The organism is Streptomyces sp. NPDC036813 (genome assembly GCF_055609245.1).
In genome coordinates, this window is record NZ_JBVJPV010000023.1 from 1 (window position 1) to 110136 (window position 110136).

The window sequence follows — 110136 nt, forward strand, 5'->3', positions numbered from 1 at the left end:
GTGAAGAAGGTCCACTGCCGGCTGTCGCCCGCGCCGTACAGGGCGTGGGACTGCTGGTAGTAGAAGGTGCCGTCCTTGTCGAGGTACGGCGCGGCAGGGGTGTCGTCGGGGTTGGTCCAGGAGCCCTTCGCGCCGACGGTCACCGTGTAGTCCGCGGCGGCGGCCGGGGGGCTCGCCGCCAGTCCGCCGCCGCACAGGGCGAGGACGGCGGCGACGACGGCTGCGGCTCGTTTTGCGGGGGGAGTGGGCACGACTCCTCCTCCTTGGGATCGCTAACATGCGCTGAGTGGCTGTAGCGGGCCGAACTATGGCACAGCTTGTTAGCGATGCCAACCGTGTGCGCAGTGAGGCGCCGTGCGCGGAGGGGGTACTTCAGGCGGGGCGCCGGGCCCTTACGCGGGGCGCCGGGCGACGACCATCCGCGCCCGGGGGCTGCCGTCGCGGCGGCGCCCGAACGCGGGCAGGGAGTACAGCTCGACCTCGAACCCGGCGCGCTCCAACTCCCGCCGCACGTCCGCCAGCCGGAAGGAGCGGTAGTACATCACGAACGGCGGGCGCCACAGCGCGTTGCGCACCCGCATCACCGTGTCGAAGCCGAGCAGCATCCAGTAGGCGGGCTCGATGGGCCTCGGCGGGGCGATGAGCGGGAAGGCGAAGCGGCCGCCGGGTCGCAGCGCGGCATGCACCTGCGCGAAGAGGCCGGGCAGTTCGCGGGGCAGGAAGTGACCGAACGCGCCGAAGCTCACCACCAGGTCGAAGGCCCCGGCGAAGGGCAGGGCGCGGGCGTCGGCACGCACCCAGGACACCCGCGGCCCGTCCGGCGGGGTGCGCCGCCGCGCCACCTCCAGCATCCCGGCGCTGAAGTCGACGCCGGTGACGCTGCGCCGGCACAGCGGCGCGAGCACATCGAGTCCGGCTCCGGTGCCGCAGCACAGGTCGAGACCGTCGTCGTAGGGGCCGAGCGGGGCGAGCTGCCCGGCGACTGCGGCGAGGACTGAGGCGGGGGTGCGGAACGGTGTGTGGTCGAACTTGGGGGCCAGCAGGTCGTAGCCGTGCTCGACGGAGGACAGCGCCTGGACGGCGAGTTCGCGCAGCGTGGGGCCTTCGGGGCTGAACACCGGGTCAGCCTAGAGGAACGCGTTGTTCCAGGACGGCGAGTACGCGATCGCACCAGCGCAGGTTCTCCTCCTCGAAGGAGATGCCCGCCATGAGCGTCAGGTACGAGCCGATCCGGTCGGCCTCGCGCAGGTACTCCTCCTCGTCGCGGCCGTCCAGCAGGCGCTCACGGACCCGCCGGTAGCGGTCCAGCTTGCCGCGCGCCCAGGACCTGCGCTCCTCGATCAGCGCACGGGTCGCGGCCGGGTCGGTGCCGTCCATGGCCTGGATCTTGATCAGCAGCTCGTCGCGGATGGCGGTGGGTCGGCGCGGCGGCGCGACGGCGAAGGCGCGCAGCTCGGCGCGGCCCTCCTCGGTGAGCGAGAACATCCGCTTGTTCGGGCGGCGCTCCTGCTGGACCAGACGGGCCTCGATCAGCCCGTCGTCGGCGAGGCGGTCCAGCTCTCGGTAGAGCTGCTGCGGTGTGGCGGGCCAGAAGTTGGCGAGCGAGACGTCGAACACCTTGGACAGCTCGTACCCCGAGGCCTCGCCCTCCAGCAGGGCGGCCAGCACCGCGAACTTCAACGACATGTGGACACGCTAACAGCAGGTGACTATTGTCATCCGCACCTATTCAAATAATTGAGTATGAGGTGATCCCGATGCGCGCGTTCCGCAAGGCGGTCGAGGCGGGCGACCTCGACGCCGTCGAGGCCCTGCTCTCCGACGACGTCGTCTTCACGTCCCCGGTGGTCTTCAAGCCCTACCCCGGCAAGGCCATCACCGCGGCGATCCTGCGCGGCGTCTCGACGGTCTTCGAGGATTTCCGCTACGTCCGCGAGCTGGCCGGGGCCGACGGACGCGACCACGCGCTGGTGTTCGCCGCCCGCGTGGGCGATCGCGAGCTGACCGGCTGCGACTTCATCCACCTCGACGACAACGGGCTGATCGACGAACTCACCGTCATGGTGCGCCCCCTGTCGGGCGCACAGGCACTGGCGGCGGCGATGGGCGCCAAGTTCGACGAAATCGCCGCCGAGGCCGCGGCCCGGTCGGTCTGACCTGCCAGAACGCCCTTCCGGAATAGCCCGGGGCGTCACCGCGTTGAGCGTGGTGGCGCCCTTTTGCCATTGCTTCGCGGACATCCGGTGCTACAGTGCGAACAGCACGTGTGTACGCCCCGTCGAGGGCGTCGGTGCACATCCGCCTCTCTGCGAGGCTCTCGGTACTTCCGAGTCTTCCGTGCTCCTGAGCCTTCCGTACTCCTGAGTCTTCCGTGCTCCTGAGAGTGTCTACGCTCTGAGGTTTTCGCGCTTTCTCCGTCGTACGCCTGATGCCGGCGGCTCTTCCCCGCCGAGGCGCGACGTTTCCGCCGCCGGGCCGCGCTCTTGCGCGCCCCTCGTTCTGCGGCATCTCCCCCCTTCTCCCCGCCTGTCTCACATCGGCCTCCACGAAAGGACCGATCTCCCATGACCACCACACTCGAACGCCCGCCGGTTGCCGCACAGCCCCCGTCCGCCCTGCTCGTCAGCGGTGTCCTCGACATCGACGGCAACGGGAAGGGGCACCTGCGCGCCGCCCACTTCCTGCCCACACCCACCGACCCGCCCGTCGCCCCCGCTCTGATCCGCCGGTACGGCCTGCGCAAGGGCGACCTCGTCGAGGGCGTGCGCGACCCACGGCAGGGCCTGACCGGGGTACGGCATGTCAACGGCCGTACACCCCAAGAGGCGCGGGGCCGCCGTCACTTCGGCGAGCTGACCCCGCTGCACCCGCGGGAGCGGCTGCGGCTCGAACACCCGGCGGCCGGGGCCGCCGGACGGGTCGTCGACCTGTTCGCCCCCGTCGGCAAGGGCCAGCGCGGGCTGATCGTCGCCCCGCCCAAGACCGGCAAGACCGTGCTGCTCCAGCAGATCGCGGCCGCGGTCGCCGGCAACCACCCCGAGTGCCGCCTGATGGTGCTGCTGCTCGACGAGCGGCCCGAGGAAGTCACCGACATGCGCCGCTCGGTGCGGGGCGAGGTGTACGCCTCGACGTTCGACCGCTCGCCCGCCCAGCACATCCAGCTCGCCGAACTCGTCATCGAGCGGGCCAGGCGGCGGGTGGAGGCCGGCGAGGACGTCGTGCTCCTGCTCGACTCGCTCACCCGGCTGTGCCGGGCCCACAACCACGCGGCCTCCGCCGGCGGCCGCACCCTCAGCGGCGGTGTCGACGCGGCGGCGCTCCAGGGGCCCAAGCGGTTCTTCGGCGCCGCCCGGCTGGCCGAGGAGGGTGGCTCGCTCACCATCCTCGCCACCGCCCTCGTCGAGACCGGCTCGCGCGCCGACGACCTGTTCTTCGAGGAACTGAAGGGCACCGGCAACATGGAGCTGCGGCTGGACCGCGAAGCGGCCTCCCGCCGCCTCTTCCCCGCCGTCGACCTGCCCGCCTCGGGCACCCGGCGCGAAGAACTCCTGCTTCCCGCCGCCGAGTTGACGGCCGTGCGCGGGCTGCGTCGGGCCCTCGCGGCGCAGAGCGGCCCCGCGGGGCTGCAGACGCTGCTCCAGCGGCTGGGCGAGACCCCCGGCAACGCGGCGTTCCTGCGCCGGATCCAGCCCACGCTGCCGTCGGCCTGACCGTGCGCGGAGGGCTCGTATGCGGCGAGGCATCCGGCATACGGGTGTACGCGTGACCCGTTCGGCCCGGGCAGCAGGGGGGAATCTCCCGAGAATTCCTAGGTTGATCGTATGACCATCGGATTTCCTTCCCGGGTTGCCATGTCGACCTGTGCGCTCACGGTGGCGGGCGTCCTCGCCCTCTCCCCCGCCGCGGCGGCCGCCGCGGGCGGAGCGCAGCCCACGCCCGGCGGCCCGCGGGCGGCACAGCCGTCCCTCCTCCAGGCGTACGGCACCCAGGTACGGCTGCGCGGCGGCGCCCCGCGTCTGCCGGACGTCTCCGCGCTGTCCTGGCTGGTGGCCGATGCCGGCACCGGCGAGGTGCTCGCCGCGCACGACGCGCACCGCAAGCTGCCGCCGGCCTCCACCCTGAAGACGCTCTTCGCGCTGACGGTGCTGCCCGCCCTGCCGGCGAACCTGGAACACCGGGTCAGCGAGGAGGAACTCGCCGGGATCGGGCCGGGCAGCAGCATGGTGGGGGTCGCGGAGGGCCACACGTACACCGTCGCCGACCTGTGGCGCGGCGTCTTCCTCAACTCCGGCAACGACGCCGTGCACGTGCTGGCCGCGCTCAACGGCGGCTGGTCGGCCACCGCCACACAGATGCAGGCCAAGGCCCGCGCCCTCGGCGCCCGCGACACGCACGTCGTCTCCCCCGACGGCTACGACACGCCCGGGCAGGTCTCCTCGGCGTACGACCTCGCGGTGTTCGGCCGGGAAGGGCTGCGCAACCCCGACTTCGCACAGTACTGCGGCACGGCCGAGGCCAGCTTCCCGGGCGGCGGCGGATGGTCCTACGGCATCCGCAACACCAACCGGCTGCTCACCGGCGCCGACGGGGTGGCGGCCTACCCGGGGCTGATCGGCGTCAAGAACGGCTACACCAGCCAGGCCGGCAACACGCTGGTCGCCGCCGCCCGGCGGGGCACCCGCACGCTCGTCGTGACGGTGATGAACCCCCAGACGGGTGGCGGGTTCGCCGTCTACGAAGAGGCGCGCGCGCTGCTGGACTGGGGGTTCGGCGCGGTCGGGCGGGTCGATCCGGTCGGTTCGCTGGACGCCGCCGCGCACGGCACACCGCCGCCGCACGGGCCGCACGCCTCACCCGTCGCCGCCGCCGTCTCCGCTCCGGCTCCCGGTTCGCAGGGCGGCTTCGGCTGGGCGGACGCGGCGGCGATCGCCTCCGCCGCCGCCGCGGGCGCCGCCACGGTCGCGCTGTCGCTGCGCGCCAAGAAGCGGGCCGCCGCGCGCGGGTGACCGTACGGCAGCCACAGCAGCAGACCGAGTGTGATCCAGGTGTAGGCGTTGGAACCGGCGAAGGCTGCCACGCCGGACGCGTCGTGGGCCCACAGCCAGACCACGCTGGTGCACAGCACCGCGTACAGGGCGCCCGCCACGCGCGCGTGCCCGGCGCGCAGCAGGACCGCGAAGGACGGCAGCAGCCACACCAGGTGGTGCACCCAGGTGATCGGGCTGACCAGGCACGCGGCGAGGCCGGTCAGCGCGAAGGCGGCCGGCCAGTCCCCGGCGGCCGCCGCCCGGCGCGCGCGCCACGCCCACACGCCGAGCACGGCCACGACGGCGAGCGCCCACACCGCGCGCTGCGGCTCCCCGAGACGGGCGAGGACGCCCTGCACCGACTGGTTGGAGACGTAGTCGAGACGGCCCACGCGCGTGGTGTCCCACATCGCCTCGGTCCAGTAGAAGCGGGACGGGCCGGGCGCGACGAGCGCCGCCAGGGCCGTCGCCGCGAGGGCGACCGCTGTCGCGACGGCCGCGGCGCGCCGCCGGCGGCCGAGCAGGAGCAGGCCGATGAAGAGCGCGGGCGTGAGTTTGATCGCCGCCGCGAGCCCGATCCCGGTACCGGCGAGCACGGCGGCCCGGCTCCCTCGGCTCCCGGCTCCGCCGGCGTCCTGCCCCCGGTCGGGGGCGGAGGTCAGCAACCAGACGTCGGCGAGGACCAGGGCCAGCAGGAGGAGGTTCACCTGGCCGAAACTCACGGTGTCGCGCAACGGCTCGAACAGGGCGAGACCGCACAGGATCAGGCCCCAGCCGAACCAGCCGGGCCGCCGCCACGCCCGCCCCGCCAGCACCCGTAGCACGACCGCCAGCGCCACGGCGTCCAGCAGCAGCGCCCCGGCGAGGGCGGCGGGGCGGCCGAGCAGGGCCATGGGCAGCATGGCGACCGCCGCGAACGGCGGGTAGGTGAAGCCGTACGCCGTGCCCGGCACCCGGTAGTCGTAGACCTGCCCGTCATGGTGAACCCAGGTGTGCACGGCGCCGTAGTAGACCCGCAGGTCGAACCAGTCGCGCAGCAACGGCACGGTCGCGGTGAACACCGTCACCACGACGGCGACGGCGAGGAGAAGCAGCAGCCGGCCGCGGTCGGTGGCAGGGGTGGGGAACGGCGGGCGGGGGCGGCGGTCCTGGCTCGGCCGGCTCATGCGGTGCGCTCCAGCGCCGGGAGCTGGGCCACCTGGTGGACCTGGAACAGCACGACCAGGGCCAGTGCCCCGCCGGAGACGGCCAGGACGAGCTGCCCGGCGTCGGCCGGGCCGCCGCCGGGCAGGACGGCCAGCGCGAGCACCGCCGCGACGGCCGCCGTCCGGTGCCGGACCGAGGCGCTGGGCGCCGCCGCCGCGATGACGAACAGGGCCCACAGGGCGTACCAGGGACGGATCGCCGGTCCGAACGCGGCCACCACGGCCAGACTCAGGCCGAGGGCGTACACCGGGCGTGGCCGCCATCGCCACCATATGGCGGCGAGGGCGACCGCGGTCACCGCGAGCCCGAGCGTGTGCCAGGCCGGCACCGCGAGCGGGGCCAGATCGCTGCCGAGCCGGTCGAGCAGCGCGCCGGTCGCGCGGCCGAGCAGGCTGGTCGGCGCCCAGTTCTGTGCGGAGACCGGCGTGGCGAGCGCGCCGATCCAGCCGTAGCCGGTGCCCGCGACGGCGGTCGCCGCGACGGTCGCGGCTGCGGCCGCGGCCAGCGTCGACGCAGTGGCCGGCAGCAGGCGGCGGCCCGCACGGACCTGGAGGACCACGACCGCAGCCAGACCCAGCAGGGCCGGTGCCTTGACGAGAGCGGCGAGCGTGATCAGTACGGCGCCGGTCAGCGGGCGGCGGTCCAGTGCCGCGACCAGGCCCAGGCCCAGCAGGCCGAGCATGAGGGCGTCGTTGTGGGCGCCTGCCACCAGGTGCAGCAGGACCAGCGGGTTCAGCGCGCCCAGCCACAGCGCGGCGGCCGGATCCGCGCCGCCGGCGCGGGCCAGGCGGGGCAGCGCGGCCGCCATCAGGGCGACGCCGAGCAGCGCCAGCAGCCGCATGCCGAGCAAGCCGGCGGGCAGTTGACCCCGGGTCAGCCCCGACAGCCCGGAGGCCGCCGCTAGGAACACCGGCCCGTACGGCGCGCCGGTGTGCCGCCACAGCGGGGCCACCTCGTCGGCGAGCGGGCCGCCGAGCAGGGCGGGGCCGTGGGTGTAGACGTCGAGATGGGCGTCGACCATGGCGCCTTGGGCGAGGTAGCTGTAGACGTCACGGCTGAACAGCGGCGGTGCGAGGAGCAGCGGGGCCGCCCAGACGGCCAGTACCAGGAGCAGGGCGCGCGGGGACGGCGGGCGCGGCCCACGCACCAGCCGGCCCAGCAGGGCCCAGGCGGCGATCAGCAGGACGACACCGAAGTACACGCCGACCAGCCCGAGCGCCGCCCGTGCCGAGGTCGGCGCCGGCAGGTCCGGCATCGGCAGGGCGCCTGCCGTCTCCCCGCCCAGGGCGAGGAAGGCGGTGCCGGCCAGGCCGAGCACCTGGCAGCGACGCAGATCGACGGGAAAAGCCATGGCCAGCACCGGGCCAGCCTGCCGAGACCGGGTGGCCGCAAGGCGACGCTCCGGCCTCGGGCCGGCGGCCTGCGTGTGGACGGCGTGTGAGCGGGGCGGGGGTGGCGGCGGGGCGGGGGCGGGGTCGAGGCGGGGGCGGGTCTTCCGCGTTGCGGTGGGGTGCCGGGGCGACTGGTGGGGGTGCCAGGGCCGGGGGGTGCCCTGGCGGTGCCGGGCGACCGGGGCGGGTGCCGGGTGGCGGCTTGCCGAGGTGCGGGTGCCGGGGGGATGCCTTACCCGGGCCGGGCGACCGATGCCGGTGTCGGCATGCGCCCTGCCCGGGCCGGGCGACCGGGGCGGGTGCCGGGTGGCGCCTTGCCCGAATCGGGCGACCGGTGCCGGTGCCGACTGGCGCCCTACCGTGCCAGGCGACCGGGGCGGGTGCCGGATGGCGCCTGCCCGGGCCGGGCGACCGGGGCCGGCCGGCGCGCTGCCTGTGCGCGGTGCCGGGTGGTGCCTGCCCGGGCCCGGCGACCGGGGCGGGTGCCGGGTGCGGGTCTGGGTGCCGGGGCTCGTCAGCCGTCAATGGGTCGGCGACTCTTCCGCCAGAACATGCCGTCGATCTTGATCGACCGGTCGCTTCGGCCTCAACTGCTTTACGAAGGTGTTCCTCAGGGGCGCTTGCAGGGGCCGAGGCCGGAGGGTGTGTGGTCAGAACACCGACAGGCCCGTGAGCGTGGTGAAGCGGTCCAACGCCGCCACGCCCGCGACGGAGTTGCCCCGTTCGTCCAGGCCGGGGCTCCAGACGCACAGCGTGCAGCGGCCGGGGACGACCGCGATGATGCCGCCACCGACGCCGCTCTTGCCCGGCAGGCCGACGCGGTAGGCGAAGTCGCCCGCCGCGTCGTACGTGCCGCAGGTCAGCATGATCGCGTTGACCTGCTTGGCCTGGCTGCGGGTGAGCAGCCGGGAGCCGTCGGCACGGATGCCGTGGCGGGCGAGGAAGCCGGTCGCCAGGGCCAGGTCGGCGCACGAGGCGCTGATCGAGCACTGGCGGAAGTACTGGTCGAGCAGTTCGGGCACCGGGTTGTCGATGTTGCCGTACGACGCCATGAAATGCGCGAGAGCGGCGTTGCGGTCGCCGTGCGCGGACTCCGAGGCGGCGACCTCCTCGTCGAAGGCGAGGTCGTGGTTGCCGCTCTCGGTGCGCAGGAAGGCCAGGAGTTCCGCCGCCGCGTCGCCGGTACGGGTGTGCAGGCGGTCGGTGACGACGAGGGCCCCGGCGTTGATGAACGGGTTGCGCGGGATGCCGCTCTCGTACTCCAGCTGCACCAGGGAGTTGAACGGGTTGCCGGACGGCTCTCGGCCCACGTGTTCCCACAGTTCGTCGCCCTCGCGGGCGAGGTCCAGGGCGAGGGTGAAGACCTTGGTGATGGACTGCGTGGAGAACGGCTCACGCCAGTCCCCCACGCCGTACACCGTGCCGTCCGGCTCGGCCACGGCCATGCCGAAGCGGCGCGGGTCGCGGGCCGCCAGCGCCGGGATGTAGTCGGCGGGGCGGCCGCGGCCGGGGGTGTGCTCGATCTCCTCGGCGATGCGCTCCAATACCGGCGCGAAGGTCTTCGACGACGTCATGATCGGCATTCTCCCTCCGGGGTGGTCGCGCTGCGCTTCAGGGGGCTTGGCGGTGGTTCGGGTCGTGGCGGTGGTGGGGGGTGGCGGTGGTGGTGGGGGGTGCTTACGGTGCGTCAGGCCACCGGGGTCGCGTTGCCCGCGACCACCTCCGGGCGGAGCAGCGCGGCCAGGCGGTCCGCGGGAAGCAGGCCCTTCTCCAGCACCAGCTCGGCGACGCCCCGGCCGGTCGCGAGGGCCTCCTTGGCGATGTCCGTGGCCGCCGTGTAGCCGATGTGCGGGTTGAGGGCGGTGACCAGGCCGATGGAGTTCTCCACGGTCGCGCGCAGGCGTTCCGTGTTGGCCGTGATCCCGTCGACGCAGCGGGCGGCGAGGGTGACGCAGGCGCGCTGCAGGTGCGTGATCGACTCCGAGAGGGAGTGGAGGATGATCGGCTCGAACGCGTTCAGCTGGAGCTGGCCGGCCTCCGCGGCCATGGTGATGGCGACGTCGTTGCCGATCACCTCGAAGGCGACCTGGTTGACGACCTCGGGGATCACCGGGTTCACCTTGCCGGGCATGATCGACGAACCCGCCTGTACCGGGGGCAGGTTGATCTCGCCCAGGCCGGCGCGCGGGCCGGAGGAGAGCAGGCGGAGGTCGTTGCAGCTCTTGGAGAGCTTGACGGCGATGCGCTTCAGGACGCCGGACATCTGGACGAAGGCGCCGCAGTCCTGGGTGGCCTCGACGAGGTTGGCGGCGGTGACCAGCGGCAGGCCGGTGATGTCGGCGAGGTGGCGGCGGGCGGCCTCGGCGTAGCCGGCGGGGGCGTTGAGGCCGGTGCCGATGGCCGTGGCGCCGAGGTTGATCTCGTGGATCAGCTCGACGGCCTCGGCGAGACGGCTGCGGTCCTCCTCGATCATGACCGCGTACGCCGAGAACTCCTGACCGAGCGTCATCGGGACCGCGTCCTGCAGCTGCGTACGGCCCATCTTGAGCACGTCACGGAACTCCACGGCCTTGCGGGCGAAGGAGTCCTGAAGGACCGACATCGCCTTGAGCAGTCCGCGCACCGCGAAGACCGTCGCGATCTTCACGGCGGTGGGGTAGACGTCGTTGGTCGACTGGCCGAGGTTGACGTCCTCGTTGGGGTGCAGGTGGGTGTACTCGCCCTTGGCGTGGCCGAGGAGTTCGAGCGCGCGGTTGGCGACGACCTCGTTGGCGTTCATGTTGGTCGAGGTGCCGGCGCCGCCCTGGATGACGTCGACGACGAACTGGTCGTGCAGCTTGCCGGCGCGGATGTCCTGGCAGGCGGCGATGATCGCGGCGGCCTTCTCGGGGTCCAGCAGGCCGAGCTCCTCATTCGCGCGGGCGGCTGCCTCCTTGACGGCGGCGAGGGCGTCGACGAGGTGGGGGTAGGTGGAGATGGGGGTGCCGGTGATGGGGAAGTTCTCGGTGGCGCGCAGGGTGTGGACGCCCCAGTAGGCGTCCGCGGGGATGTCCCGGTCGCCGAGGAGGTCGTGTTCGGTGCGGGTGGGGTGGGTCGTCATGTTGGTTTCCTCCGTTGGGGGGTGGTGGGGCGTCAGTTGGGTGCGGGGTTGGCCATGGCTGGTCGCCGGTGCGTTGTCGGCTGCGGGTCCGTCGTGGCTGGTCGCCGGTGCGTTACCGGCTGCGGGTGCGTGGAGGCTGGTCGCCGGTGCGTTGTCGGCTGCGGGCGCGTCGTGGCTGGTCGCGCCGTTCCCCGCGCCCCTTTTTTGCCTGCGGCGGCCCGTTGCGGTGCGTGGTGGGCTGGTGTCGCGCCTGCGGTGCGTTGTGGGGCGGGGTTGGGGCGGGGGGGGGGGGGGGGGGGGGGGGGGCCGCCCGGGGGGGGGGGGTGGGGGCGGGGCGCGGGGGGCCCGCCCCCCGTTTCTGCCCGCGGGGGGCGGGGGGGGGGGGGGGGGGGGGGGGTGCCGCGCGGGGGGGGGTTGGGGGGGGGGGGTGGGGGGGGGGGGTGTCCGTCCTCGGTCCGGCCGGCCGTTTCCTGGTACGGCGCCCTGTGCCGGTGCCGGACGCTGCGGGCGGACACCCCCCACCCCGGCCCCTTCCCGCCGTACGCGGGTGCCGGCCGTCGTCCCCTCCGCCGTGACTGCGCGTCGGCCGCGCGTGCGGAGGCCAGGGCCACGGAGTTACCCGGCCGCCGGCCTGGCGCGCGCAGCAGGGGGGCTGCCGCCGCACCGGTGCGCCAGTGCCGGCCTGGCTGCGTGCCGCTGGGGCGGTACGGGTGGGTGCGCTCCCCGGGCAGCGCCGGGGAGCGGCCAGGAATGACGCCGACACCGGGAAACGCCGGGTGCTCAGCCCACCGTCGTGACGGGGTCCAGCGCTCGGACCGGGCGGATCTCGCCCACTGGGGCCCCGCCGCCCAGGAGGGGTTCGCCCGCGAAGGCGGTGAGGAGCGACGGGTCCACCCCCGCGCGGACCAGCGCCGCCGCCGCTACCGGGATCCGCGCCCGGTTCGCGCCGTCGGCGATCTTGACGGCGATCGCGCGGCCGTCGGGCAGGGCCGCGACCTGGACGCCTTCGAAGCCGTCCTTCGCGAGCAGCCCTGGGACCGCCCGCATCAGCGCGGCCACGTCGCGGCCCGAGCCGGAGGCCATCTCGGCGTGGACGCGCATCGCGTCGGCCACGCGGGCCTCCGGAGTGCCGGGGGGCGCCGCGGTGATGCGGGCGGCCGCCCGGGCCAGGCCGTGCAGGGAGATGGAGAACAGAGGGGCGCCACAGCCGTCCACCGTGACCTGCGCGATCCGCTGGCCGGTGAGGTCCTCGACGATCTCGGCGATCGCCTTCTGGAGGGGGTGGCCGGGGTCGAGGTAGTCCTCCAGGGACCAGCCGTTGAGCTTGCAGGTGTACAGCATGGCCGCGTGCTTGCCGGAGCAGTTCTGGGCCAGTCGGGACGGGCCGCGGTCCGCGCGGATCCAGGCGTCCCGTACGGCGGGGTCGAAGGGCAGGTCGGGGACGTTGCGCAGGTCGTCCTCGGTGAGGCCGGCCAGGTCCAGGATGCGGCGGGTGCCCTCGAGGTGGACCTCTTCACCGGAGTGGCTGGCGGCGGCCAGGGAGAGCAGGTCGCCGTCGAGCGGCAGGCCCGCCCGGACCATGGCGACCGCCTGGAGCGGCTTGACCGCCGAGCGGGGGTAGAAGGCCGCCTCGATGTCGCCGAGCTGGAATGCAGGGGTGCCGTCGGGGCCCAGTACGGCCACGGAGCCGTAGTGGATGCCTTCTATGACGCCGCCGCGTATGAGGTGGGCCACGGGTACGTGGAGGGGTTCACGGATCCGGGGTGCGTCCGCGAGGGAACTGCTGTACATCGCTGCCTGGTTCAGTGGTGGGTGGATGAGGCCGGGTGCGCTGTTCACGCGCCGGCCCTGGTGCGGTCGACGCGGCCGCGGACGGCGTACCAGCCCGCGACCAGGGCGCCGACGATCAGCGGCAGGCACTGCACGGTGGTGCGTCCGGCGCCGCCGTCGGCGTACATGAGGACCAGTACGGACGCGAGGAACGCCAGCGTCACGAGTTCGGTCCAGGGGGAGCCCGGCAGGCGGTAGCCGGGACGGGTCAGTTCGTTGCTCTGGGTCTTCTGCCAGAAGCGCAGGTGGCAGACCATGATCATGCCCCAGGTCGCGAGGATGCCGATCGCCGCGAAGTTCAGGACGATCTCGAAGGCGTCCTTCGGGACGACGAAGTTCAGGCCGACGCCGAGGACGCAGATGCCGCTGGTGAGCAGGATGCCGCCGTAGGGGACCTGGGTGCGGCTCATCCGCGCGGTGAACTTGGGGGCCGAGCCGCTGACGGCCATGGACCGCAGGATGCGGCCCGTCGAGTACAGGCCCGAGTTGAGGGACGACATGGCCGCCGTGAGGACGACGAGGTTCATCACGCCGCCCGCCGCGGGGACGCCGATGTTCGACAGGACCGTGACGAAGGGGCTCTCCCCAGACGTGTACTTGTTCCAGGGCAGGAGCATGGAGAGGAGGATCACCGAGCCCACGTAGAACAGGCCCACGCGCCACATGATCGAGTTGATCGCCTTCGGCATGATCTTCTCGGGGTTCTCGGTCTCGCCGGCGGTGACTCCGACCAGCTCGACGGAGGCGTAGGCGAAGACGACGCCCTGGATGATCAGCAGCATGGGCAGCAGGCCGTTGGGGAAGACGCCGCCGTTGTCGGTGATCAGGGACGGGCCGGGGGTGGTGCCGTCCACCGGGTGCCGGGTCACCAGGAGGAAGATGCCGATGCACATGAACGTGACCAGCGCCGCCACCTTGATGATCGCGAACCAGAACTCCAGCTCACCGAAGATCTTGACGGAGATCAGGTTGACCGTGAGGACGATCGCGAGGGCGATCAATGCGATCAACCATTGCGGGACGTCGGAGAACATGCCCCAGTAGTGGGTGTACGTGGCGACCGCGGTGATGTCGGCGATGCCGGTCGTCGCCCAGTTGAGGAAGTACATCCAGCCCGCGGTGTACGCGCCCTTCTCCCCCAGGAACTCGCGGGCGTACGAGACGAACGCGCCGGAGGACGGGCGGTACAGGACGAGTTCGCCGAGGGCGCGCACGACCAGGAAAGCGAAGACTCCGCAGACCGCGTAGGCGATGAAGAGGGAGGGGCCGGCGTCGGCCAGGCGGCCTCCGGCGCCGAGGAACAGGCCGGTGCCGATGGCACCGCCGATGGCGATCATGTTGACGTGCCGGGACTTCAGGGACTTGCTGTAGCCCGCGTCTCCGGCGTCGATGTGACGGTTCGAGGGGCGCGTCTCGTCTTTGAGGTGCTGTTCGCTCACGCCTCGGGTCCGCCTTCCGTGGGTTGGGCCGCGCGCGCGGGGCGCACGATGTCGGTGAGGGTGGTCTCGACGCGGTCGAGGTGGTGGGCCATGGCCTCCACCGCGTCGTGCTCGGAACCGTCGACCAGCGCCTCGACGATGGCCCGGTGCTCTCGGTTGGACTGCTCACGCCGGCCGCCCAGCTCGTTGAGGAAGGCCGACTGACGCGCCAGCGCGTCGCGGATCTCCTCGATGACCCGGCGGAAGACCGGGTTCTGGGCGGCCTCGGCCACGGCGAGGTGGAAGAGGGTGTCCATCGCGACCCACGCGGTGGTGTCCGTCTCCCGCTCCATGCGGTCCAGCAGGTGCGCCAGGTGGTCCAGGTTCTCCGGGGTGCGGCGCACGGCGGCGTACCCGGCGACGGGGATCTCGATGTGACGGCGCACCTCGAGCAGGTCGCTGGCCGCGTAGTCGCCGAAGGTGGGGTCCTCGACGGCGTTCGCGACGACGAAGGTGCCCTTGCCGGTCCGGGAGACCGTCAGGCCCATCGTCTGCAGGGCGCGCAGCGCCTCTCGCAGGACGGGCCGGGAGACCTCGAGGGTGCGGCACAGCTCCGCTTCGCTGGGGAGCTTGTCGCCTATGGCGTACTCGCCGCGCTCGATGGCGCCGCGCAGATGGCCGAGTACGGCCTCCATGGCGCTGATACGCCGAGGGGGCTGACTGGCTGTCCGGCTGTCTGACAGGTTCACGGGACAGATACTCCGGGTGGCCGAGGGGCGGTGTCAAGGTGGGTGGAAAGAAAAATTCAGGGGGCGGCAAGCCTGTAAATCGGCTTTCCACCCCCTGGCAGTCACAAGGTCAGGCGTCGAGCACGCCCGTGGAGAGCAGCCCGAGCAGCGCCACACCGATGACGATGCGGTAGATCACGAAGGCGTTGAAGGAGTGCTTGGCCACGAACTTCAGCAGCCACGCGATGGAGGCGTAGGCCACGACGAAGGAGACGAGGGTGCCGACGGCCAGCGGGGCCGCACCCACGCCGGTGCCGAGCGCGTCCTTCAGCTCGTACAGGCCGGCGCCGGTCAGGGCCGGGATTCCGAGGAAGAAGGACAGGCGGGTGGCAGCGACCCGGTCCAGGTCGAGGATGAGCGCGGTGGACATGGTGGCGCCGGAGCGGGAGAAGCCGGGGAAGAGCAGCGCGAGGATCTGCGAGCAGCCGACCAGCATCGCGTCCTTGAACGAGGTGTCGTCCTCACCGCGCTTGTGCCGGCCCATCTGGTCGGCCGCCCACATCACACCGCTGCCGATGATCAGGGATCCGGCCACCACCCACAGCGAGGCGAGCGGGCCCTCGATGAGCGGCTTGGCGGCCAGACCCACGATCACGATGGGGACGGTCGCGGCGATCACCCACCAGGCGAACTTGTAGTCGTGGTGGTAGCGCTCCTCCTTGTTGACCAGGCCGCGGCCCCAGGCGGAGACGATCCGCACGATGTCCTTGAAGAAGTACACGAGCACGGCGGCAATGGCGCCGACCTGGATGACGGCCGAGAAACCGACGACGGCGTCGTCGTCGACGGGGATGCCCATCAGCCCCTCGGTGATCTTGAGATGTCCGGTGGAGGAGACGGGGAGGAACTCGGTCACTCCCTCGACGGCTCCGAGGACGACGGCCTGGCCGACGCTGATGACGCTCATGGATTCCCGTTCTTGGAGGGGCAGGGGGACAGGGGGGCGGGACAGTCTTACTACACGCGGGCGAGAGCCTGCGCCTACGGCCAGACGACCTGCGCCAGGGCCACGCCGGCGAACGCCGCGCCCAGCCCGGCGGCCACGCTCCCGACGACGTTGAGCACCGCGTACAGCCGGGCACCGGTCTCCGCCAGCCGCAGCGTCTCGTACGAGAAGGTCGAGTACGTCGTCAGCGCCCCGCACAGGCCCGTACCCAGCAGCAGCCGGGTGTGGGAACCCACGGCGCCCGCGGCCGCAGCCCCCGTCAGCACCCCGAGGACCACACAGCCGACGACGTTGACGGCGAAGGTACCCCAGGGGAAGACCGAGTCGTGCCGGGACTGGACCGCGCGGTCGGTGAGATAGCGCAGGGGCGCGCCGGCCATGCCCCCGGCAACGACGAGCAGCCAGTTCACAACGACTTCTTACCCTTCCTGCCCGGTTCGCCGGATTCGGCGCCGCGTCCCACGTACCGGATGACCTCGCAGTCGTCGAGGGTGACCAGCCCTTCGGTGACCAGTTCGTCCAGCTGCGGCAGGAAGGCGCGGACGCGGTCCTCGGTGTCCACGATCACGATCGCCACCGGCAGGTCCTCGCTCAGCGACAGCAGGCGCGAGGTGTGGATCAGGGAGGAGGCGCCGAAGCCCTCGATGCCCTTGAAGACGCTGGCCCCGGCGAGACCGGCCGCGTGGGCGCGGTGCACGATCTCGGCGTACAGGGGCTTGTGGTGCCAGGTGTCCATCTCGCCGACGAAGACGGTCAGGCGCAGGGCTCGTCCGGTCAGCCGGGTCATCGCTGCCTCCGGGTCAGGACGCGGCGGGTCGCCGTGGCGGCCAGCCACACCACGGTGAGCGCCGCGAGCGGGGTCACGGCGAGGTAGACCAGCGCGGTCCGCGGGTGGCCGTGGTCGATGAGCTGCTGGACGTCGACGGCGTAGGTGGAGAAGGTGGTGAAGCCGCCCAGCACGCCGGTGCCGAAGAAGGGCCGCACCAGTTTGTGCGCGGCCAGGACCTCGTTGATCAGCACCATGAACACACCCATCACCGCGCAGCCCGTGACGTTGATCCACAAGGTGGTCCACGGGAATCCGCCGCCGGCCGCGGGCCAGGCGAGCCCGGCTGCGTAGCGGGCGGCCGCGCCGCAGGCGCCGCCGAGCGCGACCACCGCGACGACGGGCAGCTGACCGCGCCAGGCGGTGCGGTGCCGCGGGGCAGTGGGGATGCGAAGGCTCTCGGCTTCAGGGGCTGTCATGTCGTCCGTCTCCTGCTCGCCGTGCGGTGATCACGGCCGACACCAGCCTAGCGCCGGGGCGGAGGGCGGCTCACCCGCCGGTGGGCCGGGCGCAGACCGCGACGCCCGGCTCCCACAGGCTGCCGAGGACCAGGTGTCCGGCCGTCACGCAGACGCTGGTGACCATGCGGAAGCGGGAGTGGCGGCGGGCGAGGTGATGGACGGTACGGCCGTCGTCGTCGACGGCCAGGACGGCGGCGGTGCCGGTGGGACGGAAAGGTGCGTGCACCGCTGCCCGCGCGGCGGCGCGGCGTGCGCTGGGGGCGGCACGGTGCAGGCCGTCGAGCGCGGGGACGCGCGGGCCGGCCAGGGCGACCCAGATCGGGCCGTCGGGGCCGGATCGCCACAGGTTGTCGGGCATACCGGGCAGGTGCTCGGCGAAGGGTTCGCTGTGGCCGGCCCGCGGTCCGGTGAGCCAGTAGCGGGTCAGGCGGCATGCGCCGGTCTCGGCCAGCACCAGGAAGGCGCCGTCGGCGCTCAGGGCCACACCGTTGGCGAAGCGCAGGCCCTCCAGCAGCACCTCGAAGGCGGTGCTCCCGGGGGCGAGGCGGAGCAGGCGGCCGGTGCGGGTGTCCTCGACGATGTCGGCGAGCCAGTGACGCAGGGGGTGACGGCGGCTGGAGACGGTGACGTAGACGCTGCCGTCGGGTCCGGCGACCACGTTGCTGGCGAAGCGCAGCCGCTCCCCCGCCACCTCGTCGGCCAGGACCCGTACGGCGCCGGTGGTGAGGTCGGCGCGCAGCAGTCCGCGTTCCGCGTCGCAGACGAGGAGGTCGCCGTCAGGGAGCAGCTCCAGGCCCAGCGGCCGGCCGCCGGTGTCGGCGAGAGTCTCGACGCGGGGCGGCGCCTGGGGGTCGGCGAGGCCGTCGAGGCCGTCGACGCGCAGGATGCGGCCGTCGGCCACGCCGGTGAGGATCCTGCCGCGCGGGTCGGCGATCACGTCCTCGGGGCCGTGGCCGGGCAGGCGGACGTGGCGGATCGGACGCAGGGGCGTGGGTCGGTCCATGCCGGCCGGGTCACCAGCCCTTCTCGAACATGCGGGCCACCTCGGCGATCCGTACCTCGTCCCGCCGGTAGTAGGTGTGCGGGCCGACCTGGCGGGCGCGCACCAGGCCGACGCGGGTCAGCAGGGCGAGATCGCACTGCACGAGGGTCAACGGCACCCCGAGACCGAGCGCGATCGCGTCCGCCGTGACGCCGCCGTGCGAGGGGTCGCCGTCCTGCGGGAAGGGGTCGGGGGCGTGCTCGAGCCACTGCAGGAGGTGCAGACGCCTCTCGCTGACGGGAGCCCTCACCATCGTGTCCCCCCTCGGGTGCCTGAGCCGGGCCTTCGTAGCGCGTCTTCCCACTGTTCCCCGGTGGGAGCGCTCGCGCACCGCAGTCTGCACGCGTTGTCCGGGATGTGTCGGCCGACGGCTTGGGAGGGAGGGTGGGGTCGGTGCGGGTGCGAGTCCGTGCCGGGGGCCGGTTGTTCGTCTGCGGGTGCGTGGGGGCTGGTCGCGCCGTTCCCCGCGCCCCTTTTTTGCCTGCGGCGGCCCGTTGCGGTGCGTGGTCGGTTGCGGTCGCGCCTGCGGTGCGCTGTGGGGCGGGGCCGGGGTGGGGGTGTCCGCCCTCGGTCCGGCCGCCCCTTTCCGACGACGCGCCCTGTGTTGGCGCCGGCTGCTGCGGGCGGACACCCCCACCCCGGCCCCTCACCGCCGTACGCGGGTGCGCCGACATCGTCTCGGGCGGCGGGTGCCGCGACGCCGTGGCGCGCGCCTCGGCCCGGTCAGTTGCGGGCGAGCAGTGCGCCCCGTCCTGCGTGGGGGTCAGCGGTGGCGGAACCAGGACATGGATGCCAGCGCCTTGTCGTCGTAGCCGAAGAGCGCCTGGTTCTCCCAGCCGTTGCCGGAGGAGGCGTCGGCGGGGTCCCAGCCGTTTCCGGCCACCGCGGTCCAGGTCGCCTCCCAGGAGAAGACGCCGAGACCACGGCCGTGGGGTACGGCTTCCACGATGTTCGCGACGGTGTTCATCCAGGCGGTCTGCCCGGCCACGCTCGCCGGGTAGCCGCTCACCAGCTCGCCGGGGGTGTCGATCTGGTTGGTGAGCGCGTCGTCGCTGTCGAGCCGGAAGGGGTAGGCCGTCTCGGCGACGCAGACCGGCTTGCCGTAGCGGGAGGCGGCGTCGTCGAGGGTGGTCTGGAAGTCGGACAGCGGACCGTGCCAGTAGCCGTAGTACGACAGGCCGATCACGTCGAACTGCACGCCGTTCGCGACGGCGCTGTCGAACCACCAGCGGGTGCCGGACAGGTCGCCGCCCTTGGCCAGGTGCAGGGCGACCAGGGTGGACGGGTTGACCGCCTTGACCGCGCTGTATCCACTGTTGAGCAGTCCGGCGAGCCGGGTCCAGTCGTCGGTGGAACCCTCGCTCCACAGCATGCCGCCATTGATCTCATTGCCCACCTGGACCATGTCGGCGGTGGTGCCCTGAGCCTTCAAGGCGTTCAAGACGTCGTACGTGTGCTGGTACACGTCCGTCTTGAGTTGACTGTAGGAATGGCCCGTCCAGGCGGCCGGCTTGGTCTGGGCGCCGGGGTCGGCCCAGGTGTCCGAGTAGTGGAAGTCGACCAGCAGCTTCATGCCCGCAGCCTTGACGCGCTTGGCCATGGCGAGCACGCGGGTCTTGTTGTTGTACCCGTCGGCGGGGTTCACCCAGACTTTCAGGCGTGCGTAGTTCATCCCGGCGTTCTTCAGGATGGTGACCGCGTCGCCGGGGGTGCCGGAAGCGGTCCGGTACACGCCGCCGAACGCCTCGCTCTTGGCGAGGGAGGAGATGTCGGCCCCCTTGACGGACAGGCCGGTGGTGCCCGGCGTGAACGTCAGATCGTCAACGTTGATCCAGTTGCCGGCGTTCGCGTCGCTGTTGATGCTGATCGTGCACTGGTTGCCGGTGACCTTGACCGGCGTGACGATCCTGATCCAGCCGCTGGAGGAGACCGGCAGATCGGTGCGCTGCTCGGTGCCGCCGCAGTTCTTCAGGGCCAGATAGGCGGCCTTCTGCCCGCCGCTGGAGCGGACCCAGGCGGTGAGTGTGTAGGCCCCGTCGGTCAGACCCGACAGGTACTGGTACGTCTCCACCTTGTAGGCGGTGGACGACCAGTGGCTGAGCCGGTAGCTGCCACTGCTGCCGCCGGCCTCGGCATAGCTCGCGCCGGCGTCGCCGTACTCCGCCCAGCCGCTCGGGGTGGCGGTGCCGGTGCCGTCGGCCTCGAAGCCGCCGTTGGTGAGGGCCGGGGCCGCGTGCGCGCTCTGGGCGGGCAGGGCGGTGAGGGCCAGGCCCGCCGCGAGCGGCAGCAGCACGGCCCTGATGGTGCGTCCGGGATGGAACATCTTCGTCCGTCGTCCCTTCGACGTGAGGGTGGGGGCCTCTGCACCAAGGAGGGGTGGAGATCCCCGGTGGAGGAAACCCCTCCGCCCGTGGCTTCACGGCTCGCGCGGGCGGAGGGGGGTCGGTTCAGCCGTCGAGTCGTACGACCCGCACGGCTCCCGCGGGCACGGCCAGGCGGCCCGCCGCGCGCTCGCCGGTCAGCAGCTCGGTGCCGGGCGCGTCCAGCGGCACCTTGACGTCGGCGGTGGTGTGGTTGATCGCGAACAGGTAGCCGCCCCGCTCACCGGTGCGGTGGACGACCTCGACGTCCCGCGGCAGGTCGACGCGGGCGGCGACGCCCGCGTCGCCGGCGGCCCGGCCGAGCAGCGCGTCCAGCCCCTCGGCGCCCAGGCGGGTGGAGACGTACCAGGCGGTGCCGGCGCCGAGGCGGTGGCGGGTGATCGCGGGCCGGCCGGCGGTCAGGCCGTCGTCGTAGGTCCACACCGTCTCGGCGCCGCGCGGCACGACGAACTCCGTCCACACATCGCCGCTCAGCTCCGAGCCGTCGGGCCCGGTGATCCGCACCCGCTCGCCCCGCAGCAGTGGCGAGAACTCCTCGACGGTCAGGCCGAGGGCGTCGCGCAGCGCGCCGGGGTAGGCGCCCGGGTGGACGGCATCGTGCGCGTCGACGATGCCGGAGAAGTACGACACGACGAGGGTGCCGCCCTGCTCGACGTACGACGTCAGGTTGCGCCCGGCGGCCTCGGTCATCAGGTACAGGGCGGGCACGACGACAAGGGGATAGCTCGACAAGTCGGCTTCCGGCTGGGCGAAGTCGACGGTGAGGTGGCGGTCGTAGAGCGCCTCGTAGAAGGCGTCGGCGCGCTCGCGTGCGTCGTGGTCCTCGCTGGGACGCCAGTCGAGGGACTGCGCCCACCAGGACTGCCAGTCCCAGAGCATCGCCACGTCGGCCCGCGTGCGGGTGCCGCGGATCTCGCTCAACGCCTCGAGGGATTCACCGAGTTCGACGACCTCGCGCCACACGCGCGTGTCCGTGCCGCCGTGCGGGACCATGGCGGAGTGGAACTTCTCGGCGCCGCGCCGGGACTGCCGCCACTGGAAGAACATCGCGCCGTCGGAGCCGCGCGCCACGTGGCCGAGGGAGTTGCGGGCCATCTGCCCGGGCGCCTTGGCGGGGTTGCGGGGCTGCCAGTTGACGCCGGAGGTGGAGTGCTCCAGCAGCAGCCACGGGGCGCCGCCGGCCACGGAGCGGGTCAGGTCGGCGGCCATGGCGAGGTTGACGTGGGTGCGGCGGCCGTCGGTGATCAGGTAGTGGTCGTTGGTGACCAGGTCGACCTCGCGGCCCCAGGCCCAGTAGTCGACGGAGTCGCACTGGCTGAGCGCGGTCATGAAGTTGGTGGTGACCGGGACGCCGGGTGAGAGGCGGTGCAGGATGTCCCGCTCGGCGCGGAAGTTCTCGCGCATGGTGGCGTCGGCGAAGCGCCGGTAGTCCAGGGCCTGGGCGGGGTTGGCGACGGTCGCGGTCAGGCGCGGCGGGTTGATCTGGTCGAGGTCGGCGTAGCGCTGCCCCCAGAAGGCGGTTCCCCAGGCGTCGTTGACGGCGTCGACGGTGCCGTAGGTGGCGGTGAGCCAGCGGCGGAAGTGGGCGGCGCAGGAGTCGCAGTAGCAGGCGGAGACGGGGACGCCGTACTCGTTGTGCACGTGCCACATCGCGAGCGCCGGGTGGTCGCCGTAGCGTTCGGCGAGCCGGGTGGTGATGTTCGCGGCGGCCGTGCGGTAATCGGCGTTGCTGTGGCAGATCGCGCCGCGGGAGCCGAACTCCAGCCGCACCCCGTCGGCGGTGACCGGCAGGGCCTCGGGGTGGGCGCGGTAGAACCAGGCGGGTGGGACCACGGTGGGCGTGCCGAGGTCGACGCGGACGCCGTTGTCGTGCAGCAGGTCGACGACCCGGTCGAGCCAGCCGAAGTCGTACTTCCCCGGGGCGGGTTCCAGCAGGGCCCAGGAGAAGATGCCGACGCTCACCAGGGTCACGCCGGCCTCCCGCATCAGCCGGACGTCCTCCTGCCAGACGGATTCCGGCCACTGCTCGGGGTTGTAGTCCCCGCCGAAGGCGAGCCGGGTGAGGCCGCTGGGGGTGGTGTCCGGCATGGATGTCTCCCGTGGTCCGATCATTTGGGAACGTGCACACACAACAGTGGCGGTGCGAGCTCAACATAACCGCACAGTCACAACCATTGACAAGTGTCCGGGACGTTTCTCTACTGTGAACGCTCACAGAAGCACGGCAGGGCCGCACAACAGGTGAAGACCGGAGGGAAGCGGCCCTGGCAGATCTGTGTGGCAGGTCTCCGGAATCGAGCGGAGACCCAGGTCAGGGGAGAGAACCATGCCGTACACGAAGCGCCGACGCCTCGTGACTTCCGCCGTCGCCGTCGCGCTCGGCGCCACCGCCCTCGCCGCCTGCGGCTCGTCCGACGACTCCAAGGGCGACGCACAGTCCGGGCCCGTCTCGCTGACGTACTGGACCTGGACCCCCGGTATGGACAAGGTCGTGGACCTGTGGAACAAGGGGCCGGGCAAGAAGCAGCAGATCTCCGTCACGGTGAAGAAGCAGGCGTCCGGCGACACGCTGGTCACCAAGATCCTCACCGCGCACAAGGCCGGCAAGGGTCCGGACCTGGTGCAGGCGGAGTACCAGGCGCTGCCGACGCTGGTCAGCAATGACGCACTGGCCGACATCGCCAAGGACGTGGGCGACGTCAGGGGCAAGTTCGCCGACGGCGTCTGGCAGCAGGCGACGCTGGGCACGGAGGCGGTGTACGCGGTCCCCCAGGACATCGGGCCGATGATGTTCTACTACCGTGCCGACCTCTTCAAGCAGTACGGCCTGACGGTCCCGACCACCTGGGACGAGTTCGCGCAGACGGCCCGCGCGCTGAAGAAGAAGGCCCCGGACAAGTCCCTGACCACCTTCTCCGCCAACGACTCCGGTCTCTTCGCGGGCCTCGCCCAGCAGGCCGGCGCGAAGTGGTGGACGACGTCCGGTGACAAGTGGAACGTCGGCATCGACGACGCGGCGACGCGGAAGGTCGCCACGTTCTGGGGCGGCCTCGTCAAGGAGGGCGCCGTCGACAACCAGCCGATGTACACCCCGGCCTGGAACAAGGCGCTGAACACGGGCAAGCAGATCGCGTGGGTCAGCGCGGTGTGGGCGCCTGGCACGCTGACCACGGCCGCGCCGGACACCAAGGGCAGGTGGGCCATGGCCCCGCTCCCCCAGTGGTCCAAGAGCGAGAACCGCACCGGCAGCTGGGGCGGCTCCTCCACCGCCGTCACCACGGACTCGCAGCACAAGGACGCCGCCGCGGAGTTCGCCGCGTGGCTGAACACCGACGCCGAGGCGCTCAACGCGCTGGCCAAGGAGAGCGGCATCTACCCGGCGTCCACCTCCGCCCAGCTCAGCGGTGCCTTCCAGAACCCGCCGGAGTTCTTCTCGAACCAGGTGGACTTCTACACCAAGGCCGCCGACATCGCCGAGACCACGGCGCCCTCCGCCTGGGGCCCGAACGTCAACGTCGCCTACACCTCCTTCAAGGACGCCTTCGGCGCCGCCGCCAAGAACAAGTCGGACTTCGTCGCCGCGCTGCAGAAGATGCAGGCGGACACGGTCGCCGACATGAAGAAGCAGGGCTTCGAGGTCGGTCGGTGAGCAGCACGGCACACCGGGGGTCGTACGGAGTCGGGCCGGCCCCGTACGCCCACCCGTCTCGCAGCACCGCCCTCAAAGGTGCGCTTCGCGCGCCGTACTTCTTCCTTCTCCCCGCTACGGTCCTCTTCCTGCTGTTCTTCGCGCTGCCCATCGGCTACGCGGTCTGGCTCAGCTTCCGCAGGGTGCACGTCTCCGGGCTCGGCCTCGGGGCGAACGCCCGCCACGAGGTCTGGGCCGGTCTGGAGAACTACACCGACGCGCTGACCGACAGCGAACTGCTGCACGGCGCGCTGCGGGTGCTGGGGTACGGGTGCGTCGTCGTCCCGGTCATGCTCGGCCTCGCGCTGCTGTTCGCCTTGATGCTCGACTCCGACACGGTGCGCCTGGCCCCCTTCACCCGGCTCGCGATCTTCCTGCCGTACGCCATTCCCGGCGTGGTGGCGGCGCTGCTGTGGGGCTTTCTGTATCTGCCGGACGTCAGCCCCTTCTACTACGTGCTGCAGGAGTTCGGCCTTCCGCAGCCGAACCTGCTGGACGGCGGTCCGCTCTATCTCGCCCTGTCCAACATCGCGGTGTGGGGCGGCACCGGCTTCAACATGATCGTCATCTACACCTCGTTGCAGGCCATCCCGGCCGAGGTCCATGAGGCGGCGAAGCTGGACGGCGCCGGCCCGCTGCAGATCGCGCTGCGGATCAAGATCCCGATGGTGGCGCCCTCGCTGGTGCTGACGTTCTTCTTCTCGATCATCGCCACGCTGCAGGTGTTCAACGAGCCGACGACGCTGAAGCCGCTCACCAACTCGGTGTCCACGACGTGGAGCCCGCTGATGAAGGTCTACCGGGACGCCTTCGGCTCCGGTGACATCTACGCGGCCGCCGCCGAGGCCGTGATCATCGCCCTGGCGACGCTGGTGCTGTCGTTCGGCTTCCTGCGCGCCGCGAACCGCCGCAACAAGCAGGAGGCAACCCGATGAGTTCCGTGGCCCTCCGCAAGGCCGCCCCGGCGGCCGGCACGACGCCGGGGACCGCCCAAGGGCCCCCGCTGCGCCGCCGGATCTCGCTGGTGCCGACGGTGACGCTGCTGCTGGGCGCGCTGTACTGCCTGCTGCCCGTGGCGTGGGTGGTGATCGCGGCCACCAAGTCGGGCAAGGAGCTGTTCTCCACGTTCACGTTCCTGCCGGGCAGCGGATTCGCCGACAACCTGCGCGATCTCAACTCCTACCGCGACGGTGTGTACTGGGAGTGGATGGGCAACTCCGCCCTCTACGCCGGGTTCGGGGCCCTTCTGTCGACGGTGGTGTCCGCGTTCAGCGGTTACGCGCTGGCGACCTACCGCTTCCGCGGCCGCGAGGCGGTGTTCAACATCCTGCTCGCGGGTGTGCTGATGCCGCCGGTGATCCTCGCCGTACCGCAGTACCTGCTGCTGGCGAAGGCGAACCTGACGGACTCCTATCTGTCGGTGCTGCTGCCGCAGATCCTCTCGCCGTACGGCGTCTACCTCTCGCGTATCTACGCGGCCGCCGCGGTCCCCGCGGACGTGGTGGAGGCCGGGCGGATGGACGGGGCGGGCGAGTGGCGGATCTTCACCCGGATCGCGCTGCCGATGATGGTCCCGGGCATGGTGACGGTGTTCCTGTTCCAGTTCGTGGCCGTGTGGAACAACTTCCTGCTGCCGTACATCATGCTCAGCGACGACGAGAAGTTCCCGATCACGCTGGGTCTGTACACGCTGCTGGAGCAGGGTGCCAACACGCCCGCCCTGTACACGCTCGTGATCACGGGCGCGTTCCTCGCGGTGCTGCCGCTGGTCGCCCTGTTCCTGGTCATCCAGCGCTTCTGGAGCCTGGACCTGCTCTCCGGGGCCGTAAAGTCATGACCATGAGTACATCGGGGGGCCGGCGCAGGCCGCCGACGATCCACGACGTGGCGCGCGAGGCGGGCGTCTCGCGCGGCACCGTGTCACGCGTGCTCAACGGCGGCCACTACGTCAGCCCCGCCGCGCAGGAGGCGGTCAACGCGGCCATCCGCAAGACCGGTTACGTCGTGAACCGGCACGCGCGGTCGCTGATCACCGGGCGGTCGGACTCGGTCGGCTTCCTGCTCACCGAGCCGCAGGAGCGGTTCTTCGAGGACCCCAATTTCAATGTGCTGCTGCGCGGCTGCACCCAGGCGCTCGCCGCGCACGACGTCCCGCTGCTGCTGATGCTGGCGGGCACCGAGGACGAACGGCGGCGGATCACCCGCTACATCACCGCCGGGCACGTCGACGGGGTGCTGCTGGTCTCCAGCCACTCCGGCGACCCGGTCGCCCAGGAACTGCGCGAGGCGGGCGTGCCGCTCGTGGCGTGCGGCAAGCCGATCGGGCTGGGTTCGAAGGTGAGCTATGTGGCCGCCGACGACCGGGACGGCGCCCGGGACATGGTGCGCCATCTGCTCTCGCTCGGGCGGCGCCGGATCGGCACGGTCACCGGCCCGCTCGACACCCCGGGCGGTGTCGAACGGCTCGCCGGGTACCGGGAGGTCCTCACCGAGGCGGGGCTGCCGGTCGACGAGCGGCTGATCGCCTCCGGCGACTACAGCCGGGCCAGCGGCGAGGAGGCCGCCGAGCGGCTGCTGGAGCGGGCGCCCGACGTGGACGCCGTGTTCGTCGCCTCCGACCTGATGGCGCAGGGCGTGCTCACCGCGCTGCACCGGGCCGGGCGCCGGGTGCCCGAGGACGTGGCGGTGGGCGGCTTCGACGACTCCCCCGCCGCGTTGTCCGCCACCCCCGAGCTGACGACCATACGGCAGCCGTGGGACCGGATCAGTGCCGAGATGGTCCGGGTCCTGCTCGCCCAGATCGGGGGCGAGGACCCGGCAGCGGTGATCCTGCCGACAGAACTCGTCAAGCGGGCGTCCACGTGACGGGCGGGGCGGTGGCCGCGGCGACGAAGAAGGGCACGGCCAGCAGGGCGTGATCTCCTTCGGCGCGGGTGCGCTGCTCGGCGAGCCAGCCGTCGGCGGCCTCGCGCGGTACGGCCCCGGCGGCGCACGCGGCCTCGGCGAGCCCGGTGAGCAGCGGTAGGGCCTGCGCGCCGAGGATGACGGTCGTGCGGACCTCCACGGTCACGTCGGTGAAACCGGCCTCCAGCAGCAGCCGGCGCTGAGCGCGGGCGGCACGGGGCGCGGTGACCAGGTCGGCGCGCGCCCGCACGATGCTCCGGGTGGTGTCCGGGTCGTCGGAGTCGATCAGCAGCCCGCCCCAGTCCTGTCCGAGCAGTACGATCCGCCCGCCCGGGCGAAGCACGCGCCGTGCCTGTGCCAACGCCCGTGCGTGGTCGGCGAGTTCCTGCATCACCTTGTCGGCGCGGTAGCCGTCGCAGGAGTGGTCCGGCAGGGGAAGCGCGGAGGCGTTCCCCTCGCGGAAGTCCGCCTGGGGCCACCAGGTGCGGGCGACGTCCACCATGTGCGGATCCCGGTCGACTCCCACCACCGCGACGCCGCGTGCACACAGCTCGCCGACGGCGCGTCCGGTGCCACAGCCGACGTCGACGACGCAGCGGGGGTGGCGCAGCAGGTCGTGGGAGAGCTCCCGCAGGTCGCGGGCGCCCGGCAGCAGGTCGCCGGCGTCGAGCCGGGCGATCAGGGTGTCGGTGTGCGTCCGTTCCCCGAGCACCTCGTCGGCCGGTTCCTCGGTCGTCGTGGACGTTGCCTGTGTCGTCGCCCTGGATGTCTCCTCGGTCGTTGCCGTGGACGTGGCCTTGGTCGCTTCCTTGGTCATGCGGCCCAGGCTGCGACTTGATGTCGGCATGAGGTCAAGCGAACAGGGTGGGCGGTTGAGTATCGGCGCTCTCGCGCGACGCTTCGGGCTGGAGCCGCACGTCCTGCGCCACTGGGAGTCGGTGGAGCTCCCATCCCCCGCCCGGGAAACGGCCCGGGCAGCGTCGCTACGGCGAAGCCGACGCGGTGCGGGTGGCGGTGATCCAGCGGGGCAAGGCGGAAGGGTTGTCCTTGGACACCATCCGCACCATGACGGCCGGCGGCCCGGAGGTGCGCCGCGCGGTGCTGCGGCGGGAGGCGCAGGCGTTACGGGAGCGCATCGCGGCGGCCGAGGCCTCGCTCGCGCTGGTGCAGTGCGCCCTGGACTGCGCGCACACCAAGCTGGCGACCTGCCCGCACTTCCGGCACCACCTCATGGCACCCGGTGCGACCACTGCTGACTGACCTGATCTCCACCGCGGCCGTTCCCCCGTATGGCGGTCGGAGGCGATGTCACCCTGGCGTCGTACTCCGCGCTCGCGAAGGCGCCGTGCACCGTCCGAGGCAGCGCCGGGCCCTCGTGACCGGTCAGGATCGGAGAAGCCACGGCACGCCAAGCCGTCCTAGCGTGGTGTGCATCGACGGAAACCCGTCGGAATTCCGCCCTCCCGAGGAGTGAGTGCCATGAGCGCCGGTGTGCAGACGATCATCTACCCCGTCAAGGACAAGGACCGGGCCAAGGCGGTGTTCACGGCCCTGCTCGGTGTCGAGCCGTACGTCGACGAGCCGTACTACGTCGGTTTCAAGGCCGAGGGCCAGGACGTGGGCCTGGACCCGAACGGGCACGCTCAGGGTCTGACCGGGCCGGTGCCGTTCTGGCACGTCACCGACCTGCGGGAGCGGCTCGCGGCGCTGCTGGAGGCGGGCGCCGAGGTGGTCCAGGACGTGCGCGACGTCGGCAACGGCCGGCTGATCGTCTCCGTGAAGGACCCCGACGGCAACCTGGTGGGGCTGCTCCAGGACCCGGTGGCCTGAGGAGCGTACGACTCGTTGCGCCCGCACTAGTTGCATAGTCAACGAATGGCCGATTCGGTGCTACCGTGCGGGTATGGCAGCGAAGACGGCCGAGGCGCGGCTCGAGGAGCGGTGGCGGGACATCCTGTCCGTGCACGCCCGCACCATGTGCGAGATCGACCGGGCCCTGCATCCGCACGGTCTGGGCGCCAGCGATTTCGAGGTGCTGGACATCCTGGCCGACGCCTCGACCGGGCCGGGCGACCAGTGCCGGGTGCAGAACCTGGTCGGACAGGTGCATCTCAGCCAGAGCGCGCTGTCCCGCCTCATCGGCCGCCTCGAGAAGGACGGCCTCGTCGAGCGCTCGGTGTGCGCCGAGGACCGGCGGGGTGTGTGGGTGGCCCTGACGGACAAGGGCCGCCGGCTGCACACACAGGTGCGACCGCTCCAGCGGGAGGTGCTGGAGCGGATGCTCGGCGGCCGGCCCGAGTAGGCCCCGCGTCCGTTCCTACGGCCGTGCCAGCAGGGTGCGTACGCCTTCCGAGGTGAGCGTCAGCGGGTGCGACGAGCCCGCGTCGATGGTGAGCGACAGGTCGTCCGCGGGCCACTGGGCGGCCAGCGCGCCGAGCGGCACCAGACGGTAGCGCGAGATGTAGGGCAGTAGGTCGGCCATCGCCGGCTCCGAGGTGAAGACCGGGACCACCGGGTTGCCGCCCGGCTGCTCCAGCACCGGCAGGGCCACGGCGGAGGGGTTGGTGGCGTCCTCTTCGGCGACGTCGTCGGGCACGGGCACCAGGACGTCGCTGTGGGCCAGCGTGTCGAGCGCCGCGGTGTCCTCCGTGTTCTGGGCGAGCGCGTCCAGAGCGCGCTGGGCGGGCGTGGCGGTGTTGTCGTTCTCGGGTGTGTCCATGGTGTCTTCCCTGGTAGCGGCGGTCATGCGGGCCGTTTTCGGTGACGGCTCCCGGGCACGGTCTGGCCACGCGTACCCGACCCGGACGCGATCATTCCCCTTGTCGGCGATCGATCGGGCAGCGCGCTGAACGGGAGGCCTCCGCGTCACCCCTCGGTGCGGGACGCCTTTGGCGCCGTGACCGGAACTCATACGGGGACACGCGTGTTCGAGAGCGGTCGGCTAGCATCGCCGACGGCGTCGCGTGCCGGTCACCGGCCGGGTGAGGCATGGAGGTGCCGGGAGATGCCTGCTGGAGGCATTCCTTGTCCATCGAGTTGAATCACACCATCGTCCACGCCCGGGACAACCGGGAGTCCGCCGAGTTCTTCGCCGAGTTGCTGGGGCTGGAGATCGCCGGGGAGTGGGGCCCGTTCGTCGCGGTCCAGCTCGCCAACGGCGTGACGCTGGACTTCGCCACCGCTCCCGTCGAGCGGATCACGCCGCAGCACTACGCCTTCCTCGTCTCGGAGAAGGAGTTCGACGCGGCGTACGCGAAGATCACCGAACGCGGCATCGTGCACTGGGCGGATCCGCACCAGCGGCAGCCGGGCACGATCAACCACCACGACGGCGGCCGCGGAGTGTACTTCCTGGACCCCGCGGGTCACGCGCTGGAACTGATCACGGTCCCCTACGGCGGCCGGCCGGCCGCCCAGGGCTGACGATCGGAACGGGCCCCGGACAGCTCACCGGCCGGTGGGCCGGCCGGGGCCTGCGCGTACCTGGGTGCTGCACACATGACTGCCTCCCGGGGGTCCACTTCCGGCAACCCGCCCGCCGGTCAGTCGGTCACCAGCGCCAGCGTGAACCCGTCGTAGCCCTTCTCGCCGACCGTCTGCAGGGTCGTCGCGGTCAGCCGGGGGTGGGCGGCGATCAGTTCGGTGAAGCGGCGCACGCCCTGGACCCGCGGGTCGGAGCTGCCGGGCTCCGTGACGGCGCCTTCCCGTACGACGTTGTCGCCGACGATGACGCTGCCGGGACGGGTGAGCCGCAGGGCCCACTCCAGGTAGGCGGGGTTGGAGGGCTTGTCGGCGTCGATGAAGACGAGGTCGAAGGGGCCCTCCCCGGCCTCCACGAGCCGGGGCAGGATGTCCAGCGCCTTGCCGAGACGGATGTCGACGATGTTCTCGAGCCCGGCGCGGGCCACGTTGGCGGCGGCGAGGGCGGCGCACTGCTCGTCGACCTCCAGGGTCACCACGCGTCCGTCCTCGGGCAGGGCGCGGGCCAGCCAGATCGTGCTGTAGCCGGCGAGCGTGCCGATCTCCAGGACGGTGCGGGCACCGCGGATCCGCGCCAGGAGGTTCAGCAACTTGCCCTGGTTGGGGGCGACTTGGATGGCCGGAAGCCGAGCCGCGTCGGCGTCGGCGACGGCCGCGCGCAGGGCGGCGTCCTCCTCCACGAGCAGGTCGTTGAAGTAGGCGTCGACAGCGGTCCAGGTCTCCTGGGACACGGCGGGCTCCCTTACGGCGCGAACGAGTGAGTTTACAAAGGGAACTTACTACGGGCGTCCGCTTCTTCGACAGCGATTACCGTGCCCGTCCGGGCGTCGCCGGACAGCAGTCCAGGCCGGCCCGAGTGGGCCGGCCCGGACTGTGTGTTCGGGACGGGACGATCAGACGAGGTCGAACCGGTCCAGGTTCATGACCTTGACCCACGCCGCGACGAAGTCCTCGACGAACTTCTCCTTCGCGTCGTCGCTCGCGTAGACCTCCGCGAGCGCGCGCAGCTCGGAGTTCGAGCCGAAGACCAGGTCGGCACGGCTGCCTGCCCACTTCAGCTCGCCCGTGGCCGCGTCACGGCCCTCGAACGTGGTCTGGTCCTCGCTGGTCGACTTCCACGTCGTACCGAGGTCGAGCAGGTTGACGAAGAAGTCGTTCGTCAGGGCCCCCGGCGTCTTGGTGAAGACACCGAGCTGCGACTGCTGGTGGTTGGCGCCCAGCACGCGCAGGCCGCCGACCAGGACCGTCATCTCGGGGGCGCTCAGGGTGAGCAGGTTGGCGCGGTCGAGCAGCAGGTACTCGGCCGGCAGACGGTTGCCCTTGCCGAGGTAGTTGCGGAAGCCGTCCGCGGTCGGCTCCAGCGCCTCGAACGACTCGACGTCGGTCTGCTCCTCGGTCGCGTCGACGCGGCCCGGGGTGAAGGGCACCTCGATGTCGAACCCGGCGTCCTTGGCGGCCTTCTCCACCCCGACGCAGCCGCCGAGCACGATGAGGTCGGCCAGCGACACCTTGCGGGCACCGGTGTTGAACTCCTGCTGGATGCCCTCGAGGGTGCGCAGCACGAGCGCGAGCTGGTCGGGGTCGTTGACCTCCCAGCCGCGCTGCGGCGCGAGGCGGATGCGGGCACCGTTGGCGCCGCCGCGCTTGTCGCTGCCGCGGAACGTCGAGGCCGACGCCCAGGCGGTCGTGACCAGCTGCGACACGGTCAGACCCGAGTCGAGGAGCTTGGCCTTCAGGGCCGCGACGTCGGCGGCACCGATGGGCTCGCCCTCGGCCTCCGGCAGCGGGTCCTGCCACAGCAGGGTCTCCGCCGGGACCTCCGGGCCGAGGTACAGCGACTTCGGGCCCATGTCGCGGTGGGTCAGCTTGTACCAGGCGCGGGCGAAGGCGTCCGCGAATTCCTGCGGGTTTTCGTAGAACCGGCGGGAGATCGGCCCGTAGATCGGGTCGAAGCGCAGCGACAGGTCGGTGGTGAGCATCGTCGGGCGGTGCTTCTTCGACGGGTCGTGCGCGTCCGGGATGATCTCCGGGGCGTCCTTGGCCACCCACTGCTTGGCGCCGGCCGGGGACTCGGTCAGCTCGTACTCGTACTCGAAGAGGTTCTTGAAGAACCCGTTGCCCCACTGCGTGGGCGTGCTGGTCCAGGTCACCTCGAGGCCCGAGGTGATGGTGTCGCCGCCCTTGCCGGTGCCGTAGGTCGACTTCCAGCCGAGGCCCTGCTCCTCCATGGAGGCGGCCTCGGGGTCGTTGCCGACGTGGTCGGCCGGGCCGGCGCCGTGGGTCTTGCCGAAGGTGTGGCCGCCGGCGATCAGCGCGACGGTCTCCTCGTCGTTCATCGCCATGCGGCGGAACGTCTCACGGATGTCGCGGGCCGCGGCGATCGGGTCCGGGTTGCCGTTGGGGCCCTCCGGGTTGACGTAGATCAGGCCCATCTGGACGGCGCCGAGCGGGTTCTCCAGCTCGCGGTCGCCGCTGTAGCGCTCGTCGCCGAGCCAGGTGGTCTCGGGACCCCAGTAGACGTCCTCCTCGGCCTCCCAGACGTCGGCGCGGCCGCCGCCGAAGCCGAAGGTCTCGAAGCCCATCGTCTCCAGCGCGACGTTGCCGGTCAGGACGAGCAGGTCGGCCCAGGAGAGGTTCTTGCCGTACTTCTTCTTCACCGGCCACAGCAGACGGCGGGCCTTGTCCAGGTTGGCGTTGTCCGGCCAGCTGTTGAGCGGGGCGAAGCGCTGCTGACCGGCACCGGCGCCGCCGCGGCCGTCGCTGATGCGGTAGGTGCCTGCGCTGTGCCAGGCCATGCGGACCATGAGCGGGCCGTAGTGACCGAAGTCGGCCGGCCACCAGTCCTGCGAGGTGGTCAGCACCTCGGCGATGTCCCGCTTGACCGCGGCGAGGTCGAGGCTCTGGAACGCCTCGGCGTAGTCGAACTCCTCGCCGAGCGGGTTGGCCACGGCGGGGTTCTTGGCGAGGATCTTCAGATTGAGCCGCTCAGGCCACCACTGGCGGTTGCCACCGCCCTGCGTGGGGTGCGGGGCGCGCCCGTGCGCGACGGGGCAGCCACCTGTGCCCTCCGTCTTGGGGTCGGTGACGATTGCGTCAGGGTTCTCGGACATGCGGATCCTTCCGAACTAAGCGGATCATGGTGCCGAACTGCTTGCGGATCAGGGTGCTGAACTGCCTGGGGATCAGGGTCCTGAACTGCCTGCGGTGGAGCAGTCGGGGCACAGGCCCCAGTAGATGACCTCGGCCTCGTCGATGACGAAGCCGTGGTCGTCGGAGGCGGTCAGGCAGGGCGCCTCACCGACCCCGCAGTCCACGTCGGCGACGGTCCCGCAGGAGCGGCACACGACGTGGTGGTGGTTGTCCCCCACCCTCCCCTCGAACCGGGCCGGACTGCCGGCCGGTTCGATACGGCGTATGAGCCCGGCCGCGGTGAGCGCGTGCAGGGCCTCGTAGACGGCCTGGAGGGAGATGTGGCCCACGCGGGCGCGCACGCCGCCGGCGATCGCCTCGACGTCGAGGTGGTCGCCCGCACGGACGGTTTCGAGGAGGGCCACGCGGGCGGCCGTGACGCGCAGGCCGGCACCGCGCAGCTCCTCGGCAGCGGTCGCAGACCGGGGTGCGCTCATGGCGAGCAACCTACTCCCCCAGACACGAGAGGTACAGAAAAACGAACGATTCAATTTTGTGACGTGGGTACGGGACCCGTTCGGCACGTGTCAGGGACGCGTCACTTCGCTCTCCTGCTCGCCCCCGACCCGGACGTGCCGACGATGGCGCAGGCGCGGCTCGTCCACCAGCCGCCCGCCCTGCTCGGCGTGGCGCTGTTCGCGCTGTGGCCCTTCAACTGCCTCTTCCACACACCTCCGCCGCCACGCCCGGATGTCTGGCCCGGCCGTACGCCCTCTACCGCTCCCGCGAGGCGCGCCGGGCCGCGTCGGCACAGCGGGCCCTCGGGTCGTGGCCTAGGGTCGTGACCTACCTGCGGCCGCCCGGCTCCCAGGGGTGGACCTCCACGGAGGAGTACCGGTCGGCATCGAGGACCGCGCGGGCCGCGTCGGCGTCCGGCGCGCGGACCAGAGCCGCCGTGCCCAGCCAGAGGGTGCCGTCGTCGGAGAGCAGCGGGCCGTAGGCGACGAGGCGGTCCCGCTCGGGCGGCGGAACGTCCTCGCCGGCCGCCCGGCCCGAGCCCAAGCCGAGCACCAAGTGGCCGTCACCGTCGACCGGGCCGCCCGGGAACTGCCACATCGTGCGCCCCAGCATGTTGCGCCACCGGCGCAGCAGCACGTCCCGGTAGACGCCGGCCCGCTGATTGGGCTCGTCGAAGGCGAAGGCGCGGGCGGCGGCCGCATCGGGCAGGTCGACGATGTGCACGCTCCCGCTGGGGACATCGCCGCGGAAGGTGGGGCCGCGGGCGATCAGCTGCTTCTCGTACCCGTCCATGTAGGACCAGTGCTCCTCTCCCAGTTCGAGGCGCAGGGGAAGCGAGCCGGGCCGGTCGCGGTGGTGGACGAAGAATTCCATGGCGGCAGTGTTCATGACCTCGCCCGCGCACGGAACCGGGTTTCCCGCAGGGCCCTTGCGGCGCCGGTCGGCGGGATGCGCGAAAATAGTTGCCTGAAGTAACCAGCAGTCGCGCGAAGGGGCTCGCAGTGCCGCACATCACCATCGACTACTCCTCGCAGCTGGACGGCGCCTTCGACCGGGAGACCCTCGTGAAAGAGCTGCACACCACCGTGGTCGCGGACTCCGGCTCGACCGGGGTGTGCAAGACGTTCCTGCGCCCGGCGCCGGCGTACGTGGGCGACCGCTCGCCCGGGGAGTCGCTCTTCGCGCATGCGGAGGTGGGTCTGCTGCCCGGCCGCTCCGAGGCACTGAAGGCACGGCTCGCCGAGACCGTCCTGGAGATCCTCGGCCGGCATCTTCCGTCGGCCGAGCACGTGATCTGCTCCGTCGAGGTAAGGGACCTCGCCGATTCCTACCGCCTCTCCCCCTCCGCCCGCGCGACCGGGGACCTGCATCGAGGCGCCGGGCGCCCGGCCCCTACGCTCGGGGCATGGTGAGTGAATTCAGCGACGCGTTCCTCCTGGAGGCCGAACGGCACGCCGCCTGGGGCGCGGCCCAGCTCGAGGCCCTGACCGCGTTCCTGCCCGAGGGCCCGTGGACCGCCGACCTCGAGGCCTGCCGCTACCGGCAGGGGGACGTCGAGCTGCGCGTGGCCGTGCTCGGCACCTACGACACGGACGAGCAGTCCTGAATGTGGGGATGGGCGAACCCTGGGCTGGAGGGCACCGAGGCGGTCGCGCTCACCGGCGCGGTGGAGCGGTACGGACGCGCCCACAACATTCCCGAACTGACCGAACCCGTACTGGCGTTGTCCGGCTTCCCGGACCCACGGCGCGCCGCGGAGATGCTCGCCTTCACCGGCATGGGGGTGGCCGGGGCCCCCGGGTACATCGGCGTCGCGGCGGGGCCGGCGACGCGGGTCTACTTCCTCGCCGACGACCCGCGGGTGCCGCGCGCCGGTCTGGACCCGGTGACGCTGCCGCGGACCCTGCTCACCGGCGCGGGCCTGATCGGCCGTTCGGCCCGGCACGTGGTGAGCGGGTACTTCGACCACCACGGCGTCCCCCAGCGCGCCGAGGACGACCGGATCGTGGCCGGCCTGGCCGGCGGCAGCGCGGTCGAGGTCCGCTTCGATGCCGTGGGCCGCATCGGGGGCGTGGAGGTGAAGGTCTCCCCGTAGTCCTGCCGTGGACCTGTCTTGAGGAGACGTCAGGTCCGGGCGCGGCCGCCCGGGGCGGATGCCGTGATGCGGGCGACCGCCTCGACGGTCAGGGCGCGCCCGTGGGGTTCGACGGCCAGCGCCCGGTGGAGGGTCAGCCCTTCGATCAGTGCGTCGAGCTGGCGGGCGGTGTCCGGGTCGAAGTGCTTCTCCAGATGGTCGCGGCTGCGCTGCATCCAGGCCTGCGTGAGCGACCGGTAGGCCGGGTCGCGCGCGGCGAGCGTGTACAGCTCCTGGGCGAGCACGAGGTCGCGCCGGCCGCCCTCGGACAGGGTGTGCACGAGGTCGGCGACGGCCTCCCGGGCCTGGTCGCGGTCCGCCGCGCCGCCCAGGTGGGCGTCGAACAGCTCCGCCATGCGGTCGGTGAAGCGGCCGAATGCCTCGCGCAGCAGCTGGTCGATGCCCTTGAAGTGGTACGTCGTCGAGCCCAGCGGAACGCCGGCGCGCGCGGCGATCCTGCGGTGCGAGAGCTGGGCGATGCCCTCGTCGGCGATGACGTCGAGGGTCGCGTCGAGGATGCGCGCGCGGCGCTGCGGGTCGGTGTGTCCGGTGGCCATGCGGTGCGCTCACAGGCTCCGGACGGGGCGGGCGGGGTTGCCGACGGCGACGGTGTTCGCGGGGACGTCCTTGGTGACGACGGCTCCGGCGCCGATGACGGAGTTGTCCCCGATGCTGACGCCTGGCAGGACGATGGCGCCGCCGCCGAGCCACACGTTGTCGCCGATGGTGATCGGCCGGGCGGCCTCCAGCTTGTCGCGCCTGGGCTGCGGCTCCAACGGGTGGGTGGGGGTGAGGAGTTGGACGTTGGGGCCGATCTGGCAGTCCTCGCCGATGGTGATGGCGGCGACGTCCAGGGCGGTCAGGTTGTAGTTGACGAAGGTGCGGGCGCCGATCGTGATGTTGCTGCCGTAGTCGACGTACAGCGGTGGCCGGACGTGCGCGTCGTCGCCGAGGGAGCCGAGGAGTTGCGCGAGGAGCGGCCGGGCGGCGTCGGCGTCCTCGGTGTAGGCGGCCTGGTAGCGGGCTGCCAGGCGCACGGCCTGCTGCTGGCGCAGGGCGATCTCGGGGTCGTCGGCGATGTAGAAGTCGCCGGCGAGCATGCGTTCCAGGTTCGTCCGCGGGTCACCCGCGAAGTGGTCCAGCGTCATGCGTACGATCGTACATTCGGGAGTGTACGATCGTACGCTCACCCCACGGGCGGCCTCCTGAACAGCCCGGCATTCCCTCACGTATCAGACATAGGGGTCGATACGAAGGGGATGAGCCACATGGCGATCTCGGTACACACGAAGCGCCGGGCGGCCGGTACCGCGGCGGCGGCCTTCACGGCGGCACTGGTCCTGGCCGCCTGCTCCAGCGGGGGCGGCGGCCAGGCGAAGAGCTCGGGCAGTTCCGCCGCGCAGCCCACCGGCTCGGGGACCCGGGTGACCGTCACCGAGACCGAGTACGGGCTGAAGCTGTCCCGGACGTCCTTCACGCCCGGCACCTACACCTTCGTCGCGGACAATGCCGGTCACATCACGCACGCCCTGTCGATCGACGGCCCCGGCGTGGAGGACGCCCGGACCAAGAACATCCAGGGCGGTCAGATGGCCCCGCTGACGGTGACCCTCAAGAAGGGTTCGTACGACCTGTACTGCCCCGTGCCCGGGCACAAGGCGCTCGGCATGGACAAGCACATCCAGGTCGGCTGACACGGCACGGCCCCCTCCGCCGCGGCGAAGGGGGCGTTCCGCAAGGGGCTGTGACCGCTCAGGCGTCCGCGCGCACCGGGGCCGGTGTCTCCGGGACCACGTCCGCGAGGTCGCGGCTGCGGGTCTCCTTGGCGCAGGCGATCGCGACGACCGTGAGCAGGGCGGCGGCGATGACGTACAGCGCGATCGGGGTGGAGCTGTCGTAGTCGGACAGCAGCGCGGTCGCGATCAGGGGGGCCGGCGCGCCGGCGGCCACGGACGAGAACTGGGCGCCGATCGACGCGCCGGAGTAGCGCATCCGGGTCGCGAACATCTCGGAGAAGAAGGCGGCCTGGGGCGCGTACATGGCGCCGTGCAGGATCAGCCCGACGGTCACCGCCAGCAGCAGACTGCCGAAGCTCTCGCTGTCGATGAGCGCGAAGAACGGGAACATCCACAGGCCGACGCCCACCGCGCCGATGAGGTAGACGGGCCGCCGGCCGATGCGGTCCGACAGGGCGCCCCAGGCGGGGATGACCGCGAAGTGCACGGCCGAGCCGATCAGCACCGCGTTGAGCGCGGTCTGCTTGCTCAGGCCCGCGGAGGTGGTGGCGTAGACGAGGATGAAGGCGGTGATGACGTAGTAGCTGATGTTCTCCGCCATCCGCGCCCCCATCGCGACCAGGATGTCCCGCCAGTGGTCGCGCAACACCGCCAGCAGCGGCATCTTCTCCACGGCGCCGGTCGCCGCCTTGCGCTGCTCGGCCGCGGCGAGTGCGGCCTTGAAGACCGGCGACTCGTCGACCGAGAGGCGGACCCACAGGCCGACGAGCACCAGCAGACCCGACAGCAGGAACGGAATCCGCCATCCCCAGCCGGCGAAGGCGTCGTCCGACAGCGTGGCGGTCAGCAGCGACAGCACGCCGGTCGCCAGCAACTGCCCGGCGGGCGCCCCGGTCTGCGGCCACGAGGCCCAGAACCCGCGCCGCCGCGCGTCCCCGTGCTCCGACACCAGCAGGACGGCGCCGCCCCACTCGCCGCCGAGCGCGAAGCCCTGGACCAGCCGCAGGACGGTCAGCAGCACGGGCGCCGCCGTGCCGATCGTCGCGTGGGTGGGCAGCAGGCCGATGGCGAAGGTGGCCCCGCCCATCATCAGCAGGCTCAGCACGAGCAGCTTCTTACGGCCGAGCCGGTCGCCGTAGTGCCCGAACACCAGCGCGCCCAGCGGCCGTGCCGCGAATCCGACGGCGTAGGTCAGGAAGGACAACAGGGTGCCGACGAGGGGGTCGGAGCCGGGGAAGAACAGCTTGTTGAACACCAGCGCGGCGGCCGACGCGTAGAGGAAGAAGTCGTACCACTCGATGGTGGTCCCGATGAGGCTGGCGGCGACGATGCGCTTGAGGTTCGCCGGGGGCGGGGATGCGGTCGTTCCGGAGGCCATGTGCGCCACTTCCTCGTGTGCGGTGGGGACGGGTACGTGCTGGCACACGGTAGGAACACGCAGGTCAGGCGGACATATGGTGGGGCACCATAGTTCAGGGGTGGTCTATGCGTGCCCACACCATGCCGACTCGTGAAAGGGCGCTTCCGGCCGGTCTCGGCCGTCAGCCCACCGGCGTTCCTGCGGCCCCCGCCTCCGCCAGGCCCCCGTGAACTGAAGCACCGCGTACTGGGCGGCGCCGGTGCCGCCCAGTACGGCGGCGAGTTCCCGCGCCTGCGGCACCGTACGGGGCAATCCGTCGAGCAGGAAGCCCCGCCGGGCGTCCGGTCGCGCGAGCCGTTCCCGGACCGTCCCGCCGGTGACGGTGTCGGGGACGAGGTCGCCGGTGTCGAGGCAGCGCTGGGCGTCCCGCCCGAGGGAGGTGCGCCGTGCCACATGGTCCCGGAACAGGTCGCCAATGGAGATGTGCGGGACGCTAGCCCGGCGAGCGAGCCGGGCCCGCACACGATCTCGGGACGTGGAACTTGGCCGGCCGCGCGACTGCCGGACGGCGTCCGTGTGCGGCTCCTGCGGTCCGAGAAGCTCGCACCGGCACTCGTCCCGGCCCCAGTCGGCACTCGGGTCGTTCCCGCCCGTCACCATGGCTTCGGACGTGGGCGACATGCAACCTCCCAGGGGCGTGAAGCCACCCATGCAGACGCAATCTTGATTGTGCCGCCGGAATGGCTGATAACACTGGCGTCTGGCCGAGGACCACGCCAGGCGCGCGCTCCGGGATGCGGCATCTGTCCGATCGGACAGGGTCGACGGACCGAAAGAGCAGGTGCGTCGGCGCGGTCGCGATGGACAATAGGCGGTTGTTCCCCTACTACGGCAGGGAAAAACACATGTCACACCGTAGTGACCTGCGGCAGCGCAGGGTGAGGCTGGAGAGCGAGTGGTCCCGCTGGGTACCGCGGATGAAGGCCGCCGGATCGCATCCGATCGGTTCCGAGGCGCTGCGTCGTGATGTGACCGAGTCCTGGATGCGGTCCCTGAGCAGCGTGGACCCGGCGCGGGACAGCGCCCCGGTCAACGACGGGGACGGCGTGCACCACCGCTGGAGCGGCTCGCCGCTGCGCGGGCCGGTCGACGGCCTCGCCGACGAGCTGCGCGGCATCGCGGAGGACGCCGGATTCGTCACCGCCGTCACCGACGAGTCCGGCACCATCCTGTGGACGTGCGGCGGGCCGACGATGCGCCGCCGCGCCGAACGCGTCAACTTCGCACCCGGGGGCCGGTGGGACGAGCCGGCCATGGGCACCAACGCCCTGTCCCTCGCGCTGCGCACCGGCCGCCCCGCCTCCGTCTTCTCGGCCGAGCACCTGGTGACGGCGCTGCACGGCTGGGTCTGCTACTGCGCCCCCGTCCATGGTCCGGACGGACAGATCCTCGGCGTGCTGGACATGTCCACCACCTGGGACCGTTCCAACCCCCTGGCCATGGCCACCGTGCGCTCGCTCGTCGCCACCGTCGAATCCCGGCTCCGCACCGAACTGCCGCGCCAGGCCCCAAGGAACAGCAGCCCCGTGAACCTCGCCTGTCTCGGCAGCGAACAGGCGCTCCGCGACGGCGTTCCGCTCGCCCTGCGCCCTCGCCAGGTGGAGATCCTCACGCTTCTCGCCCTGGAGCCGGACGGCTTCTCCCCCGACCGGCTCCGCTACGCCCTCTACGGCGACCGGGCCGTCACCGCGTCGACCTTCAAGGCGGAGATCTCCCATCTGCGCCGGGCCCTGGACGGCGGCGTCACCACCCGCCGCTACACCCTCACCGCCCCTGTGACCTGCGACGCGGCCGAGGTGCTGCGCGCGCTGGGGCAAGGCGACACCGAGACGGCGCTGCGCCTGTACCGCGGCCCGCTGCTGCCCAGGTCCGAGGCACCGGGAATCGAGGAGTGGCGCACTCACCTGGAGGTGTCCGTCCGTGAGGCCGTGCTGGCGAGCACCAGCCCGGAGCACGCCCTGCGTTACGGCGAGCGCGCCCCGTACGACGCGGAGGTGCACGAGCACGCGCTGCGCCTGCTCGGCCCGCGCGACCCGCGCCGCGCCATCGCGGCCGGGCGCCTGGCCACCGCCCGGAGCTGACCGACGGGCCGGGCGGGCGGCGCCAACCTCCCGCCAACCTGGCAGGCGCACAGTGCGGTACAGCACGACGGCACGGGCCCGTCGGACCACCGTACTCGCCATGCCCAGAGGAGAGCCGCCATGGTGTACACGCAGCCGGGAACAGACGGCAGCATCGTCAACTTCGCCTCCCGATACGACAACTTCATCGGCGGTGACTGGGTCGCGCCCGTCGAGGGCCGGTACTTCGGGAACACGTCACCGGTGACCGGCAAGACCTTCTGCGAGGTGGCCCGCTCCACCGCCGCCGACGTCGAACTCGCCCTGGACGCCGCGCACACGGCCGCCTCCAAGTGGGCCCGCACGTCGACGACGGAGCGCGCGAGGATCCTCAACCGCATCGCGGACCGGATGGAGACGAACCTGGAGAAGATCGCCGTCGCGGAGACCTGGGAGAACGGCAAGCCGGTGCGCGAGACGCTGGCCGCCGACATCCCCCTCGCGATCGACCACTTCCGCTACTTCGCGGGGGTGGTGCGCGCCCAGGAGGGCAGCATCGCCGAGATCGACGACGACACGGTCGCCTACCACTTCCACGAACCCCTCGGTGTGGTCGGCCAGATCATCCCCTGGAACTTCCCCGTCCTGATGGCCGCCTGGAAGCTCGCCCCCGCGCTGGCCGCCGGCAACTGCGTGGTCATCAAGCCCGCCGAACAGACCCCCGCCAGCCTGCTGTACGTCATCGACCTGATCGCCGACCTGCTGCCGTCCGGCGTGCTCAACGTCGTCAACGGCTTCGGCGTGGAGGCCGGCAAGCCCCTCGCCTCCAGCCCGCGCATCGCCAAGGTCGCCTTCACCGGCGAGACCACGACCGGCCGGCTCATCATGCAGTACGCCAGCGAGAACATCATCCCGGTCACCCTGGAACTGGGCGGCAAGAGCCCCAACATCTTCCTGCCCGACGTCATGGCCGCCGACGACGACTTCCTGGACAAGGCCGTCGAGGGCTTCGTCATGTTCGCCCTCAACCAGGGCGAGGTGTGCACCTGCCCCTCCCGCGCCCTGATCCACTCCTCCATCTACGACGAGTTCATGGCCCGCTGCGTGGAGCGCACCAAGGCCATCGTCAGCGGCGACCCGCTGGACCCGGCCACCATGATCGGCGCGCAGGCCAGCAACGACCAGTACGAGAAGATCCTCTCCTACATCGACATCGGCAAGCAGGAAGGCGCCGAACTCCTCACCGGCGGCAACCCCAGGGCCGTGGCCGGCCTGGAGGGCGGCTACTACATCGAGCCGACCATCTTCCGCGGCACCAACGACATGCGCATCTTCCAGGAGGAGATCTTCGGCCCCGTCGTGTCGGTGACGACCTACGACTCCGTCGACGAGGCCCTCGAGATCGCCAACGACACCCTCTACGGCCTCGGCGCGGGCGTGTGGACACGCGACGGCAACACCGCCTACCGCCTGGGCCGCGAGATCAAGGCCGGCCGCGTATGGACGAACTGCTACCACGCCTACCCCGCCCACGCCGCGTTCGGCGGCTACAAGAAGTCCGGCATCGGCCGCGAAACCCACAAGATGATGCTGGACCACTACCAGCAGACCAAGAATCTGCTGGTGAGCTACTCGGCGAAGAAGCTGGGCTTCTTCTGATGAGCGAGCGGGTGACGAGGGTGGAGCTGACGGAGGCCGCCCAGGACCTCCTGCCGACGCTGACGGAACGTCATGGCCCGGTGATGTTCCATCAGTCCGGCGGCTGCTGCGACGGCAGCGCGCCCATGTGCTACCCGCGCGGCGAGTTCCGGGTCGGCGGCTCGGACGTCCTGCTCGGCCGTGTGGCCGGGGACACGCCGTTCTGGATGAGTGCCGACCAGTACGCCTACTGGCGGCACACCCACCTCACCGTCGACGTGGTCCCGGGCCGGGGCAGCGGGTTCTCTCTCGAAGCACCCGAGGGTGTGCGCTTCCTGATCCGCTCTCGGGTCTTCACCGACGAACAGTGGCAACGCCTCGCCGCCGAACCCCCGCTCCCGAAGGGGACGGACACCGCCGAGTGACCGTCGCCGCCCGCCACGGCGGCACCTCCACGACCACCGCGCCGGCGCAGGCAGTGGCCACAGCGGGGCCGGACACCCAGGTGTCCGGCCCCGCGCCGATGCCTCTCCGGACCGGGCCGCCCCCTCCGTCGCGAGCAGTAGGCCCGCGATCCGTGCCGCGGGCGCGCGATCCGTCCCGCGGCGGCGTGGGTCCCGCTCAGTCACGGGGGATGTCCGCGCCCGTGCCCGCGGACAAGCGGTGCAGGCGCAGGGCGAGTTGGATCTCCAGGGCTCGGGCCGGGCTCTGCCAGTCGTCGCCGAGGAGACGGGCCACGCGGTCCAGGCGCTGCGCGACCGTGTTGACGTGGACGTGCAGCGCGTCCTTGGTGCGGGCCGGGCTCATGCCGCAGGCGAAGTACGCCTCCAGGGTGTGCAGCAGGTCCGTGCCGCGCCGCGCGTCGTAGTCGACGACCCGGCCTATCGTGCGCTCGACGAAGCCGCCGATGTCCCGGTCGCCGGCCAGCAGCAGACCCAGGAAGCCGAAGTCCTCGGCGGCGGCACCGTCTCCCGTACGGCCCAGCAGGCGCAGCGCGTCGAGGCAGCGGCGGGCCTCGCCGTAGGCGGCGGTCACGGCCTCGGGGCGGGCGGCCGGGTCGGCGACGGGCGCGGAGGCGCCGACGGTGACCGCTTCGTGGACGGCGGTGCCGAGATGGCGGGCGGCGGAGCGGGCCAGCGCGGTGGCCGTCTCGCCGGGCGGCAACGGGAGCAGCAGGACCGTGCCGCCGTCGCGTGCGGCGGCCAGTCCCTGCCGGGTCGCGGCCAGGTGGGAGGCGGCGGCCCACAGCCGGCGGCGGGCCTCTGCCTCCCGGTCGGCGTCGGCCGCGGGGCCGTCGAGGCGGGCGGCGAGCACGACGTGCGTGGCACCGAGGTCGGCACGCAGCCGTGCGGCACGCTCGCGCAGCAGGCGCGGGTCGCGGTCACGGGCGTCGAGCAGGTCGTCCAGCAGTTCACCGCGCACGCGCTGTTCGGCCTCGGCGGCCGAGCGTCTGGCCAGCAGCAGAAGGGAGGTGACCATGGCCGCGCGTTCCAGAGTGCGCTGGTCGACCGGGTCGAGGCCGCGTTGGCCGCGCAGGACGAGCGCCCCGAGCAGTTCGCCACCCGCGGCGACCGCGGCGATCCAGTCGTCCCCGTGCCGTACCGCGTGGCCGTCCGCCCGGGAGGCCTCCAGTGCCCGCGCGGGCGCGGCGTCGGCCTCCGCGAACTCGACCGTTCCGGAGAGCACTTGGGAGACGGCGGCAGCCACGTCGTGCACTCCTCCGCCGCGCAGGACGAGCTCGGCGAGCCGGTCGTGGACGTCCGAGGCGCGTTCGATGACGGCGCTGCGGTCCCTGATGATCTCGTTGGCCCGCTCCAGGCCGGCGAGGGCCGAACGGGTCTCGGTCAGCAGGTTGGCCGTGTCGATGGCGGCCGCGGCGAGGGCGGCGAAGGAACCGAGCAGAGCGATCTGCTCGCGTTCGAAGACACGGGCCCGGCGGTCGGCGGCGAACAGCACGCCGATGACGTGCGGACCGAGCATCAGGGGCACGCCGAGGATGGCGACCAGTCCCTCGTCGCGCACGCCGGTGTCGATGGTCGTGGTGTGCTGGAAGCGCTCGTCCTTGAAGTAGTCGTCGGTGACGTAGGGGCGGGCGGTCTGGGCGACCAGGCCGCCGAGCCCCTCGCCCATGCCCAGGCGCAGCTGCTGGAAGCGGGCCGCGACCGAGCCCTCGGTGACCCGCATGTAGGTGTCACCGCGCTCGGGGTCGTTGAGGCTGAGGTAGGCGACGTCGGTGCCGAGCAGGGAACGGGCGCGCTGCACGATCGCCTGGAGGACGGCGTCCAGGTCCCTGAGACCCGCGAGGTCGTGGGCGGTCTCGAACAGCGCGGACAGCTCCGCCTCCCGGCGGCGCCGGCCGTCCAGTTCGGCACGCACCCGCAGGGCGAGCAGCTTGGCGTGCTCCAGCGCGGCGATCCGCTCCGGGGGCCATCCCTCGGCGCGGGCCCGCAGCACCGGCTGCTCGTAGGCGTCGGCGGCAGCGCCGCGGGCCAGGAGCGAGAGGAAGGGCGTCTGGACGTCGAACTGCGGGGGCGCCACGTCGGCCTGCTGACCGGCCGTCGCGGGCGCGGCGGGGAGCCGGCTTCCGAGGCGCCGGGACACGGCGCCGTCACCGTCGCTTCCGTCCCGCCGGAGGGCGTCCTCGGCTTGCGCAGGCGCAGCGCCGGCCTCACCTCCCGGGAGCCGGAGGCCGTCGCCGGCCTCGCCTCCCGGTCGGCGGCCGTCGTCGGCCGGCCCTCCGGGTCGCCGGGGCGGGGTGTCGGTCCGTCCGGAGTGTCGGTCCGACGGGACGTGATCGCGGGACATGGTCACAGGATTCCTCATCGCCCGGCCGACGCGTCAGGCCTGTGGAAAACCCGACGGCGCCCAGGTCAGCGCTCGGTCCCCCCGACAGCGTGGAAGCCGGCACCTCGATCCCCCGGCCGGCACCCGGGTCAGCACTCCGTCCCCGGGCGGCGTGCAGGCCGGTGGCCCGCTCCCCGTCGGCCCCCGGGTCAGTGCGCGGTCCAGCCGCCGTCGAGGACGAGCGAGGTGCCGGTGACGAAGGAGGTGTGCGGGCCGCACAGGTACGCCACGGACTCGGCCACCTCCTCCACCTCGATCAGCCGCTTGACCGCGCTGTCCTGCAGCAGCACCTCGCTCAGCACCCGTTCCTCGGGAATCCCGTGCGCCGCGGCCTGGTCGGCGAGCTGCTGCTCGACCAGTGGGGTGCGCACATACCCGGGGTTGACGCAGTTGGACGTGACGCCGTGGGCCGCGCCTTCCAGGGCGGCGGTCTTGGACAGCCCCTCGAGGCCGTGCTTGGCGGCGACGTAGGCGGACTTGTAGGCGGAGGCCCGCAGCCCGTGGACGGAGGAGATGTTGACGATCCGGCCCCACCCCTGCCCGTACATGTGCGGCAGCGCACCCCGGATGAGCCGGAACGGAGCCTCCAGCATCACGGTGAGGACCGTGTGGAAGACGTCGGGCGGGAACTCCTCGATCGGGCGGACGAGCTGGATGCCGGCGTTGTTGACCAGGATGTCCGTGCCTGCGGCGGCGTGCTCGGCGGCGTCCAGGTCGGTGAGGTCCAGGACGTGGGGCTCGACGGTGCCGGGCAGCCCGGCGGCCGGTTCGGCGAGGGCGGCCAGGCCGGCCGCGTCCCGGTCGACCGCCCGGACCTTCGCCCCGGCGGCGGCCAGCCGCAGCACGCAGGCGCGGCCGATGCCGCCGGCGGCACCGGTGACGAGGGCGGTACGACCGCCGAGGTCGAGCGAGGGGGTGTGGGGACCCGGGAGCGGGCTGGGCGCGGTCATGGCACGACCCTAGGCGGCACACCCGCCCCTCCCCATGTGGTCAGCCCACATACTTCACAGCGTGCTGCTGGGGTCGAACCATGTGGGTGCGTCAGCCATGGCCTGCTTGATCCGGAAGCGGGCGAATTCGTGCAGCTCGGGCAGGGCGTCCACCTCGAACCACCCGACCTCCAGCGACTCGTCGTCGTTGACCCGCGCCTCGCCGCCGACGGCCCGGCAGCGGAAGGTGATGTCCATGTACTGGCAGGTGTCGCCGTTGGGATAGGTGAACGGGTCGAGTGCCTGGACGAGCACCACCCGCTCGGCGACACAGTGCACGGCGGTCTCCTCGTACACCTCGCGCACCGCGCACGCCGCGGGCTGCTCCCCCGGGTCCGGGATGCCGCCGATCACCGACCAGGTGCCGGTGTCGGTACGCCGGCCCAGCAGCACTCTGCCGTCGTCGTCGAACGGGATGGCGGTGACACCGGGCAGCCACAGCAGCTGGGTTCCGGCCGAGGCCCGGAGCGTGCGGATGAAGTCGGGAGTAGCCATGGGGCCGACCCTAACGGGCCGGCCCGCTGGTCATCGGCCGGACAGGGGGTACGTACGGCGGGCGTACGGCGACACGTCACCGGCGCGCCGCCCGCACACCGGCGCCGATCGCCCAGCCGAGACCGGCGGCCGCGGCGAGCACCAGGGCGATCTCGGGCAGCACGTCCAGGTCGGTCGCAGGCGTCGTGGAGGAGCGCAGCGGGACCTTCTGCACCAGCGAGTCGGCGACGAACATGCCGGTCCGCTGGGTGATCCTGCCGTCCGGCAAGATGATCGCGCTGACGCCGCTGGTCACCGGGACGGTGACGGTGCGGCTGTGCTCGACGGCCCGCACCCGGGACATGGCGAGCTGCTGGTAGGTCATCTCGCTGCGGTCGAACGTGGCGTTGTTGCTCGGCACGGAGATCATCTGCGCGCCGTGCGTGACGGTGTCGCGCACCGCCCAGTCGAAGGCGGCCTCGTAGCAGGTGGCGAGGCCGACCTTGGTGCCGTGCATGGTGAAGACGCCCGGCTTCGTGCCGGGGGTGAAGTCCTGCCGGGCCATGTCGGTCCAGTCGCTGTTGATGGCGCCGACCAGCGACCGCAGGGGAAGGAACTCGCCGAACGGCTGGGTGCGGCGCTTGTCGTACGTCTGCGTCGGGCCCTTGGCGGGGTCCCACAGGATCTGCTCGTTGTACAGCTTGCCGTTACGCTCGACGACGCCACCGACGGAGAGGGGGACACCGATCTCCTCAGCGGCCTGGTCGATGACGTAGGCCGCGTCGGCGTTGGCGAAGGGGTCGAGGTCGGAGGAGTTCTCCGGCCACAGCACGAAGTCGGGCCTGGGCTGCTTGCCCGCCTTGACCTCGGCCGCGAGCCGCTGGGTTTCGCGCGCGTGGTAGTCGAGCACGGCCCGGCGCTGGGAGTTGAAGTCCAGGCCGAGGCGCGGGACGTTGCCCTGGATGAGGGCCACGGTGGCCGTGCCGTCCTCGGCCCGGTCGCTGACCAGGGTGCGCGCGGCCAGCGCCCCGGCGACGGGGACGGCCATGCTCAGCAGCGCGGCCGAGGCGGCGCCGCGCCGCAGCACGCGCGTGCGTCGCCCTTCCAGGACGAGCCGTACGGTCTCGTACAGGCCGAAGCCGCACAGGACGACCGCGAAGCCGAGGACCGGGGTGCCGCCCACCGCCGCGAGCGGCAGGAAGACGCCGTCCGCCTGTCCGAAGGCGATCTTGCCCCAGGGGAATCCACCGAACGGCGCACGCGCGCGTGCCGCCTCGCCCGCGATCCACACCGCCGCCGCCCACACGGGCCAGGCCGGCAGCCGGGAGACCACGGCGATGCCCGCGCCGACCAGGGCGATGAACAGGGCCTCCACCGCGCACAGGGCCACCCATGGCAGGGAGCCGACCTCGACACCGGTCCACACCAGCAGCGGGAGCAGGAAGCCGAGGCCGAAGAGGTAGCCGAGGCCGAGCCCCGCCTTCCAGCCGCGGCCGCGCAGCACCCAGCCGAGGCCCGCGAACGCCGGCAGGGCCAGCCACCACAGGGTGCGGGGCGGGAAGCTCACGTACAGCAGCACTCCGCAGAGCACCGCCGCGACGGCCGGGACGAGGCGCTTGAGGCGCGCGCCGCGAGCGGGGGACGCGCTGTGGGGCTCCAGCTCGTCCGCCTGGCCCACGGATGTTGCGGTGACGGTCACTCGGGGAGTGTACGGCGGGTGACCTCGGCGTTGACAGCGCCGGCCGGCCGGCGGGGGCCCACTGGCGGTGCACCCGAACGCCCCGCGCTCGTCCAGGCACCCCGAGTGGCACTGTTCCCGTGCATCCGCCGGTCCGCGGACCTCCGTATCCGACTGTCTGCATATCTACGCATCCGCGTACCTGCGCACAACTCATCCACAAACCGGCCATCAGCCGTTACGGTGTGCCCGGGTCCCGGCGACGCGGCCGGGCGCGGGTCGGGGGCGACCGGTACAGGGGGACGGGGTGGGGTCCACGTCGAGAGTGTCGTCCGGGGGCGGTCCGGAACCGGACGAGGACAGACGAAACGTTTCTGACGCGGCGGGGATGGTGCTGCTGGGCGCCTGCTCCGCATGGTCGCTGATCACGGCGGGCGCCCACGACGGGCGGCCCGAGGGTGTGCTGCTCGCGGTGCTGGCCGTGGCGGCGGGGTGGGCCGCCGGGCGGATCGGCGGTGCGCTGTTGCCGGTGGCCGCGCCCGGTGCCGCGGCGGTGGCCGGCCTCGTGCTGGTCGCGACCACGCCGGGCCTGGCGGCGAGCCCGCAGATCAGCGCGCCGCTGGGGCACGCGGGCGCGACGTCCGCGGTGCTGACACTGTCCGCGGGTGCCGCGTGCTGTGCCGCCTGGGCAGCCGGCCCGCCGGTCGTGCGGCTGGCGCTGCGCCTGCTGGCGGCCGGCGCAGCGGTGACCGCGGCGGGGGTCGGATCCGTCCCGGGCGTGATCGGCTGTACGGCCGTGCTGCTCTCCTCGCTGGCCGCGGGCCGGATGCGGCACCGCGGGATGGGTGTCGCCTGTCTGGCCGTGGCCGCCGCCGGGGTGTCCGGCACCGTGTGGGCGATCGCCGCGGGAGTGCTGCCGACGGGGCCGGCCGCCGCTCTGGAGGGCCCTCTCACCCCGCACCGGGTGCTGCTGTGGCGGGACGCTCTCGGGCTGGCCGGCGACGACGCGGTGCTGGGAGTCGGTCCCGGCAGGTTCGAGGACCTCAGCCAGGCGGCGGCTCAGGCGCTGCCGGCGGACGGGAAGCCGCACTCGGCGTCGCTGCAGCAGGCGGCCGAGCAGGGCGTGGTCGGGGTGGCGCTGCTGGCGGCGGTGTTCGGCTGGGTGCTGTTCGCACTGTGGCGCTCGCGGCGGCCCACCCCGCTCGTCCTGACCGCGGGCGCGACCCTGACCGCACTCGCGGCGATCGCCTCGGTGAGCAACGCGCTCAGCTTCACGGCGGTGTCCGTCGGCGCGGGCCTGGTGGCCGGAGTGGCGACGGCACGTCCCCTGACGGAGGAGACTCCACGGATCCCACTCGCCGTACCGGCGCGCGACGACCGACTGGTCCGGTGAGCGTCACGACGCCCGGCGGCAGCCGGGAGAACACCGGCAGCGGCACGCGCGTGAAGCCCCGTACGGCGACGGCCGACCCACCCACGCGTGTAATACCGCATGGCGACGGCCCGATCCACCCAAGCAGGGAACCCCGCACGGCCACAGCCGAACCCGAGCACACGCATGGCGCCCCCCTACGGCGGCAGCCAAGCCACCCGGCATGGAGCCCGCACGGCGACAGACCGACCCACGCCCGTGTGGAACTCCGTCGGAGAGCGCGGCACCCGGGACCGCCCGCCTCAGCGGCGCGTCAGCGCAGCGCGCCCGGGGACGTCGGCCGCAGCCGGTCACGGATCATCCGGACCGCGGCTTCGGCGTTGTCCACGGTGATGGTGAACGTGTGCCCGTCCCACAGCCGCAGCACCACGCCCTCGCCGCGGCGTACGACGACGGCCGTGCCCTTCTCGGGCCGCCAGCGGTAGCCCCAGCCACCCCAGTGGCGCGGGGTGACGTGCGGGGCGACCTCGGCGCCCGCGATGTGGTCCAGGGGGATGCGCCGGCGCGGCAGACCGATGTGGCCGCAGCGCACCTCGAGGCATTCCCGGTCGAGCTTGAGGTCGACGTGCACGAAGGCGAGGGTGCCGAAGACGACGAGCAGCCCGGCGGCGATGCAGCCCACGACCGCCATGGCGAGCGCCGTGATCCCGGACGTCCAGGCCGAGTCCACGGCGAGCTCGATGCCGAGGGCCACACAGGCGACGCCCACCAGCGCCAGCAGCCACTGGACGCGATTGGTGGCGCGTCCGTGCCAGACCACGGGCAGCGGGGCGTCGGCGTCGCGGAGGCGGTCGTCCCTCATGCCTTGAGGGTACTCATGTTTCGCTGTGCGGGTACCGGGTCGCACTCCGTGACTGCTCCGGCGGAGTGCGCCGTCCGCCGACGGCGCCGTGCCCTACGACGCCGGGCTGACCGCCGGCAGCAGCCTGCCTTCCTCGTAGGCCAGCGCGGCCTGCGGCAGGGTGCCCTCGCGGCCGCTGAGCAGCACGGTGAGCGTGCCGACGGCGGGCGCCTCGGGTGCGGCGACCTCTCCCATCCGGCGCAGCGCCTGCGCGGCCACGGCCCCGGCGGAGCCGTACAGCGCCGGCTTCGGGCGACCGGGCCGGTGTACGGCGGCGTGGATGCGTTCGGCGACGAGTTCGTAGTGGGTGCAGCCCAGGACGACCGTGGTGACGTCCTCCGGGGTGAGGGCCGCCGCCGCGGCGACGGCGGCGTCGATGGCCGTCTCGTCGGCGTGCTCGACGGCCTCGGCGAGACCCCAGCAGGGCACCTCCGCCACCGGGACGCCGTCGGCGAAGTCGCGGATGAGTCCGCGCTGGTAGTCGCTGCCGGTGGTGGCGGGCGTCGCCCAGATCGCGACATGGCCGCCGCCGGCCGCGGCCGGCTTGATCGCGGGAACCGTGCCGATGACCGGGATCCCGGGCTCCAGCAGGGCCCGCAGCGCGGGCAGGGCGTGCACGGTCGCCGTGTTGCAGCCGACGATCAGCGCGTCGGGCCGGTGGGCGGCCGCGGCCTCGGCGACGGCGACGGCGCGCGCGGTGAGGTCCTGCGGGGTGCGCGGGCCCCAGGGCATGCCGTCCGGGTCGAGGGAGAGCACGAGATCGGCGTCGGGGCGCAGGCGCCGCACCGCGGCGGTGGCCGCCAACAGCCCGATTCCGGAGTCCATGAGCGCGATCTTCACCCGGCCACGATAGACGATGGCCTCCGTCGGGTCGTCGTGGTGGGGCACACTGCGCAGGTGAGCGCCTTCGTGTGGATTGCCGCCGTGTCCCTCGCCGCCTGGCTGTGGCTGCTGCTGGCGCAAGGCATGTTCTGGCGCACGGACGTGCGTCTGCCGCCGCGCCGGGAGCCACGCGCGTGGCCGTCGGTCTGCGTCGTCGTACCGGCGCGTGACGAGGCGGAGGTGCTGCCGCACAGTCTGCCGTCGCTGCTGACGCAGGACTATCCGGGGCGGGCGGAGGTCTACCTGGTGGACGACGGCAGCTCGGACGGCACCGGGGCGCTCGCGCGGGAGCTGGCCGAGCGTTGCGGCGGGCTGCCGCTGACCGTCGGCTCGCCGGGCGAGCCGCCCGCGGGCTGGACGGGCAAGCTGTGGGCGGTGCGGCACGGCATCGCGCTGGCACGCGCGCGTGAGCCCCGCTATCTGCTGCTGACGGACGCGGACATCGCTCACGCCCCGGACAGCCTGCGCGGCCTGGTCGCAGCCGCGGAGACCGGGGGCTTCGACGTCGTGTCGCAGATGGCGCGGCTGCGGGTGGAGAGCCTGTGGGAGCGGCTGGTGGTGCCCGCCTTCGTCTACTTCTTCGCGCAGCTGTATCCCTTCCGCCGGATCGGCCGCCGGGGCGGTCGTACGGCGGCAGCGGCCGGCGGCTGCGTCCTGCTGCGGACCGAGACGGCCGTACGAGCCCGGATCCCGGACGCCATCCGGCACGCCGTCATCGACGACGTGGCCCTCGCGCGGGCGGTGAGGAAGGCCGGCGGGCACATCTGGCTCGGTCTGGCGGAGTCCGTGGACAGTGTGCGGCCCTATCCGCGCCTGCACGATCTGTGGCGGATGGTCTCGCGCAGCGCCTACGCGCAACTGCGGCACAACCCGCTGCTGCTGCTCGGCACGGTCGCCGGGCTCGCCCTGGTCTACCTGGTGCCGCCCGTCGCGCTGCTCGCGGGCCTGGGCACCGGCGACGGTGTGCTCGCGCTGCTCGGCGGGGCCGCGTGGCTGGTGATGACGGGGACGTACGTGCCGATGCTGCGGTACTACCGGCAGCCGCTGTGGCTCGCTCCGCTGCTGCCGTTCACCGCGCTTCTGTACCTGCTGATGACCCTCGACTCGGCGGTGCAGCACTACCGGGGGCGCGGTGCGGCCTGGAAGGGCCGCACCTACGCGCGCCCGGACGCCGTGCCCGACGAGAGCTGACGGCCTGCCGGCGTCCTACTTGCGACCCGGGGTCCAGTTCATGCCCCAGCCGTAGACATGGTCGACGGTGCGCTGCGGGCTGACACCTCGGTCGGGCACCAGGTAACGGGCCTCGCGCTGGACGACGAGGTCGCCGCCGGTGTTGGTGATCAGGGCCAGCGCGCAGACCGGCGAGGGCACGGTGCACTCGTCGAGGGAGAACTCGATGGGGGCGCCGTACTGCGGCTGGAGCGTGACCGTGGCGTGCAGGTCGGCGAACGAGCGGGCGCCCTCGTAGATGGTGACGAAGACGAGGATGCGCCGGAAGTCCCGGATGTGATCGAGATTGACGGTGAGGTTCTCACCGGTCTCCACGGCTCCGGTGCGGTCGTCGCCGTCGAGGTGGATGTACGGCGGCTGCTGCAGGGCGCCGAAGGCGTTGCCGAGGGCCTGCACGACGCCCTTGCGGCCGTCGGCGAGTTCGTACAGGGCGCACAGGTCGAGGTCGAGGTCGTTGTGCAGGGCGACGGCCCGGCCGCGCTTGCTGCCCCACCCCGAGAACTGCTTGCGCACCTCCCAGTTGAGGTTGACGCGCAGGGCCCCGGAGGTGCCGCCCTGCTTGGCGAGCGAGACGGCGGGCGCCGCCTTGGTCAGCGTCACCTTGGTCAGCCGGACGGGCTGCGCGGGCGCGGGGCCCCCAGCCGGGGGCGGCGGGGTGCCGTACGAGGGCGGGGGCGTGCCGTAGGACGGCGAAGGCGGGGGCGTGCCGTAGGGGGACGCAGGCGGCGGGGTGCCGTAGGTGGGTGTGGTGCCGGGCGCCGGCATGGTCAACGGGGGCGCGGGCGGTGCCGGGGCGCCCCAGGGGTTCGGCGGTGGTGGCGTGGGCTGGGCGGTGTGCGGGGCGGGGGCGTTCTGGGGTTCGTCCACCGTGATGCCGAAGTCCGTGGCGAGGCCCTCGAGTCCGCTGCTGTAGCCCTGCCCGACGGCGCGGAACTTCCAGGCGCCCTGACGGCGGTAGAACTCGCCGAGCACGAAGGCCGTCTCGACGCTCGCGCCGGTGCTGTCGAAGCGGGCGACCACGCCGCCCTGCGCGGCGTCGCGCACCTCGATGTACAGGCCGGGTACCTGGCCGAAGGCGCCGCCGTCGGCGGAGGCCGCGAGGACGACCCGCTCGATGGGGCCCTCCACGCGCGCGAGGTCGACCAGGAGCGTGTCGGTCACCCGGTCTCCGGCCTGCCGCTTGCCCTCGTGGCGGACCGCGCCGGAGGGGTGGGCGGGCTGGTTGTAGAAGACGAAGTCGGCGTCGGAGCGCACCTTCGCACCGGCCAGGAGCAGTGCGGAGGCGTCCGCGTCGGGTACGCCGGGGCCGGGACGCCAGCCCAGTTCGACGCGCAGCGCCGTCGTCGGCACCGGCGTGTTCGATCCCTTGGCCATTGACATGTCCCGCCCCCATCACGTGTCACCGCTCCGCGCCGCTCACCGGCGACCACGGTGCGTCATCCGACCGTCGTCTTCCGGCCGCTGCCACAGCACCCTCAGGGTCGCATCCGTGACGGTCCCGCACAGCCCGTCAACCGCCGGTAACCCCTTGGGAACTCGCGCTTTACAGGAATATCGCCATCCCTGCTGCCCCTTTTTCCCACGTTCGCTCGGATTGGGGATCCGTGGTCACTCAGGGCACGCAAAACAACCCTCTTATCGGTCTCCCCAACCAGCACATCGTGGGCTTAACTTATGTGCCATGACCTCCCCCCGCTCCACTTATGGTGGCGGCTACTACTCCGCCTCTTTCCCGGACACCCCGATCTACGACTCGCTCGTGGCCGAGCGGGGCACTCCGCAGATCGCCCCGATCCGGGTCCCCGCCGCGTACGACATGCCCGGCAGCCAGCTGCCCGCGCTGCCGTCCGCCCTGCCCGCCCTCCCGGCGGCGCCGTCCCAGCCCTCCTACGGCTACCCGCACATGCAGCAGCCCGCCCCGCTGCAGCAGGCGCCCACGGCCTACATCCCTCAGCAGGCCACCGCGCCGCGCGGCTACCCGGGCCAGCAGCCCCAGCAGCCCCGCCCGGCGGCGCCGCAGAACATGGGCTACGAGGCGATGCGCCCCGCGGCTCCCCGGCCCGCCCCGGCGCCGTACCAGGATCCGTACAACAACCAGCAGTACCGCGGTTACTGATCCAGCCCCGGGGATGTCGGTGCCGGCTGGCAGGATGTCCCCATGGGGAACGCGGAGCTGCTCTCGATACACGTCCATCCGGTCAAGGCGTTCCGGAGCATGTCGCTCCGGGAAGCTGTCGTGGAGCCCTGGGGGCTGGCCGGAGACCGGCGCTGGGTGCTGATCGACGACGGGGGAAAGGTCGTCACCCAGCGCGAGCAGCCACGCCTCGCCCTGGCCGCCGCCGAGCCTTTGCCCGGCGGCGGCCTGCGGCTGTCCGCTCCCGGTCTCGGCCCGCTGGCCGTCGCCGTCCCCGGCGGGCCGGGCACGGTGACGGTGGACATCTTCGGCGACAAGGTGGAAGCAGTGCCCGCCGACGCCGGCGCCCACGCCTGGTGCAGTTCCTACCTCGGCGCCGACGTGCGACTGGTACACATGGACGACCCGGCCGTGCGCCGCCCGGTGGATCCCGAGTACGCGGTGCCCGGTGAGACCGTCTCGTTCGCCGACGGCTTCCCGCTGCTGCTCACCACCACGGCGTCCCTGGACGCCCTCAACTCCCTGCTGGCGCAGGGCGCGTACGCCCACGAGGGCCCGCTGCCCATGAACCGCTTCCGGCCCAACGTGGTCGTGGCGGGCACCGAGCCGTGGGCCGAGGACGGCTGGTCCCGCATCGCCATCGGCGACGTCGTCCTGCGGGTGGCCAAACCGAGCGGACGGTGCGTCGTCACCACCACCGACCAGGACACCGCCGTGCGCGGGAAGGAGCCCCTGCGCACCCTCGGCCGGCACCGCCGCTTCGGCAACCGGCTGGTCTTCGGCCAGAACCTGGTGCCCCTCACCCCCGGCACGATCCGCGTGGGCGACCCCGTCCGCGTCCTCGACGACTCCCCGTCCTGACCCGGGCCGCCCGCTTCTCCCGCTCCAGCCCCACCGCCCCGGTCGAGTCCGCGTGGATCCGGCGCGCCGCGGGGAACCCTTCGCCGGGAGCCGCTCGTTGGAAGGATGAGAGGTTCCTGAGAACCGCCGGTGGGAGGTGATTTCCCTCTCTCTTCCGCCGGGTTCTCCGGTGAACGGCTCCGCACGGAGTTATCACGGAGCGGGAAGGGGGTGCGGGAGATGGTGCGAGCGATCCTCGGGCTGTGGCGCTGGCGGCGCAATCCGCTGCGCCGCGGGACGGACCTGGCGGAGAGCTGGGTGGCCCTGACGGCCCTGCTGCTGATCCTTGTCGTCGCGCCGGTGACCGGCACCCTCGCCGGCAGGGCCGCCGACGGCGCCCTGCAGCAGTCGGTCCGCGACCAGAGGCACACGCGCTACGAGGTGGCGGCCACCGTGGACCACGAGGTGAAGCGCTCCCCGCTGGAGGCCAATCCCGACCTGGCCGCCGGCCGCGACACCCGCAGCCGGGTCCTCGCCGACTGGCGGGGCCCCGACGGCAGCGCACACCACGCCCCGGTCATGACGACGCTGAAGTCGCCGGAGCACGGCGACCACTTCACGATATGGACGGACCCGCACGGCGACCTCGCGGCCCGTCCCCTGGACCCCGCCACCGCCGCCACGCACGCCGTGCTCGCCGGCGTCGGCACGGGCCTCGCGGTGGCCGGCCTCATCGAGGCGGGCAGACGGCTGGTCGTCTGGCGCATGGTCCGCCGCCGCTACGCCCGCTGGGACCGTGCCTGGCTGCGGGCGGGCCCGGACTGGGGCCGGACGGGCGCCGGCAGCTGACCGCGTTCCGCCTCCGGTCAACTCACCGGCCCCGCGCACGCTACGGTGGACCGGCCGAGCTCTTCGGCAACATCCCGCGTGTGAGGGAGCCGCAGGGGCGCGCCCCGACGGCGAACGAGCCACAGGTACGACGAGGTGGGGGCACAGCAACGCCATGGCACAGGGCACGGTCCAGGTGACGCACACCGGCACATCGCGGTGGCGGCGCCGCACGGGTGAGTACGCGTCGCTCGCCGCCGCCCTGGAGGCCGCGACCGACGGGGACGTCCTCACCGTCGCCCCCGGCACCTACCGGGAGAACCTCGTCGTGGAGCGGGCGGTGACGTTGCGCGGCCCGGAGGGATCCCCCGGCAGTGTGCGCATCGCGCCCGTCGACGGCGTGCCGCTGACGGTGCGGGCCTCGGCCGTGGTGCAGGACCTGCACGTGGAGGGCCAGGACACGGCGGCACCCGCCGTGCTGGTCGAGGAGGGCACGCCGGAGCTCAAGGACATCCGGATCGTGACGCGTTCGGCGGCCGGGGTGGAGGTCCGCGGCGGCGCCCGGCCCACCGTGCGGCGGCTGACCGTGGACAACCCGGCCGGTGTGGGAATCGCCGTCGTCGACGGTGGGGGCGGGGTGTTCGAGGACTGCGAGGTGGTCGCCGCCGGAGGGGCGGGCGTCGCGGTGCGCGGTGGTGCCCACCCGCGGCTCGAGCGCTGCCGTGTCCACCACGCCTCCGGCGCCGGGCTGTCCGCGACCGGGGACGGCTCCGCCCTGGAGGCGGTGGGGTGCGAGGTGTACGAGGTGCGCGGCACCGGGGTGCAGATCACCGGCCGGGCCACCGCCCATCTCACCGACTGCGACGTGCACCGCACCACCGCCGACGGGGTCACGCTGGATACCGAAGCGGTGGTCACCCTGGCCGACTGCCGGCTGCACGACATCCCCGAGAACGCGGTCGATCTGCGCTCGCGTTCGGTGCTCACGCTCACCCGCACGTCGGTGCGGCAGTTCGGCCGCAACGGTCTGTCGGTGTGGGACCCGGGCACCCGGGTGGACGCCAACCAGTGCGAGATCTTCGACAGCACCGGGGACTACCCGGCCGTCTGGGTCAGCGACGGCGCGACCGCCGTACTGGACTCCTGCCGGGTGCACGACGTCCCCGACGCGCTGTTCGTCCTCGACCGGGGTTCGCGTGTGGACGTCGTCGACAGCGACCTGTTCCAGGTGCGCAACACCGCCGTGTCGGTCAGCGACGGCGCCACCGCGCAGCTCGACGACTGCCGGATCCGGGACGCGGCGACCGGTGCGTGGTTCCGTGACCACGGCAGCGGCGGCACCCTCAACTCCTGCACGATCGCGGGCACTCAGACCGGCGTGATCGTCACCAAGGGCGCGGACCCCACGGTCGAGCGGTGCACGGTCGACTCCCCCGGCGAGGCCGGTTTCTACGTCTCGGCGGGCGGCCGCGGCAGCTTCGTCGGCTGCCGGGTGTCGGGCAGCGACGGCTACGGCTTCCATGTGATCGACGGCTGCCGTACGACGCTGAAGAAGTGCCGCACGGAGCGCTGCGCGCGCGGGGGTTACGAGTTCGCCGAGGGCGGCCCGGACGCCGGTTCGGGGACCGGACCGCTGGTGGAGGACTGCACCAGCGACGAGAGCGCGAGCCTGCGGCCCCCGGTGGTGCGGGAGACGGCCGTCCAGCCGGTGGGCGGATCGACGGGGCTGCTCGGCGCGGTCCCGGACCAGCGCGCCACCCCACCCGAGCCGCCCGACGCCGAGGAACGCTCGCAGCCCGTGCGCACCAGCAAGGACGTGCTAGGTGAACTCGACGCGCTGGTCGGCCTGGAGAGCGTCAAGCGGGAGGTCCGCGCGCTCACCGACATGATCGAGGTGGGCCGGCGCCGCCGGGAGGCCGGGTTGAAGGCGGCCTCCGTCAAACGGCACCTGGTGTTCACCGGCTCCCCCGGCACGGGCAAGACGACGGTCGCCCGCCTCTACGGCGAGATCCTCGCCTCCCTCGGTGTGCTGGACAAGGGCCACCTGGTGGAGGTGTCCCGCGTCGACCTGGTCGGCGAGCACATCGGCTCCACGGCGATCCGGACCCAGGAGGCGTTCCAACGGGCGCACGGCGGGGTGCTGTTCATCGACGAGGCGTACGCGCTCTCGCCCGAGGACGGCGGACGGGACTTCGGCAAGGAGGCCATCGACACGCTGGTGAAGCTGATGGAGGATCACCGCGACGCGGTCGTCGTGATCGTCGCCGGCTACACCGCGGAGATGGAGCGCTTCCTTTCCGTCAACCCCGGGGTCGCGTCCCGCTTCTCACGGACGATCACCTTCGGCGACTACGGCCCCGACGAGCTGCTGCGGATCGTGGAGCAGCAGGCGGAGGAACACGAGTACCGGCTGTCGCCGGGCACGGCCGAGGCGCTGCTGAAGTACTTCACGGCGATCCCCAAGGGCCCGGCCTTCGGCAACGGGCGCACAGCCCGGCAGACGTTCGAGGCGATGGTGGAACGGCACGCCGGGCGGGTTGCGCAGTTGGCCGAGCCGGACACCGACGACCTGACCCTGCTGTATCCGGAGGACCTGCCGGACCTGCCCTGACGCCGCCGCTCAGGTGCTCTCCGCGGACCGCTCGCCTTCCTGCGGTCGCCGCTCGCCGTCCTGCGGTCGCTGGGCGGGCACCCCGGGCGCGCCCGACGACTCGGGCTCCCCGGCCGCGCGGTACGGCTCGGACTCCCGCGCGACGCCGCACGGCTCGGCCTCCCCCGCGCTGTCCGCGACGACGGGATCCGACGGCTGCATGCGGGCCAGCAGCAGCCGTCGTTCCTCGGCGAAGGCCGGGTCTGCCTGGTAGTCGGAGTGGCCGAGGACCGGTTCGGGCAGCGGATGCAGGGCGCTGCGGCCGTAGGACAGGGGATCCTTCAGGGGTGCCCGGTCGACCTCGGGCCCGCACGCGTCGGTGAGCCGCACCGGACCGCCGATGGGGTCGGTGAGCCGGTACAGGTTGCGCCAGCGGTCGACGTCCTGGTGCAGCGAGCTGAGCGCGGCCGGCCCGAAGTGGGCGGGGAACCAGCGGCCGTAGAGACGTTCGATCGGGGAGCCGTAGGTCAGCAGCGCCACACGACGACGGGCGGACGGCGGCAGCTGCCAGGCGGCGGCCGCGGCGAGCACGCTGCCCTGGGAGTGCCCGGAGATCACCAGCCGGCCGCCGGTGGTCCGGGTCCAGGTGGCCACCCGCCAGGTCAGGTCGGGCACCGCGCGCTCGGCGTAGCAGGGCGGCGCGAAGGGGTGCGCGGCGCGCGGCCAGAAGGTGCCGACGTCCCACAGGATGCCGATGGTGCGCCGGGCCGAGGGGTCCTTGTAGGCGCGCCGCCCCCAGGTGACGAACAGCAGGAAGCCGAGCCCTATCAGCCAGGAGCCGAGCGCCTGCACGGTCTCCGCGGCGCCCTGCACGAAGGGGTGCGCGTCCCGGGCGGCACCCACCGGGGTCCGGCCGCTGCCCAGCGCGCCCACCAGGGCAGCGGCGCCGAGCAGCAGCGTGGTGACGGAGGTGATCGCGACGATCCGGGGCCCGCGGTCGGTGAGCGAGGCCAGCGCGCGCACGGTGGCGATACGGCGGGTAAGGGCCGTGTCGCCGGCCGCGCCGGGGTAGTCCCGCCGGACGTCGGGGATCTCCGCGCGGCGCAGCCGCCAGGCCCGGTGGGCGAGCCAGCCGCCCAGCGCGAGCACCACCAGGACCATGGGCGGGATGACGGAGGCCTGCCAGGTGAGGAGGACGGGCGGGCCCGGGATCGAGGCGCGGGTGCCGTCCAGCCAGTCGGCGACCCGCTGCGACACGCCGCCGGACATCACTCCGCCCAGGGCGCAGGCGAGCATGGCCACGGCGGGGCCGCCGAGGCCGCGCATCGCGGCGCGCCGGTCGGGCCGGGTGCGGTGCAGCAGATGGGCGACCACGCCGAGGACGACGACGAGCAGACTCTGGACGAGGGTGATGCCGCCGAACGTCGCGTTCCCCGGCAGTCGGCCGTCCGACCGCCAGCCCGGCCGTTCCCAGCCGGCGTAGACCGCGGCTGCGAGCAGGAGCAGCAGTGCGGCCAGTGGCAGCCACCGCACGAGGTGGGCGTCGAGGGCGCGGTCCGGTCGCCGTTCGCTGCGGCCGCGGCGGCACACGACCCAGACGACGCTGACCGCGCCGGCCAGGACAGCGCCTTCCAGCAGCCGTCCCAGGAGGTCCAGTACGGCGGGCCCGCCCGCCCGCCGGTCGAAGCGCGCCGCCGCCGCGGTCAGGGCGGCGGCCACGGTGAGCAGTCCGGCGGCGGTGTGCGCGGCGCGCAGCCGGGCGACCAGGCGGCGGCCGTACCAGAAGCCGGGCCGGCTCAGGGCGGTGCGGCCGGCCGTCTCGTCGGGTTCGACGGGGCGGTCCATCGGTTCGGTGGACTCGTAGGCGTTCCAGGTGCGCAGGGAGAGGTACCACAGCAGTCCGGTCAGCGCGGCGGGGACGAGCGCGGCGAGCGCGAGCCGGCGCCCCGGGCGGCTCCACCAGCCGCCCGCGGACTCGGTGGGCGACAGGAAGCCGAGCCACGAGTGGCGCCGCGCGCACGCGTGCGTGCCCGCGCACTGCCAGGCGGCGAGGTCCAGGGCCACCTCGCAGGCGGCGGCCACCAGCAGGACGGTCAGGGTCAGTCCGGCGAGCCGCACGAGCAGCCCGTACAGGCGCACGGTGCGGCGGCGGCCGTGGGCGTCGGGCCGCATCCAGTGGGCGAGGTTGACCACCATGAACGGCAGGAGCAGCAGCCACAGTGCGCGGGTGCCGTTGCCGGAGGTGAGGTTGCACCACACGTACGCCTCGGGCACCGGGGCGCCGCGGTGGTCGGCCGGGCGTTGCTCGGCGTCCACGTCGTCGGCGCGCCGGAACACGGCGGCCGTGTCGTCGCCGGTGATCCGGACCGTCCGCGGATCGCCCAGCATCTTCTCGGGTGTGGCGCCCCCTACTCCGTGAACGAGGAGTTCCAGGGCTGTCGTCTGCGCGCGTTCCACTGTCCGCACTTCTCCCGCGGTGCCGCCGTCGGCTGTGTCGTGCCGGCACAAGGATCTCCCTTCGCGGCGGGCCGTACACCCTCCGTCACGGAATCTCCCCGATCCGTGCGGCGGCGGGCCGGGCGGCGGCACTCGGATGGCATGTGCGCGACGGGCCGGGCGGGTGGCGCGCTGTACGGGGCGACGTGCGAGGATGGGACGTCCGCACACCCGGACGGGAGCATCTCCTTGTCGCGGCGGGTGCGCCGGGCGGGTCGGAGCAGACGGCGGTTTGAGGCGAAAGGACCGGAGCGTCACGTGAGTGAGAATCAGAACCTCCTCGCGGAGCAGCGGCGCGCCCTGATCGTGGACGAGGTCCGGCGCCGGGGCGGGGTCCGGGTCAACGAGCTGACCCGCAAGCTCGGCGTGTCGGACATGACGGTCCGCCGCGACCTGGACGCTCTGGCCCGGCAGGGTGTGCTGGAGAAGGTGCACGGTGGCGCGGTTCCGGTGGTCGAGGCGAGCACGCACGAGCCGGGGTTCGAGGCCAAGTCCGGCCTGGAGCTGACGGCGAAGGAGGACATCGCGCGGGCCGCGGCCGAACTGGTCGTGCCCGGCAGCGCGATCGCCCTGTCGGGCGGTACGACGACGTATGCGCTGGCGCACCGGCTGCTGGACGTGCCGGATCTGACCGTGGTGACCAACTCGGTGCGGGTGGCCGACGTCTTCCACGCGGCGCAGCGCACCTCCGGTCCGCGGCAGGGGGCGGCCACGGTGGTGCTCACCGGTGGTGTGCGCACCCCGTCCGACTCGCTCGTGGGACCGGTGGCGGACCAGGCGATCGCGGCGCTCCACTTCGACGTGCTGTTCCTCGGGGTGCACGGGATATCGGTGGAGGCGGGGCTGTCGACGCCGAACCTCGCGGAGGCGGAGACGAACCGGCGCCTGGTGCAGTCGGCGCGGCGGGTCGTCGTGGTCGCCGACCACACCAAGTGGGGCACCGTGGGCCTGAGTTCGTTCGCGAAGCTGGACCAGGTGGACACCTGGGTGACCGACGCCGGGCTGCCGCGCGGGGCGCGCGCGGAGATCGCGGAGCAGGTGCGGCTGGTGGTCGCGGGCGAGCCCGACCTGGATCCTGAGCCCGGCCAGGACGGCGAACCCGGCCAGGACGGCGAACCGGGGCAGCCCGCAGACAACTGACGGTCCGCCAGCTGTCGTGGCGGCCCGAACACGGGCCGCTGCGAAGGGGGATGCACCCATGGCTCACCGTCTGCACCCGGTGGAACCCGGCTTCCTGGACACCGCCGCCGTACGGCACGTCTTCGCACGGGAGGTCGCGGCCTCGCCGGAGCAGGTGTACCGGGCGCTGGCAGAGGACGTGCCGGGCTGGCCCGCGTGGTTCTCCGCGCTGACGCTGGCCCGGCCCTTCGGCGACGGCGCGCGGCGGGAGGTGCGGCTGCGGGGCGGGGTCCGCTGCCTGGAGACGATCCTTGTGGCGAAGGAGCCGGAGGTGTACACCTACCGGGTCGACGTGATCAACGCGCCGGGCGCCCGCGCGCTGGTCGAGGAGTGGCGTCTCGCGCCGGCCGGCACGGGCACCCGCGTCCAGTGGACCTTCGCCGCCGACGGCACGCTCCCGTTCCGGCTCGCGCTGGCTGCGGCCCGCCCCGGCCTGGGCCGGGCCTTCCGCGACCCGGTGACGGCACTGGACCGGCGGCTGGCGGGCTAGCGCCTCTCCCTCCCGCCGGCCTCACGTGCACGCCGGGCCCCCGTGAGCCCTGCCGCCTCAGTCCGGCCACACCCCCGTCGCCAGCAGGGAGTCGATCGCGGTGGCGTACGGTGCGATGTCCAGGCCCTGTTCCTCGAGCCAGGCGTCGGAGTAGTACTTGTCGAGGTAACGGTCGCCGGGGTCGCACAGCAGGGTGACGACGCTGCCCTGGCGGCCCTGGGCGACCATCTCGGCGACGATCTTCAGGGCGCTCCACAGGCCGGTGCCCGTCGAGCCGCCCGCCTTGCGGCCGATGACCCGCTCCAGGGCGCGTACCGCTGCGACGGAGGCCGCGTCGGGGACCTTCATCATGCGGTCGACGGCGCCCGGCACGAAGCTCGGTTCCATGCGCGGCCGGCCGATGCCCTCGATCCGCGAGCCGCAGTCGCACGTGACGTCCGGATCGCCGGTGGTCCAGCCCTCGAAGAAGCAGGAGTTCTCCGGGTCGGCGACACAGATCCGGGTGTCGTACTGCATGTAGTGGACGTAGCGCGCGAGGGTCGCGGACGTGCCCCCGGTGCCGGCGGTGGCGACGATCCACGCCGGTTCCGGGAACCGCTCCAACTCCAGCTGCCGGAAGATGGATTCGGCGATGTTGTTGTTGCCGCGCCAGTCCGTGGCCCGTTCGGCGTAGGTGAACTGGTCCATGTAGTGGCCGCCGGTCTCCGCCGCGAGGCGGGCGGACTCCTCGTACATCGTGCGCGGGTCGTCCACGAAGTGGCAGCGGCCGCCGTGGAATTCGATCAGGCGGATCTTCTCGGCGCTCGTCGTACGCGGCATCACCGCGACGAACGGCACGCCGATCAGTTTGGCGAAGTACGCCTCGGACACGGCGGTGGAGCCGCTGGACGCCTCGATAACCGGGCGGTCCGGGCGGATCCAGCCGTTGCACAGGCCGTAGAGGAAGAGGGAGCGGGCGAGGCGGTGCTTGAGGCTGCCGGTGGGGTGCGTCGACTCGTCCTTCAAGTAGAGGTCGATACCCCAGCGCTCGGGCAGCGGGAAGCGCAGCAGGTGGGTGTCGGCCGAGCGGTTGTGGTCGGCCTGGACCTTGCGGACGGCTTCTTTCAGCCAGTCGCGGTAGGCGATGTCGCTGCGGTCGACGTCCAGGGTCGCGCCGGCCGGGGTGTGCTCGATGGTGCTCACGACAGTGCTCCTCACACTTCGCGCCGACGGCGCGTCGCGCGGCCGACACCCCGATGATAAGCACCCCTCGCACCACTTCTCACCTGCATAAACGCGCCTTTGAGCGGCTCAAAGCAACGCTGGGGCACGCCTGCGCGAGACGGCCGGGGCACAGCTGTGCGGGTGCACTGTGACGTGGGGGGCGCATTCGGTCAGTGCGCCGGGACGCGCTGTCGCACCCTGGTGCTCGGCGCGGCGCGCGGGCAGACTGCCGGACGTGACGAGGCCCACAGTCCCGGCTCCTACGGGACGGGGACCCCGTGCGCCCGGCGGGGCGCGCCCGGATCACACACACGCGCGAGGGGGGCAGGTCGGCATGGCGGAGCCGGAGTTCACGGCCACGGACGTGCGGATCGACAACAGGCGGCGTTCGTTCACCGGGGCCGGGCAGGTCCGGATCGAGGGCGGGCCCGAATTGCCCACCCGTCCGGGCAGCGAGGCCGCGGGTCCCCCGGGGCGGGCGGTGCCCTTCCGCGAGCCCAGGCGCAGGGCCCAAGGCCGCATGCCGGTCCACGCCGTCGTGCGCGGCGGGTGAGCACGTGACGCAGTCGAACGGTCGCCGCGAGTTGCGGGACCCCACCCCTTGGGTCACGCTGTTCTCACGTCACTTAGGGTTTACCGGCGATAACGCTGCGAACCAGCCCGCCGGCCACGACAGCAGGCGGCAGTGTCACGCAGACGTCCTGCTGAAGATCCGTACTCCGTGTTCTTCCGGACCTCACGTCGGGGAGTCGCAGCCGTGATCAGTTACCCGAGCAGGCACTGCACGGTGGAGCTCCAGGCCCTGCCGTCGCGGATCGGCCAAGTCCGCAGAATCGTATCTGCGCAGTTGCGCTACTGGCATCTGGACCCACTCATAGACCGGGCGACGCTCGGTGTGACGGAGTTGCTCACCAACGTCCACCAGCACGCCGAGCCCGACAAGACATGCACCGTGGAGATGGAGCTGCTGCTGGACCGGCTCGTGGTCTCCGTCCGCGACCGCGACCCGCGCCTCCCGGTCGTGGACGCCGCCCATTCGGCGGACACGGACGCCACCTGCGGGCGGGGCCTTTCCATGGTCGCCGCCGTCAGCGAGGACTGGGGGGCGCGCCCCGAGGGCGAGGACGGCAAGGTCGTGTGGTTCACGCTGCCCGCGCCCGCCTCGGCCCGCAGCCGGCCGGAGCGTACCCCGCAGCCCACGGCCGCGACTGCGCCCCGGTTCGTCGAGGTCGCCGTCGAGCCCGTGGCGCCCGGGACGCCGGTGGCGCCGGTCGCGCCGGTCGCGCCGGTGGTCGACGAGCCCACGCCGGCGCACGCGCACGCTCCCGCCCGGTCGGCCGTTGTCGGCTGACCGGGCGGTGAGGGGCGCGGCGCCGCGCGGACCCGAGTTCCGCGTGGCGCCGCCGTATCGCTCGACGGCGCCGCCGCGTCACCCGATGACGCCGCCGCCTCCCGGACAACGCTCCCGCGCCACCCGATGACGGCGTCGCCTCCCCCACAACGCTCCCGCGTCACCCGCTGACCCCGCCGCCTCCCGGACGACACTCCCGCGTCCCGCTGACGCCGCCCGCCACCTACTACGACACCGCCGACGAACGCCTCGCCGCGGCCGCCGTCACCCTGCGCCACCGCCTCCCCCCGAGCGCTCCCGCATCGCCGGGGTGGCGCCGCCACGACGATCGCTCGCGGCCGCGCCTCACTCGGTGGCGATCGCCCGCAGGACGTCCAGGCGGGCCGCTCGGCGGGCCGGCCTGAGTCCCGCCAGGGCTCCGGCCGCGAGGCCGACCAGCGCGACCACGGCGAGCCGGCCGGGCGGCAGGGCGAAGGCGAACGCGCTGTCCGACGCGCCGTCGGAGGCCTGGACCAGCACCCAGCCGAGGAAGGCGCCGAGACCGAGCCCGCCGGCCGTGCCGAAGGCGGCGACCAGCACCGACTCCCAGCGGACCATGGCCCGCAGCTGGCCGCGGGTCTGGCCGACGGCCCTCAGCAGCCCCAGTTCGCGCGTGCGCTCGTGGAGCGCGAGCGTCAGCGTGTTGGCGATGCCGAGCAGGGCGATCAGCACCGCGAGTGCGAGCAGCGCGTAGACCAGGGTGAGCATCGTGTCGATGCCGCCCGCCGAGGGCTGCGCGTACTCGTCGCGGGTCTGCACCTCGGGGTCGCCGTACTGTGCGGCGACCTTCTGCACGGCTGCCTTGCCCTGATCCGTGCTCACGCCGTCCTTGAAGGAAACGGCGACGAGACTGTCGGAGTCCTGGGTGCGGTGTGGGGCCCAGGCGGCGCGGGTGATGACGTAGTCGCCGGCGAGTTCGGACTGCCCGTAGACCGCGCGGACGGTGAAGGGCTGCTTCCGGCCGTCGGTGAAGGTGAGTTCGGTGGTGTCACCGGGCTTCAGCCCCTGCCGGTCCGCCTCCGCGCGCGTGACGGCGATGCCGTCGCTGCCCAGGCCGCGCAGGTCGCCGCGCACGGTGCCGAGGTCGAAGCCACGGGCCAGGGCGGCCGGGTCGGTCACGGTCAGCGCGCGTCCCTCGCCGTCGACCCGGGCCACTCCCCTGCCGAGCCCGACGGCCGTGTCCACCTCGGGCAGCCGGGCGATCGCGGGCGCCAGTTTCGGGCTCAGCCCGCTGCCGCCCGCCCCGAACGACGGGGTGCTGACGGCCACGTCACCGGCGAAGGAGCGCGAGACCGTCTGGTCCATGGTGGCCTTCAGCGAAGCGCCGAAGACGGTGAACAGGGACACCACGGCCACGCCGATCATCAGCGCCCCCGCGGTGGCCGCGGTCCGCTTCGGGCTGCGCAGGGCGTTGCGCCGGGCGAGGGCGCCGCTCACCCCGCGCAGCCGGTCGAGCGGGCTGCCCAGGAGGCGCACGGCGACACCGGCGGCGACCGGTCCGAGGACGACGAACGCGGCCAGGGCCAGTACGGCACCCGCCCCCGCGAACCACACCGACGGCACGAGCAGGACGCCGGTGAGCGTCGCGGCGGCGGCGAGGGCGATCAGCACCACGCCGGCGACGGCGCGCGGCCGGGAGGCGCCCGAGGTGTCGACGGCCGTCTCCCGCAGGGCGGCCAGCGGCGCGGTGCGCCCGGCGCGTACGGCGGGAAGCAGCGCGGATCCGAGGCAGACCAGGACGCCGGCCATCAGCGGCAGCGTCATCGACAGTGCGCCGATCACCAGGCCGCCGTCCGGGAACGGGAACCCGATGGCCGGGAACAGCGCCTGCAGTCCGGCGGCGATCCCGACGCCGCCCACGAGTCCGGCCAGGGAGGCCGTCACGGCGACGGCGCTCGCCTCCACCAGCGTCCCCGCGGTCACCTGGCGGCGGGAGGCACCGAGCGCGCGCAGCAGGGCGTTCTCGCGGGTGCGCTGGGCGACGACGATCGCGAAGGTGTTGTGGATGGAGAAGGTCGCCACGAGCAGGGCGACACCGGAGAAGACGAGCAGGAAGGTGGTGAAGAGGGTCAGGAACTGACTGGAGATCATGTCCGTGTTCTCCTGCGCCGACTCCTGCCCGGTGATGGCCTCCACGCCGTGCGGCAGCACGGGTGCGAGCCGGTCGACGAGCCGGCGTTGGCTCACCCCCGGCTCGGCGCGCACCTGGATGCTCGCCGCCTCTCCGGGCCGCGCGGTGAGGTACCTCTCCGCGTCGGCCTGCGTCATCCCGGTGAACGTCACCTGCGCCATGCCGTCCGCGCCGCCGAAGGTCGCGAGGCCCACGATCCGCACCCGGACCGGGTCGGGGATGCGCAGCACGGTGGTGTCGCCGAGGTGCAGTCCGCCCTTCTCGGCGGCGCCCCGGTTGACGACGACCTCACCGGACTTCCGCGGGACACGGCCCTCGGCGAGCCGGTAGGGGTTGAGCTGCGGGTCGGTGATCCAGTTGCCGGCCAGGGTGGGCGGTCCCTGGCCGCCGACGGGCTTGCCGTCCCGGCCGACGAGCTGCCCGGCGCCCTGGATGTTCGGCGCGGCCGCGGCGACCCCGGGCACGTCCTCGATCCTCTTCACCAGGTCGGCGCGCACGGGCTGCCGTACGCCCTGGCTCTCACCGGGCGTGGTGATGGCGTCGGCGCTGCGGACCACGGCGTCGGTGCCTGCGGTGGCGCTGCCGAACATGGAGTCGAAGCTCGCACGCAGCGTGTCGCCCATGACCAGGGTCCCGGCGAGGAACGCCACGCCGAGGAAGACGGCGAGGAAGGTCCCGGCGAAGCGGCGCTTGTGGGCGCGCAAGGAGGACACGCTCAGGCGGAGGGCGGCGTTCATGACGGGACCTCGAAGGCTTTCATGCGGTCCAGCACGCGGTCGGCGGTGGGCTCCTGCATCCGGTCGACCAGGCGGCCGTCGGCGAGGAAGACGACGTCGTCGGCGTGGGCGGCGGCCACCGGGTCATGGGTGACCATGACGACGGTGCGGTCCGTCTCACGCACCGCCCGGCGCAGCAGGCCGAGGACCTCGCCGCCGGAGCGGGAGTCGAGGTTGCCGGTCGGCTCGTCGGCGAAGACCACGTCGGGCCGGCCGGCGAACGCCCGCGCCACCGCGACGCGTTGCTGCTGGCCGCCGGACAGCTCGGAGGGACGGTGGTGGAGCCGGTCGCGCAGCCCGACGACGCCGATCAGCGCGTCGATCCACTCCGGGTCGCCGCGGGTGCCGGCGAGGTCGAGCGGCAGGGTGATGTTCTCGGCGACGGTGAGGGTCGGCACCAGGTTGAACGCCTGGAAGACGAAGCCGACCCGGTCGCGGCGCAGCAGGGTCAGCCGGCGGTCGTCGAGGCCGGCGAGGTCGGTGTCGCCGATGTGGGCGGAGCCGGAGGTGAGGGTGTCGAGTCCGGCCGCGCAGTGCATGAGGGTGGACTTGCCCGAGCCGGAGGGCCCCATGATCGCGGTGAAGCGTCCGGCCGGGAAGGCCACGCTCACCCCGTCCAGGGCCCTGACGGCGGTGTCGCCGCTGCCGTACACCTTGACGGCGTCGACGACCCGGGCGGCCGTCCGCACGGCGGTGGTGGTCGTCATGCCGCACCGCCCTTGCGGCCGAACTGCTCGTCCAGGACGGACAGCCGGCGCCAGTACTCGTCCTCGTCGATCTCGCCGGCGGCGAAGCGGCGGCCGAGCAGGGTGAGCGGTGAGTTGTCCTCGGCGGCGGGGGGCCGCCAGGGGCCGCGCCGGCCGCCGCGCCACGCGGTGCGGCGCAGCAGTGCGATGCCGCCGCCGATGACCAGGGCCCAGATCACCGGGAAGAGCAGGATCCACGGGCCGGGCCCGCCGTCGCCGAAGTGCGCCAGGGTCTGCATGGTCGGTCAACTCCTCGGAAGTGCGTTCCTTGCGGTTCGCTTCCGAGCCTCGCCCCGGCGGGGGCCCCGGGTCGTCGTACGGCCAGCGGCACTGCGTGTACCTCTTCTGGAGTACGCGGCGTGGGTCAGCGGGCGGTGACGTCCCCGTGGCGGATGACGTAGGAGTACGTCCCGGAGTAGCCGATGGACGGGGTGATCAGCAGGCGGACCTTGACCGGGGCGGGTTCGGTGCTCGCGGTGGAGAAGGTTCCCACGGCGTGGCTGCCGGTCAGCGGGTACCAGAACCAGCCGTTCGCCCTGCCCACCTGGACGCGGTCGGACTCCTTCCAGGCACCGCCCTTGTGGACGAAGACCCGCAGGCGCACGGAGGCGGCGTACGGGTCGGTGCCCGAGCGCAGGGCGGTGAGCGTGACCTTGTAGTCCGAGCCGAGTACCGAGGACGCGATCTCCTTGGTGCGGGAGGACTGCGCGGTGTGCTCGGCGGGCGAGGCGGTCGCGGCCGTGGCGGTGGCCAGGACGCCGAGGGTGAGCGCGGCGGCGGACAGGGCGACGGTCCGGCGGCGCGGCGGGCGGGATGCGGTGTCTGGGGTCATGGCGGGCTCCCTTGCCGAGGGGGACACAGCGGCCTCCCTTTGCCGAAGGAGACATATCGGAAGCCGAGTTGGTTGCAGGCCCACTCCCCCTGGATTTCTGTAACTACCAGTATGTACAGTGACTGTATGAGCACGTCGGAGCGACTGATCGAGTCCACCCGCGAGCTGCTGTGGGAACGCGGCTACGTGGGCACCAGCCCGAAGGCGATCCTGGAGCGCGCGGGTGCCGGCCAGGGCAGCATGTACCACCACTTCAAGGGCAAGCCGGACCTCGCGCTGGCCGCCATCCGGCGCACGGCGGAGGAGATGCGGGCCGCCGCCGGCCGGGTGCTCGACGGCCCGGGCACCCCGTACGAGCGCATCGCCGCGTATCTCACGCGGGAGCGTGACGTACTGCGCGGTTGCCCGGTGGGCCGGCTGACCATGGACCCGGACGTCGTCGCCAGTGCGGAGCTTCGCGCCCCCGTCGACGAGACGATCGCCTGGCTGCGGGCGCGGCTCGCCGCGCTCGTCGACGAGGGCAAGGAGCAGGGCCAGTTCGGGGCCGGCCTCGACAGCGAAGAGATCGCCTCGGCGATCGTCGCGACCGTGCAGGGCGGTTACGTCCTGGCCCGCGCCTCCGGCTCGCCGGCCGCCTTCGACGCCGGGGTGCGGGGACTGCTCGCACTGCTCGCGCCCTGATTCCCGTCCGTCCGAGGAAGGACCGCCCATGCATGCCATGCAGTACGCCATGACGCTCCCCGCCGACTACGACATGGACGTCATCCGCACGCGCGTGTCCCGCCTCGGACACAAGCTGGACGCATGGGAGGGGCTCGGCCTCAAGGCCTACCTCATCCGCGAGCGCGGCGTGGACGGCTCGCCGGTGAACCAGTACGCGCCGTTCTACCTCTGGCACAGCATGGAGGGCATGAACCGCTTCCTGTGGGGCGGTCCGTTCCAGGGGCCCGTCGACGACTTCGGGCGGCCGGCCGTGCGGCAATGGACGGGACTGGCGTACGAGGAGGGGGCAGCCGCCGCCTCCCCTGCCGCCATCGCCGTACGCCGCCGGCAGGCCGTACCGGACGGCGTCGTGCTGTCGGAGGTGATGGCGGACGCGGCGGCCGAGACGGCGCGGCTGGCGGGCGAGGACGGGGCCGTGCTGGCGGCGGCCGTGGTCGACTCCAGCCGCTGGGAGGTCGTCCACTTCTCTCTGTGGTCGGGCGGGACGCCGCCGAAGGCCGGGGGCGAGGTGTTCCGGGTGCTGCACCTGTCCGCGCCGGGCCGGGGGCGGCTGCCGCGGGGGCGGCAGTGGTGAGCGTCGTCCGTACGGTGCTCGGGGACGTCGAGCCGGAGCGGCTGGGGGTGTGCGACGCGCACGATCACCTGTTCTTCGCCAGCCCCCGCCTGCCGGGTCAGGAGCTGAACAGTGTGAGCGCCGCGCGGGCGGAGCTGACGGCGTTCGGGGAGCAGGGCGGCGGCTGTGTGGTGCAGTGGACGCCGTACGGGCTGGGGCGGCGGGCGGCCGACCTGCCGGCGCTGTCCCGGGACAGCGGGGTGCACGTGCTCGCCGCGACGGGACTGCACCAGGACGTCCACTACGACGAGAGGGTACTGAAGGAGGTTCACGGGCGGCTGGCCGAGGTGTTCGTCGCCGAACTCACCGACGGCATCGGCACCTCGGGCGTGCGGGCCGGACTGATCAAGGTGGCGGGCGGCTTCCACGCGCTGGACGGGCACGCGCGCTGGACGATGACCGCGGCAGCCGAGGCGCACCACGCGACCGGCGCGCCGATCGCCGTCCACCTGGAGCTGGGCACGGGCGCGCCGGACGTGCTCGACCTGCTCTGCGGGGAACTGGGCGTGCCGCCGCACCGGGTCATCCTCGGTCACCTCAACCGCTTCCCGGACCCGGTGGTACACCTCCAGGCGGCGCGGTCCGGCTGCTGGCTGGCCTTCGACGGCCCGTCCCGCGCCCATCACGCGACCGACTGGCGCATGCCGGAGGCCGTGGCGGCCCTGGTGGAGGCCGGGTTCGGCGACCGGCTGCTGCTCGGCGGCGACACGACGACCGCGGCGGCCCGCTCGGTGAACGGCGGCCCGGGCATGCCGTACCTGCTGCGGCGGGTGCGGCCGCGGCTCGCCGCCGTGCTGGGCGAGGAACCGGTCGCGCGGATCCTGACGGAGAACCCGGCGCGCGCCTTCGCCGTGGCGTGGCGGTGAGCCGCCGTGGCCCGATCATGTCGGATTCCGGCCCGGCCCGGCGGTGCGCGGCGGCCCGCCGGGGCCGCACCATGGCCTGCGAGGACCCAACGGAGGAGGAGCGGGACGACGATGGCCCTGGAGATGCGTGACATGTGTGAGCGGTGCACGACGGCGGTGCTGCCGCACGACGCGCCGGCCCGGATCTGCTCCTACGAGTGCACCTTCTGCGTGCCGTGCAGCGAGGACATGCGCGATGTGTGTCCCAACTGCGGCGGGGAGCTGGTTCCCCGGCCGCGGCGCGGCGTCTGAGAGCCGCTCAGCCCGGCTGGTCGCTGTCCTTCATCGCACCCCAGCCGTGCCAGCGCTCGACGTCGATCCAGGCGCTGAACCGGGAGCGTTCCCGACTCGGGTACGGGCCGCCCATGTAGTGCGTGGCCAGGCGGTCGATATCGGCCAGGCCCTTGTCCTCGCGCAGCTCGGCGACCCGCCCGATGAGGGTGACGTGGGTGTACCAGTCGTCCGAGGACAGGACGGTCAGGGTGACGCGCGGGTCGCGGCGCAGGTGCTTCAGGCGCACGCGGCCCTCGTCGAGGCTGATCAGGACCCGGCCGTCCTCCCACAGGTACCAGGTGGGGGTGGACACGGGCGCGCCGTCGGAGCGCAGGGTGGCCATCACGCACGGGTTGGGGCGGCGCAGCAGTTCGACGGCCTCGGGCGGCAGCGGCGGCTTGGACATGGGATTCTCCTACGGATGTTCGGCGTTCAGGACGCGGACTCTTCGGGGAAGCTGGCGAAGTAAGCGGCCACCATGTCCTCGTCGGCGTGCCCCCGCGCGGCCGCCCGGGCCAGCCGCTCGGCGCTCGCGGCGGCCACGTCGAGACGGACGCCGTGCCGCTCGCCGGCGGCCACGATCAGGCGGGCGTCCTTCTCGGCGGTCGCCACCGCGAACTGGGCCGGCGTCAGCTTGTCGTCCAGGATCAGGGCCGACTTGGTGTGCAGATAGCCCATGTCGAGGGGGCCGCCGGCGATGATGTCGAAGAAGCCGGCCGGGTCGACGCCGAGCGCCTGGGCGAGGGCCAGCGTCTCCCCCGCCGCCGTGGAGGCCGCGATCACCCAGCTGTTGGCGACCAGCTTGAGGCGGGTGGCACTGGCCGTGGAGCCGTCCTCCCCGGTCCACACCGTGCGGGCGCCGACGGCGTCGAAGACCGGCGTCACCTGCTCTCGGCCCTCGCGGGGACCCGCCGCCAGGACGATCAGCTGCCCGGCCTCGGCGGGCTGCCGGGTGCCGAGCACGGGGGCGTCGTAGAAGACCAGGCCGTGCTCGTGGGCGAAGGCCGCAAGCTCGGGTACGGCGTCCAGCCCGGCGGTGGTGGACTGGACCCACGCGGCGCCCCGGCGCAGGGCGGGAGCGGCCTCGCGCATGACGTCCGCCGCGGCCGCGCCGTCGTAGAGCATGGTCAGGACCACGTCGGCGTCCCGCACCGCCTGCGCCGGGTCGTCGGCGACACGCACTCCGTCGGCGGTGAGCGGTTCGGCCTTGGCGCGGGTGCGGTTCCAGGCGTGGACGGTGTGGCCGGCGCGGGCGAGGTTGCGGGCCATCGCGGCGCCCATGATGCCGGTGCCGAGGACGCTGACGGTGAGCTGGTCGGTCATGGCGCGGGGGGCTCCTCCTCCTGGTGGGCGGTGCGGACCTCAGGCTCCAGCCTTCCCGGAGACGGCTCCGGCAAGCACGCCGTGCGCCGGCCCGCTGCCCCGCGTTCGGGTGACCGCCGCTCGGGCCACCGGCCCGCGAGGGACAGACCCTACTTGCCGACGCCCGCCGACAGCCCGCGCACGAAGTGCCGCTGGCCGATCAGGAAGACCACGATCATCGGCAGGGCGGCGATGGACAGCCCGGCGAACAGCACCGGCCAGTCGGAGTTCAGCCGCCCGGCCATGTCGGCGAGGCCGACGGGAAGCGTCTTGAGCCGGTCGTCGGTGATGAAGACCAGGGCGAAGGCGTATTCGTTCCAGGCGAACAGGGACTGCAGGACCGCCGCGGAAACGAGGATCGGCCGGGCCATCGGCACGACGACCCGCCAGAACGTCTGCCAGCGGCCGGCACCGTCGAGGAACGCGGCCTCCTCCACCTCCACCGGCTGGCCGAGCAGGTAGGCGCGGATGAGGAAGGTGGTGAAGGGCACCTTGAACGCCGTGTACAGGACGATCAGCGCCCAGTACGTGTCGTAGATGTGCAGGGCCTGGAGCAGCTGGGACAGCGGCACGATCGCCACGGTCGGCGAGAGCATCATCGCGCCGAGCACCAGCAGCAGCGCGGGCTGCGAGCAGGGGATGTCCAGACGGGTCAGCCCGTACGCAGCCCAGGCGCTGACCAGGACGACGGCGAGGACGCTCGCGGACGTGACGAGCAGGGAGTTCAGGAGGTAGCCGAGCACGCCCTGGTGCCAGGCGTCGGCGTACGTGTCCCAGTGGGGGTGGGCGGGCAGGCCCCAGGGGTCGGAGAAGATCTCGCCGTTGGACTTCAGACCGGAGACGGCCATCCAGAACAGCGGGTAGAGCACGGCGACGGCCAGGGCCGCGAGCGCGGCGTGGGCGAGGACGCGCAGCGCCGCCGTGCCGGCCGTGCGGGTCCGCCGGGTGGGCGGGGCGGCGGCGGTGGCCGGGGCTCCGGACCGGTCGAGGGTGAGGGTCATGCCGTGGCCGCCTTCCTGCGGGAGTGCAGGAGCTGGACGGCTCCTGCGGCGAAGGTGATCAGGAACATCACGGTGCCGATGGCTGCCGCGTAGCCCATGTCGTCGCCGGTGAAGGCGGAGGCGTACAGCCAGGTGCCGAGGACCTGGCTGGAGTTGGACGGTCCGCCGCCGGTCATCACGATCACCTCGTTGAAGACCAGGAAGGCGCCGGAGACCGTGAGGATGACGAGCAGGGTGGTCATCTCACGGACCATGGGCACGGTGACGGTGAAGAAGGTGCGCACGCGCCCGGCGCCGTCCACGGTGGCCGCCTCGTACAGCTCGCGCGGGATGCGCTGCATGGCGACGGTGAGCAGCATCGTCGTGTAGCCGAAGGACTGCCACTGGCTCATGTTGATCACACCCCAGATGGAGGTGGCGGAGTCACCGAGCCAGTCGTGCTGCAGGGAGCCGAGTCCGACGGCCTTCAGGGCGCTGTTCACCAGTCCCGCGTCCGGCTGGTAGAGGAACTGGAAGAGCAGACCGGCCACCGTCATCGACACGGCCGCCGGGACGAAGTACACGGTGCGCAGCAGCCCGCGCAGCCGGCGCCCGACGGCCTCCTCCAGCACGGCGGCCAGCACGAGGGCGGCGCCGGCCTGGAAGACCACCGACGTCACCGCGTAGCAGACGTTGTTGAGCAGGGCGTGCCAGAACACCGGGTCCGCGGCCGCCTGGCGGTAGTTGTCCAGTCCGACGTAGCGCATGCCGGGCTGGAAGACGCTGAACTTGAACAGGCTGAGCCGGACGTTCTCGACGATCGGGTAGTAGACGAACAGCGCGATCAGGGCGAGGGCGGGCGCGACGTACAGGGAGTGGCGCAGCCGGTGCCGGGTTCTGCCGTGGGGTGTGCCGGCGTGTCCCATGGGGGCACCTCCTTCGGGGCGGGTTCGGGGGTGTGCGGGTCGGTCACGGGGTGACCCCGTAGCGCCGGGCCTGCTCGGCACCGCGCCGCACCTCGCGCAGGGCCGCCTGCGGGGAGGCGCGCCCGGCCAGGACGGCCTCGGCCGCCGACAGACAGGGATTGACGATCTTCTCCCCGGCCCGGGTGTCCAGCCATACGGCCATGTCGTGCCCGGCGATGACGCGCTGTGCCTTGGCGAGGGCGGGCAGCCGGGCCGCGTCGGCGGTGCCCTTGACGGCGCTGAGCCAGCCCAGGTCGCGGACCATGGCGCGGGCCTGGGCGCGGCTGGTGAGGAACTTCAGGAAGTCGAGCGCGAGGGCCTTGCGGGGCGAGGCGCCTGAGACGAGCAGTCCGTCGGCGCCGCCCGCGATGGCCTTCGGGTCGCCCTGCGCCCCGGGGATGCCCGGCATGGGGAAGAAGTCCCAGTGGTCCGCGAACTCCTCGGGAGCGCCGCCCTGTTCGGTCAGGTAGGAGAACTCCAGGGTCTCGAGGTACTGCATGGCGGCCTTGCCGTACAGCATGCGGGCCTGCGCTGACTCGTGGCTCATGCTGGTGCCGCCGGGGGCCATGCAGCGCTGCTTGAGCCGGGCGAGGTCGTCCAGGGCGCGGGCGTATCCGGGGTGGGTGAAGTCGCCCCGGCCGTCGTAGTCGCGGGCGAGGACGTCGGCGGGCACCTCGGCGGCGTTGAACTGCGTGAGCAGGTGGCCGGCGGGCCAGCCGTACTGGTTGCCGAAGGCGAGCGGGGTGTAGCCGGCCCTGCGGATGCGGTCGCAGGCGGTGAGCAGCTCCGGGAAGGTGCGCGGCGGCGCGGTGACACCGGCCTTGGCGAACAGGGCGGTGTTGTAAGCGAACACCTTGGCGTCGACGTCGAGGGGGACGCCGTAGACGTGGCCGTCGAAGGTGAAGGCGTCCAGGGCGTTGCGTTCGAAGCCGTCGCCCCAGGCCGTGCCCTCGATCGTGCTGCTGAGGTCGGCGGCGAGCCGGCCGTCGGCGAACTTGCGTGCGTACTGGCCCGGCCAGGCGAAGAAGATGTCCGGCAGTTCGCGGGAGGCGGCGAGGACGGCGATGCGGTCCTTGTAGGGCTGGTCGCCGACCGCCTGGAGCTCGATGGTGACGTCCGGGTTCTGCCGCTGGTAGGCGCGTACGGCCTGCTGGAAGTAGGGCGCGTACTCGGGGTCGGCCCATTTCTCCAGGACGGTCAGGTGGCCCTCGGGCCGGCCGTGGAGGGTGAAGTCGTCGGGGGTGACGGTGACCGGCCGTTGCCCGCAGCCGCTGATCAGCAGCATCAGCAGGGTGGTGAGCAGGCAACCGACCACGGGGGCGGGAGTTCGGCGCATCGGTGGCTCCTGGCGGTCGGGGTCGAAGGGGGTGCGGGGGTCAGGGCGTGCCGGCGGCCTCGAAGGCGAGGGGGTGGCCGAACGCGCCGGGCTGGGTGCACACTTCGGCGGCGTATGCGGCCGCGCGGGCGGCGGCGTCGGCGAGGGTGCGCCGCTCGTGGTGCAGGGCGACGAGCAGGGCCGCGTGGAAGGAGTCACCGGCCCCCAGGGTGTCGGTGGCCTCGACGGGCACGACGTCCTGGTGGTGCGTGGTGCCCTCGTAGCGGATCAGCGCTCCGCGGGCACCACGTGTCACCACCGCCAGGCGCACGCCGGCGTTCTCGGCGCGCCGCGTCAGGTCGACGGCCTCGGTGTCGTCGGTGTGCGGGCGGGAGAAGACGGCGGTGTGCACGTACGGCAGGAGGGGCGCGGCGTACGACCAGGGGCGGTCGGAGAAGTCGAAGCTGACCGGGCAGGCGGCTGCCAGACGCGGCAGCTCCTCCTCCAGGTGGCTGCAGTCGCCGGTGTGCAGGAGGTCGAAGCCGCGCAGCCAGGCGAGGTCGGCGGGGTCGGGGGTGAAGCGGGAGACGGTGGCGTCGCACGCGCCGAAGGTGCGGTTGCCGTCCTCCTCGACGTACACGGTGGCGTACGCGTTGGGGCCGTCGGCGGTGCGCAGGCGGTCGAGCCACAGGCCCTCGGCGGCGAGGGCGGCGCGGATGTGGGCGCCGGCGGTGTCGGTGCCGGTGACGCCGAGATAGGCGGCCCCGGCGCCGAGCCGGGCGGCGTGCACGGCGACGTTGAGGGCGTTGCCGCCCGGGTACATCAGGCCGCGCTGGGGGTAGCGGTCGACGACGTTGTCGCCGACTCCGCAGATGCGCATGGGGGTTTCCTCGGCAGGGGGTCGGTGGGGTGCGGGGCGAGTCGGTGGGGCTGCGACTACGGGCCGGCCCGGTGCGGCTCCGCACCGGGCCGGGGTGGAGCAGCGGTCAGGGAGCCGTGGCTCAGTACTCGACCTGGAACATGTAGCGCCGCTTGTCGAGGTCGTGGCCGCGCACCGACTCGTAGTGGCGGGCGAGACGGGTGCCGAAGACGTCCAGGGCGATGGGCGTGATGTCGCCGCGCAGGTGCGCGGGCACACCCGGCAGGGTGAACATCGTCGAGTCCACGTAGTGCGCGTTCTTCGTGTACTTGTCGAGGAAGGTCCTGGCCCGCTCGGCCATGGGGCGGGTGGCGTCCTCGCCGAGGAAGAGGATCACCGGCTGGTCCTCGGTGACCACCTCGAAGGCACCGTGGAAGAACTCACCGGCGTTGTAGCTGCCGCCGTGCTTCCACTGCATCTCCATCAGGTAGCACATGGTGAAGCCGTAGCCGGCGCCGTAGTTGGGGCCGGCCGAGAGCACGTAGGTCACCGGCTCGTCGGCGAGCGCGGTCGCGATCGACGCGGCCAGCTCCTCGCCCTCCTCCTGCGCGGTGTACAGGGCGTCGGGCAGCGCCTCGTAGGCCTGCCGGAGCGCCGCGTAGTCGCCCTCGACGCCGGTCTTCTCCAGCAGGGCGTAGGCGAGCTGACCGAACAGCACGCCCTTGGGGGCGACGACGGTGTCCTCGCTGCGGTAGGTGAACGCCACGTGGGCGGCCTCGGCGAGCGGGCTGTCGGCGCTGCGGGTGAGCGCGGCGACCTTGGCACCTGCCTCGCGGGCGTACTGGGCCGCCGCGACGGTCTCCTTGGTGGTGCCGGTGTGCGAGGAGACGAGGACCAGGGAGCCCTCGCCGAGCAGGGCGGGCCTGCGGTGGTTGAACTCGTCGCTGTTCAGGTGGAAGACGGGGAACTGCGCCCGGGTCTCCAGCAGGTACTGCACGGGGTAGGCGGCGGTGAGCGAGCCGCCGCAGCCCACCAGGAAGACGTTGCGCAGACCGGCTTCGACGACCTCGTCGACGAAGGCGCGGGCGGTGTCGTTCTGGCTGAGTGCGAAGGCCACGGCCTCCTTGAAGTCCTCGGTGATGGGCTTGAGGGGCAGGGTTGCGGTGCTCACGCGGTTCCTTCCGAGACGGGGATGGAGAACGTTCCCAATCGCAGCAGTACGGACAGGGGAGGCGAATTGGGAACGTTCTCATCGGCGGTGGTGAGAACCTTCCCATCGCCCGGTCCCGAGCGTCAAGACCCGTGTCGCGCCCGTTAACCTGACCCCTGCCATGACGACGAACCGACGCAGCAGCGGCCGCGCCCGCCCCGCCACCATCCCCGACGTCGCCCGTGAGGCCGGGGTCTCGCGCTCCACCGCCTCCCGCGCCCTGGCGGACTACGGGTCCGTCTCCCCGGAGGCCCGGGAGAAGGTGCGCGCGGCGGCCGAGAAGCTGGGCTACCGCCCCAACCAGCTGGCCCGCTCGATGATCACGGGGCGCACGCACACGCTCGGCGTGGTCGTGGCCGACATCCAGAACCCGTTCTTCGCGGGTGTCACTCGCGGCATCACCGACGCGGCCCGTGCCGCCGGCTACCAGGTGCTGCTCGCCAACACCGACGAGGACGTCACCGCCGAGCGCGCGGCGGTCAAGACGCTGCTGGACAAGCACGTCGACGGCCTGATCGTCGCCCCGGCCTCCACGGCCGACGCGGCCCACCTGAAGGCCGCGCACACCTCCGGATGCCCGGTCGTGCTGCTGGACCGCCGGGCGCCCGGCCTGCCCTGCGACTCCGTCACCGTCGACAACCGGGGCGCGGCTGAGGACGCGGTGCGCCGCCTGATCGCGGCCGGCCATCGCCGGATCGGCCTGGTGAGCCTGGTCGGCACCGGGGACGAGGACCCTTCGGGCCCGATCACGACCGGCCTGGAGCGCATCGAGGGCTACCGGGCGGCGCTGCACGAGGCGGGCATCGGCGACACCGAGCGGTATCTGCGCCGCGGCACCTTCCACCGCCAGGACCCGGCGGCGCTGGCGGCCGACCTGCTGGCACTGCCGGACCGCCCCACGGCCGTCTTCGCCACCGACAGCATGATCGCCCTCGGGGTGCTGACGGCCGCGCGGGCCGGTGGCCTGACCGTGCCGGACGACCTGTCGGTGGTCACCTTCGACGACCCGGACTGGGCGGCCGCGGTGCGCCCGCGGATGAGCGTGGTGGCGCAGCCGGTCCAGGAGTTGGGGGCCTGCGCGGTAAGGGCGCTGACGGCCCGCATCGAGGGCAGCGGCAAGGAACCCCAGCACATCACGCTCGGCACGACGTTCATCGCCCGGGACTCCGTGGCGGCGCCGCCCTCCCCCGTCGAGCGGTAGGTGTGACGCCACCCCGGCGAGCGCCGGCTGCGGCGCTCCCCTCCCCGTCAAGCGATAGTTGACCGATCGTTCTGCCAGGGACTAGCGTCTCCGGCATGGCCAGGCCCAAGGAATTCGATCCGGACGCCGTCCTCCGGTCCGCCCTCGACCTCTTCTGGCGCAAGGGCTACGAGGCGACGTCGATGGCCGACCTGGTCGAGCACCTCGGGATCGGGCGGGCGAGCATCTACGCCACTTTCGGCAACAAGCACGCCCTGTACCTGAAAGCCCTGGACCGCTACGGCGAGGAGCACAACCCGCTGCTCGCGCTGGAGCTGTCCCAGCCGGGACCGGCGCTGCCCGCCGTACGGGCGGTGGTGCGCCGGTTCGCCGCCGAGGCGGCGGACGACGCCCGCCGCGAGCGCGGCTGTTTCGTCACCAACACGGCGGCCGAACTGGCCCCGCACGACGACGACGCCGCCCGCCGCGTGGAGCGCAGCTGGGGGCACCTGGAGACCCTGCTGCACTCGGCGCTGCTGCGCGCCCGGGCACAGGGCGAGCTGCCCGAAGGGCGCGACCCGCAGGGGCTGGCCCGCATGCTGCTGGTGCTGATGCAGGGCTTCCGGGTGGTCGGCAAGGCGTCCACGGAGCCGGCCCGGGTGCTCGACGCGGCGGAGCAGGCGCTCGCGCTGCTGGACTGACGTCCGTCCCCGCACACACGCTCCGACGGGGCGCTTATTCGCTGCCCCTTTACTTGACCGAACGGTCCGGAAATAGGGCCACCACTCCGTACGTCTCCTTCGAAGGGAACTCCCGTGTCCAGCAACCGCTTCTGCGGCCGTGCCGCCCTCGTCACCGGCGGCGGTACCGGTATCGGCCGGGCCGTCGCGCTCGCCCTTGCCGCCGAGGGCGCCCGGGTCGTCGTGGCCGGCCGCTCCAGGGCACCGCTCGACGAGACCGTGGCGCTGATCGAGCGGGCCGGCGGCACCGCCGTCGCCGAGGTTGCCGACGTCAGCGGGGCCGCCGAGGTACGGGCGCTGGTGCGCGCGGTCGCCGACCGGTTCGGCAGCCTCGACGTGGCCGTCAACAACGCGGGCGTCTTCCGTGGCGCGCCGCTCGCCGACCTCGCCGAGGACGACTGGCACACCCTGCTCGACGTCAACGTCACCGGCGTGTTCCTCGCTCTGCAGGCGAAGATCCGGCAGATGCGCGCGCAGCCCGGCGGCGGCGCGATCGTCAACGTCGCCTCGAACCTGGGCCGGCACAAGCAGGTGCCCAACGCCGTCGCGTACGCCGCGAGCAAGGCCGCCGTCGCCTCGCTGACCCGCGGGGCCGCGCTGGAGTACATCGCGGAGGGGGTGCGGATCAACACCGTCAGCCCCGGCGCCTCCGACACGACGATGTCGTTGCGGCCCGGGGAGACCGAGGCGGAGCGCGCCGTGCGCATGAAGGACCAGTCGCCGCTCGGCCGGGTGTCGTCCACCCAGGAGGTCGCCGAGGCCGTGCTGTACCTGGCGTCCGACGCGGCCGCGGCGCTGGTCGGCACGGACCTGGTGATCGACGGGGGCGCCGCGCTGTAGCCGGCGGTCAGCCCCCGGTCAGCGCCCCGAGCGGGTCGTCCAGCACCGGCTGCCAGGCCAACTCGGCCGCGCCGACCAGGCTGTTGTGGTCCAGGGAACAGGCGAGGATGGGCACACCGCCGCTGCGGCCCCACAGGCTGCGGTCGGCGACGACCGCGCGCAGCCGCTCGGGGTCGGCGTCCAGCAGCGTGCGGTGCAGCCCGCCGAGGATGATCCGGTCGGGGTTGAGGATGTTCACCAGACCGGCCAGGCCCAGGCCCAGCCGGTCGATGAGCGCCTCGACGGCCCGCCGGACGTCCGGGTCGTCGTACTCGTTCCGGATCAGGTCGTTGGCCTGCTGGAGCAGGGACACCTCGGGGCCCGGGTCGCGGCCGGCGGCGGTGAGCAGGGCGAGCGGGTCGGCCTCGACGTCGAGGCAGCCGCGGCTGCCGCAGTGGCAGGGACGTCCGCCCTCGGGGTTGACGGTGAGGTGACCGACCTCCAGTGCGAGGCCCGAACTGCCCGTGTGCAGCCGCCCGTCGAGCACCAGCGCGCCGCCCACGCCGCGGTGCCCGGTCGCCACGCACAGCAGGTCGCGCGAGCCCCGGCCGGCGCCGTGCCGGTGCTCGGCGAGCGCGGCGAGGTTGACGTCGTTGGCGGCGAAGGCCGGCCCGGTGATCCCGGCGTCGCGCACACACGCGGCGAAGATCTCCCGCACCGGCGCGCCCACCGGCCAGGCCAGGTGCAGCGGGTTCAGCGCGAGGCCCTCGGGTTCGGCGACCGCGGAGGGCACGGCGAGCCCGGCGCCGACGCAGCGCCGGCCGGTCTCGTGCAGCAGTTGCGCGCCCGCTTCGACCACGGACCCGAGCACCTTCGCCGGGTCGGCGTCGACGGTCTCGCAGCCCGGGGCGGTCGCGACGATCCGGCCGCCGAGGCCGACCAGGGCCGCGCGGAAGCCGTCGGCGTGGACCTGGGCGGCCAGCGCGACGGGGCCGTCCTCGGCGAGGTTCAGCCGGTGCGAGGGGCGGCCCTGGGCGCCGGCGGGAGCGCTGGGCCGGGCGTCGACGCGGATCAGGCCCAGCGCCTCCAGCTCTGCGGCCACCGCGCCGGCGGTCGCACGGGTGACGCCGAGTTCGGCGGTGAGCACGGCTCGGGTCGGCGCCCGTCCGGTGTGCACGAGCTCCAACGCGGGCCCGAGCGCTCCGCGCCCCCGGTCCAGCCGCGTCCTCGAGGTGGTCCCTTCCCCCGCCTGCCGGGGGTCCGCCTTGCCGCTCATGAGGGGGAGTCTGTCATGATCCGCTGCTCAGGTTGTGTCCGCCCGCAGACCGCTGACGCGCAGCGTGATGTTCAGGCGCCCGGTCAGCCCGAGCCAGGGCGGTGCGCTGCCCGGCAGCACGCGCGGCACCCCGTGGTAGGCGAACCGGGACGGCCCGCCGAAGACGAACAGGTCACCGCTGCGCAGTTCGACGTCGGTGTAGGGCCGGGCGCGGGTTTCGGTGTTGCCGAAGCGGAAGAGGCACGTGTCACCGAGGCTGAACGACACGACCGGTGCGTCGGCCTTCTCGTCGGCGTCGCGGTGCATGCCCATGCGGGCGTCCCCGTCGTAGAAGTTGATCAGCGCGATGTCGTACGGCGGTGGCGTCGCCTGCGGGCCCAGCGCGGCGGTCACCGCTTGACGGCCCAGTTCGCCGAGCCAGGCCGGGAAGGGCTTGACGGGGGCGCTGTCGCCGTCGACGACCGTACGGGCGTAGGCGTACGGGTACCAGTGCCAGCCGAGACAGACCTGGCGGGCGGTCATCGTGCCGCCGCCTGGTGTGCGCACGGTGCGCAGGCCGGCCGGGGGCCGGGCCCAGGCGCGACAGGCGTCGAGCAGCGTGCGCTGCTTGTCCCTGTCGAGCCAGTCCGGCATGTGCACCGCGCCGGGTGCCACCTCGGCGCGCTCGCGCGGGAACAGCTCGGCATCCATGGCACCATCCTGCCCCACCGGGCCTGAGCTGCGGCTCCGCTAGCCTGGACGCACCATGAACGACCGTATGACGACGCCCTGGGGCGAGCTCGCGCTGACCCGTTTCCCCGAGGACCCGCGCGACAGGCTGCGCGCCTGGGACGCCTCCGACGCGTACCTGCTGCGGCACCTGGCCGAGGAGCGGGTCGATCTGTCCGGCACGGTCGTGGTCGTCGGCGACCGCTGGGGCGCGCTGGTCACGGCGCTCGCGGCTCACGCGCCGACGCAGATCACCGACTCGTACCTGGCGCAGGAGGCGACCCGGGCGAACCTCGCGCGCAACGGGGTGGCTCCGGGGGTGGTGCCCCTGCTGACCACCCAGGACGCGCCGCCGGAGCGGATCGACGTGCTGCTGGTGCGGGTGCCGAAGAGTCTCGCGCTGCTGGAGGACCAGCTGCTTCGGCTGGCTCCCGCCCTGCACGCGGGTTCCGTGGTGGTCGGCACCGGCATGGTCAAGGAGATCCACACCTCGACGCTCGACCTGTTCGAGCGGATCCTCGGCCCGACGCGCACGTCGCTGGCCCGGCAGAAGGCGCGGCTGATCTTCTGCACGCCGGATCCGGCGCTGGAGCGGCCCGACAATCCCTGGCCGTACATCTACCGGCTGGAGGACGGTGTCGGGCCGGTTTCGGGGCGGCCCGTCGTGAACCACGCCGGGGTGTTCTGCGCGGACCGGCTGGACATCGGTACGCGGTTCTTCCTCCGGCATCTGCCGGCGACCGAGGGCCCGCGCCGCATCGTCGACCTGGGCTGCGGCAACGGTGTCGTCGGCACGTCGGTCGCGCTGGCCAACCCGGAGGCCGAGGTGCTGTTCGTCGACGAGTCGTTCCAGGCCGTGGCCTCGGCGGAGGCGACGTACAAGGCGAACGGGGTGCCGGGGCACGGGGAGTTCCGGGTCGGGGACGGTCTGGCCGGGGTGGCGTCCGGGAGTGTGGACCTGGTGCTGAACAACCCGCCGTTCCACTCCCATCAGGCCACGACCGACGCGACTGCGTTCCGGATGTTCTCGGGTGCGCGGCGGGTACTGCGGCCGGGCGGGGAGTTGTGGGTGATCGGGAACCGGCATCTGGGGTATCACGTCAAGCTGCGACGGTTGTTCGGCAACAGTGCGGTGGTGGCGAGCGATCCGAAGTTCGTGGTGCTGCGGGCCGTCCGGCGGTAGGGCCTGCGGCGGCGGGTCGTTCTTCGGGTGCGTCGTGCCTGCGGCGGGTCGTTTTTTCGGGTGCGGGTGGGTGGGGGGTTCTCGCGCCGTTCCCCGCGCCCCTTGAATGCCTACGGCCGGTGGTCACAGCGGGGCCGGGGTGGGGGTGTCCGTCCTCGGTCCGGCCGGCCGTTTCCGACGGCGGCGCCCTTGACCGGTGCCGGACGCTGCGGGCGGACACCCCCACCCCGGCCCCTTCCCGCCGTCGGCGAGTGCAGCAACGCCGTGGCTCGGGCCTGTCGTCAGGTCAGGACGGAGATGATGCGGGTCACCTCCTGGATCATCGCCTCTCGGCCGACGCTGAGGTACTTGCGGGAGTCGACCGCTTCCGGGTGGGCGGCCAGGAAGTCCCGGATCGCCGCGGTCATCGCCTGGTTGAGGGCGGTGCCGACGTTGACCTTGGTGATGCCGCCCGCGACCGCCGTGCGCAGTTCGCCGTCGGGGACTCCGGAGGAGCCGTGCAGGACGAGCGGGAGTTCCAGGGTCTTGGCGAGGCGTTTCAGGAGTTCGTGGTCGAGGGCGGCGGTGCGGGTGGTCATGGCGTGGACGCTGCCGATGGCGACGGCCAGCGCGTCGACGCCGGAGTCGGCCACGAAGCCGCGCGCCTCGGTGGGGTCGGTGCGGGCGCCGGGGGCGTGCGCGTCCAGCGGGCGGCGGCCGTTCTTGCCGCCGACCTGCCCCAGCTCGGCCTCGATCCAGAGCCCCTGGGCGTGCGCCCAGTCGGCGGCGGCGCGGGTGGCGGCGAGGTTCTCGGCGTACGGCAGCGCGGAGGCGTCGTACATCACCGAGCTGAAGCCCGCCGCCGGTGCCTGCCGCAGCAGGGCGTCGCTCTGCACATGGTCCAGGTGCAGGGCGATGGGTACGGCGGCGGCCTCGGCGGCGGCGACCGCGGCGCGGGCGAGCGGCAGGAGGCGGCCGTAGCGGAACTTCACGGCGTTCTCGCTGACCTGGAGGACGACGGGTGCGCCGGCCTGTTCGGCGCCGGCGATGACGGCCTCGACGTGCTCCAGCGTGATGATGTTGAAGGCGGCGACGGCTGAGCGGTCGGCGGCGGCGCGGGTGACGAGTTCGCCGGTGGTCGCTAGGGGCACGGCCTGTCCTTTCCGGGGTGGCGGGCGGCTCAGGGGGCGAGGATCACCGAGCGGGTGAGGTGGCGCGGCTGGTCGGGGTCGAGGCCGCGGGCCGCGGCGACGGCGACCGCGAGGCGCTGGGCGCGGACCAGTTCGGCGAGCGGGTCGAGGCCACCGTCCACCCAGAGTCCGCCGGTGGCCCGGACCTGGTCGGCGAGTCCCTCGGGAGCTTCCCCGAACATCCAGGTGGCGGTGTTGTCGGTGGTGATGCTGATCGGGCCGTGCCGGTACTCCATCGCCGGGTAGGCCTCCGTCCAGGACAGGGACGCCTCGCGCATCTTCAGGCCGGCCTCGTTGGCCAGGCCGACCGTCCAGCCGCGGCCGAGGAAGGTGAACTGGCGGCAGGCGACGAGCTCTGCGGGCAGCGCGGCGGCGAGGGCGGTGCGGGCGTCGTCGACCGCGGCATCGGTGTGCAGGCCGAGGTGGGCGCGCAGCAGGGTGAGCGCGGTGGTGGCGAAGCGGGTCTGTACGACGGAGCGTTCGTCGGCGTACGCGAGCACCACGACGTCGTCGGCGGCCGCCATGACGGGCGTGTCGGGGTCGGCGGTCACCGCGGTGGTGCGGGTTCGGCCCTTCAGCCGGCCGAGCAGTTCCAGCACCTCGGTGGTGGTGCCGGAGCGGGTGAGCGCGACGACCCGGTCGTAGGAGCGGCCGTGGGGGAATTCGGAGGCGGCGAAGGCGTCGGTCTCGCCCTGGCCGGCGGCCTCGCGCAGGCCGGCGACCGCCTGGGCCATGAAGTAGGAGGTGCCGCAGCCGACGACCGCGGTCCGTTCTCCCGGTGCGGGCAGTGCCGCAGCGTGCGCGGTCGCCTCCGCCGCGGCGCGGGTCCAGCACTCCGGCTGGCTGTTCAGCTCGTCCTCGACATGCGTCATGCGGCTGCCCCTCCCAGGGTGTGTTTGTTTATGCAAGATATAGCGAGCTTTCGAGCAACTTCAAGCATTCGACGCCACGGGGGGTGCGCTAGGGTCACCGAGGAGCCGAGACAAGGGAAGACGGAGGTGCGGATGTCGCGCGACGCCCGCTGGAAGGCGCTGCTGGAGCTGCTCGTCGAACGCGGCCGGCTGGACGTCGAGGAGGCCGCCGCCGAGCTGGAGGTGTCGGCCGCGACGATCCGGCGCGACTTCGACCAGCTGGCCGAGCAGCAGATGCTGGTGCGCACCCGGGGCGGCGCGGTCGTGCACGGGGTGTCGTACGAACTGCCGCTGCGCTACAAGACGGCCCGGCGCGCCTCGGAGAAGCAGCGCATCGCCCGGGCGGTGGCCGAGCTGATCGCGCCCGGCGAGGCCGTGGGCCTGACCGGCGGCACGACCACCACCGAGGTGGCCCGCGCGCTCGCCGTGCGCAGCGACCTCGCGTCCGGCTCCCCCGCGCTCACCGTCGTCACCAACGCCCTCAACATCGCCAACGAGCTGGCCGTACGGCCGCAGTTCAAGATCGTGGTGACGGGCGGGGTGGCGCGCGCCCAGTCCTACGAGCTGATCGGGCCGCTCGCGGACGGGGTGCTCGGACAGATCACCCTCGATGTCGCGGTGCTCGGTGTCGTCTCCTTCGACGTGGTCCACGGGGCCGCCGCGCACGACGAGGCGGAGGCGGCGATCAACCGGCTGCTGTGCGAGCGCGCCGAGCGCGTGATCGTCGCCGCCGACTCCAGCAAGCTGGGCCGCCGTGCCTTCGCCCGCATCTGCGCGGCGGAGACGGTGAACACGCTGGTGACGGACTCGGCGGCGGACCCGCAGGAGGTGCGGCGGCTGGAGGAGGCCGGGATCGACGTGGTGACGGTCTGACGAGCGGCCCCCGCGCCCGGCCTGCACACCTCGGGGCGCCGCCCCGGGGCCCGGCCTCTAAGCTGGAAGCCGTCCCGCGGGCACAGGTCCAGGGAGGCTGTGATGGCCCAGGCAGCGGACGTGGGTGCGAGCCGGTGCGACGGCTGTCTGCCGGTCGCCGACCACGGACTGATCGGTGATCTGCGGACCGTCGCGCTGGTGGGGACGAACGGCACCATCGACTGGTACTGCTGTCCCTCGTTCGACGCGCCGAGTGTCTTCGCCGCGATCCTGGACGCCGAGCGCGGCGGCTGCTTCGAGCTGGCGGCGAGCGGGGCGGCCCGTACCAAGCAGTTCTACTTCCCCGACACCAACGTCCTGATCACCCGCTTCTTCACCGAGGACGGCGTGGGCGAGGTGCAGGACTTCATGCCGCTCGGCGGCGACCCGGCGGACAGCTCACGTCACCGGCTGATCCGGCGGGTGCTCTGCGTGCGCGGCATGGTGCCGTTCCGGGCCCGGGTCGCCCCGCGCTTCGACTACGCCTCCCGCGCCCACACCCTGCGCCTGGTCGGCGACACCGCGGTCTTCTCCACCGGCCGGCTCTCGCTGGCCCTGACCTCGACCGTCCCGCTGGAGCCCGACGGGCAGGACGTGCGGGCGGAGTTCAAGCTCACCGAGGGCGAGTCGGCGGTGTTCGCGCTGGACGAGGTCGACGGTGACGTGGCGCCCCGCCGGTGCGCGAGCCGGGAGGCCGAGGAGCAGTTCGCCGCCACCGTGACGTACTGGCGCCGCTGGCTGTCCGCCTCGCGCTACCGAGGCCGCTGGCGGGAGATGGTGCACCGCTCGGCCCTCACCCTGAAGCTCCTCACCTACGCGCCGACCGGCGCGATCGTCGCCGCGCCGACCACCAGCCTGCCCGAGCAGCTCGGCGGTGAACGCAACTGGGACTACCGGTACGTGTGGGTGCGCGACGCCGCGTTCTGCGTGTACGCGCTGCTGCGCCTCGGCTTCAGCGAGGAGGCCGAGGCGTTCATGGACTTCGTCACCCGGCACATCAGCCCCGGCGACTGTCACGGGGCCGGGCCGCTGCAGATCATGTACGGCATCGACGGCCGCACCGATCTGCCGGAACGTGAACTGCCGGACCTGGCGGGTCACTTCGGCTCGGCGCCGGTACGCGTCGGCAACGCGGCCGCCGACCAGCTCCAGCTCGACATCTACGGCGCGCTCGTCGACTCGATCTACCTCTACGACAAGTGGGCGAAGCCGATCTCCAGCGACCAGTGGGACGACGTGTGCGCGCTGGTCGACTGGGTGTGCGCGCACTGGGACCAGCCCGACGAGGGCATCTGGGAGACGCGGGGCGGCCGTAAGAACTTCCTCTACTCGCGGCTGATGTGCTGGGTGGCGATCGAGCGGGCCATCCGTATGGCCAACCGGCGCGGGCTGCCCGCCGACCTCGTCCGCTGGCGGACGTGCCGCGACACGATCTACCGCCGGATCATGGACCGCGGCTGGTCGGCGAAGCGCGGGGCGTTCGTCCAGCACGAGGATGGCGACGTGCTGGACGCGGCGGTCCTGATGATGCCGCTGAGCAAGTTCATCGCCCCCACCGACCCGAAGTGGCTGTCCACGCTGGACGCCCTCACCCGGGAGCTGGTCTCCGACTCCCTGGTCTACCGTTACGACCCGCTGACCAGCCCCGACGGGGTGCGCGGCGACGAGGGCACCTTCTCGATCTGCTCCTTCTGGTACGTCGAGGCCCTGGTGCACGCCGGCCGGCTGGACGAGGCCCGCCTCGCCTTCGAGAAGATGCTGACGTACGCCAACCATCTGGGCCTGTACGCGGAGGAGATCGGCCACACGGGCGAGCAGCAGGGCAACTTCCCGCAGGCGTTCACGCATCTCGCCCTGATCAGTGCGGCGTTCAACCTGGACCGGGCACTCGGCTAGCGAAGGGGACCCCGCATGACGGACGGGAGTGTGCCGACGGCGGCGCAGTACTGGGAGCCCGTGTGGCGGTCGGGCCGCCGCTACCGCACGATCGACGAACGGGAGGCCGAGGTGCTGCGGCGGCAGGTCGGGCCGGGCGGGGGGCGGCCCGCGCTGGACATCGGCTGCGGTCTGGGCGAGCTGGCGGCCCGCGTGCACCGGCTGGGCTACCGGGTCACCGCCGTCGACTGCGCGCCGACGGCGGTCGCCGGTGCCCGTCGGCGCCACCCCGAACTGGACGTGCGGGAGGCGGACTTCACCAGCGGCGACCTGGACGGGCTGCTGTCCCACCCCGCCTACGCGCTGATCACCTGCCGGCTGGTCTTCCGCTGGATCCCCGACAAGCCGGCCTTCCTCGCCCGCGTCCGCGGCCTCCTCCCCCCGGGCGGCGTCTTCTGGGTCGGCACGTCGCTGCACGATCCGTCGCACGGCGAGCCGCACCCCTGGGAACTCCCCCCGGCCGACGCCGAACTCCTCACCGCCGACTGGTCCCGCGTCGACTCCGAGGACCTGGACGGCTACCACTGTCTCGCCCTGCGCCCCTGAGCGGCGGTGCCGCATGCGCGCGCCGCGCCGCGGGTAGGGTGCGTCGCACACGGGGACGTCCCACGGCCGGCCCGCCCGCGACAGGAAGGAACGCCATGAGCGCCCACCCGAGCACCGACGGCGGACTGCCGCCCTCCTTCATGGCCGCCGAGACGTCGTCCTTCGTGGACTTCCTCGCCGCGCAGGCGCCCGACCTGCTGCCGGGCAGCCGCGAACTGCCGTCCCCGGCACCGGGGTTCGAGGCGCCGCACGGCACCACGATCGTCGCGGCGACCTACGCCGACGGGGTGCTCGTCGCGGGCGACCGGCGGGTGACGATGGGCAACGTCATCGCCCACCGCGAGTACGAGAAGGTGTTCCCGGCGGACGAGCACTCCGCGGTCGCCATCGCCGGTACGGTCGGGATCGCGGTGGAGCTGGTCCGGCTGTTCCAGCTGGAGCTGGAGCACTACGAGAAGATCGAGGGCACCGCGCTCTCCCTCGACGGCAAGGCCAACCGGCTGACCACGATGGTGCGCGGCAACCTCCAGATGGCCATGCAGGGCCTGGCCGTGGTGCCCCTCTTCGCGGGCTACGACCTGGACCGGGGCGAGGGCCGGATCTTCGGCTACGACGTCACCGGCGGCCGTACCGAGGAGCGGGGCTTCACCGCGACCGGCTCCGGGTCGGTGTACGCGCGGGGCGCGCTGAAGAAGCTGTACCGCGAGGGGCTGCCGGAGAGGGAGATCGTCACGGCGGCGGTGCAGGCGCTGTACGACGCCGCCGACGACGACTCGGCGACCGGCGGCCCGGATCCGACCCGGCGGCTGTTCCCGCTGGTCGCTCTGGTCACGCGGGACGGCTTTCGGTGGCTGCCCCAGCAGGAGGTCGCCGAGATCGCGCGGGAGGTCGTCCGGCGCCGCGGCGAGAGGCCCGACGGCCCCCTCGCGCCGGTCCTCTGACGCGCGGCCGACGGGATCTGGAACGCGCAACCCCGGGCGGGTACCGGCCGGTCCGTGTGCCCCGCGGGCGAGCGGGCACACGGGGGACATGGTCAACGGTGACACGGGTGACGACAGTCTGGCGCGCGGACCGGGCGGGAGCGGTCACCGCGCGGTGCCGCACAGCGCCGAGGTCCGGATCGACGCGTGGGGTGCGAGCCGGGAGGACTGTCTGGCGGAGGCGGTTCTCGGGGTCGTGGAGTGCTTCGCGGATGTGTCCCGGGTGCGGCCGACGGCGGTGGAGCGGCTGCGGGTGGCCGGGACGGGCGACGACGACCTGCTGGCCGCGCTGCTGGAGGAGGTCGTCTACCGGCTGGAGGTGTACGGCACGGTGCCGGTGGACGTGGAGGCGGACGCGGAGGACGACGAGCTGGACGTGCGCCTCGCGGTGGCCGACATGGCGGACGTGGAGATCACCGGCGCGCTCCCGCGGGGCGTGTCCTGGCACGAGCTGCATCTCGGGCAGGGGCCGTACGGCTGGTCCTGCTCGCTGACCATCGACGCGTGACGCTTCACCCGCGCCGCCCGGTCGTCCGTCGCGGCGTCAGGGGGTGGCGCGCCATCCGGTCCAGCGGGTGACGGCGACGACGACGACCGGGCCGTCCGGCGGATGGGTGGCGTACTGGGGGTACTTGCGCCGCAGCAGGGTGATCGCCCCTGCGTGCTGCTCGCGTGCCGCGGGGTCGGCGGTGCCGGGCGGCACGGCGTGGGCGTCGCCGTCGGCCCGCACCCACCACAGGTGGTCCCAGTCCTCGTCGTAGGCGTCGGCGAGCAGGCTCACCGCCGGGTGGGCGGCGATGTTGCGCAGCCGCTTGAGCCGCTGGGTGGCCTTCGGTTTACGGTCGACGGCCGTGACGATCCGGTCGCCGTCGGCGGCGAACACGACGGGCACCAGGTGCGGGTGGCCGCCGGCGTCGACGGTGGCGAGCCGGGCGACCCGGGCACCGGTGAACCGCCGGCGGGCCTCGTCCTCGTCCATCGCGGGCACCTCAGGTCTCCTCCGCCGCGTACGTGGTGGGGACGACGGCGACCGGGCACTCGGCGTGGTGCAGCACCGCGTGCACCACGCTGCCCAGGCGCAGCGCGAAGCGGCCGGCGGGCGGATGCCGGGAGACGACGACCAGACCCGCCCGCGCGGAGGCGTCCACCAGGGCGGCCGCCGGGGTGCCGATGACGAGGTCGGTGTCGGCCCGGACCTGCGGAAACTCGGCGATCGGCCGGGCCGCGTGTGCGAGTACGCGGGTGTGGATGTGCTGTTCGTCGTCCACCTGGCTCACCTGGGGCACCACCAGCCCGGCCCGCGCGAGCGGGGTCCAGGCGTGCAGCACCCGCACCCCCACCCCGCGCAGCCGTGCCTCGGCGAGCGCGAACCGTACGGCGTCCGCGTCCCGTTCGTCGCGTACGCCGACGACGATGCTGCCGTACGCGGCCTTCTCGGTGTGCCCGCGGGCGACGACTACCGGGCGGTCCGCGTGCGCGGCGGTGCGCAGGCTCACCGAGCCCAGCAGCAGTCCGGAGAAGCCGCCGCGGCCCCGGGTGCCGACGACGATCAGCTCGGCGTCCTGGGCCGCGTCGATCAGGGCCTCGGCGGGCTGTTGGTGGGCGAGCGCGGTGTCCAGGGGCACCCCGGGGTGGCCGGCGGCGATGCGGGCCACGGCGTCGTCGAGGACGGAGGCGGCCGCGTCCAGGACGCGCGCGTCGGCTCCCTCACCGGCCGGGCTGCCCGGGCCGACGGCGTGCAGGACGCGCAGTGCGGTGCCGCGCAGGTCGGCCTCGGTGGCGGCCCAGTCGGCGGCGAGCCAGGCGTCGGAGGTGTCGTCGACGCCGACGAGCACCGCGCGGGGCGCGGGCGGGGCGGCCATGTTCATCCCTCCCGCAGCGCGTCGAGCACGTCGGCGTCGCTGAGCTGCTCGAAGTCCTCGTACCACAGGCCGACGGCGCGGAAGTCGGCCGGCCGGTACAGGCACACCACCTCGTCGGCCTCGCGGGAGAGCAGGTCGGCGGACTCGGGGGCGGCCACGGGCACGGCCACGACGACGCGTTCGGGCCCCTGCCGGCGGACCCAGCGGACAGCGGCGCGCGCGGTCGCCCCGGTGGCGAGGCCGTCGTCGACGAGGATCACGGTGCGTCCGGCGAGGTCCAGCGGCGGGCGGCCGCCGCGGTAGAGGCGTTCGCGGCGGTGCAGTTCGGCGCGCTCGCGCTCCACGGTGCCCGCCAGCGCCTCGTGGGTGAGGCCGAGCCGGTTCAGCGCCCACTCGTCGAACAACGGCGGGTCGTCCCCGGCGAGCGCGCCGACGCCCAGCTCCTCCTGGAACGGCACGCCGATCTTGCGGGCGACGAGCACGTCGAGCGGGGCGCCCAGGGCGCGGGCGACCTCGCGGGCCACGGGCACACCGCCGCGGGGCAGCGCGAGGACCAAGGGGTGCGGGAGGGCGCCCTTGTCGTGCCGGATGCGCAGCTGCTCGGCCAGTTCCCGACCGGCCTGGGTGCGGTCACGAAACTCCATGCGCCTCGCGTCTCCTTCCGACGCCGGCCGCCGTACGGCTGCGGGCCGGGTACCCGGCGGCCGGCGGCCGCACACGCCGAGCTAGCGGGCCGGGCGGCCCTGCCGCAGAAAGCGGCGCAGCCGGGTGAGCGGCCAGGTGTTGATCACGTCGTCCCCGGTGAGCCAGCCGCGCTGGGCGGTGCCGATGCCGTAGCGCATGTTGGCCAGGTGCAGGGTGGAGTGGGCGTCGCTGTTCACGGCGAACCTGACGCCGTGCCGCTTGGCCCGCAGGATGTCCTCGTCGCGCAGGTCCAGCCGATCGGGATGGGCGTTGATCTCGAGGGCGGTGCCGGTGCGGGCGCAGGCGGCGAAGACCGCGTCGAGGTCGGCGTCGATCCCGGGCCGCCTGCCGATGAGGCGGGTGGTGGGATGGCCGATGATGTCGACGTACGGGTTCTCGCAGGCGCGCACGAGCCGCCGGGTCATCGTGGCGCGGTCCTGGGTGAAATGGGAGTGCACGGAGGCCACGCACAGGTCGAAACCGGCCAGGAACTGCGCCGGCCAGTCCACCTCCCCGTCGGGGCCGATGTTGAGTTCGGCGCCGTGCAGCAGGCGCATGCCCCGGCCCTTGCCGTACGTGCCGTCGAGGGCGCGGACGCGTTCGCGTTGGGCGAGCATCCGCTCGTCGGTCATGCGTTGCATGGCCATGTCGGGGCCGTGGTCGGTGACCGCGTAGTAGGCGTAGCCGCGGTCGGCGGCCGCGGCGACCATCTCCTCCAGCGGGGCGAGCCCGTCGGTGAGGTCGGTGTGGGTGTGCAGGTCGCCGCGCAGGTCGGCCTCGGTGACCAGGTCGGGCAGTTCGCCGCGCAACCCGGCCTCGATCTCGCCGCGGTCCTCGCGCAGGGTGGGCGGGATCCAGGGCAGCCCGAGCCGGGCGTAGACGTCCTCCTCGGTCTCGGAGACGATCTTCTCGCCGCTCTCGGTGTCGAACAGGCCGTACTCGGACAGCTTCAGCTTGTGGTGCACCGCGCGTTCGCGGGTGCGGATGTTGTGCGCCTTGGAGCCGGTGAAGTACTGCAGGGCCGCGCCCCAGGAGTCGGGCGGTACGACCCGCAGGTCGACGGCGAGTCCCTTGGTGGTGCGCACCGAGGTCTTGGTGGTGCCGTGCGCGATGACCTCGCTGACGTACGGCAGGTCGGTGAACGCCTTCATCAGCGGGCCGGAGTCGTCTGCCGCGGCGAGGACGTCGAGGTCGCCGACGGTCTCCTTCACGCGGCGCAGGGAGCCGGCGTAGGCGCAGCGGGCGCAGCCGGTCACCTCGGACAGGGCTGCGACCACGTCGTCGGCGAGGTCGAGGGCGACGTCGAGCAGGACGCGGTCGCCGGCGGACCGCAGCAGTTCGATGCCGTGCAGGATGTTCTGCTCGGTCTTCGGGCCGAAGCCCTTCAGGTCGCGCAGCCGTTCGCCGTGGATGGCGTCGGTCAGCTCCTCGACGGAGGAGACGCCGAGTTCCTCGTAAAGCACCAGGGCCTTCTTCGGGCCGAGGGTGGGGATGGCGGTCAGCCGCCGGACACCGGCCGGGATGCGGGCGCGCAGTTCCTCGACGGCGGAGACGGACCCGGTGCGGAAGTACTCGGTGATCTTCTCGGCGATCGACCTGCCGACGCCCGGGATCTCCTGGAGCCCTTTGACGTCCAGGCTCGCCACGTCGGCGTGGTGGCCGCCGATGGCGCGGGCAGCCTTCTCGTAGACACGTGCCCGGAACGCGTCTCCCCCGGTGATCGAGATCAGGTCCGCGTACTCCTGGAACAGCGCGGCGACCTCGTCGTTGGATCGAGCCACACCTCCAGGGTAGGTGCGGTACGCGGCGGCGGCAGGGGGTACCCGCAGAGCACCCCCTCTTCCGGGCTCTTCGGGGAGATGACTCGCATGCTGTTGCTCGGATTCCTCCTCCTCGCGGCCACGGTGGCCTTCACCGTCCTCGCGATCGCCGGCAACCTGGGCGGCGGACCCCACTACTCCGTGTCCGTTCTCGACCACCACATCGCCACGATGAACGGGCTGGCCCTCTTCTGCTCGGGCCTGGCGCTGGCGCTGATCGCCGCTCTGGCACTGGCGATGATGAGGAGCGGTGCGGTGCGCCGCCGTCGCCGGGAGCCGCGCGTCGTAGAGACGGAGGAGAGCACGACGCTGCACGACATGATGCGCAGGCCGCACCGGCACGCCTGATCCGGCTACGGCCCGCTCGGCGGGGAGCGACCTGCGGGGCGGACGGCGCCCAGCAGGCCGACTCGGTGCGGCCGGCAGCGGCTGCCGCCGGCCGGACGACTGCCGGGCGCCGTTACCAGGCGACCGGCAGCCGCTCCGGGATGCGCTTCATGAACCCGGTACGCCACACCAGTTGCTCCACCGGCACGGCGAGCGCGAGCTGCGGCAGGCGCTCGGTGAGCACCTCCAGGGCGACCTCGGCGTGACGGCGGCCGAGCCCGGTCGCGGGGCAGTAGTGCGAGCCGCCGCCGAAGGAGAGATGGTCGGCGGCGTTGGGACGCTCGATGTCGAAGCGGTGCGGGTCGGGGAAGCGCTCCTCGTCGAAGTTGGCGCCCTCGACCAGCACCAGCACCAGCTCGCCCGCGCGCACCCGCACGTCACCCAGGGTGACGTCCTCCAGCGCGATCCGGGGCAGCGCGTCCCCGATGGAGAGGTTGACCCGCAGCAGCTCCTCCACGGCCGCTCCGGTCACCTCGGGCCGCTCCCGTACCAGGGCCCACAGCTCCGGGTGGGTGAGCAGATGGACGAGGGCCATGGTGAGGAAGCCGGACGTGGAGATCACGCCCGCGCCGAACAGGGTGACACCGACGGTGGCGAGCATCTCGTCCGTGAGGTGGGCGTAGTCCGGGTCGTCGCGCAGGGCGGACAGCTCTCCCATCAGCCCGCCGGTCGCCGGGTCGTTGAGCAGGCCGGTCATCCGGGCGATGTCCCGGTCCCAGTTGATCTTCGCGCCGGTGATCGGGCACGGGGAGTTCATGAAGGCGATGTCGAGGCTGCGCAGGAACGCGGAGGCCTCGCTGGTGGGGATGCCGAGGATGTGGCAGTGCATCCCGGCGGAGTACGGCTCGGCGAACGCGCCGCGCAGATCGGCGGTCGGCCCCTCGGCGACGAGCAGGTCGACGAGGCGGTGCGCCTCGCCTCGTATCCACTCCTCCAGCCCCTCGGCCTTCGGGTTGAGCGCCCTCATCACCGCGCGGCGCAGGCCGGCGCCGGTGATGTTGCCCATGTTGTTCACGACCTCGGGCGGGATCGTCAGGGCGTACTGGCGGGGCATGCCCGGGGCGGAGGTGTCCTTCAGGGAGAACCGGCCGTCGGTGAGGACCTGCCGGCACAGCCGGTACGACGACACCAGCCACGCCTCGTCGCCGGCGATGGTCCGCACCCGGGTCACCGGAGCCGCCTCCCGCAGCGCGGCCACCTCGTCGGGCACCCGGGAGCCGTCCCAGGAGAAGGGGAAGTCGAGCAGGGGCGGGGTCTGGACGGTGCTGGTGGTCATGCGGCGGCTCCTTGGACAGCGGCGGGGGCGGGGGCGGATCCGGCCGGGTCGGCGTCGGCCGGGGTCACGATGGCGTGGCCCTGGTTGCGGGAGGCGCGCAGTCCGGCGCCACGCGCGTACAGCAGCTCCGCCATGGGCAGCAGCTGGTGGTAGCAGTTGAGCGAGGACGGCACGCCGAGGATGGCCGGGGTGTCGAGGAAGAGCGGGGCCTCCGCGCAGACGTACTCCAGGCACACGGCGCGCTGCCGCTCGCTCGCCGGTTCTCCGCGGGCGGTGAGGAAGCGGCTGACGAGCGCCGTGCACACGGCCCGGAAGTCGTCGTCGGTGCCGAGCCGGCGGGTGAGGTGCTGGTGCAGGTCGCGGTAGGCGTCGTTGGCCTGGAAGGCCGACATCGGCTGCCAGCGCAGCCGCGTGCCGTCCGGGTCGGCCGCCATGACCGCGTCCCGCACCTTGGCGCGTACGCCCCTGAGGTTCTTCACGGCCTTGCGGCGGGCGTCGTCGGGGGTGTAGCCGGACGCCTCGTACATCTCGGCGACGTAGAGGTCGGTGTAGACGAAGTCGACGCGTTCGAACCGGTTCAGCCCCCAGCGGGCGAGGTCGTGCAGCCGCCCGGCTGAGAAGTAGCTGTTGCCGGGGGACACACCGATGACGGCGTGCGCGCCCTCGTCGTGGATGACCCGGCAGTGCGAGGTGTAGGGCTGGACCTGGAAGACGTCGGCCATCAGCACGGATGCTGTGGTCAAGGGGTGATCCTCCGCCGCGCGCAAGTCCCGGCAGGGCCCTGTGCCCTGGGTGTAGCGACGCGGCGCCCACACACTATGTGCGTCGGTGCGAACACGGGGCGTCACAGATCACTTTGGCCGAAAACGCTTGTAGCAAGACCTCAAATCACAGGCGGGAGCGTCGACTTCAAGCCAGCCGGGCCGCCCGGCACGGGCCTTCACCGCCGCAGCGACGGCGGAAAGACGCCCCTTGGGCAACCCGGTCGAAGCCAGGCCGAGGCGCGGAAACGAGTCGTTTTCCTTGTCATCATACTGAGTTCACTTCCTGTTCACCCATGGCCACGCGTACTCGTCGCGGCGGCCGCACATCCCGAAGCCGCCGCGCCGGGTCGGCGCGCTCTCGTACGCGCTCGCCTCGCCGAGGTGGACGGACTGCCCCGCCTCCAGCGCGTCGAGCTGCGCGCCGGTGCGCACCGCCGCGGCCAGGGCGCCCGCCCGCCACAGCTCACGCCAGGCGGGCACCCGTGGGCGCACCAGGCGGGCGGCGGCACGCTGGAAGGCGCGGTACGGGCCGTCGTCCCCGGCGAGGAGGGCCGCGCGCAGCGGGAGGTAGCCCTCCACGGCGAGATCCCGGCGGCGCCGGGCCGCGGCCTCCGTCTCGGGGCCGGTGCCCGGCGGGAGCGTGGCCGCGGCCGCGTACGCCTCCGGGTCGGCGAGCACCTCGGGCGGGAAGGTGAACACCGCGTCCCCGGCCTCCGGCAGACCGCTGTTCTGCATCAGCACGGTGACGCGCAGATCGCCGCCCTGCACCATGCGGTGGACGGTGCCCGGCGAGAACCAGGCGAGGGAGCCCGCCTCGAGGGGGATGTCCCGGCAGCCGTCCGCGCCGAGGGTCTGCACCGCGCCCCGGCCGCCTGTCACGACGTACGCCTCCGTGGACACGAGGTGCAGATGCGGGCTGCCGCCGCAGACCCCGTCGGCGGCCTCCCAGTCGTAGGGGCGCAGATGGGACAGTCCCACGGCGCCCGGCAACGGGGCCGCGGGCGAGGGCGTCACCATGGCAGCCCCTTCAGGTACGCGGCGACCCGCTCGCGGTCCCAGGCGCCGTCGGCGATCACCATCCGGTAGCGGTAGCCGAAGGTCTCCCCCGGCGCGAGCGTGAACTCTTCGAAGAACGCCCAGGAGGCCGCGACGGTCGGGACGGGCTCACTGCGCACGAACCAGTGGGAGGCGTGGATCGCGGTCGCTTCGTCGAGGTTCTCCGGCGCGTGCGCGAAGACGAGCGTGGAGTGGCCGTCCACCTCGTCGTGCTCGCAGGTGAAGGCCAGCCAGGGTTCTTGACGGCCCATCAGCTGGTCGGCACCCTCCCCGTCCGGGGCGAGGACACGGCCGCCGGTGAAGTCGCGGGGGCCGCGCCAGTGCAGGCCGGTGTAGCCGGCCATCTCACGGCCGGCGGTGGTCGGGGACCCGAACACCAGCGGCTGGTCACGGAGGTTGGTGAGCCGGATCGACCAGTCCAGCGCCCAGGCGCCGGCCACCTCGTCCACGGCGTGCACGGTGAGACCGCGCTCCTCCCGCGCCCACTCCTCACCGCAGTGCGCGACCCAGGTCAGCTCCTCGGTGAACGCGAGGCGTTCGCCCTCGGCCGCGAAGGACGTAAAACCCTCGTGGCGCATGGCGCCGACCCGCTCGGGCAGCGCGAGGTACCCCCGGCCGTGGACGTAGGAGTTGCCGCCCCAGAAGTTCTGCCCGGACAGATGACTGGCCGTCATCTGCAGGCCCTTGTGCCAGCGGTGGTCGCTCGGCCGGTATCCGGTCACCGTGCGGCCGGCCAGGGTGCGCAGCGGATGCGCGTACGGCTTGCGGGACTCGAAGGGGTCCGGGTCGGGCCGGTAGACGTAGCGCAGGATCTCGACGCCGTTCGTGGTCTCGACCGCGATGTGCTCGCCGTGGACGTGGCTGACCCGGATGTTCATGCGGTCTCCTTCGGGGCCCAGTCGGGGTGGTCGCCGTGCATGGCCGCGTAGTACGGGTCGCCGGGGCCGATCTCACCGGCCCGCACCGGCCGGCCCGTGAACGCCGCCTTGTACAGGGCGGCGGCGAACTCCAGCGTGGCGCGCGCCTGCGGGCCACTGCCGGGCGGCCGTACGCCCGCGTCGTAGGCGTCGAGGAAGGCGCCGAGCTGTGCGGTGTGCGAGCTGGGCACGTCGGCGGCGGGGCTGCGCCAGGCGGCGGCGCGCTCGGGAGGGACGTGCGGGGCGGGGGTGTAGACCCAGTCGTCGTTGCCGTGCCCGTAGAGGTGGGTCAGCTCCACGGTCGCGTCGGCGCAGTCGATCCTGATGCGGCTCGTCTCGTCGGGCGACAGGACGCTGTTGACGACGGTGGCGAGCGCGCCGGAGCGGAAGCGGACCAGGGCGGTGGAGACGTCCTCGCTCTCGCAGTCGTGCACCAGCCGGGCGGCCATCGCCCGCACCTCCTCCCACTCGCCGAGCAGGTGCAGCAGCAGGTCGTACTGGTGGATGCCGTGCCCCATGGTCGGCCCGCCGCCCTCACTCGCCCAGCGCCCGCGCCACGGAACCGCGTAGTAGCCGGCGTCGCGGTACCAGGTCGTCTGGCAGTGCGCGACGAGCGGAGCACCCAGCTCCCCGCTCGCGATCAGCTCGCGGGCGTGCACCGCGCCGGAACCGTAGCGGTGCTGGAACACGACGGAGGCGTACGCGCCGGACGCCCGCTCGGCGGCGGCGATGTCGTCGTACTCGGCCGGCGACAGACACAGCGGCTTCTCGCACAGCACCCAGGCACCCGCCTTGAGTGCGGCGGTCGCCTGCTCCTGGTGCAGCGCCGGCGGCGTCCCGATGAGCACCAGGTCGGGGCGTACGGCGTCGAGCATGGCGCCGGTCGAGGTGTACCCGGCGACCTCCTCGCCCGCGAGCGCGCGGAAGGCGTCCAGCCGACCCTGGTCCACGTCGACGGCGGCGACCAGTTCGACCCGGTCGGCGTGGGCTTCCAGCGCGGGCAGATGACCACCGGTGACGATGGCACCGGTGCCGATGACGGCGACGCGGCGGCGGGCGGGAGGCGGGGGCATGCGGCGCTCCTCGGATGCTCGGCGACCGGGTGGGGACAGCGACTGAGAGCGCCGCGCCGTAGAAAGCGCTTACTCTCCCGACAGGAGACCCTAGGGTCCCGGGAGGAGCAGGACAACCCCGCGGTGGGAAATTCCCGGCCGCAACGACAGCCCGCCGTACCGTGGAGGCATGGGCGGCGGCACCGTGACGCTGTTCCTGTGCGGCGATGTGATGCTCGGGCGCGGCGTCGACCAGATCCTGGCGCACCCTGGCGAGCCCGCGCTGCGGGAGGAGTACGTCGGTGACGCGCGCACCTATGTCCGGCTGGCGGAGTCGGCGAGCGGCCCCGTGCCGGCCCCGGTCCCGCCGTCCTGGCCGTGGGGCGAAGCCCTGGCCGCGCTGGACGCCGAGGCCCCGGACGTGCGGATCGTCAACCTGGAGACGTCGGTGACCCGCAGTGACGCCTTCGCTCCGGGCAAGGGGGTGCACTACCGGATGCACCCGGCCAACCTTCCGGCCCTGCTGATGATCCGCCCCGACGTGTGCGTACTGGCCAACAACCATGTGCTGGACTTCGGCCGCCCGGGCCTGGCCGAGACGCTCGCCGCGCTGGCCGGGGCGGGCCTGCGCACCGCGGGCGCCGGGCCGGATGCCGACGCGGCGCAGGCACCCGCGGTGGTGCCGGCCGGCGGCGGGCGGGTCCTGGTGTTCGCGATCGGGACGGGTTGCAGCGGTGTCCCGGCCGACTGGGCGGCGGGCCCGGACCGCTCCGGCATCGCCTACCTGCCCGCCCTGACCACCGCCGCGGCCGACGCCGTCGTGGACCGGGTGCGGCGGGTGAAGCGCCCCGGCGATCTCGCGGTCGTGTCGGTGCACTGGGGCTCCAACTGGGGCTACCGCGTGCCGACGGCGCAGGTCCGCTTCGCGCACGCCCTCGTCGACGGCGGCGTGGACGTGGTCCACGGCCACTCCTCGCACCATCCCCGGCCCGTCGAGGTGTACCGGGGCCGGCTGATCCTGCACGGCTGCGGCGACTTCGTCGACGACTACGAGGGGATCACCGGCTACGAGCGGTACCGCGACGACCTGCGACTGGCGTTCCTGGCCACCGTCGAGCGCGGCACCGGAGCCCTGGCCGGGCTGCGCATGCTGCCGTTGCGGTCCCGCCGGATGCGGCTGGAGGGGGCGCCCGAGGAGGACTGTGAGTGGCTGCGGACGGTACTGGACCGGATCAGCGAGGGCGTGCGGATCGGACTCGGCGACGACGGGGTGCTCGTGGGGCGGGTGGCCGGCGGCAGTCCGTGAACCGCGCAGCCTCTCACCCGGGGTCGCGCCAGGGTTTTCTAGTCCTCCGCGACCAGTTCCACGGGCGTGGCGATCACGTCGACCAGGGCGTCCCCGCGCAGCGCGGTCAGGGCCAGCGGGCGGCCGATGGCGTCCTCCAGCATGCGGCGTTGCAGGGCCTGGGCGCTGTCCACCGGATCCCCGTCGGCGGTGAGCAGCAGGTCGCCCATGCGCAGTCCCGCGCGGGCGGCCGGGGAGGCGGGGACGACCTCGGCGATGCGCAGTCCGGTGCGCCGCCCGGTCCGCTCGCGCACCGGCGGGGGCAAGGGGGCGGGGGTGCCGGCGATGCCCAGGTAGGCGCGGCGTACGCGACCCGCCGACAGCAGGGCGGCGATGATCTGCCGGCTGGTGCCGTTGACCGGGATGGCGAGGCCGAGGCCGACGTCGGCGATCGCGGTGTTGATGCCGACGACCGCTCCGTCCGCCGTGGCCAGCGCGCCTCCGGAGCTGCCGGGATGGAGGGTGGCGTCGGTCTGGACGACGTCGTCGACGATTCGGGTGGCGATACCCGCGCTGGTCGGAAGCGACCTGCCGAGGCCGCTGACCACGCCCGCGGTGACGCTGCCGGCCAGCCCGAGCGGGTTGCCCACGGCGACGACGAGCTGCCCGACCCGCAGCGTGTCGGCCTCGCCGAGCCGCACCGGCGGGGGCGTCGGCCCGTCGGCCCGGACCACCGCGAGGTCGGACAGCGGGTCGGCGCCGATGACGTGGAACGGCACGGTCGTGCCGTCGGCGAAGGAGGCCGTACCGGCGTCGGAGCGGCCCACGACGTGGGCGTTGGTCAGCAGGAACCCGTCGTCCGTGAAGACCACGGCGGAGCCGGTGCCCCGCACGAACCGGCCACGGGTCCACCGGTGCGCGACGGTCACCGCCGCCACCTTCGGCGTCAGCTCGGCGGCCACCGAGGTGACGATCCGTGAATACGCGTCGAGCGCGGCCTGCTCCTTGCCGGAGCGGTCGGGCTCGAAGAGAGTCCCGGCCACGGGGCGCCCCTTCCGCTCGCCCGGCGTTGATTACATGATTACACCGGGCAGGCCGGAAGGGGAACGCCCCGAGACCGGGAAGCACGGGCCCCGTTGGCTACAGCGATCGCTCCAGCCGCTCCGCGACCAGCTTCACGAAGCGGGCCGGGTCCTTCGGCTGGCCGCCCTCGGCCAGGACCGCCAGGGTGTGCAGCAGCTCGGTGGTCTCGGTGAGCGCGGTGCGGTCCTCCGGCTCCTCCTGGAAGGCCCGGTTCAGGCCCTGGACCAGCGGGTGTCCGGGGTTCAGTTCCAGAATCCGCTTGGTGCGGGGCACCTCCTGGCCCATCGCCCGGTACATGTTCTCCAGCGCCGGGGGCAGGTCGTCGGCGTCGGAGACCACACAGGCCGGGGAGACGGTGAGCCGGGAGGACAGACGGACGTCCTTGATGTCCTCGGCCAGCTGCTCCTTCATCCAGCCGAGCAGACCGGCGTAGTTCTCGGCCCTCTTCTCCTTCTCGCCGTCGGTCTGCCGCTCGTCCTCGCCGTCGAGGTCGATCTCGCCCTTGGCGACCGAGCGCAGCCGCTTGCCCTCGAAGGTGCCCACGGTGTCGGCCCACACCTCGTCGACGGGGTCGGTGAGCAGCAGCACTTCGATGCCCTTGGCGCGGAAGGCCTCCATGTGCGGGGAGTTCTCCACGGCCTGCCGGCTCTCGCCGGTGACGTACCAGATGTCCTCCTGGCCGTCCTTCATCCGCTCCACGTACGCCGCGAGCGTGGTCGGCTCCTCGGTGCCGCGCGTGGAGGCGAACGAGGCGACGGCGAGGATCGCGTCGCGGTTCTCGGCGTCGGTGACCAGGCCCTCCTTGAGCACGGCACCGAACTCCCGCCAGAAGTCGGCGTAGCGCTCGGCGTTCTTCTCGCGCATCTCCTTGACGGTGGCGAGGACCTTCTTCGTCAGCCGGTTGCGCATGGCGCGGATGTGCCGGTCCTGCTGGAGGATCTCGCGGGAGACGTTGAGGGAGAGGTCCTGCGCGTCGACGACACCCTTGACGAAACGCAGGTAGGGCGGCAGCAGCTCCTCGCAGTCGTCCATGATGAACACGCGCTTGACGTAGAGCTGCAGGCCGCGCCGGTGGTTCTGGGTGAACAGGTCGTGCGGGGCGTGCGCGGGGACGAACAGCAGAGCCTGGTACTCGAAGGTGCCCTCGGCCTGGAGCCGGATCGTCTGAAGCGGGTCGCGCCAGTCGTGGCTGATGTGCTTGTACAGCTCGTGGTACTCGTCTTCTGACACCTCCTCGCGTGAACGCGCCCACAGCGCCTTCATCGAGTTCAGCGTCTCGGGCTCGGGCGTGTCGTCGCCGTCGCCCTTCGGCTGGACGAGCTTGACCGGCCAGGTGATGAAGTCCGAGTAGCGCTTGACGATCTCCCGGATCTTCCACTCGGACGTGTAGTCGTGCAGCTGGTTCTCGGGGTCGGCGGGCTTCAGGTGCAGCGTGACGGCGGTGCCCTGCGGGGCGTCGTCGACGCGCTCCAGGGTGTACGTGCCCTCGCCGCGTGACGACCAGCGGGTGCCGTGGCTCTCGCCGACCCGCCGGGTGAGCAGGGTCATCTCGTCGGCCACCATGAAACCCGAGTAGAAGCCGACACCGAACTGGCCGATGAGGCCCTCCGCGCCGCCCTCCTCCTCGGCCTCCTTCAGCTCCTTGAGGAACTGGGCGGTGCCGGAGTTGGCGATCGTGCCGATGAGCCGCCCGACCTCGTCGTAGGACATGCCGATGCCGTTGTCCCGCACGGTGAGCGTACGGGCGTCCTTGTCCACCTCGATCTCGATGTGCGGGTCGGAGACGTCCGCGTCGAGCGTGTCGTCCCGCAGCTTGGCGAGGCGCAGCTTGTCCAGCGCGTCGGAGGCGTTGGAGACGAGCTCCCGCAGGAAGACGTCCTTGTTCGAGTAGACCGAGTGGATCATCAGCTGGAGCAGCTGACGGGCCTCGACTTGGAACTCAAACGTTTCGGTCGCCATGGTTCGCGATTACCTCACTGATGGCTTGGGCTTCGGTCACCTTCGGTGGCCGTGACTGGTGTTTCTCACTTTAAAACACCTGGTCAGGCCGGGAGGGTGACTTTCGGACGCGGGCGGCTCATCCGCCGCCCTCGCGGGGTGCGCGGGGCGCGGGGCGATCGTCTACTGAAGCCCACCCACGCGTCACAGCCCGGGCCGTCCGACGCGTCGCAGCCTGGCACCACCCGACGGAGGCGCCCGCGTGCCCACCCGATGGACTTCCCCCGACCGCCCGCTCCAGGACGACACCGGGCCCCCGGCCCCGGACGGCGGCCTGTCGCCGCGCACCGTGCTGCTCAGCCGTCCCTATCTGCGGCTCCTGCTGTTGTCGGTGCTGCTGGGGGTGCCCATCGCGCTCACCGCGTTCTTCTTCGTCAGCCTGCAGCACTGGCTGCAGCGACAGGTGTGGGAGGAACTCCCCCGCTCCCTCGGCCACGCGCACGCCCCCTGGTGGTGGCCGCTGCCCGCCCTGGCGCTCGCCGGGCTGATCCTCGCCCCGATCGTGACCCGGCTGCCCGGGGGCGGCGGGCACCACCCCGCCCAAGGGCTGAGCGGTGCGCCGACGCACCCGCGCGAACTGCCGGGCGTGGTGCTCGCAGCGCTGCTCACCCTCCCGCTCGGCGTGGTCCTCGGCCCGGAGGCACCGCTCATGGCAGTGGGTTCCGCGCTCGCCCTGCTCGCCCTGCGCGCCGTCCACCGGAACGCGGAAGAGCGGACGGCGACGGTGGTGGCCACCGCCGGCTCCACGGCGGCCATCTCCACCATCCTCGGCGGGCCGCTCGCCGCCGCCGTGATGGTCGTCGAGGCCGCCGGGCTCACCGCGCCGCGGCTCGCCGTCCTGCTGCTGCCCTGCCTGGCCGCGAGCGCGGCGGGCGCCCTGGTGTTCACCGGGTTCGGCCAGTGGACGGGCCTGTCCATCGGCGCGCTGTCGCTGCCGACCGTGCCGCCGGACGTCCGTCCGGACGCGGGGGACTTCCTGTGGGGGGTCCCGGCGGCCGTGCTCGTGGCCGTCGTCGTCACCTGCGCGCACGGGCTGGGTGAGCGCACTCAGCGATGGACCACGGGGCATGCCACGGCGCGGCGGACGGTGGCCTGTTCCGTGGCCGTCGGCGGGGCCATCTCGGTGTACGCCCTCGTCACCGGCCGGTCACCCGCCGAGGCGGCCCTCTCGGGCCAGGCCACCCTCGGGCAGCTCGCCGCCCAGCCGCACGCCTGGTCCGTCGGCGCTCTGGTCGCCCTGGTGCTGTGCAAGGGGCTCGCCTACGGCCTCGCCCTCGGCAGTATGCGGGGCGGCCCGATCTTCCCCGCCGTGCTGCTCGGCGCCGCGACGGCCATGGCCTGTTCCGGGCTGCCCTCCCTCGGTGTGACCCCAGCCCTGGCGCTCGGCGTCGTCGCCGCCACGACCGCCGTCACCGGGCTGCCGCTGACCAGCTCCGTACTGACCGTGCTGCTCCTGGGCAAGGACGCCCACGACCAGATGCCGCTCATCGTCATCTGCGCGGTCGTCGCCTTCGTCACCAGCCGTTTCCTCGGGCGGCGCCGGGAGCCCGACCGGGGCGAGGGCGCCGACCGGTGAACGGTGAGCCACCCGAGCACCCGGCCGCGTCACCGCGTCTGTGGCTCGGCGCGGGGACGGCGGCGGTCGCCATGCTGGTGGCCTACTTCTTCCTGCCGCTGCACCGTCTGGGCCCGGACCGCACCGGTCTCGCCGTGATCCTTCTGATCGTCGCCCTGACCGTGCTGGCCCTGCTGATGCTCCGGCAGATCCACGCCGTGCTGCTGGGCCGGCCCGACGCTCACCCGGGCCTGGTCATCCCGCTGCTGATGGGGATGTCCGTCCTGGTCTTCTCGGCCGCCTACTTCGTCCTGGCCCACTACCGCGGCCAGTTCAGCGGCCTCACCACCCGCGTCGACGCGCTGTACTTCACGCTGGTCACCCTGGCGACGGTCGGCTACGGCGACATCACGCCGATCGGGCAGGCGGCGCGGATCGTGACCATGCTGCAGATCCTGTACAACTTCGTGTTCCTCACGGCCGCCGCGACCGCCCTCACCCGCCACATCCGCAGGGTGGTCGGCGCGGGTCCCCGACGCGGCCGCCGACACCGGTGAGCGCACGACGAGCGCAGCCGGACCGGTTCGGTGGCACGATCGCCCCGCTGCCCCGCACGGCGGACGGGCCGGCCCGTGCGGGCGGCCCGTCCGTGCGTTCGGCGGTGTCCCGGGTCAGGAGGTGACGGGCTCTGCGACGTCGATGCCGCGCGAGGCGACGATCCGGGCGCTGCCGTCGACCAGCCGGTAGCACAGGCCGACCACGGCGGCCTGGCCCGCCTCGACGCGCTCGGCGAGGTCGCGGGACCGCTCCAGCAGCAGGTCCACGGTGCGCTTTATGTGCTCGTCCAGCGCCGCCTCCACGCTGGTGTCCCCGGCCGCGCGGGCCGCGAACACGCTGGGGGTGACACGCTCGACGACGTCCCGGACGAAGCCGCCCGGCGTCTTGCCGTTCTCGAGCGCGGCGCAGGCCGCGCTGACGGCGCCGCACGAGTCGTGGCCGAGGACGACGACCAGCGGGGCGTCGAGGACGCTCACGCCGAACTCGACGGAGCCGAGCACCTCCGAACCCACCACGTGGCCCGCCGTGCGGACCACGAACAGGTCTCCGAGTCCACGGTCGAAGATGATCTCGGCGGCCAGCCGGGAGTCCGAGCAGCCGAAGAGGACGGCGAACGGCTTCTGGGACGGAGCGATCTCGGCGCGGCGGGCGGCATCCTGGTTGGGGTGCCTGGGGGCACCGGAGACGAATCGCTGGTTGCCCTCGAGGAGCAGATCGAACGCCTCGCGGGCGGAGAGGGTCGGCGCATCAGTCATGGCCACAGGTTACTGGGTGGTCGTGAGCCACGCCGGGTCAGGCCAGGTGGCCGAAAACGACGAGGTTCTGGGTGTAGTCCCGGGCGGACCGGTCGTAGCTGCCGGCGCAGGTGATCAGGCGCACCTCGGCCTGCGGGGTGTCGGCGTAGACGCGGTCGCTCGGGAAGTCGTCCTTGTCGAAGGTTTCGGCGCTGTCGACGACGAAGGCGGCGCGGCGTCCGTCGGCCCGGTCGACGTAGATCAGATCGCCCTTCTGCAGTTCGTACAGACGGGCGAAGACGGCCGCGGACGTCTTGGTGTCGACATGCCCGGCGATGACCGACGTGCCCGGTTCACCGGGCGAGGGGCCCTTGGCGTACCACCCGACGAGGTTGGTGTCGTCGGCCGGGGG

At 72.9% G+C, this 110136-nt stretch carries 108 protein-coding genes and 3 pseudogenes (1 of these 111 only partly in view); 46 read left to right on the forward strand and 65 right to left on the reverse strand.

Annotated elements, in window-relative coordinates; genetic code table 11:
- From ACZ67Q_RS34975 to ACZ67Q_RS34985, 3 genes and pseudogenes are all read right to left on the reverse strand, one after another.
- Window positions 1-251, reverse strand: a pseudogene (locus ACZ67Q_RS34975) (RICIN domain-containing protein); the annotation flags it as partial.
- 141 nt (window positions 252-392) lie between these two features.
- Entirely contained in the window at window positions 393-1118 is a 726-nt protein-coding gene (locus ACZ67Q_RS34980) for a class I SAM-dependent methyltransferase (RefSeq protein ID WP_471190438.1), read from the reverse strand.
- Between the two features lie 4 nt (window positions 1119-1122).
- On the reverse strand, window positions 1123-1686 hold the full coding sequence (locus ACZ67Q_RS34985; RefSeq protein ID WP_471190440.1) for a PadR family transcriptional regulator: 564 nt from the start codon (window positions 1684-1686) through the stop codon (window positions 1123-1125).
- Between the two features lie 71 nt (window positions 1687-1757).
- Between ACZ67Q_RS34985 and ACZ67Q_RS34990 the strand changes: the two genes are divergently transcribed.
- The 3 genes and pseudogenes from ACZ67Q_RS34990 to ACZ67Q_RS35000 form a co-directional block, all read left to right on the forward strand.
- Window positions 1758-2156 carry a nuclear transport factor 2 family protein gene (locus ACZ67Q_RS34990; protein WP_471190442.1) on the forward strand — a complete coding sequence of 133 codons (399 nt, stop codon included), beginning with the start codon at window positions 1758-1760 and terminating at the stop codon, window positions 2154-2156.
- Window positions 2157-2564: 408 nt separating this feature from the next.
- Window positions 2565-3710 (forward strand): transcription termination factor Rho, encoded by a 1146-nt coding sequence (gene rho / locus ACZ67Q_RS34995; RefSeq protein WP_471190444.1) that lies wholly within the window; start codon window positions 2565-2567, stop codon window positions 3708-3710.
- 141 nt (window positions 3711-3851) lie between these two features.
- Window positions 3852-4652: pseudogene (locus ACZ67Q_RS35000) on the forward strand (D-alanyl-D-alanine carboxypeptidase family protein); the annotation flags it as partial.
- An 80-nt stretch (window positions 4653-4732) separates the two neighbouring features.
- On the opposite strand, the gene ACZ67Q_RS35005 reads toward ACZ67Q_RS35000, so the two are convergent.
- From ACZ67Q_RS35005 to ACZ67Q_RS35075, 15 genes are all read right to left on the reverse strand, one after another.
- Entirely contained in the window at window positions 4733-6193 is a 1461-nt protein-coding gene (locus ACZ67Q_RS35005) for a glycosyltransferase 87 family protein (protein ID WP_471190446.1), read from the reverse strand.
- Window positions 6190-8142 (reverse strand): polyprenol phosphomannose-dependent alpha 1,6 mannosyltransferase MptB, encoded by a 1953-nt coding sequence (gene mptB, locus ACZ67Q_RS35010; RefSeq protein ID WP_471190655.1) that lies wholly within the window; start codon window positions 8140-8142, stop codon window positions 6190-6192. Before mptB ends, ACZ67Q_RS35005 begins: the two co-directional genes overlap by 4 nt.
- Before the next feature lie 132 nt (window positions 8143-8274).
- Window positions 8275-9207 carry a glutaminase gene (locus ACZ67Q_RS35015; RefSeq protein WP_471190448.1) on the reverse strand — a complete coding sequence of 311 codons (933 nt, stop codon included), beginning with the start codon at window positions 9205-9207 and terminating at the stop codon, window positions 8275-8277.
- Window positions 9208-9311: 104 nt separating this feature from the next.
- Complete coding sequence (gene aspA, locus ACZ67Q_RS35020; RefSeq protein ID WP_471190450.1) at window positions 9312-10724, reverse strand: aspartate ammonia-lyase; 1413 nt, start codon at window positions 10722-10724, stop codon at window positions 9312-9314.
- Between the two features lie 780 nt (window positions 10725-11504).
- On the reverse strand, window positions 11505-12515 hold the full coding sequence (locus tag ACZ67Q_RS35025) for an asparaginase (protein ID WP_471190657.1): 1011 nt from the start codon (window positions 12513-12515) through the stop codon (window positions 11505-11507).
- Between the two features lie 44 nt (window positions 12516-12559).
- A complete protein-coding gene (locus ACZ67Q_RS35030) occupies window positions 12560-13993 on the reverse strand; it encodes an amino acid permease (protein ID WP_471190452.1) in 1434 nt (477 codons plus the stop codon).
- Window positions 13990-14667 (reverse strand): FadR/GntR family transcriptional regulator, encoded by a 678-nt coding sequence (locus ACZ67Q_RS35035; protein ID WP_361639318.1) that lies wholly within the window; start codon window positions 14665-14667, stop codon window positions 13990-13992. The genes ACZ67Q_RS35030 and ACZ67Q_RS35035 overlap by 4 nt, the downstream gene beginning before the upstream one ends.
- Before the next feature lie 163 nt (window positions 14668-14830).
- Window positions 14831-15667, reverse strand: a complete 837-nt coding sequence (locus tag ACZ67Q_RS35040; protein WP_471190454.1) for an undecaprenyl-diphosphate phosphatase — start codon at window positions 15665-15667, stop codon at window positions 14831-14833.
- A gap of 74 nt (window positions 15668-15741) precedes the next feature.
- Window positions 15742-16116 (reverse strand): fluoride efflux transporter CrcB, encoded by a 375-nt coding sequence (gene crcB / locus ACZ67Q_RS35045; RefSeq protein WP_471190456.1) that lies wholly within the window; start codon window positions 16114-16116, stop codon window positions 15742-15744.
- A complete protein-coding gene (locus ACZ67Q_RS35050; protein ID WP_469810970.1) occupies window positions 16113-16493 on the reverse strand; it encodes a DUF190 domain-containing protein in 381 nt (126 codons plus the stop codon). Before ACZ67Q_RS35050 ends, crcB (ACZ67Q_RS35045) begins: the two co-directional genes overlap by 4 nt.
- Window positions 16490-16951, reverse strand: coding sequence for a fluoride efflux transporter CrcB (crcB, locus tag ACZ67Q_RS35055; RefSeq protein WP_471190458.1), 462 nt, complete (start codon window positions 16949-16951; stop codon window positions 16490-16492). Before crcB (ACZ67Q_RS35055) ends, ACZ67Q_RS35050 begins: the two co-directional genes overlap by 4 nt.
- A 70-nt stretch (window positions 16952-17021) precedes the next feature.
- On the reverse strand, window positions 17022-17996 hold the full coding sequence (locus ACZ67Q_RS35060) for an SMP-30/gluconolactonase/LRE family protein (RefSeq protein ID WP_471190460.1): 975 nt from the start codon (window positions 17994-17996) through the stop codon (window positions 17022-17024).
- A 10-nt stretch (window positions 17997-18006) separates the two neighbouring features.
- Window positions 18007-18288 carry an ArsR/SmtB family transcription factor gene (locus ACZ67Q_RS35065; RefSeq protein WP_471190462.1) on the reverse strand — a complete coding sequence of 94 codons (282 nt, stop codon included), beginning with the start codon at window positions 18286-18288 and terminating at the stop codon, window positions 18007-18009.
- Window positions 18289-18798: 510 nt separating this feature from the next.
- Complete coding sequence (locus tag ACZ67Q_RS35070; protein WP_471190464.1) at window positions 18799-20358, reverse strand: glycoside hydrolase family 53 protein; 1560 nt, start codon at window positions 20356-20358, stop codon at window positions 18799-18801.
- 124 nt (window positions 20359-20482) lie between these two features.
- Window positions 20483-22504, reverse strand: coding sequence for a beta-galactosidase (locus ACZ67Q_RS35075; RefSeq protein ID WP_471190466.1), 2022 nt, complete (start codon window positions 22502-22504; stop codon window positions 20483-20485).
- A 238-nt stretch (window positions 22505-22742) separates the two neighbouring features.
- Here ACZ67Q_RS35075 and ACZ67Q_RS35080 point away from each other — a divergent pair, with 238 nt between their 5' ends.
- Genes ACZ67Q_RS35080 through ACZ67Q_RS35095 form a run of 4 tightly spaced genes read left to right on the forward strand, consistent with a single transcriptional unit; the run spans window position 22743 to window position 26969 of the window.
- Window positions 22743-24065, forward strand: coding sequence for an ABC transporter substrate-binding protein (locus ACZ67Q_RS35080; RefSeq protein ID WP_471190468.1), 1323 nt, complete (start codon window positions 22743-22745; stop codon window positions 24063-24065).
- Window positions 24062-25039 (forward strand): carbohydrate ABC transporter permease, encoded by a 978-nt coding sequence (locus ACZ67Q_RS35085; protein ID WP_471190470.1) that lies wholly within the window; start codon window positions 24062-24064, stop codon window positions 25037-25039. Before ACZ67Q_RS35080 ends, ACZ67Q_RS35085 begins: the two co-directional genes overlap by 4 nt.
- Entirely contained in the window at window positions 25036-25941 is a 906-nt protein-coding gene (locus ACZ67Q_RS35090) for a carbohydrate ABC transporter permease (RefSeq protein ID WP_471190472.1), read from the forward strand. Before ACZ67Q_RS35085 ends, ACZ67Q_RS35090 begins: the two co-directional genes overlap by 4 nt.
- Complete coding sequence (locus ACZ67Q_RS35095; protein WP_471190474.1) at window positions 25938-26969, forward strand: LacI family DNA-binding transcriptional regulator; 1032 nt, start codon at window positions 25938-25940, stop codon at window positions 26967-26969. The genes ACZ67Q_RS35090 and ACZ67Q_RS35095 overlap by 4 nt, the downstream gene beginning before the upstream one ends.
- Here the strand turns inward: ACZ67Q_RS35095 and ACZ67Q_RS35100 are convergent.
- Window positions 26950-27825 (reverse strand): methyltransferase domain-containing protein, encoded by an 876-nt coding sequence (locus ACZ67Q_RS35100; protein WP_471190476.1) that lies wholly within the window; start codon window positions 27823-27825, stop codon window positions 26950-26952. The genes ACZ67Q_RS35095 and ACZ67Q_RS35100 overlap by 20 nt on opposite strands.
- A gap of 28 nt (window positions 27826-27853) precedes the next feature.
- Here ACZ67Q_RS35100 and ACZ67Q_RS35105 point away from each other — a divergent pair.
- The 4 genes and pseudogenes from ACZ67Q_RS35105 to ACZ67Q_RS35120 form a co-directional block, all read left to right on the forward strand.
- A pseudogene (locus ACZ67Q_RS35105) lies at window positions 27854-28019 on the forward strand (MerR family transcriptional regulator); the annotation flags it as partial.
- Between the two features lie 36 nt (window positions 28020-28055).
- Window positions 28056-28268 carry a hypothetical protein gene (locus tag ACZ67Q_RS35110; RefSeq protein WP_471190667.1) on the forward strand — a complete coding sequence of 71 codons (213 nt, stop codon included), beginning with the start codon at window positions 28056-28058 and terminating at the stop codon, window positions 28266-28268.
- Window positions 28269-28487: 219 nt separating this feature from the next.
- Window positions 28488-28838: a VOC family protein gene (locus tag ACZ67Q_RS35115; RefSeq protein ID WP_471190478.1), complete on the forward strand. Its 351-nt coding sequence runs from the start codon at window positions 28488-28490 to the stop codon at window positions 28836-28838.
- Between the two features lie 73 nt (window positions 28839-28911).
- Window positions 28912-29310, forward strand: a complete 399-nt coding sequence (locus ACZ67Q_RS35120) for a MarR family winged helix-turn-helix transcriptional regulator (protein WP_471190480.1) — start codon at window positions 28912-28914, stop codon at window positions 29308-29310.
- Window positions 29311-29325: 15 nt separating this feature from the next.
- On the opposite strand, the gene ACZ67Q_RS35125 is transcribed toward ACZ67Q_RS35120, so the two are convergent.
- Window positions 29326-29727, reverse strand: a complete 402-nt coding sequence (locus ACZ67Q_RS35125; RefSeq protein ID WP_391682046.1) for an SseB family protein — start codon at window positions 29725-29727, stop codon at window positions 29326-29328.
- Between the two features lie 305 nt (window positions 29728-30032).
- On the opposite strand from ACZ67Q_RS35125, the gene ACZ67Q_RS35130 reads away from it, so the two are divergent.
- The gene (locus ACZ67Q_RS35130; RefSeq protein ID WP_471190482.1) at window positions 30033-30431 is read left to right on the forward strand and encodes a VOC family protein; all 399 of its coding nucleotides are present in this window, start codon (window positions 30033-30035) and stop codon (window positions 30429-30431) included.
- 119 nt (window positions 30432-30550) lie between these two features.
- On the opposite strand, the gene ACZ67Q_RS35135 is transcribed toward ACZ67Q_RS35130, so the two are convergent.
- The 4 genes from ACZ67Q_RS35135 to ACZ67Q_RS35150 all read right to left on the reverse strand — a co-directional run bounded on the left by ACZ67Q_RS35135 (window position 30551) and on the right by ACZ67Q_RS35150 (window position 35009).
- A complete protein-coding gene (locus tag ACZ67Q_RS35135) occupies window positions 30551-31219 on the reverse strand; it encodes an O-methyltransferase (protein ID WP_471190484.1) in 669 nt (222 codons plus the stop codon).
- Window positions 31220-31381: 162 nt separating this feature from the next.
- On the reverse strand, window positions 31382-33598 hold the full coding sequence (katG, locus tag ACZ67Q_RS35140) for a catalase/peroxidase HPI (protein WP_471190486.1): 2217 nt from the start codon (window positions 33596-33598) through the stop codon (window positions 31382-31384).
- A 72-nt stretch (window positions 33599-33670) separates the two neighbouring features.
- Window positions 33671-34114, reverse strand: coding sequence for a Fur family transcriptional regulator (locus tag ACZ67Q_RS35145; protein WP_471190487.1), 444 nt, complete (start codon window positions 34112-34114; stop codon window positions 33671-33673).
- Window positions 34115-34463: 349 nt separating this feature from the next.
- Window positions 34464-35009 carry a YciI family protein gene (locus ACZ67Q_RS35150; protein ID WP_471190489.1) on the reverse strand — a complete coding sequence of 182 codons (546 nt, stop codon included), beginning with the start codon at window positions 35007-35009 and terminating at the stop codon, window positions 34464-34466.
- 128 nt (window positions 35010-35137) lie between these two features.
- On the opposite strand from ACZ67Q_RS35150, the gene ACZ67Q_RS35155 reads away from it, so the two are divergent.
- The 3 genes from ACZ67Q_RS35155 to ACZ67Q_RS35165 are packed head-to-tail and all read left to right on the forward strand — an operon-like array spanning window position 35138 to window position 36231.
- Window positions 35138-35548, forward strand: coding sequence for a 5-carboxymethyl-2-hydroxymuconate Delta-isomerase (locus ACZ67Q_RS35155; RefSeq protein WP_471190491.1), 411 nt, complete (start codon window positions 35138-35140; stop codon window positions 35546-35548).
- Entirely contained in the window at window positions 35542-35742 is a 201-nt protein-coding gene (locus tag ACZ67Q_RS35160; RefSeq protein ID WP_471190492.1) for a hypothetical protein, read from the forward strand. The genes ACZ67Q_RS35155 and ACZ67Q_RS35160 overlap by 7 nt, the downstream gene beginning before the upstream one ends.
- Window positions 35743-36231 carry a DUF6882 domain-containing protein gene (locus ACZ67Q_RS35165; RefSeq protein WP_471190494.1) on the forward strand — a complete coding sequence of 163 codons (489 nt, stop codon included), beginning with the start codon at window positions 35743-35745 and terminating at the stop codon, window positions 36229-36231. It abuts the gene before it with no gap.
- Between the two features lie 29 nt (window positions 36232-36260).
- Here ACZ67Q_RS35165 and ACZ67Q_RS35170 read toward each other — a convergent pair whose 3' ends face one another.
- Together ACZ67Q_RS35170 and ACZ67Q_RS35175 are read right to left on the reverse strand one after the other, a co-directional pair.
- Window positions 36261-36827: a TetR/AcrR family transcriptional regulator gene (locus ACZ67Q_RS35170; protein ID WP_471190496.1), complete on the reverse strand. Its 567-nt coding sequence runs from the start codon at window positions 36825-36827 to the stop codon at window positions 36261-36263.
- Window positions 36828-36836: 9 nt separating this feature from the next.
- Window positions 36837-37418: a sugar O-acetyltransferase gene (locus ACZ67Q_RS35175; RefSeq protein WP_471190498.1), complete on the reverse strand. Its 582-nt coding sequence runs from the start codon at window positions 37416-37418 to the stop codon at window positions 36837-36839.
- A 120-nt stretch (window positions 37419-37538) separates the two neighbouring features.
- Here ACZ67Q_RS35175 and ACZ67Q_RS35180 point away from each other — a divergent pair, with 120 nt between their 5' ends.
- Window positions 37539-37964, forward strand: coding sequence for a plastocyanin/azurin family copper-binding protein (locus ACZ67Q_RS35180; protein WP_471190500.1), 426 nt, complete (start codon window positions 37539-37541; stop codon window positions 37962-37964).
- Between the two features lie 58 nt (window positions 37965-38022).
- Here ACZ67Q_RS35180 and ACZ67Q_RS35185 read toward each other — a convergent pair whose 3' ends face one another.
- Together ACZ67Q_RS35185 and ACZ67Q_RS35190 are read right to left on the reverse strand one after the other, a co-directional pair.
- Window positions 38023-39384, reverse strand: coding sequence for an MFS transporter (locus ACZ67Q_RS35185; protein ID WP_471190502.1), 1362 nt, complete (start codon window positions 39382-39384; stop codon window positions 38023-38025).
- 105 nt (window positions 39385-39489) lie between these two features.
- Complete coding sequence (locus ACZ67Q_RS35190) at window positions 39490-40047, reverse strand: nucleoside monophosphate kinase (RefSeq protein WP_471190504.1); 558 nt, start codon at window positions 40045-40047, stop codon at window positions 39490-39492.
- Window positions 40048-40271: 224 nt separating this feature from the next.
- Here ACZ67Q_RS35190 and ACZ67Q_RS35195 point away from each other — a divergent pair, with 224 nt between their 5' ends.
- The 3 genes from ACZ67Q_RS35195 to ACZ67Q_RS35205 all read left to right on the forward strand — a co-directional run bounded on the left by ACZ67Q_RS35195 (window position 40272) and on the right by ACZ67Q_RS35205 (window position 43549).
- Window positions 40272-41507, forward strand: a complete 1236-nt coding sequence (locus ACZ67Q_RS35195) for an AfsR/SARP family transcriptional regulator (RefSeq protein ID WP_471190506.1) — start codon at window positions 40272-40274, stop codon at window positions 41505-41507.
- Window positions 41508-41627: 120 nt separating this feature from the next.
- Window positions 41628-43145 carry an aldehyde dehydrogenase gene (gene adh / locus ACZ67Q_RS35200; protein ID WP_471190508.1) on the forward strand — a complete coding sequence of 506 codons (1518 nt, stop codon included), beginning with the start codon at window positions 41628-41630 and terminating at the stop codon, window positions 43143-43145.
- A complete protein-coding gene (locus ACZ67Q_RS35205; RefSeq protein ID WP_471190510.1) occupies window positions 43145-43549 on the forward strand; it encodes a DUF779 domain-containing protein in 405 nt (134 codons plus the stop codon). The genes adh and ACZ67Q_RS35205 overlap by 1 nt, the downstream gene beginning before the upstream one ends.
- 196 nt (window positions 43550-43745) lie before the next feature.
- Here the strand turns inward: ACZ67Q_RS35205 and ACZ67Q_RS35210 are convergent, their stop codons facing one another.
- The 4 genes from ACZ67Q_RS35210 to lnt form a co-directional block, all read right to left on the reverse strand.
- Window positions 43746-45947, reverse strand: a complete 2202-nt coding sequence (locus ACZ67Q_RS35210) for a helix-turn-helix domain-containing protein (protein ID WP_471190513.1) — start codon at window positions 45945-45947, stop codon at window positions 43746-43748.
- A gap of 170 nt (window positions 45948-46117) precedes the next feature.
- The gene (locus ACZ67Q_RS35215; protein WP_471190515.1) at window positions 46118-46918 is read right to left on the reverse strand and encodes a 3-hydroxybutyrate dehydrogenase; all 801 of its coding nucleotides are present in this window, start codon (window positions 46916-46918) and stop codon (window positions 46118-46120) included.
- Window positions 46919-46972: 54 nt separating this feature from the next.
- Window positions 46973-47452 carry an NUDIX hydrolase gene (locus tag ACZ67Q_RS35220; RefSeq protein WP_471190517.1) on the reverse strand — a complete coding sequence of 160 codons (480 nt, stop codon included), beginning with the start codon at window positions 47450-47452 and terminating at the stop codon, window positions 46973-46975.
- 76 nt (window positions 47453-47528) lie between these two features.
- Window positions 47529-49130 (reverse strand): apolipoprotein N-acyltransferase, encoded by a 1602-nt coding sequence (gene lnt, locus ACZ67Q_RS35225; RefSeq protein ID WP_471190519.1) that lies wholly within the window; start codon window positions 49128-49130, stop codon window positions 47529-47531.
- Between the two features lie 367 nt (window positions 49131-49497).
- Here lnt and ACZ67Q_RS35230 point away from each other — a divergent pair, with 367 nt between their 5' ends.
- The gene (locus tag ACZ67Q_RS35230; protein ID WP_471190521.1) at window positions 49498-50502 is read left to right on the forward strand and encodes an O-antigen ligase family protein; all 1005 of its coding nucleotides are present in this window, start codon (window positions 49498-49500) and stop codon (window positions 50500-50502) included.
- 292 nt (window positions 50503-50794) lie between these two features.
- On the opposite strand, the gene ACZ67Q_RS35235 is transcribed toward ACZ67Q_RS35230, so the two are convergent.
- Together ACZ67Q_RS35235 and ACZ67Q_RS35240 are read right to left on the reverse strand one after the other, a co-directional pair.
- Entirely contained in the window at window positions 50795-51343 is a 549-nt protein-coding gene (locus tag ACZ67Q_RS35235; protein WP_361633103.1) for a hypothetical protein, read from the reverse strand.
- Window positions 51344-51436: 93 nt separating this feature from the next.
- On the reverse strand, window positions 51437-52207 hold the full coding sequence (locus ACZ67Q_RS35240; RefSeq protein WP_471190659.1) for a glutamate racemase: 771 nt from the start codon (window positions 52205-52207) through the stop codon (window positions 51437-51439).
- A 54-nt stretch (window positions 52208-52261) separates the two neighbouring features.
- Here ACZ67Q_RS35240 and ACZ67Q_RS35245 point away from each other — a divergent pair, with 54 nt between their 5' ends.
- The gene (locus tag ACZ67Q_RS35245) at window positions 52262-53455 is read left to right on the forward strand and encodes a glycosyltransferase (protein WP_471190523.1); all 1194 of its coding nucleotides are present in this window, start codon (window positions 52262-52264) and stop codon (window positions 53453-53455) included.
- 15 nt (window positions 53456-53470) lie between these two features.
- Here the strand turns inward: ACZ67Q_RS35245 and ACZ67Q_RS35250 are convergent, their stop codons facing one another.
- Window positions 53471-54868: a TerD family protein gene (locus ACZ67Q_RS35250; protein WP_471190525.1), complete on the reverse strand. Its 1398-nt coding sequence runs from the start codon at window positions 54866-54868 to the stop codon at window positions 53471-53473.
- A 307-nt stretch (window positions 54869-55175) separates the two neighbouring features.
- On the opposite strand from ACZ67Q_RS35250, the gene ACZ67Q_RS35255 reads away from it, so the two are divergent.
- The 4 genes from ACZ67Q_RS35255 to ACZ67Q_RS35270 all read left to right on the forward strand — a co-directional run bounded on the left by ACZ67Q_RS35255 (window position 55176) and on the right by ACZ67Q_RS35270 (window position 59907).
- The gene (locus ACZ67Q_RS35255; protein ID WP_361633111.1) at window positions 55176-55610 is read left to right on the forward strand and encodes a DUF6643 family protein; all 435 of its coding nucleotides are present in this window, start codon (window positions 55176-55178) and stop codon (window positions 55608-55610) included.
- Window positions 55611-55652: 42 nt separating this feature from the next.
- Window positions 55653-56489 carry an MOSC domain-containing protein gene (locus ACZ67Q_RS35260; protein ID WP_471190527.1) on the forward strand — a complete coding sequence of 279 codons (837 nt, stop codon included), beginning with the start codon at window positions 55653-55655 and terminating at the stop codon, window positions 56487-56489.
- Between the two features lie 222 nt (window positions 56490-56711).
- Window positions 56712-57317 carry an Rv1733c family protein gene (locus ACZ67Q_RS35265; protein ID WP_471190661.1) on the forward strand — a complete coding sequence of 202 codons (606 nt, stop codon included), beginning with the start codon at window positions 56712-56714 and terminating at the stop codon, window positions 57315-57317.
- A 154-nt stretch (window positions 57318-57471) separates the two neighbouring features.
- Window positions 57472-59907, forward strand: a complete 2436-nt coding sequence (locus ACZ67Q_RS35270) for a right-handed parallel beta-helix repeat-containing protein (RefSeq protein WP_471190529.1) — start codon at window positions 57472-57474, stop codon at window positions 59905-59907.
- Between the two features lie 9 nt (window positions 59908-59916).
- Here ACZ67Q_RS35270 and ACZ67Q_RS35275 read toward each other — a convergent pair whose 3' ends face one another.
- On the reverse strand, window positions 59917-62352 hold the full coding sequence (locus ACZ67Q_RS35275; protein ID WP_471190531.1) for a hypothetical protein: 2436 nt from the start codon (window positions 62350-62352) through the stop codon (window positions 59917-59919).
- Between the two features lie 288 nt (window positions 62353-62640).
- On the opposite strand from ACZ67Q_RS35275, the gene ACZ67Q_RS35280 reads away from it, so the two are divergent.
- A complete protein-coding gene (locus tag ACZ67Q_RS35280; protein ID WP_471190533.1) occupies window positions 62641-63522 on the forward strand; it encodes a DeoR/GlpR family DNA-binding transcription regulator in 882 nt (293 codons plus the stop codon).
- 58 nt (window positions 63523-63580) lie between these two features.
- Window positions 63581-64051, forward strand: coding sequence for an SRPBCC family protein (locus ACZ67Q_RS35285; protein ID WP_471190535.1), 471 nt, complete (start codon window positions 63581-63583; stop codon window positions 64049-64051).
- Window positions 64052-64108: 57 nt separating this feature from the next.
- On the opposite strand, the gene cds1 is transcribed toward ACZ67Q_RS35285, so the two are convergent.
- Entirely contained in the window at window positions 64109-65233 is a 1125-nt protein-coding gene (gene cds1 / locus ACZ67Q_RS35290) for an L-cysteine desulfhydrase Cds1 (RefSeq protein ID WP_471190537.1), read from the reverse strand.
- A 355-nt stretch (window positions 65234-65588) separates the two neighbouring features.
- Between cds1 and ACZ67Q_RS35295 the strand changes: the two genes are divergently transcribed.
- Both ACZ67Q_RS35295 and ACZ67Q_RS35300 read left to right on the forward strand, forming a co-directional pair.
- Window positions 65589-65807: a hypothetical protein gene (locus ACZ67Q_RS35295; RefSeq protein WP_471190539.1), complete on the forward strand. Its 219-nt coding sequence runs from the start codon at window positions 65589-65591 to the stop codon at window positions 65805-65807.
- Between the two features lie 204 nt (window positions 65808-66011).
- A complete protein-coding gene (locus ACZ67Q_RS35300) occupies window positions 66012-66605 on the forward strand; it encodes an ATP-binding protein (RefSeq protein WP_471190541.1) in 594 nt (197 codons plus the stop codon).
- A 345-nt stretch (window positions 66606-66950) separates the two neighbouring features.
- On the opposite strand, the gene ACZ67Q_RS35305 is transcribed toward ACZ67Q_RS35300, so the two are convergent.
- The 4 genes from ACZ67Q_RS35305 to ACZ67Q_RS35320 form a co-directional block, all read right to left on the reverse strand.
- Window positions 66951-69512, reverse strand: a complete 2562-nt coding sequence (locus ACZ67Q_RS35305; RefSeq protein ID WP_471190543.1) for an ABC transporter permease — start codon at window positions 69510-69512, stop codon at window positions 66951-66953.
- Window positions 69509-70258 carry an ABC transporter ATP-binding protein gene (locus ACZ67Q_RS35310; RefSeq protein WP_471190545.1) on the reverse strand — a complete coding sequence of 250 codons (750 nt, stop codon included), beginning with the start codon at window positions 70256-70258 and terminating at the stop codon, window positions 69509-69511. Before ACZ67Q_RS35310 ends, ACZ67Q_RS35305 begins: the two co-directional genes overlap by 4 nt.
- Window positions 70255-70536: an SHOCT domain-containing protein gene (locus ACZ67Q_RS35315; protein ID WP_471190546.1), complete on the reverse strand. Its 282-nt coding sequence runs from the start codon at window positions 70534-70536 to the stop codon at window positions 70255-70257. The genes ACZ67Q_RS35310 and ACZ67Q_RS35315 overlap by 4 nt, the downstream gene beginning before the upstream one ends.
- 125 nt (window positions 70537-70661) lie before the next feature.
- Complete coding sequence (locus ACZ67Q_RS35320) at window positions 70662-71129, reverse strand: hypothetical protein (protein ID WP_471190548.1); 468 nt, start codon at window positions 71127-71129, stop codon at window positions 70662-70664.
- 126 nt (window positions 71130-71255) lie between these two features.
- Between ACZ67Q_RS35320 and ACZ67Q_RS35325 the strand changes: the two genes are divergently transcribed.
- The 4 genes from ACZ67Q_RS35325 to ACZ67Q_RS35340 all read left to right on the forward strand — a co-directional run bounded on the left by ACZ67Q_RS35325 (window position 71256) and on the right by ACZ67Q_RS35340 (window position 73622).
- The gene (locus ACZ67Q_RS35325) at window positions 71256-71810 is read left to right on the forward strand and encodes a TetR/AcrR family transcriptional regulator (RefSeq protein WP_471190550.1); all 555 of its coding nucleotides are present in this window, start codon (window positions 71256-71258) and stop codon (window positions 71808-71810) included.
- Window positions 71811-71838: 28 nt separating this feature from the next.
- The gene (locus ACZ67Q_RS35330) at window positions 71839-72426 is read left to right on the forward strand and encodes a DUF4865 family protein (RefSeq protein WP_471190557.1); all 588 of its coding nucleotides are present in this window, start codon (window positions 71839-71841) and stop codon (window positions 72424-72426) included.
- The gene (locus ACZ67Q_RS35335; RefSeq protein WP_471190559.1) at window positions 72423-73331 is read left to right on the forward strand and encodes a phosphotriesterase family protein; all 909 of its coding nucleotides are present in this window, start codon (window positions 72423-72425) and stop codon (window positions 73329-73331) included. The genes ACZ67Q_RS35330 and ACZ67Q_RS35335 overlap by 4 nt, the downstream gene beginning before the upstream one ends.
- A 111-nt stretch (window positions 73332-73442) precedes the next feature.
- On the forward strand, window positions 73443-73622 hold the full coding sequence (locus ACZ67Q_RS35340; protein WP_471190561.1) for a DUF1272 domain-containing protein: 180 nt from the start codon (window positions 73443-73445) through the stop codon (window positions 73620-73622).
- A gap of 7 nt (window positions 73623-73629) precedes the next feature.
- On the opposite strand, the gene ACZ67Q_RS35345 is transcribed toward ACZ67Q_RS35340, so the two are convergent.
- The 7 genes from ACZ67Q_RS35345 to ACZ67Q_RS35375 form a co-directional block, all read right to left on the reverse strand.
- Window positions 73630-74049 (reverse strand): PPOX class F420-dependent oxidoreductase, encoded by a 420-nt coding sequence (locus ACZ67Q_RS35345; RefSeq protein ID WP_471190563.1) that lies wholly within the window; start codon window positions 74047-74049, stop codon window positions 73630-73632.
- Between the two features lie 26 nt (window positions 74050-74075).
- Window positions 74076-74966: an NAD(P)-dependent oxidoreductase gene (locus ACZ67Q_RS35350; RefSeq protein ID WP_471190565.1), complete on the reverse strand. Its 891-nt coding sequence runs from the start codon at window positions 74964-74966 to the stop codon at window positions 74076-74078.
- 149 nt (window positions 74967-75115) lie between these two features.
- Entirely contained in the window at window positions 75116-76006 is an 891-nt protein-coding gene (locus ACZ67Q_RS35355) for a carbohydrate ABC transporter permease (protein ID WP_471190567.1), read from the reverse strand.
- On the reverse strand, window positions 76003-76911 hold the full coding sequence (locus ACZ67Q_RS35360) for a carbohydrate ABC transporter permease (protein ID WP_471190569.1): 909 nt from the start codon (window positions 76909-76911) through the stop codon (window positions 76003-76005). The genes ACZ67Q_RS35355 and ACZ67Q_RS35360 overlap by 4 nt, the downstream gene beginning before the upstream one ends.
- A 43-nt stretch (window positions 76912-76954) precedes the next feature.
- Entirely contained in the window at window positions 76955-78286 is a 1332-nt protein-coding gene (locus tag ACZ67Q_RS35365; RefSeq protein ID WP_471190571.1) for an ABC transporter substrate-binding protein, read from the reverse strand.
- A gap of 40 nt (window positions 78287-78326) precedes the next feature.
- Window positions 78327-79145: a PfkB family carbohydrate kinase gene (locus ACZ67Q_RS35370; protein ID WP_471190573.1), complete on the reverse strand. Its 819-nt coding sequence runs from the start codon at window positions 79143-79145 to the stop codon at window positions 78327-78329.
- A 121-nt stretch (window positions 79146-79266) separates the two neighbouring features.
- A complete protein-coding gene (locus tag ACZ67Q_RS35375) occupies window positions 79267-80295 on the reverse strand; it encodes an SIS domain-containing protein (protein WP_471190575.1) in 1029 nt (342 codons plus the stop codon).
- A gap of 160 nt (window positions 80296-80455) precedes the next feature.
- Here ACZ67Q_RS35375 and ACZ67Q_RS35380 point away from each other — a divergent pair, with 160 nt between their 5' ends.
- The 3 genes from ACZ67Q_RS35380 to ACZ67Q_RS35390 all read left to right on the forward strand — a co-directional run bounded on the left by ACZ67Q_RS35380 (window position 80456) and on the right by ACZ67Q_RS35390 (window position 83094).
- Window positions 80456-81535: a LacI family DNA-binding transcriptional regulator gene (locus tag ACZ67Q_RS35380; RefSeq protein WP_471190577.1), complete on the forward strand. Its 1080-nt coding sequence runs from the start codon at window positions 80456-80458 to the stop codon at window positions 81533-81535.
- A gap of 95 nt (window positions 81536-81630) precedes the next feature.
- The gene (locus tag ACZ67Q_RS35385) at window positions 81631-82215 is read left to right on the forward strand and encodes a TetR/AcrR family transcriptional regulator (protein ID WP_471190578.1); all 585 of its coding nucleotides are present in this window, start codon (window positions 81631-81633) and stop codon (window positions 82213-82215) included.
- A 114-nt stretch (window positions 82216-82329) separates the two neighbouring features.
- Window positions 82330-83094 (forward strand): SDR family NAD(P)-dependent oxidoreductase, encoded by a 765-nt coding sequence (locus tag ACZ67Q_RS35390; protein ID WP_471190579.1) that lies wholly within the window; start codon window positions 82330-82332, stop codon window positions 83092-83094.
- Window positions 83095-83101: 7 nt separating this feature from the next.
- Here the strand turns inward: ACZ67Q_RS35390 and ACZ67Q_RS35395 are convergent, their stop codons facing one another.
- Both ACZ67Q_RS35395 and ACZ67Q_RS35400 read right to left on the reverse strand, forming a co-directional pair.
- Window positions 83102-84349: an ROK family protein gene (locus ACZ67Q_RS35395; protein WP_471190580.1), complete on the reverse strand. Its 1248-nt coding sequence runs from the start codon at window positions 84347-84349 to the stop codon at window positions 83102-83104.
- A gap of 27 nt (window positions 84350-84376) precedes the next feature.
- On the reverse strand, window positions 84377-85039 hold the full coding sequence (locus tag ACZ67Q_RS35400) for an alpha-ketoglutarate-dependent dioxygenase AlkB family protein (RefSeq protein WP_471190581.1): 663 nt from the start codon (window positions 85037-85039) through the stop codon (window positions 84377-84379).
- A gap of 67 nt (window positions 85040-85106) precedes the next feature.
- Here ACZ67Q_RS35400 and ACZ67Q_RS35405 point away from each other — a divergent pair, with 67 nt between their 5' ends.
- On the forward strand, window positions 85107-86240 hold the full coding sequence (locus ACZ67Q_RS35405) for a methyltransferase (RefSeq protein WP_471190663.1): 1134 nt from the start codon (window positions 85107-85109) through the stop codon (window positions 86238-86240).
- A gap of 281 nt (window positions 86241-86521) precedes the next feature.
- Here ACZ67Q_RS35405 and ACZ67Q_RS35410 read toward each other — a convergent pair whose 3' ends face one another.
- Both ACZ67Q_RS35410 and ACZ67Q_RS35415 read right to left on the reverse strand, forming a co-directional pair.
- Window positions 86522-87370, reverse strand: coding sequence for a class II fructose-bisphosphate aldolase (locus ACZ67Q_RS35410; protein ID WP_471190582.1), 849 nt, complete (start codon window positions 87368-87370; stop codon window positions 86522-86524).
- Between the two features lie 29 nt (window positions 87371-87399).
- Entirely contained in the window at window positions 87400-88281 is an 882-nt protein-coding gene (locus ACZ67Q_RS35415) for an SIS domain-containing protein (protein ID WP_471190583.1), read from the reverse strand.
- A 132-nt stretch (window positions 88282-88413) separates the two neighbouring features.
- Between ACZ67Q_RS35415 and ACZ67Q_RS35420 the strand changes: the two genes are divergently transcribed.
- The 5 genes from ACZ67Q_RS35420 to ACZ67Q_RS35440 all read left to right on the forward strand — a co-directional run bounded on the left by ACZ67Q_RS35420 (window position 88414) and on the right by ACZ67Q_RS35440 (window position 93201).
- Window positions 88414-89193 (forward strand): DeoR/GlpR family DNA-binding transcription regulator, encoded by a 780-nt coding sequence (locus ACZ67Q_RS35420; protein WP_361633171.1) that lies wholly within the window; start codon window positions 88414-88416, stop codon window positions 89191-89193.
- 102 nt (window positions 89194-89295) lie between these two features.
- Window positions 89296-91128: a glycoside hydrolase family 15 protein gene (locus ACZ67Q_RS35425; protein ID WP_471190585.1), complete on the forward strand. Its 1833-nt coding sequence runs from the start codon at window positions 89296-89298 to the stop codon at window positions 91126-91128.
- 15 nt (window positions 91129-91143) lie between these two features.
- Window positions 91144-91713 carry a class I SAM-dependent methyltransferase gene (locus ACZ67Q_RS35430; protein WP_471190587.1) on the forward strand — a complete coding sequence of 190 codons (570 nt, stop codon included), beginning with the start codon at window positions 91144-91146 and terminating at the stop codon, window positions 91711-91713.
- Window positions 91714-91808: 95 nt separating this feature from the next.
- Window positions 91809-92654 (forward strand): proteasome subunit beta, encoded by an 846-nt coding sequence (prcB, locus tag ACZ67Q_RS35435; protein WP_471190589.1) that lies wholly within the window; start codon window positions 91809-91811, stop codon window positions 92652-92654.
- An 88-nt stretch (window positions 92655-92742) separates the two neighbouring features.
- The gene (locus ACZ67Q_RS35440; protein WP_471190591.1) at window positions 92743-93201 is read left to right on the forward strand and encodes an archease; all 459 of its coding nucleotides are present in this window, start codon (window positions 92743-92745) and stop codon (window positions 93199-93201) included.
- Between the two features lie 36 nt (window positions 93202-93237).
- Here the strand turns inward: ACZ67Q_RS35440 and ACZ67Q_RS35445 are convergent, their stop codons facing one another.
- From ACZ67Q_RS35445 to polX, 4 genes are all read right to left on the reverse strand, one after another.
- Window positions 93238-93681: a TIGR03668 family PPOX class F420-dependent oxidoreductase gene (locus ACZ67Q_RS35445; protein ID WP_471190593.1), complete on the reverse strand. Its 444-nt coding sequence runs from the start codon at window positions 93679-93681 to the stop codon at window positions 93238-93240.
- Between the two features lies 1 nt (window position 93682).
- The gene (locus ACZ67Q_RS35450; RefSeq protein ID WP_471190595.1) at window positions 93683-94555 is read right to left on the reverse strand and encodes a universal stress protein; all 873 of its coding nucleotides are present in this window, start codon (window positions 94553-94555) and stop codon (window positions 93683-93685) included.
- Between the two features lie 2 nt (window positions 94556-94557).
- On the reverse strand, window positions 94558-95199 hold the full coding sequence (locus ACZ67Q_RS35455) for a phosphoribosyltransferase (RefSeq protein WP_471190597.1): 642 nt from the start codon (window positions 95197-95199) through the stop codon (window positions 94558-94560).
- An 81-nt stretch (window positions 95200-95280) separates the two neighbouring features.
- Complete coding sequence (polX, locus tag ACZ67Q_RS35460; protein WP_471190599.1) at window positions 95281-97020, reverse strand: DNA polymerase/3'-5' exonuclease PolX; 1740 nt, start codon at window positions 97018-97020, stop codon at window positions 95281-95283.
- A gap of 87 nt (window positions 97021-97107) precedes the next feature.
- Here polX and ACZ67Q_RS35465 point away from each other — a divergent pair, with 87 nt between their 5' ends.
- Window positions 97108-97407 carry a hypothetical protein gene (locus ACZ67Q_RS35465; protein WP_471190601.1) on the forward strand — a complete coding sequence of 100 codons (300 nt, stop codon included), beginning with the start codon at window positions 97108-97110 and terminating at the stop codon, window positions 97405-97407.
- A gap of 112 nt (window positions 97408-97519) precedes the next feature.
- On the opposite strand, the gene ACZ67Q_RS35470 is transcribed toward ACZ67Q_RS35465, so the two are convergent.
- The 5 genes from ACZ67Q_RS35470 to ACZ67Q_RS35490 form a co-directional block, all read right to left on the reverse strand.
- Window positions 97520-98722, reverse strand: a complete 1203-nt coding sequence (locus tag ACZ67Q_RS35470; protein WP_471190603.1) for a cytochrome P450 — start codon at window positions 98720-98722, stop codon at window positions 97520-97522.
- Complete coding sequence (locus tag ACZ67Q_RS35475; RefSeq protein WP_471190604.1) at window positions 98719-99465, reverse strand: cyclodityrosine synthase; 747 nt, start codon at window positions 99463-99465, stop codon at window positions 98719-98721. Before ACZ67Q_RS35475 ends, ACZ67Q_RS35470 begins: the two co-directional genes overlap by 4 nt.
- Before the next feature lie 297 nt (window positions 99466-99762).
- Window positions 99763-100503, reverse strand: a complete 741-nt coding sequence (locus ACZ67Q_RS35480) for a cupin domain-containing protein (RefSeq protein WP_471190606.1) — start codon at window positions 100501-100503, stop codon at window positions 99763-99765.
- The gene (locus tag ACZ67Q_RS35485; protein ID WP_471190608.1) at window positions 100497-101420 is read right to left on the reverse strand and encodes a DUF6807 domain-containing protein; all 924 of its coding nucleotides are present in this window, start codon (window positions 101418-101420) and stop codon (window positions 100497-100499) included. The genes ACZ67Q_RS35480 and ACZ67Q_RS35485 overlap by 7 nt, the downstream gene beginning before the upstream one ends.
- Window positions 101417-102532, reverse strand: a complete 1116-nt coding sequence (locus tag ACZ67Q_RS35490) for a Gfo/Idh/MocA family protein (protein ID WP_471190610.1) — start codon at window positions 102530-102532, stop codon at window positions 101417-101419. The genes ACZ67Q_RS35485 and ACZ67Q_RS35490 overlap by 4 nt, the downstream gene beginning before the upstream one ends.
- A gap of 169 nt (window positions 102533-102701) precedes the next feature.
- On the opposite strand from ACZ67Q_RS35490, the gene ACZ67Q_RS35495 reads away from it, so the two are divergent.
- Window positions 102702-103817 (forward strand): CapA family protein, encoded by a 1116-nt coding sequence (locus tag ACZ67Q_RS35495; protein WP_471190612.1) that lies wholly within the window; start codon window positions 102702-102704, stop codon window positions 103815-103817.
- Window positions 103818-103855: 38 nt separating this feature from the next.
- On the opposite strand, the gene ACZ67Q_RS35500 is transcribed toward ACZ67Q_RS35495, so the two are convergent.
- Complete coding sequence (locus ACZ67Q_RS35500) at window positions 103856-104839, reverse strand: S1C family serine protease (protein ID WP_471190614.1); 984 nt, start codon at window positions 104837-104839, stop codon at window positions 103856-103858.
- Window positions 104840-104936: 97 nt separating this feature from the next.
- Entirely contained in the window at window positions 104937-106838 is a 1902-nt protein-coding gene (gene htpG, locus ACZ67Q_RS35505; RefSeq protein WP_471190616.1) for a molecular chaperone HtpG, read from the reverse strand.
- A gap of 313 nt (window positions 106839-107151) precedes the next feature.
- On the opposite strand from htpG, the gene ACZ67Q_RS35510 reads away from it, so the two are divergent.
- Together ACZ67Q_RS35510 and ACZ67Q_RS35515 are read left to right on the forward strand one after the other, a co-directional pair.
- Entirely contained in the window at window positions 107152-108453 is a 1302-nt protein-coding gene (locus tag ACZ67Q_RS35510; RefSeq protein WP_471190665.1) for a chloride channel protein, read from the forward strand.
- Entirely contained in the window at window positions 108450-108989 is a 540-nt protein-coding gene (locus ACZ67Q_RS35515) for a potassium channel family protein (RefSeq protein WP_471190618.1), read from the forward strand. Before ACZ67Q_RS35510 ends, ACZ67Q_RS35515 begins: the two co-directional genes overlap by 4 nt.
- 114 nt (window positions 108990-109103) lie before the next feature.
- Here ACZ67Q_RS35515 and ACZ67Q_RS35520 read toward each other — a convergent pair whose 3' ends face one another.
- The gene (locus ACZ67Q_RS35520) at window positions 109104-109745 is read right to left on the reverse strand and encodes a carbonic anhydrase (protein ID WP_471190620.1); all 642 of its coding nucleotides are present in this window, start codon (window positions 109743-109745) and stop codon (window positions 109104-109106) included.
- Between the two features lie 37 nt (window positions 109746-109782).
- On the reverse strand, window positions 109783-110136 hold the 3' portion of the coding sequence (locus ACZ67Q_RS35525; protein ID WP_471190622.1) for a class F sortase. The gene runs 321 nt beyond the window's last position; only the last 354 of its 675 coding nucleotides appear in the window; its start codon lies off the right edge, out of view — the gene reads right to left on this strand; the stop codon is at window positions 109783-109785.

Bases quoted from the DNA above. Each gene is read 5' to 3' on its own strand.
- ACZ67Q_RS34985 (WP_471190440.1), bottom strand. From the start codon at position 1,686: ATGTCGTTGAAGTTCGCGGTGCTGGCCGCCCTGCTGGAGGGCGAGGCC.
- ACZ67Q_RS34990 (WP_471190442.1), top strand. From the start codon at position 1,758: ATGCGCGCGTTCCGCAAGGCGGTCGAGGCGGGCGACCTCGACGCCGTC.
- rho (WP_471190444.1), top strand. From the start codon at position 2,565: ATGACCACCACACTCGAACGCCCGCCGGTTGCCGCACAGCCCCCGTCC.
- ACZ67Q_RS35005 (WP_471190446.1), bottom strand. From the start codon at position 6,193: ATGAGCCGGCCGAGCCAGGACCGCCGCCCCCGCCCGCCGTTCCCCACC.
- ACZ67Q_RS35015 (WP_471190448.1), bottom strand. From the start codon at position 9,207: ATGCCGATCATGACGTCGTCGAAGACCTTCGCGCCGGTATTGGAGCGC.
- aspA (WP_471190450.1), bottom strand. From the start codon at position 10,724: ATGACGACCCACCCCACCCGCACCGAACACGACCTCCTCGGCGACCGG.
- ACZ67Q_RS35025 (WP_471190657.1), bottom strand. From the start codon at position 12,515: ATGTACAGCAGTTCCCTCGCGGACGCACCCCGGATCCGTGAACCCCTC.
- ACZ67Q_RS35035 (WP_361639318.1), bottom strand. From the start codon at position 14,667: ATGGAGGCCGTACTCGGCCATCTGCGCGGCGCCATCGAGCGCGGCGAG.
- ACZ67Q_RS35040 (WP_471190454.1), bottom strand. From the start codon at position 15,667: ATGAGCGTCATCAGCGTCGGCCAGGCCGTCGTCCTCGGAGCCGTCGAG.
- ACZ67Q_RS35050 (WP_469810970.1), bottom strand. From the start codon at position 16,493: ATGACCCGGCTGACCGGACGAGCCCTGCGCCTGACCGTCTTCGTCGGC.
- crcB (WP_471190458.1), bottom strand. From the start codon at position 16,951: ATGACAGCCCCTGAAGCCGAGAGCCTTCGCATCCCCACTGCCCCGCGG.
- ACZ67Q_RS35060 (WP_471190460.1), bottom strand. From the start codon at position 17,996: ATGGACCGACCCACGCCCCTGCGTCCGATCCGCCACGTCCGCCTGCCC.
- ACZ67Q_RS35065 (WP_471190462.1), bottom strand. From the start codon at position 18,288: ATGGTGAGGGCTCCCGTCAGCGAGAGGCGTCTGCACCTCCTGCAGTGG.
- ACZ67Q_RS35070 (WP_471190464.1), bottom strand. From the start codon at position 20,358: ATGTTCCATCCCGGACGCACCATCAGGGCCGTGCTGCTGCCGCTCGCG.
- ACZ67Q_RS35075 (WP_471190466.1), bottom strand. From the start codon at position 22,504: ATGCCGGACACCACCCCCAGCGGCCTCACCCGGCTCGCCTTCGGCGGG.
- ACZ67Q_RS35080 (WP_471190468.1), top strand. From the start codon at position 22,743: ATGCCGTACACGAAGCGCCGACGCCTCGTGACTTCCGCCGTCGCCGTC.
- ACZ67Q_RS35090 (WP_471190472.1), top strand. From the start codon at position 25,036: ATGAGTTCCGTGGCCCTCCGCAAGGCCGCCCCGGCGGCCGGCACGACG.
- ACZ67Q_RS35095 (WP_471190474.1), top strand. From the start codon at position 25,938: ATGACCATGAGTACATCGGGGGGCCGGCGCAGGCCGCCGACGATCCAC.
- ACZ67Q_RS35100 (WP_471190476.1), bottom strand. From the start codon at position 27,825: ATGACCAAGGAAGCGACCAAGGCCACGTCCACGGCAACGACCGAGGAG.
- ACZ67Q_RS35115 (WP_471190478.1), top strand. From the start codon at position 28,488: ATGAGCGCCGGTGTGCAGACGATCATCTACCCCGTCAAGGACAAGGAC.
- ACZ67Q_RS35120 (WP_471190480.1), top strand. From the start codon at position 28,912: ATGGCAGCGAAGACGGCCGAGGCGCGGCTCGAGGAGCGGTGGCGGGAC.
- ACZ67Q_RS35125 (WP_391682046.1), bottom strand. From the start codon at position 29,727: ATGGACACACCCGAGAACGACAACACCGCCACGCCCGCCCAGCGCGCT.
- katG (WP_471190486.1), bottom strand. From the start codon at position 33,598: ATGTCCGAGAACCCTGACGCAATCGTCACCGACCCCAAGACGGAGGGC.
- ACZ67Q_RS35145 (WP_471190487.1), bottom strand. From the start codon at position 34,114: ATGAGCGCACCCCGGTCTGCGACCGCTGCCGAGGAGCTGCGCGGTGCC.
- ACZ67Q_RS35150 (WP_471190489.1), bottom strand. From the start codon at position 35,009: ATGGAATTCTTCGTCCACCACCGCGACCGGCCCGGCTCGCTTCCCCTG.
- ACZ67Q_RS35160 (WP_471190492.1), top strand. From the start codon at position 35,542: ATGGTGAGTGAATTCAGCGACGCGTTCCTCCTGGAGGCCGAACGGCAC.
- ACZ67Q_RS35165 (WP_471190494.1), top strand. From the start codon at position 35,743: ATGTGGGGATGGGCGAACCCTGGGCTGGAGGGCACCGAGGCGGTCGCG.
- ACZ67Q_RS35170 (WP_471190496.1), bottom strand. From the start codon at position 36,827: ATGGCCACCGGACACACCGACCCGCAGCGCCGCGCGCGCATCCTCGAC.
- ACZ67Q_RS35175 (WP_471190498.1), bottom strand. From the start codon at position 37,418: ATGACGCTGGACCACTTCGCGGGTGACCCGCGGACGAACCTGGAACGC.
- ACZ67Q_RS35180 (WP_471190500.1), top strand. From the start codon at position 37,539: ATGGCGATCTCGGTACACACGAAGCGCCGGGCGGCCGGTACCGCGGCG.
- ACZ67Q_RS35185 (WP_471190502.1), bottom strand. From the start codon at position 39,384: ATGGCCTCCGGAACGACCGCATCCCCGCCCCCGGCGAACCTCAAGCGC.
- ACZ67Q_RS35190 (WP_471190504.1), bottom strand. From the start codon at position 40,047: ATGTCGCCCACGTCCGAAGCCATGGTGACGGGCGGGAACGACCCGAGT.
- ACZ67Q_RS35195 (WP_471190506.1), top strand. From the start codon at position 40,272: ATGTCACACCGTAGTGACCTGCGGCAGCGCAGGGTGAGGCTGGAGAGC.
- adh (WP_471190508.1), top strand. From the start codon at position 41,628: ATGGTGTACACGCAGCCGGGAACAGACGGCAGCATCGTCAACTTCGCC.
- ACZ67Q_RS35205 (WP_471190510.1), top strand. From the start codon at position 43,145: ATGAGCGAGCGGGTGACGAGGGTGGAGCTGACGGAGGCCGCCCAGGAC.
- ACZ67Q_RS35210 (WP_471190513.1), bottom strand. From the start codon at position 45,947: ATGAGGAATCCTGTGACCATGTCCCGCGATCACGTCCCGTCGGACCGA.
- ACZ67Q_RS35215 (WP_471190515.1), bottom strand. From the start codon at position 46,918: ATGACCGCGCCCAGCCCGCTCCCGGGTCCCCACACCCCCTCGCTCGAC.
- ACZ67Q_RS35220 (WP_471190517.1), bottom strand. From the start codon at position 47,452: ATGGCTACTCCCGACTTCATCCGCACGCTCCGGGCCTCGGCCGGAACC.
- ACZ67Q_RS35230 (WP_471190521.1), top strand. From the start codon at position 49,498: ATGGTGCTGCTGGGCGCCTGCTCCGCATGGTCGCTGATCACGGCGGGC.
- ACZ67Q_RS35235 (WP_361633103.1), bottom strand. From the start codon at position 51,343: ATGAGGGACGACCGCCTCCGCGACGCCGACGCCCCGCTGCCCGTGGTC.
- ACZ67Q_RS35240 (WP_471190659.1), bottom strand. From the start codon at position 52,207: ATGGACTCCGGAATCGGGCTGTTGGCGGCCACCGCCGCGGTGCGGCGC.
- ACZ67Q_RS35250 (WP_471190525.1), bottom strand. From the start codon at position 54,868: ATGGCCAAGGGATCGAACACGCCGGTGCCGACGACGGCGCTGCGCGTC.
- ACZ67Q_RS35255 (WP_361633111.1), top strand. From the start codon at position 55,176: ATGACCTCCCCCCGCTCCACTTATGGTGGCGGCTACTACTCCGCCTCT.
- ACZ67Q_RS35260 (WP_471190527.1), top strand. From the start codon at position 55,653: ATGGGGAACGCGGAGCTGCTCTCGATACACGTCCATCCGGTCAAGGCG.
- ACZ67Q_RS35270 (WP_471190529.1), top strand. From the start codon at position 57,472: ATGGCACAGGGCACGGTCCAGGTGACGCACACCGGCACATCGCGGTGG.
- ACZ67Q_RS35285 (WP_471190535.1), top strand. From the start codon at position 63,581: ATGGCTCACCGTCTGCACCCGGTGGAACCCGGCTTCCTGGACACCGCC.
- ACZ67Q_RS35295 (WP_471190539.1), top strand. From the start codon at position 65,589: ATGGCGGAGCCGGAGTTCACGGCCACGGACGTGCGGATCGACAACAGG.
- ACZ67Q_RS35305 (WP_471190543.1), bottom strand. From the start codon at position 69,512: ATGAACGCCGCCCTCCGCCTGAGCGTGTCCTCCTTGCGCGCCCACAAG.
- ACZ67Q_RS35310 (WP_471190545.1), bottom strand. From the start codon at position 70,258: ATGACGACCACCACCGCCGTGCGGACGGCCGCCCGGGTCGTCGACGCC.
- ACZ67Q_RS35315 (WP_471190546.1), bottom strand. From the start codon at position 70,536: ATGCAGACCCTGGCGCACTTCGGCGACGGCGGGCCCGGCCCGTGGATC.
- ACZ67Q_RS35320 (WP_471190548.1), bottom strand. From the start codon at position 71,129: ATGACCCCAGACACCGCATCCCGCCCGCCGCGCCGCCGGACCGTCGCC.
- ACZ67Q_RS35325 (WP_471190550.1), top strand. From the start codon at position 71,256: ATGAGCACGTCGGAGCGACTGATCGAGTCCACCCGCGAGCTGCTGTGG.
- ACZ67Q_RS35330 (WP_471190557.1), top strand. From the start codon at position 71,839: ATGCATGCCATGCAGTACGCCATGACGCTCCCCGCCGACTACGACATG.
- ACZ67Q_RS35340 (WP_471190561.1), top strand. From the start codon at position 73,443: ATGGCCCTGGAGATGCGTGACATGTGTGAGCGGTGCACGACGGCGGTG.
- ACZ67Q_RS35345 (WP_471190563.1), bottom strand. From the start codon at position 74,049: ATGTCCAAGCCGCCGCTGCCGCCCGAGGCCGTCGAACTGCTGCGCCGC.
- ACZ67Q_RS35350 (WP_471190565.1), bottom strand. From the start codon at position 74,966: ATGACCGACCAGCTCACCGTCAGCGTCCTCGGCACCGGCATCATGGGC.
- ACZ67Q_RS35355 (WP_471190567.1), bottom strand. From the start codon at position 76,006: ATGACCCTCACCCTCGACCGGTCCGGAGCCCCGGCCACCGCCGCCGCC.
- ACZ67Q_RS35360 (WP_471190569.1), bottom strand. From the start codon at position 76,911: ATGGGACACGCCGGCACACCCCACGGCAGAACCCGGCACCGGCTGCGC.
- ACZ67Q_RS35365 (WP_471190571.1), bottom strand. From the start codon at position 78,286: ATGCGCCGAACTCCCGCCCCCGTGGTCGGTTGCCTGCTCACCACCCTG.
- ACZ67Q_RS35370 (WP_471190573.1), bottom strand. From the start codon at position 79,145: ATGCGCATCTGCGGAGTCGGCGACAACGTCGTCGACCGCTACCCCCAG.
- ACZ67Q_RS35380 (WP_471190577.1), top strand. From the start codon at position 80,456: ATGACGACGAACCGACGCAGCAGCGGCCGCGCCCGCCCCGCCACCATC.
- ACZ67Q_RS35385 (WP_471190578.1), top strand. From the start codon at position 81,631: ATGGCCAGGCCCAAGGAATTCGATCCGGACGCCGTCCTCCGGTCCGCC.
- ACZ67Q_RS35395 (WP_471190580.1), bottom strand. From the start codon at position 84,349: ATGAGCGGCAAGGCGGACCCCCGGCAGGCGGGGGAAGGGACCACCTCG.
- ACZ67Q_RS35400 (WP_471190581.1), bottom strand. From the start codon at position 85,039: ATGGATGCCGAGCTGTTCCCGCGCGAGCGCGCCGAGGTGGCACCCGGC.
- ACZ67Q_RS35405 (WP_471190663.1), top strand. From the start codon at position 85,107: ATGACGACGCCCTGGGGCGAGCTCGCGCTGACCCGTTTCCCCGAGGAC.
- ACZ67Q_RS35415 (WP_471190583.1), bottom strand. From the start codon at position 88,281: ATGACGCATGTCGAGGACGAGCTGAACAGCCAGCCGGAGTGCTGGACC.
- ACZ67Q_RS35420 (WP_361633171.1), top strand. From the start codon at position 88,414: ATGTCGCGCGACGCCCGCTGGAAGGCGCTGCTGGAGCTGCTCGTCGAA.
- ACZ67Q_RS35425 (WP_471190585.1), top strand. From the start codon at position 89,296: ATGGCCCAGGCAGCGGACGTGGGTGCGAGCCGGTGCGACGGCTGTCTG.
- ACZ67Q_RS35430 (WP_471190587.1), top strand. From the start codon at position 91,144: ATGACGGACGGGAGTGTGCCGACGGCGGCGCAGTACTGGGAGCCCGTG.
- prcB (WP_471190589.1), top strand. From the start codon at position 91,809: ATGAGCGCCCACCCGAGCACCGACGGCGGACTGCCGCCCTCCTTCATG.
- ACZ67Q_RS35440 (WP_471190591.1), top strand. From the start codon at position 92,743: ATGGTCAACGGTGACACGGGTGACGACAGTCTGGCGCGCGGACCGGGC.
- ACZ67Q_RS35450 (WP_471190595.1), bottom strand. From the start codon at position 94,555: ATGGCCGCCCCGCCCGCGCCCCGCGCGGTGCTCGTCGGCGTCGACGAC.
- ACZ67Q_RS35455 (WP_471190597.1), bottom strand. From the start codon at position 95,199: ATGGAGTTTCGTGACCGCACCCAGGCCGGTCGGGAACTGGCCGAGCAG.
- ACZ67Q_RS35465 (WP_471190601.1), top strand. From the start codon at position 97,108: ATGCTGTTGCTCGGATTCCTCCTCCTCGCGGCCACGGTGGCCTTCACC.
- ACZ67Q_RS35470 (WP_471190603.1), bottom strand. From the start codon at position 98,722: ATGACCACCAGCACCGTCCAGACCCCGCCCCTGCTCGACTTCCCCTTC.
- ACZ67Q_RS35480 (WP_471190606.1), bottom strand. From the start codon at position 100,503: ATGGTGACGCCCTCGCCCGCGGCCCCGTTGCCGGGCGCCGTGGGACTG.
- ACZ67Q_RS35485 (WP_471190608.1), bottom strand. From the start codon at position 101,420: ATGAACATCCGGGTCAGCCACGTCCACGGCGAGCACATCGCGGTCGAG.
- ACZ67Q_RS35490 (WP_471190610.1), bottom strand. From the start codon at position 102,532: ATGCCCCCGCCTCCCGCCCGCCGCCGCGTCGCCGTCATCGGCACCGGT.
- ACZ67Q_RS35495 (WP_471190612.1), top strand. From the start codon at position 102,702: ATGGGCGGCGGCACCGTGACGCTGTTCCTGTGCGGCGATGTGATGCTC.
- htpG (WP_471190616.1), bottom strand. From the start codon at position 106,838: ATGGCGACCGAAACGTTTGAGTTCCAAGTCGAGGCCCGTCAGCTGCTC.
- ACZ67Q_RS35520 (WP_471190620.1), bottom strand. From the start codon at position 109,745: ATGACTGATGCGCCGACCCTCTCCGCCCGCGAGGCGTTCGATCTGCTC.